Origin of the sequence: Streptomyces sp. NPDC002602, assembly GCF_042889445.1 — a bacterium.
Classification (GTDB): Bacteria; Actinomycetota; Actinomycetes; order Streptomycetales; family Streptomycetaceae; genus Streptomyces.
In genome coordinates this window covers 56286-159077 of sequence record NZ_JBIAQX010000018.1, presented here as the reverse complement: position 1 = coordinate 159077, position 102792 = coordinate 56286, and the positions used below count along the sequence as shown (strand labels likewise).

95 protein-coding genes and 4 pseudogenes are annotated in these 102792 nt (G+C 69.8%); 56 read left to right on the top strand and 43 right to left on the bottom strand.

Features of this window, described 5'->3' with window-relative positions:
• Positions 1–596: 596 nt before the first annotated feature.
• The 9 genes from ACFYW3_RS33220 (at position 597) to ACFYW3_RS33180 (ending at position 10329) form a co-directional block, all read left to right on the top strand.
• Positions 597–1007, top strand: coding sequence for a hypothetical protein (locus ACFYW3_RS33220; protein WP_389388260.1), 411 nt, complete (start codon positions 597–599; stop codon positions 1005–1007).
• Complete coding sequence (locus ACFYW3_RS33215; RefSeq protein WP_389388259.1) at positions 1004–1375, top strand: hypothetical protein; 372 nt, start codon at positions 1004–1006, stop codon at positions 1373–1375. Before ACFYW3_RS33220 ends, ACFYW3_RS33215 begins: the two co-directional genes overlap by 4 nt.
• The gene (locus tag ACFYW3_RS33210) at positions 1320–3989 is read left to right on the top strand and encodes a Helicase associated domain protein (protein WP_389388258.1); all 2670 of its coding nucleotides are present in this window, start codon (positions 1320–1322) and stop codon (positions 3987–3989) included. The genes ACFYW3_RS33215 and ACFYW3_RS33210 overlap by 56 nt, the downstream gene beginning before the upstream one ends.
• Positions 3990–4024: 35 nt before the next feature.
• On the top strand, positions 4025–4510 hold the full coding sequence (locus tag ACFYW3_RS33205) for a GNAT family N-acetyltransferase (RefSeq protein ID WP_389388257.1): 486 nt from the start codon (positions 4025–4027) through the stop codon (positions 4508–4510).
• 616 nt (positions 4511–5126) lie between these two features.
• Complete coding sequence (locus tag ACFYW3_RS33200) at positions 5127–6158, top strand: YaaC family protein (protein WP_389388256.1); 1032 nt, start codon at positions 5127–5129, stop codon at positions 6156–6158.
• A gap of 104 nt (positions 6159–6262) precedes the next feature.
• Complete coding sequence (locus ACFYW3_RS33195; RefSeq protein WP_389388255.1) at positions 6263–7198, top strand: ABC-three component system protein; 936 nt, start codon at positions 6263–6265, stop codon at positions 7196–7198.
• Positions 7195–7461, top strand: a complete 267-nt coding sequence (locus ACFYW3_RS33190; protein ID WP_389388254.1) for an ABC-three component system middle component 6 — start codon at positions 7195–7197, stop codon at positions 7459–7461. The genes ACFYW3_RS33195 and ACFYW3_RS33190 overlap by 4 nt, the downstream gene beginning before the upstream one ends.
• Positions 7439–9199, top strand: a complete 1761-nt coding sequence (locus ACFYW3_RS33185) for an ABC-three component system protein (protein ID WP_389388253.1) — start codon at positions 7439–7441, stop codon at positions 9197–9199. The genes ACFYW3_RS33190 and ACFYW3_RS33185 overlap by 23 nt, the downstream gene beginning before the upstream one ends.
• An 812-nt stretch (positions 9200–10011) precedes the next feature.
• On the top strand, positions 10012–10329 hold the full coding sequence (locus ACFYW3_RS33180; protein WP_389388252.1) for a DUF6506 family protein: 318 nt from the start codon (positions 10012–10014) through the stop codon (positions 10327–10329).
• 406 nt (positions 10330–10735) lie between these two features.
• Here ACFYW3_RS33180 and ACFYW3_RS33175 read toward each other — a convergent pair whose 3' ends face one another.
• The 3 genes from ACFYW3_RS33175 to ACFYW3_RS33165 form a co-directional block, all read right to left on the bottom strand.
• On the bottom strand, positions 10736–11587 hold the full coding sequence (locus tag ACFYW3_RS33175; RefSeq protein WP_389388251.1) for an MBL fold metallo-hydrolase: 852 nt from the start codon (positions 11585–11587) through the stop codon (positions 10736–10738).
• Between the two features lie 246 nt (positions 11588–11833).
• Entirely contained in the window at positions 11834–12832 is a 999-nt protein-coding gene (locus ACFYW3_RS33170; RefSeq protein ID WP_389388250.1) for a zinc-binding alcohol dehydrogenase family protein, read from the bottom strand.
• A gap of 836 nt (positions 12833–13668) precedes the next feature.
• Positions 13669–14136 carry a winged helix-turn-helix transcriptional regulator gene (locus tag ACFYW3_RS33165; protein ID WP_389388249.1) on the bottom strand — a complete coding sequence of 156 codons (468 nt, stop codon included), beginning with the start codon at positions 14134–14136 and terminating at the stop codon, positions 13669–13671.
• A 541-nt stretch (positions 14137–14677) separates the two neighbouring features.
• On the opposite strand from ACFYW3_RS33165, the gene ACFYW3_RS33160 reads away from it, so the two are divergent.
• The 5 genes from ACFYW3_RS33160 to ACFYW3_RS33140 all read left to right on the top strand — a co-directional run bounded on the left by ACFYW3_RS33160 (position 14678) and on the right by ACFYW3_RS33140 (position 19731).
• Complete coding sequence (locus ACFYW3_RS33160) at positions 14678–15526, top strand: MBL fold metallo-hydrolase (protein WP_389388248.1); 849 nt, start codon at positions 14678–14680, stop codon at positions 15524–15526.
• A 653-nt stretch (positions 15527–16179) separates the two neighbouring features.
• On the top strand, positions 16180–17202 hold the full coding sequence (locus ACFYW3_RS33155; protein ID WP_389388247.1) for a pentalenene synthase: 1023 nt from the start codon (positions 16180–16182) through the stop codon (positions 17200–17202).
• A 167-nt stretch (positions 17203–17369) separates the two neighbouring features.
• Positions 17370–17756 carry a hypothetical protein gene (locus tag ACFYW3_RS33150; protein WP_389388246.1) on the top strand — a complete coding sequence of 129 codons (387 nt, stop codon included), beginning with the start codon at positions 17370–17372 and terminating at the stop codon, positions 17754–17756.
• Between the two features lie 242 nt (positions 17757–17998).
• Positions 17999–19324: a PP2C family protein-serine/threonine phosphatase gene (locus ACFYW3_RS33145; protein WP_389388245.1), complete on the top strand. Its 1326-nt coding sequence runs from the start codon at positions 17999–18001 to the stop codon at positions 19322–19324.
• Positions 19325–19335: 11 nt separating this feature from the next.
• Positions 19336–19731, top strand: coding sequence for an STAS domain-containing protein (locus tag ACFYW3_RS33140; protein WP_389388244.1), 396 nt, complete (start codon positions 19336–19338; stop codon positions 19729–19731).
• 376 nt (positions 19732–20107) lie between these two features.
• On the opposite strand, the gene ACFYW3_RS33135 is transcribed toward ACFYW3_RS33140, so the two are convergent.
• The gene (locus ACFYW3_RS33135) at positions 20108–20569 is read right to left on the bottom strand and encodes a lamin tail domain-containing protein (RefSeq protein WP_389388243.1); all 462 of its coding nucleotides are present in this window, start codon (positions 20567–20569) and stop codon (positions 20108–20110) included.
• 667 nt (positions 20570–21236) lie between these two features.
• On the opposite strand from ACFYW3_RS33135, the gene ACFYW3_RS33130 reads away from it, so the two are divergent.
• The gene (locus tag ACFYW3_RS33130; RefSeq protein ID WP_389388242.1) at positions 21237–21575 is read left to right on the top strand and encodes a hypothetical protein; all 339 of its coding nucleotides are present in this window, start codon (positions 21237–21239) and stop codon (positions 21573–21575) included.
• Between the two features lie 147 nt (positions 21576–21722).
• On the opposite strand, the gene ACFYW3_RS33125 is transcribed toward ACFYW3_RS33130, so the two are convergent.
• The 3 genes from ACFYW3_RS33125 to ACFYW3_RS33115 form a co-directional block, all read right to left on the bottom strand.
• Positions 21723–21980 (bottom strand): hypothetical protein, encoded by a 258-nt coding sequence (locus tag ACFYW3_RS33125; protein WP_389388241.1) that lies wholly within the window; start codon positions 21978–21980, stop codon positions 21723–21725.
• A gap of 184 nt (positions 21981–22164) precedes the next feature.
• On the bottom strand, positions 22165–22545 hold the full coding sequence (locus ACFYW3_RS33120; RefSeq protein ID WP_389388240.1) for an STAS domain-containing protein: 381 nt from the start codon (positions 22543–22545) through the stop codon (positions 22165–22167).
• 626 nt (positions 22546–23171) lie between these two features.
• On the bottom strand, positions 23172–23453 hold the full coding sequence (locus tag ACFYW3_RS33115; protein ID WP_389388239.1) for a hypothetical protein: 282 nt from the start codon (positions 23451–23453) through the stop codon (positions 23172–23174).
• Positions 23454–24024: 571 nt separating this feature from the next.
• Between ACFYW3_RS33115 and ACFYW3_RS33110 the strand changes: the two genes are divergently transcribed.
• Both ACFYW3_RS33110 and ACFYW3_RS33105 read left to right on the top strand, forming a co-directional pair.
• Positions 24025–26031 carry a hypothetical protein gene (locus ACFYW3_RS33110; protein ID WP_389388238.1) on the top strand — a complete coding sequence of 669 codons (2007 nt, stop codon included), beginning with the start codon at positions 24025–24027 and terminating at the stop codon, positions 26029–26031.
• A 465-nt stretch (positions 26032–26496) separates the two neighbouring features.
• The gene (locus tag ACFYW3_RS33105; RefSeq protein ID WP_389388237.1) at positions 26497–26742 is read left to right on the top strand and encodes a hypothetical protein; all 246 of its coding nucleotides are present in this window, start codon (positions 26497–26499) and stop codon (positions 26740–26742) included.
• Positions 26743–26823: 81 nt separating this feature from the next.
• Here the strand turns inward: ACFYW3_RS33105 and ACFYW3_RS33100 are convergent, their stop codons facing one another.
• Complete coding sequence (locus tag ACFYW3_RS33100; protein ID WP_389388236.1) at positions 26824–27171, bottom strand: hypothetical protein; 348 nt, start codon at positions 27169–27171, stop codon at positions 26824–26826.
• A gap of 204 nt (positions 27172–27375) precedes the next feature.
• On the opposite strand from ACFYW3_RS33100, the gene ACFYW3_RS33095 reads away from it, so the two are divergent.
• Both ACFYW3_RS33095 and ACFYW3_RS33090 read left to right on the top strand, forming a co-directional pair.
• Positions 27376–27708 carry a DUF6233 domain-containing protein gene (locus tag ACFYW3_RS33095; RefSeq protein ID WP_389388235.1) on the top strand — a complete coding sequence of 111 codons (333 nt, stop codon included), beginning with the start codon at positions 27376–27378 and terminating at the stop codon, positions 27706–27708.
• Positions 27709–27732: 24 nt separating this feature from the next.
• Positions 27733–27948, top strand: coding sequence for a hypothetical protein (locus tag ACFYW3_RS33090; protein ID WP_389388234.1), 216 nt, complete (start codon positions 27733–27735; stop codon positions 27946–27948).
• Here ACFYW3_RS33090 and ACFYW3_RS33085 read toward each other — a convergent pair.
• The 3 genes from ACFYW3_RS33085 to ACFYW3_RS33075 form a co-directional block, all read right to left on the bottom strand.
• Entirely contained in the window at positions 27945–28082 is a 138-nt protein-coding gene (locus ACFYW3_RS33085; RefSeq protein WP_389388233.1) for a hypothetical protein, read from the bottom strand. The two genes, ACFYW3_RS33090 and ACFYW3_RS33085, sit on opposite strands and share 4 nt — an antisense overlap.
• Entirely contained in the window at positions 28082–28387 is a 306-nt protein-coding gene (locus ACFYW3_RS33080; RefSeq protein WP_389388232.1) for a hypothetical protein, read from the bottom strand. The genes ACFYW3_RS33085 and ACFYW3_RS33080 overlap by 1 nt, the downstream gene beginning before the upstream one ends.
• Before the next feature lie 338 nt (positions 28388–28725).
• Positions 28726–29235 carry a hypothetical protein gene (locus tag ACFYW3_RS33075; protein WP_389388231.1) on the bottom strand — a complete coding sequence of 170 codons (510 nt, stop codon included), beginning with the start codon at positions 29233–29235 and terminating at the stop codon, positions 28726–28728.
• A 771-nt stretch (positions 29236–30006) separates the two neighbouring features.
• Between ACFYW3_RS33075 and ACFYW3_RS33070 the strand changes: the two are divergent.
• Positions 30007–30178, top strand: a pseudogene (locus ACFYW3_RS33070) (plasmid stabilization protein); the annotation flags it as partial.
• 34 nt (positions 30179–30212) lie between these two features.
• On the opposite strand, the gene ACFYW3_RS33065 reads toward ACFYW3_RS33070, so the two are convergent.
• Entirely contained in the window at positions 30213–30677 is a 465-nt protein-coding gene (locus ACFYW3_RS33065; protein ID WP_389388230.1) for a MarR family winged helix-turn-helix transcriptional regulator, read from the bottom strand.
• 2685 nt (positions 30678–33362) lie between these two features.
• Positions 33363–33590, bottom strand: a pseudogene (locus tag ACFYW3_RS33060) (hypothetical protein); the annotation flags it as partial.
• Between the two features lie 204 nt (positions 33591–33794).
• Between ACFYW3_RS33060 and ACFYW3_RS33055 the strand changes: the two are divergent.
• A complete protein-coding gene (locus tag ACFYW3_RS33055; RefSeq protein WP_389388229.1) occupies positions 33795–34313 on the top strand; it encodes a hypothetical protein in 519 nt (172 codons plus the stop codon).
• Positions 34314–34442: 129 nt separating this feature from the next.
• On the opposite strand, the gene ACFYW3_RS33050 is transcribed toward ACFYW3_RS33055, so the two are convergent.
• Together ACFYW3_RS33050 and ACFYW3_RS33045 are read right to left on the bottom strand one after the other, a co-directional pair.
• Positions 34443–34658, bottom strand: coding sequence for a DUF397 domain-containing protein (locus ACFYW3_RS33050; protein WP_053677132.1), 216 nt, complete (start codon positions 34656–34658; stop codon positions 34443–34445).
• The gene (locus ACFYW3_RS33045) at positions 34655–35527 is read right to left on the bottom strand and encodes a helix-turn-helix domain-containing protein (protein ID WP_389388228.1); all 873 of its coding nucleotides are present in this window, start codon (positions 35525–35527) and stop codon (positions 34655–34657) included. The genes ACFYW3_RS33050 and ACFYW3_RS33045 overlap by 4 nt, the downstream gene beginning before the upstream one ends.
• 304 nt (positions 35528–35831) lie before the next feature.
• On the opposite strand from ACFYW3_RS33045, the gene ACFYW3_RS33040 reads away from it, so the two are divergent.
• The 5 genes from ACFYW3_RS33040 to ACFYW3_RS33020 all read left to right on the top strand — a co-directional run bounded on the left by ACFYW3_RS33040 (position 35832) and on the right by ACFYW3_RS33020 (position 37972).
• Positions 35832–36308 (top strand): ATP-binding protein, encoded by a 477-nt coding sequence (locus ACFYW3_RS33040; protein WP_389388227.1) that lies wholly within the window; start codon positions 35832–35834, stop codon positions 36306–36308.
• Positions 36305–36778, top strand: coding sequence for a DUF6415 family natural product biosynthesis protein (locus tag ACFYW3_RS33035; protein WP_389388226.1), 474 nt, complete (start codon positions 36305–36307; stop codon positions 36776–36778). The genes ACFYW3_RS33040 and ACFYW3_RS33035 overlap by 4 nt, the downstream gene beginning before the upstream one ends.
• Before the next feature lie 125 nt (positions 36779–36903).
• Positions 36904–37098 (top strand): DUF5999 family protein, encoded by a 195-nt coding sequence (locus ACFYW3_RS33030; RefSeq protein WP_389388225.1) that lies wholly within the window; start codon positions 36904–36906, stop codon positions 37096–37098.
• A gap of 20 nt (positions 37099–37118) precedes the next feature.
• Positions 37119–37520, top strand: a complete 402-nt coding sequence (locus ACFYW3_RS33025) for a DUF6302 family protein (protein ID WP_389388224.1) — start codon at positions 37119–37121, stop codon at positions 37518–37520.
• Positions 37517–37972 (top strand): LuxR C-terminal-related transcriptional regulator, encoded by a 456-nt coding sequence (locus ACFYW3_RS33020; protein WP_389388223.1) that lies wholly within the window; start codon positions 37517–37519, stop codon positions 37970–37972. The genes ACFYW3_RS33025 and ACFYW3_RS33020 overlap by 4 nt, the downstream gene beginning before the upstream one ends.
• Before the next feature lie 84 nt (positions 37973–38056).
• Here the strand turns inward: ACFYW3_RS33020 and ACFYW3_RS33015 are convergent, their stop codons facing one another.
• From ACFYW3_RS33015 to ACFYW3_RS33000, 4 genes are all read right to left on the bottom strand, one after another.
• On the bottom strand, positions 38057–40021 hold the full coding sequence (locus tag ACFYW3_RS33015; RefSeq protein WP_389388222.1) for an ABC transporter ATP-binding protein: 1965 nt from the start codon (positions 40019–40021) through the stop codon (positions 38057–38059).
• 45 nt (positions 40022–40066) lie between these two features.
• Complete coding sequence (locus ACFYW3_RS33010) at positions 40067–40786, bottom strand: lasso peptide biosynthesis B2 protein (protein ID WP_389388221.1); 720 nt, start codon at positions 40784–40786, stop codon at positions 40067–40069.
• A complete protein-coding gene (locus tag ACFYW3_RS33005) occupies positions 40783–42621 on the bottom strand; it encodes an asparagine synthase-related protein (RefSeq protein ID WP_389388220.1) in 1839 nt (612 codons plus the stop codon). Before ACFYW3_RS33005 ends, ACFYW3_RS33010 begins: the two co-directional genes overlap by 4 nt.
• A gap of 132 nt (positions 42622–42753) precedes the next feature.
• Complete coding sequence (locus tag ACFYW3_RS33000) at positions 42754–42906, bottom strand: hypothetical protein (RefSeq protein WP_159041364.1); 153 nt, start codon at positions 42904–42906, stop codon at positions 42754–42756.
• A gap of 300 nt (positions 42907–43206) precedes the next feature.
• Between ACFYW3_RS33000 and ACFYW3_RS32995 the strand changes: the two genes are divergently transcribed.
• Positions 43207–44640, top strand: a complete 1434-nt coding sequence (locus ACFYW3_RS32995; RefSeq protein WP_389388219.1) for a transcriptional regulator — start codon at positions 43207–43209, stop codon at positions 44638–44640.
• Positions 44641–44855: 215 nt separating this feature from the next.
• Here the strand turns inward: ACFYW3_RS32995 and ACFYW3_RS32990 are convergent, their stop codons facing one another.
• A complete protein-coding gene (locus tag ACFYW3_RS32990; protein WP_389388218.1) occupies positions 44856–45152 on the bottom strand; it encodes an NUDIX domain-containing protein in 297 nt (98 codons plus the stop codon).
• Between the two features lie 245 nt (positions 45153–45397).
• Here ACFYW3_RS32990 and ACFYW3_RS32985 point away from each other — a divergent pair, with 245 nt between their 5' ends.
• Positions 45398–47482: a hypothetical protein gene (locus tag ACFYW3_RS32985; RefSeq protein WP_389388217.1), complete on the top strand. Its 2085-nt coding sequence runs from the start codon at positions 45398–45400 to the stop codon at positions 47480–47482.
• Positions 47483–47877: 395 nt separating this feature from the next.
• Here the strand turns inward: ACFYW3_RS32985 and ACFYW3_RS32980 are convergent, their stop codons facing one another.
• A complete protein-coding gene (locus ACFYW3_RS32980; protein ID WP_389388216.1) occupies positions 47878–49413 on the bottom strand; it encodes a hypothetical protein in 1536 nt (511 codons plus the stop codon).
• Positions 49414–50172: 759 nt separating this feature from the next.
• Between ACFYW3_RS32980 and ACFYW3_RS32975 the strand changes: the two genes are divergently transcribed.
• Genes ACFYW3_RS32975 through ACFYW3_RS32935 form a run of 9 tightly spaced genes read left to right on the top strand, consistent with a single transcriptional unit; the run spans position 50173 to position 62716 of the window.
• A complete protein-coding gene (locus ACFYW3_RS32975) occupies positions 50173–51180 on the top strand; it encodes a conjugal transfer protein (protein WP_389388215.1) in 1008 nt (335 codons plus the stop codon).
• A complete protein-coding gene (locus ACFYW3_RS32970; protein ID WP_389388214.1) occupies positions 51177–51482 on the top strand; it encodes a hypothetical protein in 306 nt (101 codons plus the stop codon). Before ACFYW3_RS32975 ends, ACFYW3_RS32970 begins: the two co-directional genes overlap by 4 nt.
• Complete coding sequence (locus ACFYW3_RS32965; protein ID WP_389388213.1) at positions 51479–52021, top strand: hypothetical protein; 543 nt, start codon at positions 51479–51481, stop codon at positions 52019–52021. The genes ACFYW3_RS32970 and ACFYW3_RS32965 overlap by 4 nt, the downstream gene beginning before the upstream one ends.
• Positions 52018–54582 carry an ATP-binding protein gene (locus ACFYW3_RS32960; RefSeq protein WP_389388212.1) on the top strand — a complete coding sequence of 855 codons (2565 nt, stop codon included), beginning with the start codon at positions 52018–52020 and terminating at the stop codon, positions 54580–54582. Before ACFYW3_RS32965 ends, ACFYW3_RS32960 begins: the two co-directional genes overlap by 4 nt.
• Entirely contained in the window at positions 54579–57431 is a 2853-nt protein-coding gene (locus ACFYW3_RS32955; RefSeq protein WP_389388211.1) for a hypothetical protein, read from the top strand. The genes ACFYW3_RS32960 and ACFYW3_RS32955 overlap by 4 nt, the downstream gene beginning before the upstream one ends.
• Positions 57428–58549 carry an NlpC/P60 family protein gene (locus tag ACFYW3_RS32950; protein WP_389388210.1) on the top strand — a complete coding sequence of 374 codons (1122 nt, stop codon included), beginning with the start codon at positions 57428–57430 and terminating at the stop codon, positions 58547–58549. The genes ACFYW3_RS32955 and ACFYW3_RS32950 overlap by 4 nt, the downstream gene beginning before the upstream one ends.
• Positions 58546–59232: a hypothetical protein gene (locus tag ACFYW3_RS32945; protein WP_389388209.1), complete on the top strand. Its 687-nt coding sequence runs from the start codon at positions 58546–58548 to the stop codon at positions 59230–59232. Before ACFYW3_RS32950 ends, ACFYW3_RS32945 begins: the two co-directional genes overlap by 4 nt.
• Positions 59232–61811, top strand: coding sequence for an ATP/GTP-binding protein (locus ACFYW3_RS32940; RefSeq protein ID WP_389388208.1), 2580 nt, complete (start codon positions 59232–59234; stop codon positions 61809–61811). Before ACFYW3_RS32945 ends, ACFYW3_RS32940 begins: the two co-directional genes overlap by 1 nt.
• Positions 61808–62716 carry a replication-relaxation family protein gene (locus ACFYW3_RS32935; protein WP_389388207.1) on the top strand — a complete coding sequence of 303 codons (909 nt, stop codon included), beginning with the start codon at positions 61808–61810 and terminating at the stop codon, positions 62714–62716. The genes ACFYW3_RS32940 and ACFYW3_RS32935 overlap by 4 nt, the downstream gene beginning before the upstream one ends.
• Positions 62717–62973: 257 nt before the next feature.
• Here the strand turns inward: ACFYW3_RS32935 and ACFYW3_RS32930 are convergent, their stop codons facing one another.
• The 3 genes from ACFYW3_RS32930 to ACFYW3_RS32920 form a co-directional block, all read right to left on the bottom strand.
• On the bottom strand, positions 62974–63333 hold the full coding sequence (locus ACFYW3_RS32930; RefSeq protein ID WP_389388206.1) for an ASCH domain-containing protein: 360 nt from the start codon (positions 63331–63333) through the stop codon (positions 62974–62976).
• Positions 63330–64436: a hypothetical protein gene (locus ACFYW3_RS32925; protein ID WP_389388205.1), complete on the bottom strand. Its 1107-nt coding sequence runs from the start codon at positions 64434–64436 to the stop codon at positions 63330–63332. Before ACFYW3_RS32925 ends, ACFYW3_RS32930 begins: the two co-directional genes overlap by 4 nt.
• Positions 64437–64521: 85 nt before the next feature.
• A complete protein-coding gene (locus ACFYW3_RS32920; RefSeq protein WP_389388204.1) occupies positions 64522–64806 on the bottom strand; it encodes a hypothetical protein in 285 nt (94 codons plus the stop codon).
• Between the two features lie 601 nt (positions 64807–65407).
• Here ACFYW3_RS32920 and ACFYW3_RS32915 point away from each other — a divergent pair.
• A complete protein-coding gene (locus ACFYW3_RS32915; RefSeq protein ID WP_389388203.1) occupies positions 65408–66397 on the top strand; it encodes a hypothetical protein in 990 nt (329 codons plus the stop codon).
• Between the two features lie 446 nt (positions 66398–66843).
• Here the strand turns inward: ACFYW3_RS32915 and ACFYW3_RS32910 are convergent, their stop codons facing one another.
• The 5 genes from ACFYW3_RS32910 to ACFYW3_RS32890 all read right to left on the bottom strand — a co-directional run bounded on the left by ACFYW3_RS32910 (position 66844) and on the right by ACFYW3_RS32890 (position 70331).
• Positions 66844–67695, bottom strand: coding sequence for a hypothetical protein (locus ACFYW3_RS32910; RefSeq protein WP_389388202.1), 852 nt, complete (start codon positions 67693–67695; stop codon positions 66844–66846).
• Positions 67682–68038, bottom strand: coding sequence for a hypothetical protein (locus tag ACFYW3_RS32905; protein ID WP_389388201.1), 357 nt, complete (start codon positions 68036–68038; stop codon positions 67682–67684). Before ACFYW3_RS32905 ends, ACFYW3_RS32910 begins: the two co-directional genes overlap by 14 nt.
• Before the next feature lie 72 nt (positions 68039–68110).
• Positions 68111–69124, bottom strand: a complete 1014-nt coding sequence (locus tag ACFYW3_RS32900; protein ID WP_389388200.1) for an NAD(P)H-dependent glycerol-3-phosphate dehydrogenase — start codon at positions 69122–69124, stop codon at positions 68111–68113.
• Positions 69124–70002, bottom strand: coding sequence for a class I SAM-dependent methyltransferase (locus ACFYW3_RS32895; protein WP_389388199.1), 879 nt, complete (start codon positions 70000–70002; stop codon positions 69124–69126). Before ACFYW3_RS32895 ends, ACFYW3_RS32900 begins: the two co-directional genes overlap by 1 nt.
• On the bottom strand, positions 69999–70331 hold the full coding sequence (locus ACFYW3_RS32890) for a hypothetical protein (protein ID WP_389388198.1): 333 nt from the start codon (positions 70329–70331) through the stop codon (positions 69999–70001). Before ACFYW3_RS32890 ends, ACFYW3_RS32895 begins: the two co-directional genes overlap by 4 nt.
• A 41-nt stretch (positions 70332–70372) precedes the next feature.
• Between ACFYW3_RS32890 and ACFYW3_RS32885 the strand changes: the two genes are divergently transcribed.
• Entirely contained in the window at positions 70373–70729 is a 357-nt protein-coding gene (locus ACFYW3_RS32885; RefSeq protein WP_389388197.1) for a MazG-like family protein, read from the top strand.
• A 509-nt stretch (positions 70730–71238) separates the two neighbouring features.
• Here ACFYW3_RS32885 and ACFYW3_RS32880 read toward each other — a convergent pair.
• The 6 genes and pseudogenes from ACFYW3_RS32880 to ACFYW3_RS32855 all read right to left on the bottom strand — a co-directional run.
• Complete coding sequence (locus ACFYW3_RS32880; protein WP_389388196.1) at positions 71239–72036, bottom strand: hypothetical protein; 798 nt, start codon at positions 72034–72036, stop codon at positions 71239–71241.
• The gene (locus tag ACFYW3_RS32875; RefSeq protein ID WP_389388195.1) at positions 72033–74102 is read right to left on the bottom strand and encodes a hypothetical protein; all 2070 of its coding nucleotides are present in this window, start codon (positions 74100–74102) and stop codon (positions 72033–72035) included. The genes ACFYW3_RS32880 and ACFYW3_RS32875 overlap by 4 nt, the downstream gene beginning before the upstream one ends.
• Positions 74102–74887 carry a hypothetical protein gene (locus ACFYW3_RS32870; RefSeq protein ID WP_389388194.1) on the bottom strand — a complete coding sequence of 262 codons (786 nt, stop codon included), beginning with the start codon at positions 74885–74887 and terminating at the stop codon, positions 74102–74104. Before ACFYW3_RS32870 ends, ACFYW3_RS32875 begins: the two co-directional genes overlap by 1 nt.
• Positions 74888–74996: 109 nt before the next feature.
• A complete protein-coding gene (locus ACFYW3_RS32865) occupies positions 74997–75704 on the bottom strand; it encodes a Crp/Fnr family transcriptional regulator (protein ID WP_389388193.1) in 708 nt (235 codons plus the stop codon).
• A 23-nt stretch (positions 75705–75727) separates the two neighbouring features.
• Entirely contained in the window at positions 75728–76327 is a 600-nt protein-coding gene (locus tag ACFYW3_RS32860; RefSeq protein WP_389388263.1) for a Pycsar system effector family protein, read from the bottom strand.
• Between the two features lie 279 nt (positions 76328–76606).
• A pseudogene (locus ACFYW3_RS32855) lies at positions 76607–76807 on the bottom strand (HNH endonuclease); the annotation flags it as partial.
• A gap of 917 nt (positions 76808–77724) precedes the next feature.
• On the opposite strand from ACFYW3_RS32855, the gene ACFYW3_RS32850 reads away from it, so the two are divergent.
• From ACFYW3_RS32850 to ACFYW3_RS32790, 13 genes are all read left to right on the top strand, one after another.
• On the top strand, positions 77725–78330 hold the full coding sequence (locus ACFYW3_RS32850; protein ID WP_389388192.1) for a hypothetical protein: 606 nt from the start codon (positions 77725–77727) through the stop codon (positions 78328–78330).
• 35 nt (positions 78331–78365) lie between these two features.
• Positions 78366–79214 carry an ATP/GTP-binding protein gene (locus ACFYW3_RS32845; protein ID WP_389388191.1) on the top strand — a complete coding sequence of 283 codons (849 nt, stop codon included), beginning with the start codon at positions 78366–78368 and terminating at the stop codon, positions 79212–79214.
• A gap of 45 nt (positions 79215–79259) precedes the next feature.
• Positions 79260–79985, top strand: coding sequence for an SAF domain-containing protein (locus tag ACFYW3_RS32840; protein WP_389388190.1), 726 nt, complete (start codon positions 79260–79262; stop codon positions 79983–79985).
• A gap of 56 nt (positions 79986–80041) precedes the next feature.
• Entirely contained in the window at positions 80042–80806 is a 765-nt protein-coding gene (locus tag ACFYW3_RS32835) for a hypothetical protein (RefSeq protein WP_389388189.1), read from the top strand.
• Positions 80796–82382, top strand: coding sequence for a CpaF family protein (locus ACFYW3_RS32830; RefSeq protein ID WP_389388188.1), 1587 nt, complete (start codon positions 80796–80798; stop codon positions 82380–82382). Before ACFYW3_RS32835 ends, ACFYW3_RS32830 begins: the two co-directional genes overlap by 11 nt.
• Positions 82379–83314 carry a type II secretion system F family protein gene (locus ACFYW3_RS32825; protein WP_389388187.1) on the top strand — a complete coding sequence of 312 codons (936 nt, stop codon included), beginning with the start codon at positions 82379–82381 and terminating at the stop codon, positions 83312–83314. The genes ACFYW3_RS32830 and ACFYW3_RS32825 overlap by 4 nt, the downstream gene beginning before the upstream one ends.
• Complete coding sequence (locus tag ACFYW3_RS32820) at positions 83311–84201, top strand: type II secretion system F family protein (RefSeq protein ID WP_389388186.1); 891 nt, start codon at positions 83311–83313, stop codon at positions 84199–84201. Before ACFYW3_RS32825 ends, ACFYW3_RS32820 begins: the two co-directional genes overlap by 4 nt.
• 22 nt (positions 84202–84223) lie before the next feature.
• Positions 84224–84424: a hypothetical protein gene (locus tag ACFYW3_RS32815; RefSeq protein WP_389388185.1), complete on the top strand. Its 201-nt coding sequence runs from the start codon at positions 84224–84226 to the stop codon at positions 84422–84424.
• Between the two features lie 37 nt (positions 84425–84461).
• Positions 84462–84902, top strand: coding sequence for a TadE/TadG family type IV pilus assembly protein (locus ACFYW3_RS32810; protein ID WP_389388184.1), 441 nt, complete (start codon positions 84462–84464; stop codon positions 84900–84902).
• Between the two features lie 32 nt (positions 84903–84934).
• Positions 84935–85363 (top strand): TadE/TadG family type IV pilus assembly protein, encoded by a 429-nt coding sequence (locus ACFYW3_RS32805; protein WP_389388262.1) that lies wholly within the window; start codon positions 84935–84937, stop codon positions 85361–85363.
• Between the two features lie 69 nt (positions 85364–85432).
• Positions 85433–85867 carry a TadE/TadG family type IV pilus assembly protein gene (locus ACFYW3_RS32800; RefSeq protein ID WP_389388183.1) on the top strand — a complete coding sequence of 145 codons (435 nt, stop codon included), beginning with the start codon at positions 85433–85435 and terminating at the stop codon, positions 85865–85867.
• Positions 85868–85889: 22 nt separating this feature from the next.
• Positions 85890–89255, top strand: coding sequence for a LysM peptidoglycan-binding domain-containing protein (locus ACFYW3_RS32795; protein WP_389388182.1), 3366 nt, complete (start codon positions 85890–85892; stop codon positions 89253–89255).
• 192 nt (positions 89256–89447) lie between these two features.
• Positions 89448–90083, top strand: coding sequence for a hypothetical protein (locus ACFYW3_RS32790; RefSeq protein ID WP_389388181.1), 636 nt, complete (start codon positions 89448–89450; stop codon positions 90081–90083).
• Between the two features lie 54 nt (positions 90084–90137).
• On the opposite strand, the pseudogene ACFYW3_RS32785 reads toward ACFYW3_RS32790, so the two are convergent.
• A pseudogene (locus tag ACFYW3_RS32785) lies at positions 90138–90578 on the bottom strand (efflux RND transporter permease subunit); the annotation flags it as partial.
• A gap of 67 nt (positions 90579–90645) precedes the next feature.
• Entirely contained in the window at positions 90646–91089 is a 444-nt protein-coding gene (locus tag ACFYW3_RS32780; RefSeq protein WP_389388180.1) for a hypothetical protein, read from the bottom strand.
• A gap of 134 nt (positions 91090–91223) precedes the next feature.
• On the opposite strand from ACFYW3_RS32780, the gene ACFYW3_RS32775 reads away from it, so the two are divergent.
• The gene (locus ACFYW3_RS32775; protein WP_389388179.1) at positions 91224–92243 is read left to right on the top strand and encodes a hypothetical protein; all 1020 of its coding nucleotides are present in this window, start codon (positions 91224–91226) and stop codon (positions 92241–92243) included.
• Between the two features lie 221 nt (positions 92244–92464).
• Here ACFYW3_RS32775 and ACFYW3_RS32770 read toward each other — a convergent pair whose 3' ends face one another.
• Together ACFYW3_RS32770 and ACFYW3_RS32765 are read right to left on the bottom strand one after the other, a co-directional pair.
• Positions 92465–93109 carry an HNH endonuclease family protein gene (locus ACFYW3_RS32770; RefSeq protein WP_389388178.1) on the bottom strand — a complete coding sequence of 215 codons (645 nt, stop codon included), beginning with the start codon at positions 93107–93109 and terminating at the stop codon, positions 92465–92467.
• Between the two features lie 383 nt (positions 93110–93492).
• The gene (locus ACFYW3_RS32765; protein WP_389388177.1) at positions 93493–93954 is read right to left on the bottom strand and encodes a YidB family protein; all 462 of its coding nucleotides are present in this window, start codon (positions 93952–93954) and stop codon (positions 93493–93495) included.
• A gap of 325 nt (positions 93955–94279) precedes the next feature.
• Between ACFYW3_RS32765 and ACFYW3_RS32760 the strand changes: the two genes are divergently transcribed.
• Positions 94280–96304 (top strand): hypothetical protein, encoded by a 2025-nt coding sequence (locus ACFYW3_RS32760; RefSeq protein ID WP_389388176.1) that lies wholly within the window; start codon positions 94280–94282, stop codon positions 96302–96304.
• A 239-nt stretch (positions 96305–96543) separates the two neighbouring features.
• On the opposite strand, the gene ACFYW3_RS32755 is transcribed toward ACFYW3_RS32760, so the two are convergent.
• The 3 genes from ACFYW3_RS32755 to ACFYW3_RS32745 all read right to left on the bottom strand — a co-directional run bounded on the left by ACFYW3_RS32755 (position 96544) and on the right by ACFYW3_RS32745 (position 99181).
• The gene (locus tag ACFYW3_RS32755) at positions 96544–96981 is read right to left on the bottom strand and encodes a phage tail protein (protein WP_389388175.1); all 438 of its coding nucleotides are present in this window, start codon (positions 96979–96981) and stop codon (positions 96544–96546) included.
• A 401-nt stretch (positions 96982–97382) separates the two neighbouring features.
• Complete coding sequence (locus ACFYW3_RS32750; protein WP_389388174.1) at positions 97383–97823, bottom strand: hypothetical protein; 441 nt, start codon at positions 97821–97823, stop codon at positions 97383–97385.
• An 896-nt stretch (positions 97824–98719) separates the two neighbouring features.
• Positions 98720–99181 (bottom strand): lamin tail domain-containing protein, encoded by a 462-nt coding sequence (locus tag ACFYW3_RS32745; protein WP_266976879.1) that lies wholly within the window; start codon positions 99179–99181, stop codon positions 98720–98722.
• 674 nt (positions 99182–99855) lie between these two features.
• Between ACFYW3_RS32745 and ACFYW3_RS32740 the strand changes: the two genes are divergently transcribed.
• A complete protein-coding gene (locus tag ACFYW3_RS32740; RefSeq protein ID WP_389388173.1) occupies positions 99856–100197 on the top strand; it encodes a hypothetical protein in 342 nt (113 codons plus the stop codon).
• Positions 100198–100296: 99 nt separating this feature from the next.
• On the opposite strand, the gene ACFYW3_RS32735 is transcribed toward ACFYW3_RS32740, so the two are convergent.
• Entirely contained in the window at positions 100297–100677 is a 381-nt protein-coding gene (locus ACFYW3_RS32735) for an STAS domain-containing protein (protein WP_389388172.1), read from the bottom strand.
• Between the two features lie 638 nt (positions 100678–101315).
• Here ACFYW3_RS32735 and ACFYW3_RS32730 point away from each other — a divergent pair.
• Positions 101316–102554 (top strand): hypothetical protein, encoded by a 1239-nt coding sequence (locus tag ACFYW3_RS32730; protein WP_389388171.1) that lies wholly within the window; start codon positions 101316–101318, stop codon positions 102552–102554.
• Positions 102555–102792: the final 238 nt, after the last annotated feature.

Sequence of the window (102792 nt, the reverse complement as noted above, 5' to 3'; positions counted from 1 at the left end):
CCCGCGGAGCGGGACCCTGAGCGCTGCGCGCTCAGGAAGGGAACCGCTTCGCTGCGCTCAGCGGGCCCGGCTCTGCCGGGCTGGGGCCGGCCCTTTGGGCCGGAGTCCTTCGCTTCGCTCCGGACGGTTCGGGGGCCTCGCTGCGCTCGGTCCCCGAACGGCTCGCTGCGCGAGCCAGGATGACCCCGTTTCACGGGGTCCGGGCCTTCGGCCCGTTGGGGCGGGTCCGCTTCGCTCCCCCACCCGGGTCCTTCCGGCTTCGCCTCAAGGACCAGCCCGCTTCGCGGGCAGCTGGCAACAGGCAACAGGCAACAGGCAGTCTGCTCGTGTTGGGGTCGGCGGAGTGGACAGGACCGGATTCGAACCGGCGTCAGACCCCCTTGAAGGGGGGCGCGTCGACCACTGCGCTACCTGCCCCCGCCGCCAACAAACCCAAGCTACCCCACCTGCCCGAATCCTCTCAACGAAAAATACGGGCTTGGGGGTGGGAGTGTAGCGGGTGCATCGGTTTGATGCAGCATGTACCGTTGGCGGAAACACGGGACACACCCAACCGCCCGGGAACCTCCCCGGAATTCCGAGAGGAACGACCGCAGATGACCGGTCACCACGGATCCATTGGACTCAATTCATCGCTGAGCAGCGATTCCGTGTTCCGTATGATCGAGTATCAAACGGGTGGCACCGGGGCCCGGTTGAGGCTCTTCGAAATCCTGGCAGCCCAGGGGGTATCCGCAAGCGAGGCTGATGATCTAGTGGCCGCCTTGGAGGCTGGAGCTGTCGCCGCCGCGTGGGACGAGCTGGTCGAGCTGCCCCATCAGGTATCAGGAGCTCAGAGCAAGACGTTCGCGGCCGGATGGAGTACGTGCGTAGATACCGTCGCCAATGCCTTGGAGGGTCTTGCGGACCGCTTCTGGACCCGGCGCAGCGGCAGGGCCGTCGAGGCTGCTCGCCTGAACGCGCACATCAGGAATATGCAGCCGGGTGAAAAGACCTGGGGCGCATGACGACCTACGTGCGGAGCACCGTGTTGCCCCGTACACGCCCGAACACGACCGCGCGACGCCGCGCGCTGGAGGCACTAGGGGAGGCCAGCGGCCTGTGCACCGCGCGAACAGTGAACAGCGACGGCAACGTCATCATCTGCACGCTCGATGCCGGGCACTACGACCCGGACGACAAACCGCCCTTCAAGGACGGAACGCCCGGCGGCTGGCACAAGGCGGACGCCTCGATCTGGAACGACCTGGGCGCGGCCTGCATTCCGCACGCGGCCCTCTGGAACTCCACAGGAATTCAGCGCTCAGGGAGCCACGGAGATGTCAGCGATTCAGCTCAAGGAACACCAGGTAGACCAGCGGTCCGCGTTTCGTAAGTGGGTCGGATTCCCTGCAAGGTCATCTGTGCCCCCGCAGGGTGCCCGGGGCACGATCGTGTCAGCGACCGGCTCGGGCAAAACGATCACCGCCGCCGCATGCGCGCTGGAGGCCTTCGCGGACGGCCGGATCCTCGTCACCGTGCCCACCCTGGACCTACTCGCCCAGACCGCCCAGGCGTGGCGCCTGGTGGGCCACCGAGCCCCGATGATCGCCGTGTGCTCGTTGGAGAACGACCCCGTGCTGAGCGAGCTGGGAGTGCGGACCACCACCAACCCGATCCAGCTCGCCCTGTGGGCCGGGACGGGGCCGGTCATCGTGTTCGCCACGTACGCCTCCCTGGTGGACCGCGAGGACATCGACGCACCCGAGGGACAGCGGAAGGTCCGCGGGCCGCTGGAGGCCGCTCTGGCGGGCGGGGAGCGCCTCTACGGGCAGCAGATGGCAGGCTTCGACCTCGCCATCGTCGACGAGGCCCACGGCACCGCCGGCGAACTCGGACGCCCGTGGGCAGCCATCCACGACAACGCCCGCATCCCCGCCGACTTCCGGCTCTACCTCACCGCGACCCCGCGCATCCTGGCCGCGGCCCGGCCGCAGAAGGCCGGCGGCAAAGAGGCCGAGCTCGCGAGCATGGCCGACGACCCGAACGGCACCTACGGCGCGTGGCTCGCCGAGCTGGGCCTGAGCGAGAGCATCGAGCGGGGGATCCTCGCCGGGTTCGAGATCGACGTCTTGGAGATCCGCGACCCCTTCCCCGTCCTCGGGGAGTCCGAGGAGGCGCAGCGGGGCCGGCGCCTGGCGCTGCTGCAGGCCGCGCTCCTGGAGCACGCCGCGGCGTACAACCTGCGTACGGTCATGACCTTCCACCAGAAGGTGGAGGAAGCCGCCGCGTTCGCGGACAAGCTCCCGGAGACAGCCGCCGAGTTGTACGCCACCGATGCCTCAGATGCCGATCTGGCGGCCGCGGGCCGGCTGCCGAAGTCCTCGATCGACGCGGAGTTTTACGAGCTGGAGGCCGGCCGCCACGTACCCCCGGACCGGGTGTGGTCGGCGTGGCTGTGCGGTGACCACCTGGTGGCCGAACGGCGTGAGGCGCTGCGCCAGTTCGCCAACGGCATCGACGCGGCCGGGCGCCGGGTGCACCGGGCGTTCCTCGCCTCGGTTCGCGTGCTCGGTGAGGGCGTGGACATCACGGGCGAGCGGGGCGTGGAGGCCGTCTGCTTCGCGGACACCCGCGGCTCGCAGGTCGAGATCGTGCAGAACATCGGCCGGGCGCTCCGGCTCAACAAGGACGGCTCCACGAAGGTCGCGCGGATCATCGTGCCGGTGTTCCTGGAGCCGAACGAGGACCCGACGGACATGGTCGCCAGTGCCAGCTTCCGCCCCCTTGTAGCGGTCCTCCAGGGCCTGCGCTCGCACGATGAGCGCCTGGTCGAGCAGCTTGCCTCCCGCGCCCTCACCAGCGGCAAGCGCAAACTGCACGTCCGGCGTGACGAGGACGGGCAGATCGTCGCGGCCGGCGCGGGTGAAGGCGAGGACCAGGAGGACGACGACACCCAGGCCGCGGCCGAGTCGGCGCTGCTCCACTTCTCCAGCCCGCGCGACGCCGCCACCATCGCGGCCTTCCTCCGTACTCGGGTCTACCGGCCCGAGTCGCTGGTGTGGCTGGAGGGATACCAGGCCCTCATTCGCTGGCGGACAGAGAACCGGATCGCCGGCGTCCACGCCGTCCCGTACGACGTCGAGGTCGAGGTCGGCGTCACTAAGGACTTCCCCCTCGGGCGTTGGGTCCACCAGCAGCGCAAGGCCCTGCGGGCCGGCGAACTCGAGGACCGGCGCAAGACCCTGCTGGACGCCCCGGAAGCCGGGATGATCTGGGAGCCCGGCCAGGAGGCGTGGGAAGCCAAGCTCGCCGCGCTCCGGACCTTCCGGCGAGCCACCGGACACCTCGCGCCCCGGCAGGACGCCATGTGGGGCGAAGACGACCAGATGGTGCCCATCGGGCAGCACATGGCCAACCTCCGCCGAAAAGGCGCCAAGAACGGCCTCGGGAAGGACGAGGACACTGCCACCACCCGGGCCGCGCAGCTCGCCGCGATCGACAAAGACTGGAACTGCCCCTGGCCCCTGGACTGGCAGCGGCACTACCGCGTCCTGGCCGACCTGGTCGACGCCGACGGCGCTCTGCCCGACATCGCCCCGGGCGTGCTGCTGGACGGCGACGACATCGGCAAGTGGCTCCAACAGCAGAAGCAGCCGGCTACCTGGGCGCGACTGTTGCCCGAGCAGCAGGAACGGCTGACCGCGCTGGGCATCAACGCTCCGGTAGCCCCGTCTCCCGCCCCCGCAGCCGCCCGTACGGCAAAGGGCCCGAGCAAGGCGCAGCAGGCATTCCAGCGGGGCCTGGAAGCCCTCACCCAGTGGGTCGAGCGGGAAGGCACCCACCGGCCGGTCCCCCGCGCCCACGGCGAGGAGATCACGGTCGAAGGCGAGACGGAGCCGGTCGTCGTGAAGCTGGGCGTGTGGGTCTCCAACACGAAGACCCGACGCGACAAGCTCACCGCCGACCAACTGGACGCACTCCGCAGTCTCAGTGTGGACTGGGCCTGACTGTGCTGGTGTGAGCTTCAGGGGGTACTCCGCACATGCTGTTGATCCGCGATCTCGCCCAGGCGGACTACCCGGTGGTGGAAGGCCTCCTGGACGCAGAGGACCTGGCGGTTCCTGGGGTGTACGACCCGGAAGGCATCGAGGTCATCGTGGCCCTTGTCGACGGGGTCGTCGGCGGGGTAGCGGAGTTCAGGCTGGACTACGACTTCGGCCGCGACGACGTCCGTCCCGGACACACCGGGCCCCAAGCCTGGGTCCTGACGATGGCCGTCGCGGCAGGACAACGCCGCCTCGGGCTCGGCCGCGCGCTCGTGACCGAGATCGCCCGCCGGGCTCAGGACGCCAGCCGGACCTACCTGGCCCTAGTACCGCAGGACGGCGACGACGAGCCCGACCGGCAGAAGTTCTTCGCGGCCTGCGGGCTCGTCCCGATCGAACCCGAGCAACCGGGCAGGGCATGGGGCCGCCCGGTAGCCGAGATCCTCGCCCTGGAGCGCATGGCTCCCCCACAGAGCAGCTGATCGGCGAAATGAGCGTAGATCGAGGCAGCGGGCTTCGAAGATCGGACGAATTCCGGGAAGCAGAGTGCAGGGGCATCCACATGAGGCAGAGTGAGCGTGCACAGCTCGTTCATTGATCAGCCCCTGGGATCTCCCGCCACCCCGACGATGCGCTGAACGAGGCCGCCACTGTAGGGCCCGCGTGTCCGGGCCGACAGGTCGCGTCTCCGTCTCACGACTGTTGCACGCTGTGCGGCCTTCTGCTTCTGTGAAGTGACGGGCATACAGCGGCAGGGCACGCTCGCCAGCCAGTCCGCACCGCGATGAGCCTTCTGCACGTTTCTTGCCGATGCGATCCCCGACTACCTCGCCGAAATCGCGTCCTTGCTCACCGTCGCAGCCGCCCGTTGGATCCGTGACAGAGTCCGGCACCGTCCCGGTTCCGACAACCGGCCCGACCCCGAACGAGACAGCAACGGTAGTTCGTGATCATCCTGCGGCCACCACTCTCAGCCGTGAGACTTGGGCTCCACACCGGAAGAATGCGACATTGCCTGACCGACCCAAGGGGATGGCCGACTCTGTAGGTTCAACCACGTCACCAGACGGATCGTCAGTGGTTGGATAGCCTCCCGGCATGTACATGGAGATAGATCCCCTTGAGGCGTGGGAGAGGCTGCGTGCCAGTCGTTCCAACAGGCCAGGCAGAGCAAGCAGTGGGGCGCGGGCCAAGACGTACGCCACGGCTCTGGAGCAGGCGCAGCAGATGTTTGGGGCGGCTGAGGTCGTGGGTCCGCAGACCCGTCCATTGCTGGTGTTCTACGGTCTGAGTCAGGCTGGCAGGGCGATTGCTGCCGCAGCCGTCGACCTCAAGGGCGAGGACTGGAACTTGGTCACGCATGGCATCCATGCCTCGGGCTACCACCTGGATTTCGCCGACATCGAGATCCGTACGGACCCTGCTGGCACCGCCGGCAGCTTCGTACGGCTCAGCCAGCTGCTGGGTTCGCCGGTCTGGGGCAACGACACGGTCGTGCGGCTGGAGGAAGTCTGGGACACCCTCCCCGCCAACTTGCAGTACCCGCTGACCGGCAGGGAGCGGTTCACACCCCTTTACGCCAGCGCGATCTCGATCGAAGGCGCAGCCTTTCACCCGCTGCTCACGGTTGGAGTCGGCGACATCTTGGACCGAGTCGTGGACGCTGGCAGCCGCTCGGCTCTGGATGGGTTCCTGCAGAGCTATCCCGGTGCCGCCGGGTATGACGACTTCGTCCGTCGCCGGGCGGGAGCCGGTGGTGAACCCGACTTCGAGCGGCACCATCCAAACGCCGGATGGCTGACTATGCACTGGAAGATGCCTGCGGAGAGTGGCACCCGAGAGGAGCGATTGCAACGCCTGACCGCGATGACCCGGCGGTACGCCGGACATCGCTACTTCTTCCCCGCCATCGCAGGCCTGTCGCGTGAACTCCACCCGCTGATGGCGTGGTGGGCGGTGCTGTACGCGCTGTCGATGCTCGCCCGCTATCAGCCCGCCCAGTGGGCCAACCACATCAACGTGGACGGCAGCCGACACGCGGTGCCCATCGAGAAGATTCTGGAACGGGCCATGGAACACCTACCCGCCCTGATCGCGGACACCATCGAGGAAGTCGCCGCCTGGCCGTAGACGCCGAGCAGAGGTCACATCCGTGACTGGCGAGGATCTGATCAAAGGGTGTTGGGGCTAGTTACACACAGCTACGCTGGCAGCTCTGTGCGCAAGGGGGGTTCATGCTGTTTGAGCAGCGGATGTATGCACACGTCAAGTTCCTCGAGTTGATGGCGGAGCTGTACGAGAACGAGTTCGAGGACTTCTTCCATCGGCTGATGTGTTTGCGCTACCCAGACTTCCTCGACGTGCGCACGGCTGGCAGCCTGGGTGACAGGTCGGCTGACGGCCTCAGCCTGCATTCGCGAAAGCTGTACGCCTGCTACGCACCACAGACCGTGAAGCCGTACAAGATCCGGAAGAAGTTCGACGGGGACCTCTCGGGGGCGCTCGCCAAGCGGAACGGCGAATTCGACACTTTCGTGTTCGTGCACAACGACAGGCGGGGTGTACATCCGGAAGTCACATCTCTGCTGGCAAGCGCGCGGGACAGCATGCCTTCGCTGCGATTCGAGCAGATGGGCACCCGGCGGCTGTGGCGCGAGTGCATGCAGCTTGATCAGATGGAGACCGAGGACGTCCTCCGCTGCGAGATCCCCATCAAGGACACGACTTTCGGCATCGGGATGGAGGACCTGGCGCCGTTGCTGAAGCAGCTGCAGGACATCCGCGCCGAGTCCAACCCTCTGATGTCCCTGCCTGACGTGCCGGTGGAGAAGTTGGACTTCAACCGGATCGAAGGGGCGGATCGGGAGGACCTCCTCCGCGGCATGCGACAGAGCTATCTGGTAGACGCGTTCTACGCCGGAAGCCGGAACGAGCTGGAGCACGACGAGGTCGCAGAGGGCTTCCGCCTGTACTACCAGCAGGTGCGTCGCGACTACAGCGACGCCGACGACGTTCTTTGGCAGCTCAAGATGTACTTCCTGGGGAACGCCCAGCCGCGACCGAAGGTGCTGCGCGCCGCCCTTGTTGTCCTGGCGCACTTCTTCGAACGATGCGACATCTTCGAGACGCCGCCTGCCGGCTGGCAGCCTGGCATCGGACTGACCGCATGATCACTCCGACGAAGGGAATCGCTCCTGATCGCTGCCTGCTCGCTGTCGGCGCGCAGGTTCTTCTCCAGCTCGATGAACCGCGGACCGTCAGTCAGACGTGGGCGAGGCTGAAGAGCTGGCGTGCTGATCAGGCCCATACCTCGCCGGTATCGTTCGAGTGGTTCGTTCTGGCCCTGGACATCCTCTTCGCCATGGGTGCGGTGGAGCTGGTCCAGGACGTTCTCGTCGCAAGGAGTAGGGATGCTGCGCCGCCTGAGCGCTGACGACGCGCGGTTCAAGACGGTGGAGTTCTCGCCGGGACTGAACCTGCTGGTCGCGGACACCACCTCGTCGTCGGCTGAGACCGACAGCCGTAACAGCGCTGGCAAGTCCAGCGTGATCGAGCTGATTCACTTCCTGCTGGGTGCGAAGTCCTCCGGGGCGCTGGCCACGAACAAGGCGCTGCGCCACATCACCTTCGGCCTCGATATGGACTGGCCGTGGCAGGACGATCCGCTTGAGGTGCGACGGCGCGGAGACAATCCCAAGGTCGTGTCGCTGAGCCGGAACGTATCCGGCGTGTCGGCCGACACGCTCTTCGCCGATGTTCAGGACGTCGAGCTGTCCGTGGAGCAGTGGAATCGCGTCATCGAGCGGGACCTCTTCGGGCTGGAGGGCGACCATCCCGGGGTGAGTGGTCGCACGCTCTTGTCGTTCCTCATCCGCCGGGTGTCCGCTCACGGCTTCAACGAGCCGACCCGGACGTTCTCCCGGCAGGCCGCCGCGGAGGCATCGTCGAATCTGTCCTACCTCCTCGGGCTGGACTGGCAGCTGGTCAACGGCTACCGCGAGCTCAATGCCCGCAAGGCGACCAGAGACCAGCTGCGGAAGGCCGTCAACGATCCCGTATGGGGGCGGATCGTCGGCTCCACGGCCGATCTGAGGGGCCAGATCACTCTCGCCCAGGCACAGGTCGAACGGCTGCGGACGCAGGTTGCCGCCTTCCAGGTCGTCCCCGAGTACGAGCGTCTCAAAGAGCGCGCGGACGAGGTAAGCCGCCGGATCAAGCAGCTCGCCCAGGACGACGTGATCGACCAGCACAACCTCGAAGAGCTCCAGGGCGCGATCACCGAAACCACGGACGTCGAGGTGTCCTACCTCGAGCCGGCCTACCGCGAGCTCGGGGTCATCCTCAACGACCAGGTCCGGCGTCGCTTCGACGACGTCAAGGCGTTCCACCACTCCGTCGTCCGCAACCGGCGCAGGTTCCTGGAGGAAGAGATCCGGGAACTCACCGGCCGCCTGGCCGCCCGGCGTCAGGAACGTGCCGACCTGGGCGAGGACCAGGCCCGCCTCCTGCGCGAGCTGGCGGACGGTGGAGCGCTGGAAGCGCTGACCGCCCTGCAGACAGCCCTGGGCCGGGAGCAGGCTGCTCTCGGTGCTCTTCGCCACCGCTTCGACGCAGCGCAGGCCCTCGAAGCCAGCGCCCGCCAGATCACTGCCAAGAGCGTTGAACTGCAGCAGGCCGTCGACCTCGACCTCCGAGAGCGTCGGCAGCAGACAGACGAAGCGATCCTGCTGTTCTCCCGGTACGCCCAGCGCCTCTACGGCGAGGGCCGCGAAGCCTACCTCGCCATCGAGGCCGGCCGGACCAGCCTCAGCATCACGCCCAGGATCGACGCCGACGACAGCCGCGGCATCAACAACATGGTCATCTTCTGCTTCGACCTCACCCTGGCCGTCCTCGCACACCGCCACGAGCGCGGCCCCGACTTCCTCGTCCACGACAGCCACCTCTACGACGGCGTCGACGAACGGCAGGTAGCTCGAGCCCTCGCGCTCGCAGCCGAAGTCACTGAGGAAGAACACATGCAGTACATCGTCACCCTCAACACCGACACCCTCAGCACCGCTGCCCAGCGCGGATTCGACCCCGATCCCCACATCCGCAGCCCCCGCCTCACCGACGACGAGGAGGGCGGCCTCTTCGGCTTCCGCTTCAAGGCCGCAAGCAAGGCGTAGCGACCAGCCGGCACACGACGCGAGTCCGGCCCCGCACCTCTCCCGGCGGCCGTGGCCGGGCCCCCGCCGAACCGGGGCACGTCCTCCATGCCCATGTCCAGGCGCAGGCGCACGTAGCGGGTCGGGTGCCGGTAGACGCCGCCCCAGTCGATGGAGGTGTCGGCGCTGATCTCTGCGACGAGGTCGGGCTGTGTTCGGCACCCAACGCCGGGACTGGGAACGCGGGCGTCGGCATGTGAGCGCCTGGCCGGCCTGGGCATCAGGGGCGATCTCTGAGGGGGTGGCCCTACGCCGACTGTGCGGTCACCGTCCGGCATGGGTGGTGGTCGTGGCCGACGAATGGCACATCGGCGCGCAGGACGCCGCCCATCCAGTGGGGTGTGGGGGCGCTCACGTAATGCGTCGCGCGGGAGGGGGGCCTGCCCGCGTGCTCCGTGGTCGAGGTCCCGCCCGACGGCACCGAGCAAGGTACGGGGATCTGAAGGTCCGCCGCGACAATCTCGACCGGGCGGCTGGCCGCGCTCGCTGAAACTCGGCGGAGTGAGCCAGGTAGGGGATTGAGTCGGAACGTCCGCGCTCCTGCAGGTGACGAGGGCCACGCCGCTGACATCCAGATCACGACTCACTGCCGACGTTCCCCGCAGACCATCAACGCCCGAGACCCGCGACCTAGGACCATCGTCCCCCTCCCCCCTCAGCATTTTGCCTGTTCTTTAGGAGCCTCCTCGAAATCTAATGTGGTTACCACGAAGCCGCACGAACAAGATCCACTGCGGTTTTCAGGAAAGACCAAAAAGTAAGGACTCCATTTCATGTCGACCACCTGGCTTTTCATCTTCGACCACCCCGGCGCCGACCCCGCGAAGGACCGCTGGATCCTGGACAGCCCGTCCCTCCGGGCCATTCTGGTGGCGATCCCCGAGGTGGGGGATGCCCCCGCCTTGGCCAAGGAGCTGGCGGCTTCGGAGGACGTCAAGCTGATCGAGGTCTGCGGTGCGTTCGCCAACGCCGACGTCGTCCGAGTCGCGGAAGCCGTGGGTCCCGACATTCCGGTGGGTCACACATACTTCTCACAGGAGGCCGCCCCCGGAATCCTGCGATTCCAGGAAGCGGTGGCAGCAGCCTCGTAAACTGCGGAAAAGCAGCCCGGAACGAGGACTGGCTCCTGGTACTCGACGACGCGGGCGAGCAGGGGCCGTCGATGGCAACCCGTCCGACCATATGAGGAGGGCGGCGTCAACACCCGTTGCCCGGGTCGTGACCATCCCGGGGGGCAGGGACTTGTCGTCGTGACGCGTTGTCGCGGGTTCCCCTTCCCCGTACCCGGGCAGTTTCTCGGCGTCGGCCGGGGATCCACCGCCGGGCCCTGCTGACGGGTGCCGGGGCGCGTTAGCGCGCCCCGGCACCCGTCAGGCCGCCCCATCTATCGGGAAGGGGCTGCTTACTCTCGCGGCGTCCCAAGACCGGAAGCGACGAGAAGGCGCCTGGTTCTCACCCGGCCCCCGGCAGGTAGCCCCGGGCACAGCTGCGGCGGCGTCACCGGCCCAGGAGGCCGGCGGCCGAGAGCCAGAGCGGGGTCCGGTTGAGGTGGTCGGGGTAGAGACGCACCATCTCTTCGAAGAAGGCGACCGGTTCGGGTCGGGAATCAAGCAGGCGGATGGCGTTTTGCAGGTAGTCGCGGGTCTCACCGATGGTGGCGGGGTCGTCGGGCAGCGCACGGTTCTTGTGGCCGGCGACGACGGAGCTAGGGGCGAGGGCCTCGATCTTGTCGAGTGCCGTCAGCCACGCCCGCAGGCCACTGCCGGAACCCTCGTCGAGGTGCTGGTGGACACCGTTGTACACGGCGTCGCCGGCCACGACCAGGCCGATGGACGGCACATGCAGGACGGTGGTCTCGTCGGTGTCGGTGTGCCCGACCTCGACGGCCTGCAGGAGGTTGCCCTCCAGCTCCAGCCCGTCCGCTGGAACGGGCTCGGCGATCAGGCTGACCGGGGGAATCCGGTCCGGGAAGTGCAGGTCGAACTGCTCGCCTCGGGTCGCGATGGCCCGGCGCATCTCCTCGATGGTGCCGGGGGTCGCGTAGACCTTGACGCCGGGGAACCGCTTGATCAGCTCGCCGGCGGCGAACCAGTGGTCACCGTGTCCGTGGGTGACGTACATGAACGCGAGCCGCTTGCCCGAGCGCTCGATCCAATCCCCCACTTCGCGGGCCTGGTCAAAGGTGAACGGCGGGTCGACCAGCACGGCGTCGCGCTCACCGTGGATCAGCGTGACGGACAGCGGGGACATCGCGACCTGGCCACCGTCGGGCAGGCGCATGTCCTCCAGGGCCGAGGGATCGCCGTCGAGGACGAGAACTTCGTAGGACAGGGTGGTTGATGCCGCCATGGCGGAACCTCCTAGATGTGTATGTACATGTATGCGGATGGGAATCAAGGCTGTTCCTCGGCGGGCCGCACTGCAGTCCTCGGGTTCTCCGCAAAGAGGTGGAGACCGTCTCGGATCAGATGCGTGTGAGGAACGAGTTGAGAGCGCGGCGCCCGTCTCTTGGAGGTTCTTGGAGTACGCGTCGAAGTGGCCCCCGCCGTAGCGGACCGGCTTCTTCGGGTTCCCCCGCGATCGCCGGCGGGCGTCTCAGGCTCCGGGGACTTCCAGCACGACACGGCCGTACGGGCGGTCCTCGATGAGGTGCCGGGTTGCCTCCGCAGCATCCTTCAGCGGGAAGGCACGGGCGATTGAGGGGTGGAAAGCGCCCTCCGCGAGGTAGCGGAAGAGGTTCGTGTTGGCCTCGATCAGCGTCTGGGTGCTGAACAGGGTGAACATGAAGCCGCGGATGTGCGCGGAACGCCAGATGATGTCCGTGATGTTGACGCTGGCTTGCTTGCCGCCGGCGTACCCGACGGATACCAGGGTGCCTCCCGGGGCGAGGCTGGCGAGGGCCTCCCCCCCTGTGAAGGGACCTCCGACGCCGTCGACGACGACATCGACACCACGGCCGTCGGTCAACCGGGCGATGCCGTCGCGCAACGTCTCCTTGGACAGGTCGATGACCGTGTGTCCCTCCGCGCGGGCGCGCTCGGCCTTGTCGGTACGGCTCGCGGTGGATATGGCCAGGGAGGCGCCGAGGCGCTTGGCGACCTCGACCGTACCGAGGCCCACGGCCCCTCCGATGCCGGGCGCGAGGACGGTCTGGCCGGGCGTGAAGGCGGCCAGCTCGGTGAGGGAGAGGTAGCCGGTCAGGTAACCGCCACCGGTGGTGAAGGCGGCGACGGCGGCGAGATCGATGCCGGACGGCAGGGGAATGAGGTCCTGGGGGTCGGTGAGGAGGTACTCCTGCCAGGTGCCGTTGCGGAACATGCCGTAGCCGCGGCCCGCCACGACGACAGGGGTGCCGGGCTTGAGCGAGTCGACACCGCCGTTGTCGGCGACTTCCCCGACACCGCCGGTACCCGGAACCAGGGGGAGCTTGTTGGCGCTGGGCAGTGCGCCGGAACGAACGGTGTCGTCGAGGGGGTTGACGCCGGCCAGTCGCATGCGGACCAGGACCTTGCCCGCGGTGGGGGCGGGAGCCGGCACGTCGACGAGTGTGAGTGTGTCGTAGCTGCCGAACTCGGAGATCTGGATGGCCTTCACGATCAGACTCCTCTCTTAATTGGAATTCCCAAGTCAGCCTAATAGCTGACTTGGGAAAGTCAAGTCAGCTATGGCTGCGCTCGTGCCGATCGGACCCGGCCGGACTCCCGCCGACCGGGCGCACCGCGGTGCGCGTGAACGGGTGGGGCCTGGGGTGGGGCCCTGGTTGGGGCCTGAACAATGACCTGATGCCGCCTCCATGCGCCCTTGCCAGGGCGCCGCAGCGGCGGGATTGCCCTTGCGGGCGGGCCGTGCGGACTGCGGCGGCGCGGCCTCTGGCACAGCGAGGGGGGTGGGGGCGTACCGGGTCGAACGGTTCTCGGTCATCCCGGCGCGAGCCTCGTCGGGCGTCCGTCGGCGCCTGCTGTATCCAGCTGAGGTTGACGTGCCTGGCCGGGCGCACCGCCCGAGCCTGCTTGCATCAGCCGATCAGCGATGAGTCGTCCGCGGGGCGGATGGGCCTGCGGGCGGGACACGGCGCGGCGGTCGCGCGGGGCCGGTCCGACGGTGATCGCTGCCCAGGTGCGCCTGGGGGCGGTCCGAGGGCATCGGCCGGGCGTCGGCCGTCAGGGCTGTGGGTGGCGACGCCGGGAAGCAGGGCCGGACGGCGAGAGCCGCGTGTGCGGCGCCGTGCGGGTCGTGCGCTCGTCTGCGCACAGGTTCGGACTCCCGGTCCGATCGGTGCGATGCAGAATCGTGGGCCGGCCGGCAGGGGGCTCGTCAGTGGCCCGTCACGGTCTGCGAATCGCCGGTGCCGGTGTCGCGCGGCCGGGCCCAGAGTCAGTTCGGCTCGGGCCGGCAGGCCCTTTCGCCATGATCAGCCTGGGCCGAGGATGTCAGCGGCCGCGCGCGCCTGGGCCGGGGATGGTGATGACGTCATCGAGCGCCACCCGCTCACCCCGGGCATCGACAAAGGAGAGTTCGACGGGTTCGCCAGTCTCCCGGTGCCGCAGCAGAGCCGGGGGCCCCGCCTCGTCGGACAGGTGGTTGTCGCCCCATGTCATCAGCGCGGCGATGACCAGGCCGAGCTCACGTCCGGCCGGAGTCAGGTGGTAACCCTGGCGCTCACGGGTTCCGGCGTCCCGGTATGGCCGCTTTTCGAGTACGCCTGCCGAGCTCAGCCCTTCCAGGCGCTGCGCGAGGACGTCGCTCGAAATGGCCAGCGCTTCCTGGTACTCGCTGAACTTCGTTCGGCCCTTCAGCGCCTCGCGCACCACCAAGAGGGTCCAGCGCTGACCCAGCACTCCGAGACTGCGCGCAATCGAGCAGGCGCCCCCCGCTTCGAGCGCATTCGTCTTCCCCATGGGGAGAGGGTAGCACCTGGCTTCAGTGAACCCAGTCAGCCTCCCGGGATACACGCGGGTGCCGCCGCGAGGCGCCCCGGCGAGGACCCGGGACGCGTCCGGTTGCCTCACCGGAGGGGGCCAGGTCCGGACAGGCAGGCAGTCCGAAGCGGGCCGGCGAGCGTGGCGGTACGCCCTTCATCCAGGGCGGGGCAGCGGATCCGGCCCGCACGATGCCCGTGCCGTCACATGCGCCGATCGGCCGGCACGGCAGCTGTCCAGCCGGCATGGAGGAGCGGCACCGCAGACCGCGTGCCGCCGACGGGGCCGCCGAGGTACTCGACGGCATCGCTGGATTGACTTTTCCAACCCAGCATGCGAGCGTACCGAAACCGCTGACTTCGAAATTCAAACTCAGATGGTTTGGGCACCGGCGACGCCGAGCGGGACGGTCCGTCATCACGGTGCGTCGCCGCCCGCCGTGCGGGTGCCGCGCTCCAAGAGCCGCCTGCCTCGCCGGTCGCCGCTGAAAGCGCAGAGACCACATCTAGGAGGATCCGCCATGGCGGACACGACGACACTGTCTTATGAAGTACTCGTGCTGGACGGGGTTGTCCGGCAGACGGAGATGCGCATGCCCGACGGCGAACCGCTCGTGTCGTCGCCGGTGGCCGTCACGCTGATACACGGTGAGCGGGACGCCGCCCTCGTCGACCCACCGTTCACCCATGACCAGATCCAGCAGGTGGGCGATTGGGTCGAGCGGTCCGGCAAGCGGCTGGCGTACATCTACATCACCCATGGCCACGGCGACCACTGGTTCGGTACGGCCGAGCTGGCCAAACGGTTTCCCGGCGTCAGGGTGTACGCCACCCCCGGCACCATCAAGGTGATGGAACGGGCCATCGAGACCCGAGAGCAGATGTGGGACTCCTTCTTCCCCGGCCAGATCCCCGAGTCGCCCGTCCTTGCGGAACCGGTGCCGGCCGAAGGCTTCCAGTTGGAGGGCAGCCTCGTCCAGGCCGTCGAGGTCGGCCATACCGACACCGACGAGACCACGGTCCTGCACGTTCCCTCCATCGGTCTGGTCGTCGCCGGCGACGCCGCCTACAACGGCGTGCACCTCATGCTCATGGAGAGTGCGGGCGGCGGCCTCGACGCATGGATGAAGGCGGTCGACAAGATCGAGGCCCTCAATCCGACGTCGGTCGTCGCCGGCCACAAGAACCGGGACCTGCCCGACGACCCGGCCACCCTGGGCGAGACGCGCACCTACCTCCAGCACGCCGACCGGCTGCTGAAGTCCAGCCCCAACGCCGCCGAGTACTACAAGGCCATGGTCGAGCTGTACCCCGACCACCTCAACAGGGGCCCCATCTGGTACTCCGCCACTGCCCTGATGGGGAAGTGAACAAAGCCGCTGCCACACGCCGGGTGACCTGTGGCTCGTCCCGTCCTTCTGTGGGCATGTACAGCCGATCTCACGTGTAATTCGTTGGCCATGAACAGGGCGCCGATGAGGGCGGACTGCGGGGCGAAAAGGTCTGGCGGCCCAGGCACCGGTGAGGCCGCCTCCTCGACCTACGCTGTGATGTCCGCCGCTGCCACATACCCGATGTGGGAGCCGTCTGGGGTGCAGGGCGGGACTGAGCGGTGTGGCAGGCCCGTCGCACACGAGAGCTTGTGTGGATTACGTGCGTGCGCCTCCGTTCGCGGTGACCAGCCGGGAACTTCGGGCGATTAGGTAGATCGGCATCACAGCAGGCCCTCCCACATCGGATCCGCGGGCACACCGGGACACCGCCCGCACAGGACTGAGCCTAGAGAAACAAGGCAGTCCAGGACCCGGGGATTTCCCGGAGGATCAGTAGTCGTCGTACATGTTCGCGAGGCGCGTGCTGTCCTGCTCCAGTGAGGCGTCGGCGCGCATGGCGGCGGGTACCGGCCACCGAGTGGCCGGTAGTCGACTCGGGCGCGCCCGGGTGTCCGAGCGACTCTGAGGACTCGACATCCGTGCTGGTGAGGGGCTGTTCGGTCCGGGGCCGGCCGCGTGGAGGAGGACGTGTGCCGCAGGACGTGGAGTTCGACATCCCGATCCCTTCCTGGACGACGCCCGAGCTGGCCGCGGCCCGGGAGCGCAACCTTCGGTGGGCGCGGCGTATGGAGTTGGTTGGGGGTGCGGAGGCGGAGCGGCGGTATCTGTTCTCGCAGGTGGCCGATGTGGCGGCGTACTCGTATCTGGGCGCGGTGGGCGCGGATCTTGATCTGGCGTTCGACGTGAACGGATGGTTCTTCCTGTTCGACGACCAGTTCGATGTTCCGCTCGGGGAGGATCCGCCCGCGGTGGGGGTGTGTGAGGAGTTGATCGACCTGCTGCGCCTGGCGCCCGGGACCGTGCCGCGGTCGTCGTCGCCGCTGGCGGATGCGTTCGCCGATGTGTGGGGGCGGATGGCCGAGGGGATGTCGCGGCGCTGGCAGGAGCGCAGTGCGCGGCACTGGACGGAGTACCTGTCCGCGAACCTGGCCGAGGCCTGCGACCGGCGGGCCGGCTTCGTGGCGGACAGCGGGGAGTGGATGCGGCTGCGCCGCAGGGTGATCGGGGTACGGCCCTCGATCGACGTGTGCGAGCGGGTCGGGCACTTCGAGGTCCCCGCACCCGCCGTCCACGGCACCGTCATCGAATCCGCGAGGGAAATCGTCACCGACGTCATCATCCTGATCAACGAGGTGTACTCCCTGGAGAACGACGAGGCCCGCGGCGCCCCCAACCTGGTCACCTGCCTCATGCGGGAACGGCAGTGGTCCCGGGCGGAGGCCATCGGGGAACTGCAGCGGCGGGCCGATGTCCGGGTGCGGCGGTTGTCCCGGGTCCGGGAGCAGGCCTCGCGCCTGTGCGGGCCGCTCGGGCTGCCGGATGCCGCCCAGGAGGCCGTCGACCGGTACCTGGACGTGATCTGCGCGTACCTGCGCGGCATCTACGACTGGCACCGCCTCGCCGGCCGATACACCCCCCACGTCGCGCAGCATGCTTCCCCGACGGCTGCCGGATTCCTCAACGTCACCGACCTCGCCGCCCCGACGACCTGACACCGGCTCGGCGCCGAAGGTGCGGGTGCGGGGCCGGGGTGCGGGGCGGGCTCGGCGCTGAGGAGACGGGAACGTCGCCTCAGCAGCCATGCCATGGAAGGCGATCAACGCGGGCATTGTCACCGGAGGTGGAACACACCGCCGTCATCCACGTCAGGAGAAGCAGCATGGCAGTTCTGCACAAGGCGACGTTCCCCCACGCGACCGTGTGGGGCTACTGGAACGCGACGACACCCTTGAATCCATCGGGCCGGGTAGTGGTGCCCGCGAGTCCCGATCTGGCGGCTGGCGACACCGTGGAGCTGAGTTGGGCCGCGTTCTCCTCACTCAACGCTTCGGGCCGGCCGATCGCCGGTACGGAACTCACCCTCACCCAGGCGGCGGGAGCCGGGCAGGACCTCGTCTTCGAGATCCCCTACGCCGGACACATCTCCCCCCTGGACCGGAGCAGCGGTTCCGGCCGGGTGACCTACCGGGCGCTTCGGGCGGGTGAGGAGATCGGCACGGCCGCCCCGGCCCTCGTCAAGATCGACCTCGTGGTCCCCGGGCAGTAGGAACCGAGGGCGTGGCACCCTGCGCCGACGGCGACCCCCGCTCCTCCCCGGGACGGCCTACAGGCAGTCGAGGGGCATACCTCTCAGCCGGAGACGCCCGGCCATGATCCAAAACGCAGGCCGGTCGCCCTGGTGACCGCCTCGGGTGTGGGATGCCCGGCATAATTGGCCGGTGTTCGAGCGCGGTCGAGAGACCGCGGGACCGCCGGAGATCGCCTCTGGGACAAAGCTGGAGGAACGGGATGACGACGCAGGCGCGGGAGCAGGTTGCCGGGCTGCCGAGACAGGTGTGGGATCGGGCGCGGCTGGCGGCGGTCAATGCGACGGGTCTGCTGGACACCGGGCCGGAGCAGGTCTTCGAGGACCTGTCGGGTCTCGCGGCCCGGGTGACCGGTTCCGGGCGGGCTTTCGTGACCCTCGTCGACGGCGAGCGTTCGTTTTGGAAGGCGTGCATAGGCGTCGACGCGCCGGCGATCGCCGATCGGCAGAACCCGGTCCAGGAGAGCTTCTGCTACTTCCTGATCGGCCTCGACGGCGAACCGTTCGTCGTGGAGGATGCCGCCACCGACCCTCGGACTCGTGATCATCCCTCGGTGGGTCCGATGAACATCGGCGCCTGGGCCGGCTACCCGCTCCTCGCGCCCGGCGGCGAGGTCCTGGGCAGCTTCTGCGTCATCGACGACCAGCCCCGCACCTGGAGCCCGGCCGACCTGACCACGCTGGAGACCCTGGCCCGCTCGGTCGGCGCGGAAATCCGCCTGCGCCAGTCCCTGGCCGCCGCCGAGACCGCCCACAGCCGCTCCGCCGACCTCGCCCACTCCCTCCAGCAAGGCCTGCTGCCCCCGACCCCACCGTCGGTGCCCGGTGTCGAGGTCGCGGCCTCGTTCTTCCCCGCCTCCCGGGCCGGACGCTCGGACATCGAGGTCGGCGGCGACTTCTACGACCTGTTCCGCACCCGCGGCACCGCCTGGGGCATAGCCCTGGGCGACGTCTGCGGCAAGGGCGTCAAAGCCGCCCAGGTCTCCTCCATGGCCCGCTACACCATCCGCGCCATGGCCGGCGAGAACCACACCCCGGCCGACCTGCTGGCCCACCTGAACACCGCGATGCTCCGCCAGAACGCCCCCCGCTTCCTGACCGCCGTCTACGCCCGATTCCGCACCACCCCCGCCGGCGTCGCCGGCACCCTCGCCCTGGCCGGACACCCACCCGCCCTCATCCGCCGGGCCGACGGCACCGTCCGCGAGGTCGGCGCGGCCGGCCGTCTCCTCGGCGTCTTCGACACCTGCGACCTGACCGACGTCCGCTTCCGACTCGGCCCCGGTGACCTGCTGCTCTTCTACACCGACGGCGCCACCGAGGCCCGCGCCCGCCCCGGCGCCCCCGGCCGCAACAGGAACGTGTTCGACGACACCGACCTCGCGCACACCCTTTCGACCACCGTGGGTAGAAGCGCACAAGAGACCATCGACCACATCAACGACGCCCTCGCCGCGCGACACGGAGGATGGGCCAGCGACGACACCGCCCTCCTCGCCCTGCGCGTCCCCACACACCGCCCCATCTGAAGGCAGGCGCCATGGACCACCAAGCGGACCCGCCCGACGAACTCACCATCATCACCGCCCCCATCCCCCGCCCCCCGGCCCGCGTCCTGCTCCTGCGCGGATCCATCGCGTTCTGGGACGACGAACAACTGACCACCGCGTTCACGAACGCCATCGCCGACGGCCTGCTGTCTCTGATCGTCGACCTCGGCGCCCTCGAACACGCCGACACGATCCTCCTCGGACAGCTGCTGTCCGCCCGCAGCCGCGTGAACCTGCACCTCGTCGGCCCCCTCAGCCCCAACCTCCACAGACGCCTGAACATCACCGGCACCCGGCAACTCTTCCGCGTCCACGCCAACCTCACCGACGCCCTCACCGCCATCACCGCCGACAACCGAACCGACCACCGGCCCGGCCACCACTGACCCCCGCCGCCGCTGCGCACAGCACCCGCCGCACCACGTCACGAGATCGAGGCGGCGCCTACCGCCACCCGCTGCGCTTCCCCGGTCGGCGGGTGTCAGGTGGTCGAGCAAACCGACGACGTCGGGCGCAGGTGGCGGTGCGTCCGATGCCGTGGCCGCGGCCGGTCTGGTCGTGACGGCCGAGGACCATCCCGACCGATCAGCCGCGGAAACAGGCCCTGACATCGGCCGCGCCCCGGGCACGTGGAACGGCCGGCCGCCACGTGGTGACAGGCGTTGGACATGGGTGTGTGCCGGGCGGCTGGCGGACTGCCCGGCACACGACCATCACGGTTTCGGCTGCCGCCCGTTCACAGGCGGCCGGCTGAGAGCCTGGTCAGCGGCGGCGGCCCCAGGACTCGGTGTCGACGGTCCGGTTGCGGTCGTCACGCAGGGTGGCGGTGTCGGCCCGGTTGTCCCAGACGTGGTCACGCTTGCCCTGGAACAGGTCCGTGCGGGAGTCGCGGCCGGATCCGGTGTGGATGCGGATGGTGGCGCGACCGCCGATGCGGGTGTCGTTGAAGCGGTAGCGGTTGCCGTCGGAGTCGCGCAGCGTCCAGCCGCGCAGGTTGACCGGCTGGCGGGTGGTGTTGCGGATCTCGACCCACTCCCCGTTCAGGGAACGGTTCGAGCGGTCGTCGCGACCGGGGCTGTCGGCCTGGACCCGGGAGATCTCCACCCGCGGGTGCCGGTCATGACCCCGGTCCGCCGCGGTGGCGGGGAGAGCGGCGGCGGAGACGATGGCGCCGGCGGCGAGGACGGTCGCGGCGACACGACGGGCAGTCGACGAAGCAGACATACGTGGCCCCTCAAGAACGGTGCTTCACCCGCCGATACGAACCCTGTACCGGTGCGGATGCCCGGCCCGCTGGTGGGCCGAGGACCTAAACTCTCGACCCGACACGGGGCCCACCACAGCCCCCGACGAGGCCGGTTACCCACCCCGGACAATCCCGTCACACACACCTGCGCACTACACGCAGTGCGCTTGATCGTGACCCTGACATTCACTGACCGCTACACCCACCCAGGCCGCGCACGACACAGTGGATCAATGCGCCCGGAGCGCACCACCAGGCGCACCCATCCACCCGTCACCCAACCGGAGCAGCAAACTCCGTAACAGCTGTTCCGCACGATTCTTCGCACGGGTGCGCGTAAACCGTGCCTGAGAACGAATCCGTCCGCCTGCCTTGGTGCCCACCTCGGCGGTGAGCCGGCCCGATACGCGCGGGAATGCGCGGCTCGACCAATGGGCGACCTCTGAAGCCCACAGGCCGTGCGCCACGACCGGGAGGGCGCCGGGCGACGTCGCGCCCGCGATAACGGTCCACAGTGAAGACATCGGGCAGTGGCCCGGCCACCCCACCACCGGGACCGGGAACAAGCGAGCGTCGAGCAGCGCGAGGCCTGGTCGCCCTCGCCATGGACCGGGATGCGCACCTGTCGCGGGCAGGGATCGTTCTATGGGGGTGATCACGCACAAGACAGCCACGGCATTCGTACTCACGGCCGGGTCGGTGGCAGCGGCACTGGCCGCGGCCTCCCCCGCTTCCGCCGGAGGCATCGGTGACTTCCTGTCACCGGCGTTCAGTACCAACTGCGTCAACCACGACACCGTCCTCCACGCCGCCGGAGCCACCACCGCCGGCACCGGCGCCGCCGACGGCAACCTCCTCGGCAGCCCCCTCAACCAATGCGGCGGCGCCGACCTCACACCCGACACCGAGATGCAGAACGGCCTCGTGAACGTGGACGAAACACCCATCGGCATTCTCGGCAGCGCCTCGAACAGCGAAGCCTGATTCGAGCCGTCCGCGAAACAGCGGGCTGCCCAGGCCGGCCGCCCGAGCGGGCCGCAGAGCGCGGTATGCCGGCGCGGCCGACCCCGCCACACGCCGGGGCCGGCTCCAAGGGCAGCGCATCCCCGTCGGGCCTGCCCCCGGACAGGGTCAGGTGACGGTGACGCGCAGGACGTACTGCTGCCCGTCGCTGATCGCCCGCGCCTGCTCCCACAGATCAACGGGCGAGAAGCAGAGCAGCGCCCGATCGGCCGCGCGGGCCAGCAGGGGCAGGATCTCGGCGGTGGGCCGTCCCCGGTGCGTGCGGGCGAGTTCGGCGAATGTCTGTTGGTAGGGAGCGCCGTAGGTGCCGCAGCTGTCGGCCAGGAGTCGGTCGAGGTGGTTCCTGTTCACGCTGATGTCGCCCATGGCCGGCTCCCTTCCGCCCGGGCTCGGCCGCTCCGGGCCCCTCGTTCTTCGACGCTACGGTCCACCTCTGACAGCGGTTGCGCTCCCGGATCGGAGCACGCCGTCCCGCCCACCCCCCGGGGCGCGCCCGACGATGAACCCGTCCCTCGGTCCCCGCCTCCACGCGGCGCGCGAGGCGGCGGCGCTACAGGGCGCGTGCCGACTCGACGGTGTCGGCGGTCGGGAACAGTTCGCGGGCCCCGGTGACGTCCAGGAGCCGGCCCAACTGGGGAGGCACGGTACCCGCCAGGACCAGGCGGCCGGTGTGCAGTAGGAGCAGCATCACGTTGAGCATGGTGGAGTCGGCGAAGCGGATGTCGGTGACGTCCAGGACGATCCGTTTGACCTGGGGGTCGTCGATGGCGCGTGTGGCGGCTGTGTTGAGGGGGCCGAGGGTCTCGGCGTCGAACTCGCCCGCGCAGACGATGACGCGGACTCCGTTGTCGTCGGGCTGTACCCGTACCTGCTGCTCCACCAGCCGCTCCCTGTCGTCGGCGGCGCGCTGCCGCGCCCGGTTTCGGGTCAACCTACCCATGAAACGGACCGCGCAAGGCAAGAGCCGGCCATGATCCAAAACACAGGCATCGCCCGGCCGGTCCTCAACCGGCGGAGGAGGCCCGCCCGTCCTCGAATCGGGTGACGTCCGCTGTCGTGACGTCCAGGCGCAGTCGCTTGAAGCGGAGGGTATGGCGGTGGGCGCCGCCTCGGTCGATGGAGGTGTCGGCGCTGATCTCCGCGACCAGTTCGGGGCGGACCAGGGGCGTGTCCAGGGTGTCGCGTGAGCCTCAGGTCGAGGCGAACCGCACCCCTGTCCACGGATGTCCCGGGTCTGCGGGGTCAGGTGTTCGGCGACGAGGCGGGCGGCGTCCGGGCGTAGGGGGACGGTGCGGCCGATGCCGTGGAGGCGGCCGGCCTGGTCGCGGCGGTCGAGGATGAGGAGTTGGGGTCGGATGAGGGTGCCGGTGATGGCGCCGATGATCGCCTCGGTGGTGTCGCGGCGTCTGATCTTGGTCCAGGCGCGCGCCCGGCCGGTACCGCTGACTCATCCCCTTGGCCACCAGACCCTCGACGCCGGGCCCGGGATGACCCCGGTTCACGGGGTCACGGTCTCCGGCCCGTTGGGCGGGCATGCTCCGCTACCCGCCCGAGGGCTTAGCCGGTGGCACCCAGGGACTCTGTAATCGGCTTGGTGGACTGCCCCAGGATGTTGTTCCTGATGGAGCCTGAGCCAATCGACCCGTTCAGCTTGTCAAACACATGGTTGGCTGCCTTGATCGCATCTTCGTCGTTCAGTTCTTGCTTGTCCGGATCACTGCTGTCTGCAACCAAAGACGGCCGCGTCACAGCGGAAACAGGTACGGCAGAAGCGGTACCCGCAGCAAAAGCGATGGATGCTACGGCCAGCCCAGCAGCAGTAAGCGTATTTTTGATCATGGCGTGCACCATAAGCCCCCTCACCCCAAGACACAGTCGCCCGGAGGAGTGACACCCACCCCTCCCCAAGGCTCCTCAGAACTCGCCCAGCTCCGCTGGGCGAAGGGACCGGCCCTGCATACCTGACCACCTCCAGCAGCACGATCTCCCGGGCGTCGCACAAGGGGACCGTGGTCGGCGGTCAGAGGGAGGGCGTCACCGCTGGTGTCCGGCGCCCACGCGAGGGTCGAGCGCGGCCCTCGGCGAGCGCCGGCCCTTGTCGAGGGCGCGCAGCGCGGGCCAGTCGACTCAGGGTGGTCCAGGGGGATCCGGTCGATGTGGTCGGCCCGGTACAGCGGGACCCACGTCGTGCCACCGCGCACGACCCGAAGCTGATCCGCGTCTCCTCCGGGGAGCAGTCGACGTCCGTGGCCTGGATCGATGGCGGGTGTCCAGCTGCGGGTATGGGGCTTTTAGGCCGCGAACCGCGATATCTAGCCGTTGAGCCCGATTCCGGCAAACGTTCCGGTCTGTCTCGTTAGGTTCCCTCCCGGGGCCGATCTGCGGCCCCGACCGACCGGAGGAGTCATGCATGGTCCAGCTCGACACCAACTCCGCTGAACGCCTTGCCCGGCTGAAGGCCGGCCTGAGCGACGATCCGAAGGTCTCCCGGTCGGTGGACCGGCTGCGGCTGCGCCGGCCGGCGAACGTCCTGGCCGGTGTCACGCTGCACGCCGCGGCCCGCCAGGAGCAGGGCCTGGAGCTGACGGAACTGGAGGAGAGCCTGCTGCGGGTGCTGCGGGGAGCCATCTCCGACGAGGAGATCACGGCGGCGGGCAAGGCGTACCAGGATGCCGCCCCCGCGGCGGTGGACCATGTCTTTCCCGACGTGGTGGGACGCCTCAGCGTCCAGGACCCGTACACGCTCGCCGACCTTGGCCGAGACCTGACCGCCCTGTTGCCCGGCATCCTCGCGCAGCCGAACGTGAACATCGTCGACGTCACCACGCTGGCCGACGGCGCACCGGTGGACGACGAGGCGTTCCTTCAGGCGATGGCCGCGACCGGGTCCGGTGCGACGGTGCTGACCGCGCCCCCGTCCCAGGAGCCGGCCGACTCGCTGGTCCTGCCCACGGTACTGGCGCTGAAGAGCTTCACGTGCGTGCGCTCCACCGATGACCAGTGGAACGGCTCGGACGAGATCTACTGGATGTGCGCCGCCGGCGCCGACAGCAACGCCCGCAGCACCTACGCCTCACCGCAGTTCGGTGACGTGGACAGCGGCGAGAGCAGGCCCTTCCCCGCCGGCGCGCACCTGTTCCACGGTGAAGTCGGCCATCACCTGATGACCAACATCCAGTGCTGGGAGAAGGACCAGGGCGACGTCTTCGGCGAGCTGCGGGCCCGGCTGCGGGATGTGGCCGACGCCTGCGCAACGGCCGCGGTGAGCATCATCAGGGACGGCGAGAAGCAGGAAGCGGCACTCGCGGCCGTCATCGCTGTCGTCGCGGCGCTCCTGGACTGGGTGCTGGGGTGGCTCTCCAACGACGACGACCTGGTGGGCGAACGCAGTGTGGCCTACACCCGTGCCGGCCTGCAGGCGCTCAACGGCAGGGACACCGTCCTGGACTTCACCGGCAACGGCCACTACAAGCTGACCTTCGGCTGCCAGACCCAGCCCCTGCGCCAGCCGACCGCCAGCACCCAGGTCGTGTACAAGAAGATCGGAATCTGGGACAACGGCGAGTGGAGCGCCGCCCAAGGCATCGGCCTGAACAGTCCCTTCGGGCCCGCCCAGGCCCCGGCGTTCAACCTCCACTTCCTGACCGTGGAAGACAGCAGCCGACAGGCACTCCACGGACGCCAACACGACAACTCGGGAATCGGCGGCTGGTGGAAGTCCGACGCCGCTTGCGGCGCCAGCCCCGCGTTGGCGCGGCACGGACAGAACACCATCTACGCGTTCAGGGGCAAGGGCACCGACCGCGCGGTCTACTGGGGGGTCGTCAACTACAACGGCGCCGCCCCGAACAAGTTCCCCGACATCACCAGCAGCTACAGCCCGACCCTGTACCCCTCCAAGGGCGCGCTGCACTGCGTCGTGGCCGACGGCAGCAACGGCCAGCTGATGCACGCCAGCGCCCCCGACGGCACCAACTGGAGCCCCTTCACCCCGATCGAAGGGCGCAAGAGCGTCGGCAGCCCGGCAATCATGGAGTTCAACGACACGCTCTACTGCGTCTACCCGACCAAAATGCCGGACCAGTACGCGCAACACGACGGAGCACTCAGTCTGATTTCCTTCGACGGCACCACCTGGAGCGGCATGTCCACCCACCTCGATGGAAACCGGAAGACCGCTCCCGGCGCCGGCGTGGGCCTGGCCGTCAAGGACCGCAAGCTCTGGTGCGCCGTCCGCGGCCCCGAAGGCGACCAAGGCCTGTACTGGGCCACCTACGACGGCACCACCTGGAGCGCCTTCACCCCGATCGCCGGCGCGTGGAGCGCGGACACACCCAGCCTCGCCTACTGGGACGGCAACCCCGCAGTCAACCGTCACGGGATCTACCTCACCTACCGGGGCCCGGGCACCAAGTGACCGATACAAGCGGCTGATCCGCCCGCTCACGGCAACACCCCGGACACCACCGCCGGACAGAACACCGACAAGCGCGCTGCCTGTCTCCAGGCAGCGCGCACAACCCCCAGGTCGTGCCCAGCGCCGTCACCATCCCAAGCCCACACGGCCCGCCGGACACCACCAGAACATCCACGCCCACCGCAGCCGGGCGCCGCGTCCTCGCGGCTCGGGGATCTCGGCGCGCCCGACGACCGGTGAACGACGTCACGGCGCCCGATAGGCTCGCCGCACCCGCGCCAACATGGAGTGCGCAGGGCAGGGCCTTGCATGGACAGGCTCACCCCTCGAAGATGCGGTACAGCGGCCCGACACCCCGGCAGCCCTCACGGACCGCCGGGGCTCTCCGTTGTCCCGACCGCCCGTGCGCGGGACGAACTGCCCGAAACAGAGCGCTCGCCGTCAGGTCGTCACTACCCTGGCCCCATGGATGACCTGACGGACACCGACGTGCGCGAGATCCTGCGGCCCCACCGGGACGGCGGCCCCATCAGCCGGCTGTACGCAACCGGCGAGATCACCCAGGACACCGCTCCCGCCCTCGGGATGCTCTCCATCGAGCTGAACGAACAGGGACTGCACGAGACCGGGGAACAGGTGACGGACGTGATCGCCTACACGCGCAGTGCGGGCGAGCGCCCGCCCGTGAACGGCTGGACGAGCAAGGTCTGACCGCCGACCCTGAACAGCCCCGGCGGTCCATCGTGGACCGACCGGGGCTTTCCTCTGCCCGCAGGACCCCGTACCGGGTCGCTACGCGGCGTCGATCGCCGGTCGGCGCCGGACGGCCAGGACCGGCGGGCCGGAATCGGAGGGTGCCGACACGGGCCGGCGGGCGACCTTCAGACCCGGCTGCGGCCACGCGTACAACCTGGACCGGACCGAGGTCGAGCCGTCCAGATCGATCGCCACCTGATAGACGACCCGGCCGTCCGCGTAGTCATGGCGCGACGTGACCGGCGCGAACCTCCACGCCCCGCACGACCAGACGGCCAGGGCCGGGCGGTCACCGGCCGGCCACGTCCACACCCGGGGCACCGGCCCGTCCTCCGGACTCCAGGGCCGCAACGCCACCGGCTCGACCGGTTCCGTCGCGCTCATCAGCCGGCGGCGGACCGCAGAACCTTGCAGCTCTGACACAGGGGCGAGGCCCCGTGGCCGTAGCGGCAACACGGCTGATGACACTGTGCGCACGGGCCGGTCTGGGAGGGCGACCAGGCCGCCGGGGTGGGGCGCGGCGGGGCGGGTGTGGTCATCGGGGTCCGTTCCGGTGGGGGGCCTGCACTCGGACATAGAATAGAACACGTGTCCGATCTCCCGCCCGACCTGGCGCGCCTGCGCACCGTCGTCACCTACCTGCGGGCCGCCCTCGGCCGGGCCGAACAAGCACTCGCCGCCGCTGAGACACAGGCGTCCCTCGACGCGGAGCGTCGTCCGCTGCCCGAGCCGCCCGCATGGCTGATCGAACACGGCATCGGCGCCGGCCGGCCGCTCATCCGCGTGCACGCCGGCGGATGCTGGGACACACGCAACCGCTGCTCACCGGTCGACGTCGAGCAGGCGCGCCGAGCCCTGGCCGAGGGTGTACCCGGCTGCCCACACTGCCGACCACACGTCGCGCTCGGCGTGCTGGACTGACCGGGCGGCGGCAGGCTGGTGGGCATGAGCCCTGGCCTGCGTGTGGTCGTCTACCCGCCCGACGCCGAGGGCGGGCGGCGCGTCCGCTGTGACGGGGAGATCCTCGGCCGCGCCTTCGGCCCCGAAGACGTCCTCGAATTCCTGCGCCGGGCCGGACTCGACCCCGACGACGTCGCCCTCACCGGGACCGGGCTCATCGAGTGGCGCGGCGGCGGCCCCGCCACCTGGCACCAGGCCTAGCCCGCCGGTTCACACCGGGCGGCGCCGGCCCCCAGCAGTCGTTCCACGTCGCGGTCCGGCTCGGCGTCGACAGCCTCGCGGGAGACCATGAAGGCTTCCTCGCCGACATCGTCCGAGCCTCGACGCTCGGCCATCAGTACTGGCTGTCCGAGTTGCCTTCGCCCGCCGCGTTGTTCTGGTTCACGTCCTCAACCTCAGAGACCATGCTGCCGAGGCCAAGGTTCCCGCACTGGTTCGCGGGGCCGCTCATGGGGACGGCCGCCGCCAGGCCCGCGACGATTCCCGCGACACGGGTGGTCGCCGCCTCGGCCAGGCTGCCACCGGTGTTGCGGCAGGCGTTGTCGTGAGCCCCGTTTCCGAAACCGATCACCGACGTGGCACTCGCCGACGACGCTCCGCCAAGAGTCGCCGCGACGGCGGCAGCGGACACGAGGGCCACACAAGGGGTACGCATCATGACTACTGAACGAATGCGCCGACCACCCGACACGTGCCCCCATCTCCCGCCGCCTATGGCTGCATCTCACCGCTGACCGCGGAGACCGCACCGTGGCGAGGATCAGGCCCGAGGCCGCCGTGGCGAGCCCCGCCACCGCACGGCCCGAGAACCAGACGTCGGCGGGGCTCGCGGCCCGGCCGCCCAACCGGGCGTCAAAAGGGTTGGTGATTTTGTAGCCGTGGCCCAGTAGCCGCGCTCGTCCTTGTGCCAGTCAAGGAACAACGCCCCGTCCCCACGGGACTAGCCGGCCCGCTCGACATCGCAGGCGGGCGGCCGGGTCACTTGTCCTTGCAGGCCGCCGACGCCAGTCCGGCGGCGCTCCCATCGGTGTAGCCCTTGGTGAAGTTCGGGTCGGCGGCTGCAAGGCCCTGATCGGGCTGCTTGGCCTTGCAGTCATCGCGAGTGTCGGCGAGGCCCTGGCGGAACCCCTTGCGGTACTCGGCCTGGGCATCCTGCTGCTCGGCCTCCTTGACCGTGCCGCAGGTCACCTTCTGGTCGCCCTGCTTAGCCGTGACCGGTCCACCCGTGGGGAGGCTGCCGGAGCTGATGGCCGTCCCGGTGTCATCCGCGGTCACGGTCTTGGTCACGGCCCCGGTGTCGTTCTTGGTGGTGAACTGCACCCGGACATCGGGTGGCACCCCCGTTGCCTTGGCGTTGAACTTGCCGTTGGTCGAGGTCAGGGAGCAGGTCATCGATGGCGTAGCCGCCTGAGCAGATTCGGACAGCAGGACGACGGGCCCAAAAGCCAGCGTGGACAGCAGCAGGGGGATCACACAGGCGCGTTTCATGGTCGTTCCTTCCGGAGGGGAGTCCTCCGGCCCGCACGTCCAACGCCGGATGCCGCGGCCGACGGGGACACGGCTTCGCGGGGCACATCCAAGGCTCACCGAAGGATCTCTTCCATCTTCCCGCCGACCTGTGCGGGTGTCGACCGGATCCTCTGCCGTCCTGCCCGCCGGTCTCCCGGCCGCCCCGGAGCGCACGGCGACGGCCCTCCGTCGTCGGCACGTGCGCGGGATCCGGTGCACGAGGTGCTGCCGCGGGGAGCCGGACCCGGCGGCCGGGTCCACGAAGTGATCTACCGGCGGGGCCATGGCCGGGGCCACAGCCCGTTAGACCTTGGGTGGCGGCGGGCCGGTGTGATCGTCGAGACGCGAGCCGAGGCGGAACCGCATCTGGCCCGCCGCCATCGAAGCTCCTTGGAGCAGGTCTCCTCCAGGGCGCCCAACAGCATCGTGATCACCCTGGCTTCGTCGCCGGTGAGGAGCTTGAGGCGGGTATCGGTTGCGGCGTCCAGAAGTACGCCGAGAAAGTCTCCATCGTCCATGTCCATGCCGGGCAACGCCGGGCCGCGGCCATCGGACACCGCCACGCCGCCCGCCTGCGGCACCGAGGGTCCGCTACCCCCGCCATCAGCACAGTCCGCAACCGTGTGGCACTGGACGGTTCGGCCGTTGATTCCACGTTCACGACCCGTGTGGCTCGCGTGAGGTGCGGACGCCTCCGGGTACGCGCACCATGACCGTGAATCCAGCCCGATCGGTAAAGAAGGTCGTGTCATGCCCCGAGGCTCCAGCCCCAAGCGCGAACGTCAGTACGAGCACATCAAGGAGTCCGGCGAGAATCGCGGCATGTCAGAGGGCCGTGCGAAGGAGATTGGCCTCCCGCACCGTGAACAAGGAACGCGCTCGCTCCGGTGAGAGCAAGACCGCCAGCCGGAGTTCCACGCAGGCGGGCATCCGCATCCGCCCACTCAACGGGCCGGTCAGGCCGCGGGGCGCCCGCGGTTGTCTTGTTGGGGGAAGCCGGCGGTCACACCGATGCCGCGTTGTAGGGCTGCGAGGCCCGTGGCGAGTGCGTGGCGTCCGTCGGCGGGCATCGCGTCGAGGGCTTGGCCGAGCATCTGCTCGCGCTTCTCCCGGATGTGGGCCAGATGCCTGTGGCCGGCCGGAGTCAGCCGGAGGGTGATCTCGCGGCCGTCGTCCGGGCAGGGATGACGCCGCAGGAATCCGGCAGCCTCCAGACGATCGCAAAGCCGGGTGACGGAAGGACCGGCCGCACCGAGGGACCGGGCCACGTCCCGCATGCGAAGACCGGGCCAGCGGTCGACGAGGAAGTCCTTTCGGGCCTCCGCATGACGGTTGCGGCGCGCGGTCTCCCACGCACCGAGGAACAGCAGCGCCACGGTGCCGGCCACCGTGACTCCTGTGTTGAGCAGAGCAGTGTCCATGTGCATCGGGACACCATCCGGGCCCGCCAGGTTCCCCGCCGCGTTGAATGCCCTGGCCCAACCCCTTCCAGGGCGGACCTGGTGACAGGACGTCGGCCTACAGAAGGGGCCCCGCGCCCCGGCACGGATCCGTCCGTGTCGGGGCGCCAGGGTGCGGCACGTACCGGACGCTCTTCAGTGGCGGGCGCTGAACCACATGACGAGGAGGCTTACCGCCCCGCTTCCGAGGCCGTATGAAGCGCCCCGAATGAACTGACGGTGGACGATACGTCCATGCTTTCGGCGCCATTTCCGCAGGTGAGATCCGGCTCTCCCGATCCAGCTGTCCATGGAGGCGCTGCTACTCTCTTCCATAGGTATCCCTTTCTGACTGTTGGGGTGCTGCTCAAGGAGCCCTCCCGACCAGTGGCCTGGTAACCGTTGTCGGGATTGAGGGCTCCTTTTGCATTGGGCGGAGTCTACGAGGAAATTCGGAACCCCGGCGCGGCGCAACGGTAGTTGCATGCCTGACGCTTCGCCGCAGGTCAGATCGATGCAGGCGGTGGCAGAAGTGCGCGAGAATGTAGTCAGAGTGTAGTGAAAATGCACATCGCGATTTAAATCACCCCCAGAGATTGATCACCGCCTGCATTCGAGGCTTCTCGCCGGGCATTCGCTGCCGCTGAAAGCCATACGTCCGCCTGAGCACTCAACGTAGGTCGTACGAATGGGTTCCTCCAGCAGCGCCGGCAGAACCAGCCAAGACCGGGTCACCGCAGGTCACATGCGCGACCCGGCCCGCACGTTTCTTTGAGTTTCTTCGAATGTCCTCAGGTGTCTTCTCATGTCTTTGACCGAGACGAAGACCTGCGCGGGGATTGGCTGATTCTTGCCATGCCGGGAGTCTGGCACGTCTCCACGAGACGGGGAGCGGCCTGGGAGCAGATCCCGCCACAGAGCAGGAGTGAGCCTCAGTGAGGGTCGGTGAGGCTTTCCGAGGCAACCCGAGAACTTCCGAGAACTTCCGACAACAGAAAGGCTGGAACTCACTCCACGTCCCGCCCACCTCATCCGAGAAACGGCCAGCCCCGCGCCACACGATCGAGGGGGGCGGGCGTCAGACAGTCGGCGAACCGGTGTAGTCGTGGGCCCGGTATCCGCGCCCGTCCTTGTGCAACCAATCGGGCTACGGGCATGCCCCCACCCTCGGGCCTGAGCCGGCCCCGCAACCGCGGCGGTCAGCGCGGGGTGCGCGACGCACACGTAGCCGGTCCCCGCGAGGACCAGGACCACGACCAAGCCCAACGTGACGGCCTGGACCGGGTGGGTGCCCGAAGCCTGCGGGGCCGGCTGCCAAGACCGGGACGACTGCTGCTGTTGTTCGGTGATGGACATGAGGATTCCCTCCCACTGCGCCCGGCGGACGGTCCGCTGACGGGCAGACAGCACCGTGCGACGCCGAACCATTAGGCATGCAAGCGCGGTGACACCCGGGTCATGGGGGGGAAACCTCAAAATCTAGTACCAGCCCTCCGAGAACTTTCAGAGAGCCCACCGGACAGCACACCGACTCACAGACCGACCGACACCCCCACAGCCTGAACCACACCCTCACCCCGTCCAACGACCAGACCCGCGACCGCCCAGACCCGAACCCCGACGAATCGAACCATCCGGCAACCGCCCAGGCACAGACAGAAGAACCGAACAACCAAACCCAAACCCACATACAAGTAAGTCCGGCCAGTCACCGGCCGCGATACCGGACCTGACCAGGGATGACACCGACGGGGCGACGGACCCGCTTCCCCCCATGTCTCCCCCCTTGTTTCCCCCCATGTCTCCCCCCTTGTTTCCCCCCATGGTTCCCCCTTGTTTCCCTCCATGTGTACCGGCAGCGGGGGCAAGCGACCGGCCCGGAACGGGCCTTGGAGACTGGACAGATGAACGAACGCCGCCGACTCGGCTCGGGCCCCCGCCCCACCACACCCCCCACACCGGCGAACACACCGAGCCAGCATCGGACCGACGCACCCTCGGCCCCGGCACCACCACTCACCGGTGAGTTCGCCGCGCAGGGACCGGTGACCAGACCGGTGACCGGGCAAGCCGGGCTTACCCAGCACCTGTTACCCGGCCAGTTACCAAACCTGTTACCGAAGCGCCTGTTACCAGGCCTGAACTGCGAAAAGACTCCCGCAAGGGGGCACTTGCGCGGCTAGGTAACCGGGTTGCACCGCAGAGTGCACGGACAGGGGGATACGGCGGAGGACCCAGAGGCGCACCGCAAGTGGAACCGGCAGTGGGAGCCTCCGATCCCCCGCTACACCCACCCATGGCGGGCGCGGCGCAGTCGATCATTGCGCCCGGAGCGCACCACCGGGCGCACTCCTGCGCCCGTCACCCAACCGGAGCAGCAAGTTCCGTAACAGCCGTTCCCCACTATTCTTCGCACGAATGAGTGGAAACGTCCCTCGGAACGAATCTTTCTGCCGCTCCGGTGGCCACCCCGCCACCCTGGACCGCACGCCGCAAAGATGACGCTTCATCCCTGGTGCGCCCGCGTACGCGAGGACGAGATCACCCACCCGGGGACACTGACGGCCTGGCCCGGACACAGCGAAGCAGGGCCGCCACCAGCCGGTGACGACCCCGCTCGACATGCCCACAACGCCCCCGGACCGGAGGGTCAGGGGGTGTCACCGCCCAGATCCACGGCCCGAACGGATCACCCTCGCGGGGACCGTGGTCTGACCGGCCGCCCGGCCCGTACATCCCCAGCGGCGTGATCAACAGAGCGCCCGTGAAGATCTCTTCGGGCATCCAGTCCGTGACGTCGAGCAGCTGCCCGTCGAGGGGTCCGCCGAGCAGTTCCCGGTAGGTGCGTCCCGGGCGTGGGCCGGGGTTGGGGTCGTCGTGGTCCGTGCCGTACACCCGGGGCCCGGCGCAGCCTGATCGTGGTCCATGACCCCAGACTCCCCCATCGGCGGGGGCCCGTGGGGTGGATGCGCGGTGTACGTCGGAGCGCGCCCGATGGACAGACGGGCCCGACCTGCCCTGTCCGCGCCGCAGGTCGCAGGAATGACCCTTCCGGCCGTCTGTCGTTGTCACGGCAGACGATCACGGGAGGCGGATTCGATGCGCGGGACCAGGTCCGGGGCGAGGTACGGGGTCACGGCCGCGGTGACGGTGACCGCCGTCGCCGCGCTGGGGCTGTCAGCGCCGGCGCAGGCCGCCGAGGCGTGCAAGACGAGTTCGAAGAGCATCGACACCCCCACCTACAGCGGTCCCTGGCCCGACAACTGGAAGTTCACCGTCAAGGCCTGTGCGAAACGTTCCGGCGGTCGGGTCGCCCACTGGGCGAAGGTGTCCTGGGACCTGCCCGCGAGCATCTTCACCCCGGGCGGCATCTTCAACAGCCCCGGCACCGGCGTGAGCGTGACCGGGAAGCGGCCCGGCCGGGCGGCCGGCCTGACGCGGTGGACCGACCTGCACGAGCGGCTCGACCGGGCCCGCGACGGATCGGTGACCACCCCCTCGTTCACGACCGGCCACGGCGCCGGCCAGGCCGTGACCGCCGTGGTGATCGAGCTCGATTGGAAGAACGACGGCAAAGCCCCCGTCCGGTACGTCTTCACCCAATCACCGATGGTCTGATCCACTCGGCAGCACTCGTAACGGTTTCTTGGGGACAGGTGCCGAATCCACGCCGATGCTTGTCCCACGGCAAGCTGGTCAGCGCGGGCGGCATCCTCCGTATCGTGAGGAGGCCGCCCGCCCCTACGTTCAGCGGCCGCCGGCACCTGTGTGTGTGGCGAACGCCGCCCACGCGGCCGTGGTGAATCCGAGAACGGGCGCGTCCGTCTCGGCGTTGCGCTTGGAGTCCCGGACGTGGACGGCGCCTGGCTGGGGGCACGCCTCCACGCAGTTTCCGCTGGCGTCACCGCTGTACGAGGACTTGAACCACTGCCCGTACGGTCGAACGGTGTTGCTGCTGCTCATCTCGTTACCTCTCGTGCTGCTCGATGCAGGAATGCGGGGGTCTCGTGGGCGGGCAGGGCGCCCTGGGCGAGGATGTCGAAGCGACGGACGAACTGCTTGACCGGCCTCGGCTTCGACAAGCACTCCATGCCCTGGTCCAGGGTGCTGCTCGCGACGACGACCGGGTCGGGGAGCTCCTTGCGGTCGAAGTCGAGGACGTGGAACTCGCCGAAGACGCGATACGTGGGAGCCGAGGAGGGGATGATCCGTACGGTGACGTTGGGCAACGCCGCCAGGCGCTCGATCTCCTCGTACTGCTCCAGCATGATCTCCGTGCTGCCGACCATGTTCGTGATGGCGGACTCGTCCATGATGCAGACGAGTTCCATGCCTTCCTCGGTGATCCGTTTCTTGCGGGTCATCCGAACTTCGACCGCGCTCTCCACGAACGCCAACGTGCGATCGTCTGCGATCCTCGCGGATTCGATGAGCGCGCGAGCGTAGCGCTCGGCCTGAAGGAGTCCGTTCACCACCATCGGCGTGCACGCCTTGACGACCTTGGCGCCGGACTCGAAGGCGAGGAAGAGGCTCATGCCAGACGGCAGGACCGACACGCTCGGCCCCCACCAGCCGTCCGCCTTCGCGTTCCGGTACCAGTCGGTGAGCACCTCTTGTCCCTCGAAGGGCACCTTGTAGGCGTCGAGGAGCTTGGTGAACTGCTCTATCCGCTGGAAGCCAGAGGTGCCGTTCTCCACCCGGCTGATGGCCGAGGGTGCACACCCCACGGACCTCGCGGCCTGATCTCCCGTCAACCCTGCCTGTTCGCGGAGACGGGTGAGTTCGGCTCCGAGCACGATTCGTAGAAACGTTGCCCGCACGTTCGCCGCCATGTCTCCTCCTCTCTGTCCGGTTCGGACCGCGCGAGCCTCGGCCCCGATGGTGGCAGCTTCGGTTCCCCTTGCGCGAGTACGGGTTCGCCTCATCTGACCCCCGGTGCGCCTTCACCGAGGTTCGGTTCGCCCCCTGTCATATACCAGTTCACGCGGAGGAGCAATTGCGATAGCCATTTCGATTGCACGTCAACTGCGGTTGGTAGGACGGTAGTCGAGCCGCTCGGAGACGGGGCATGATCAGCCCCTGGAGCTCTTTGATTCTGGGCGGCTCCCACCGTCCTGCCTGCCAAGGAGTACCGCCGTGACGGCCTTGAGCACTCCTCTGTACCCGGCGCGAATCCCCGCTCGCGCAACCATCACCAGCGGGGCCGAGTTCAGTTTCCTGCGCTGCTCGGACGGGGAGCCGGGTACGCAGGACAGGCAGCGGCCACGGCAGTCACGCGTGATCGCCGCCGCGTGTCTTCGCCTGTGGGGCCTTGCACCCCTCACGGACCCGGCCTGCCTGGTTCTCTCCGAACTTGTCACGAATGCCTTCGTGCACGGCCGGGGCGCCTCGGTCACCGTCCGGTTGTTCCTCACCGCGGCCGAGCTGTGCATCGAGGTCTGCGACGGCAGTCCCTGGGTGTCGAAGCAGCCTTCCCCTGACCCGCTCGCTCCGAGCGGTCGAGGCCTGTCCCTCGTTGACGCCGTGGTTGACGCCTGGGGAGTCTGCGAGGACGGCGCCCGGGTCTGGTGTCTGATCCGCCACGATCTTGAAACGCCGGAGGGACACCGGTGAGCCTGATCAGTCTGTTCCATCGCCGAGGAACGGCGACGGACCCGGTGCGTCAACCGCCCCAACCCGAGTTGTCCCGAGACGCCACGGCGAGCCGAGCCGATGTCTTCGACGCCAGTGAGACGACCGTCCTGCGCGTCCTCGAAGCGCTGCGGCCGGTGCAGACCCCCACGGTCGTGGACTCGATCTTCGATGCCCTCGAAGACATCCTCGGACTTGACTACGTGCCGGATGAAGATGAGATCTCCGATCTCAGTCTCCGGATGCGCGGCTACCTCATGAGGCTCGTCGGTGTCGCCCCCGAGGACGAGGGCTTCACCGTGCTCGTCGCAAGAGCCCGCGCCCTCCTCGACGTGGAGGTACCCGGGGACTTCATCGGCATCCGGGTCCACCTGCGGCGTATGGCTCTGACCGCTCTGGGTCTGCTTGACCTCTTGGCGCCCTTCTCGGAGCCCTCGACTCCCTCCCCCTGAAACCCCCGCGCCTCCCCGCCGGCGGGTCTCGTAGGCGGCCAGGCGCGGGCTCCAACTGCCCTCCGGCGGAAGCCCCCTCCCCCCTGGGCCACCGGCGGAGGGCCGCCCCAAGCAGAGGAAATATCATGTGCCAGCACCACCCACACTGCCCGACTGCGGAAGCCTCCGATCGGGAAGCCGCACTACCTTTGGCTTTCCGGCCGGAACAGGGCTGGAGCCTGCTCTGTAACGGCGTCCTGCTCTTCGAGGACACCGGGGAACTGCTCCCGGACGGGCAGATCATCGCCCCCCATCGGCCCCTGACGGCGGCCGTGGCGTGACGAACCTTCTCGTACCCCCGATGACCGTCACGCTGGCTCCGGCCCAAGAAGCTTACGACTTCGATCACTTCCGGGCGTTGCTCGCGGACCCGTCCGTGCTCGCCGAAAGTGTGGCGATTCGTGTGTTCCGCGCACCGCTGCTCGCCGTCGCGGTCGGCGGCCCACGGCGCGGAGGCTACTTCGCCACCTCCGATCTGCTCATCGGCTTAGCCGTCCGGAACCTTCTGGCCGGCCGCTACGGTTTCCCTGACGTACGTCTGCGCTGGTCCCCGTGCCTTGACACCTGCCACGGCATTCAGTGGGGAGACGCGCCGCCCGACTCGAACGACGACCGGCTGCGTGGCGAGTTCTACGGATACAACAAGGCAGCCATCGACGCGTTTGTCCGCCCCGCCGAGAACCGTGGGCTGGTGACGCCGTGATCTCCGTTCGTCTCACTCCCCGAGAGGGGCAGGTCGTTCGGGAACTGGCTGAGGGCGGCACGCTCAAGTCGGTGGCCGAGAAGCTCGGCATCACCCAGATCACCGCCAAGAGCTACCGCAACGACGCCGCACGCAAGGTTGGCTCCTCGGCGGTGCATTCCGCCCTGGTCGCCGCGGCCCACGACGCCGAGGTTCTGGAGATCCCTCCGTCCGACGGCGCCCAGGTGACGCTGACGGACGGAGAGCGGGAGCTGCTTCCGCTGCTGATCGCGGGGTACTCCACGGTGCAGATGTCCCGGAAGACGTACCGTCACATCAACGGGGTACGGCGTGACCTGCGTGGCCTCGTCACCGCCCTCGGCGGCGAGACTGACGCCCACGCCGTGACCCGCGCCTACCAACTGGGGCTTGCCGGCCCCCGCCGCCAGGACGCCGCATCGGCATCCGCCTGACGCGGCCCCGCAGGGCCCGGCGCTTGGCCGCCGTGCCCGGCCAATCTCATTGGCCCCCGGTGGCGGGGTGGCGGGCACTGTGGGCTACGGGACGGGGGCCGTGGTGTAGGCGCGGGCCTGCGTGGTCCACATCGCGGCGTACTCCCCGTCCGCGTGCAAGAGGCTTTTGTGGGTGCCTTCTTCGAGGATGCGGCCGTGGTCGAGGACGATGATGCGGTCGGCGTGCTGGGTGGAGCCGAGGCGGTGGGTGATGAGGATGACGGTGCGGTCGGTGGCGAGTTCGCGGATGCGGTCGTATGCGGCTTGTTCGGCTCGGGGGTCGAGGGCGCTGGTGGGTTCGTCGCAGATCAGCAGGGGTGCGTTCTTGCGGGCGTAGGCGCGGGCCGCTGCGATCCGCTGCCATTGGCCGCCGGAGAGGTCCCTGCCGCCGGACTGTGAGGGACGGATGTGGGTGTCGAGTCCGTCGGGCAGTGAGTTGATGACCTCGGTGGCGCCCCCGGCACGGGCGGCGGCCAGAACATGGTGGTCGCTCTGGTCTCCTTGGCCGAGGGTGATGTTCTCTCGGATGGTGGCCTGCCAGCGGGCGATGTCCTGGGGCAGCATCGCGAGGCGGGAGAAGAGTTCGTCGGGGTCGACGGTGGTGAGGTCGGTGGTGTCCCAGGTGACGGCGCCGCCGGTAGGGGTATAGAGACCGGCCAGGAGCTTGGCCAGTGTGGACTTGCCGGCGCCGTTGTGGCCGACGATGGCGAGGATCTCCCCCCGTCGGACGGTCAGGGAGATGTCGGTGAGGACGGGGGCGGACGCGCCCTCGTACGTGAAGGTGACGCGGTCGGCGCGGATGACCGCGGGGTTCGCGGGAACCGCAACGGGGGCGGCCGGGAGGGTAATGCGGGCCTTGGCGTCGGTGAGGAAGCCTGCCCAGTCCTCCAGGTAGAGGCCCATACGGTAGGTGGTGGTCAGGCCGGTGGCCATGCCGGTCAGCAGTGCCCGGCTGGTCTGGACGGCGATGAGCGCGGTCGCGGCGTCCGCGGTGGGAATCCGGCCGTGGACGGCCAGCCACAGCAGCGCGCCGTAGACGAGGAGGGTGGCAACACCGGCGAGGGTGTCGCCTGCGAGCTGTCGGCGGGCGGTGTCGGCGCCGATGCGGGCGGTGTGGTTCTCCAGGCGGCGGCTGACGGTCCGGTACTGGTCCAGAAGCCAAAGCCGCATGGTGCCGGCTCGGACGTCGAGGGCGGTGCTGCGCCCGGCGGCAAGGTACATGAGGATGTGTCGGGTCCGGCGGTCGCCGACGGCGTGCCGGTCGGCGCGGTGGGCGGCCCGGGCGGCGTGCGCTGCGGCCCAGGCCCGGGGCAGGACCGCGAGGAGCAGCAGGGGCAGCAGCAGCGGGTCGAGGGTGGTCAGGATGCCGGCGGCGGCGGCGATGCCGAGCGCGGCGCCGATGAGGGTGACGAGGGATTCGACGATGGTGTGGGCGTCCTTGGCGGCGCGGTTGGCGGCCTCGCCGTGGTCGCACCAGGCGGTGTTGTCGTAGGCGGCAAGGGGGACGCGGGTGGCGGCGTCGAGATAGGCGATTTCGGCGTGGCCGTCGACGCGGGGGCCCAGACGGGCGGTCGTCGCGACGGTCGCGGCGGAGGCCAGGGAGCGGGCCGCCGCGACGGCCGCCGTGGCCAGCAGGGCGAGTTCGGCGCGGTCGAGGCGTTCCAGCGGGGCGCCTGCGGCGAACAGCGCGGCGAGTGCGATCCGGGTCAGGTACAGGGCCACGGCGGTGAGTGCGCCGACGGCGAGTTGGAGTGTGACCAGGCGCAGCAGGGCGGTGCGGTCGGCCCGCCAGGCCAGGGACAGGGTGATCCGCATCAGGCGGGGCAGGGTGCGGATCATCGTGAGCAGGCCGTCGCTGCGGTCCTCGTGGCGTTCGCTGCCGAGCGTCCACGCGGGGAGGGGTTCGGGCGCCGGCCGCCGGCGGCGGCGGCGGAAGCGGTTCCCGAACCGCTCCCCGAGGGGCGTGCGGGGATGCGGCGTGGTCAGGGGGCGGGGTTGTGTGTCTGTCACATCTCCCGCAACGCTTCACCCATACGGGTGGTTACGCCACTACCCCTACTCCACCACCTGTTCGAATCGCTCGGTGGTGAGGACGGACAGGTAGGGCCAGACGCGGTCGTTCTCGTCCTGCCCGATCACGTGTCCGTCGGCGACGATCCAGGCGTGGGCGCCGTGCGGCTTGAACCGGGCCCCCAGGACCCACCGGACCGAGTGGCCGGTGAGCGCGGCGGCCAAGTGGACGGCGAGGGACTCTTCCAGGCAGGCGACGCGGCCGGGCCACCATGTCCCCGCTGCTCGGACAGCGGCGAGGACGGCTTCGGCGTCCCGCACACGGGCGGGGCGACCGGGCAGGCGGGTCGCAGCGCGGGCGACGGCGACGACGTGCCGGATCGGCAGGAACCGCAGGAGCAGCAGGGCGGTGGCCAGGCCGATGACGGCGGCGGCCCGGCCTCGCAAGGAGGGGCGGCCGGTTGGGGTGAAGCGGACCGTCGGGGGCGGGTCGGGCGGCATGTGGTCGACGGGGCGTCCGGCGCGGAGGTGGTCGAGGTCGGCGGCGACGCGGGTCAGATCGGCCCGGACCCGGTCGGGGTCGGCGCCGGTCGCGGCCCAGCGGGCGGTTGCCTTCTCGATCGCGGCGGCCCGTTCCAGCGGGTCCGCCGGCAGGTCGAGGAGGGTGGCGGCGATGGGGTCGAGGACGTGCCATCGGCCGGTCGCCAGGTCGAGGACGGCCGCGCCGGCGGGACCGCGGGCGGCGTGAAGGCGGGGCGCGGTCATCGGTTTGTCTCCCGGGTCGGGGTCGGCGCCCACCAGTCGTCGAAGGATGGGCGGTTCATCAGCCACACCTCGATGGCGACCAGGGTGTGCAGGCTCACCAGGTCGGCCGGGGAGCCGTGGATCGTCCGGTCCAGGGAGGACAGGACGGCGCTCGTGTCGATGAGACCTGATTCGGCCAGCGTCGATCCGGTGAGCAGTCCACGCAGGGCGGGGGCGTTGACGCGAAGGCCGTCGTAGATGCCGGTGAACGGGGTCTTCGTACGGCGGGAGAGGACCGGGGCGTGGACCAGGCCGGTGAGGGCGGCGCGCGCCAGGGGTTTGAAGTCGCCCGGACGGCGGCGCTCCCAGGCGGGGACGGCATGGCAGATGTCAACGATTCGGGTGTCGAGGAAGGGGGCGTGCATCGGCAGGCCCCACAGGGTGCGGGTGACGGTGTCGAGGTTGGCGTGCTCACTGCCCGTTGCTTCCAGGGCAAGGCGTTCACGCAAGGCCCCGGGCCCGATGGTGGGGTCGGCGCTCTGCGCGCGAGCGCCGATGAAGCCGGCCAGTGCGGCGCGGCCGGCCGGGGTGAGCCACCGGTCGGTGGACAGCCGCCCGCACCAACGGGCCACGTCGGCGGCGTCGGGGAGCCCTGGCGGGGCGGGGGCTGCGAGGACGGTGTCGGCAAGGTCGGCCAGCGCCTTGGGGTGGGTGCGGCGTCCGGCGGCCGCGACGGTGCGCAGGACGGGGTGGGCGGAGCTCCGGCGGTCCCGAGCGAGCTTGTGGGCGTCGCGAAGCGCCGCAGCGCGGGCGCCGGATCGGTAGCGGTCGGCCGGGAAGGGAAACGCGTCGAGGACGTTGTCGCCACCCCAGCCGTTGAGATGCCCGGTGCTGTGGGCGGCGAGGGCGGGGGCGAGTTGGGCCTCAAGGATGCCGAGCATGGCGACGCTGAGGGCGGGGGTGTCGGTGACGGGGACACCGGTGGGGGCGGTGAGTTGGTCGAAGTGCCGGCTTCCGGTACGTCGCCCGTCGACCAGGTGTCGGCTGATGGCCGGGTAGGTGGCGGCGACCTCAGCGGCGTACCGGGTGTCGTCCTGGTCGGCCATCGCCGCATCCACGTAGGTGATGGCGGTGAGGTCGGTGTGGGCGGCGGCGAGGCAGGCGATCGAGGTGGAGTCGACGCCGCCGGACAGGTCGCTCGACAGCGGCCGGCCGGTCAGGGTGCGGCGGCCCACCGCGAGAGGCAGTTCGTACCGGAGGGCCTCGGCGGCATCAGCGAACGAGAGGCGGGCCGGGGCGGGGAGCCGTTGGAGCGCGGGGGGAAGGTCGGGGGCGACGGTCAACGCGCTTCCCGGCGGGACCCGGTGGATGCCCTGGAACCAGCCGTTCACACAGGGTTCCACACCCCAGGTGGTGATCTCTGCCAGCAGCCGCACAGGGTCCGGGGCGGCCCCGGTGAGAGCGGCCATGGCGGAGGCGGACGTCGACCAGGTCACCGTGGATTCGGTGGCGGTCCAGTACACCTGCACCGTGGCGGCGCGGTCGCCCGAGATCCGCACGGTGCGGCCGACCCTGACGATCCCCAGGTAGGAACCAGGCAGCCGACCGGCGGCGTGCCAGTAGCCGCGCGCGGCCGAGTCTGCGGCGCCCCTGGCCTCCGACGACGAGGCCAGGCAGGCGCCGACGAGGAAGACTTCCGCGGTGCCGTCCCGGGACACGGCGCGCCGCACCTGGGGGTTGTGGTCGACGGCCCACACGCGCAGGGTGCCGTCGTCGTGGATCTCGGTCCCGCCCCGCGGGCGCGGACCGGCGGTGAGCGGGGGCGCGTGGGTGACCGTGCCTGCGACGTGCCTCATATCGGGGACTCCCCCTGTTGATGGGATGTTCCGGGAAAGGCGACGCGCGCCCGGAACGGGCCGGCCCGTGAGGGCCGGCTGTCCCGGGCGCGCGTTCACCCAAGGTGGCGCCGTACGGCGCCGGGCGTCAGGTCAGCCCTGGTAGTACATGGTGCTGTCGGCGTTGTTGAAGCCACCGCTGCCGAGGGTGACCTCGGTGACCGGGCCGAGGTCGGCGACCTCGGGGGTGGTGAAGACCTCGGAGACTGCGAGGATCTCGGGGGACTGGATCTCGGTGTTCTCCATGACGGAACTCCTTCGAGTAGGGCTGTCGAAACAGGTCGTCCAAGACCGGTGCGACATGCTGGCTGTCGGCCTCGAAACGGGTCGGAAGGGCGCCCCTCCGTTCTGCGCCCGGCTTGGTGCTGCCGGGCTGAGACCAGTTGACCCCTTGAACGCGCTGCGTTTCCACGGCGAAGCGGTTGCGCTTGCCTGCGTTTCCTCAGCGCAGCGGCGCGGCGACAACGCTGCGATTCACTGCGAACTACGTTTGAACAGCGCAGAGTTCGACGCTTCCGGCGTAGCCTGAACGCGCACCCTTTTGCCATGCCCGCAGTAATCCCTCACTCGGACCAGGTGGACACGGTGACGCAGTCCAGGACCAACGAAGCCCTCGCGCACTGGGTGCGCGCCTCGGGCGCCAGCTACAGCCGGATCGCGACGGAAGTAGGGCTCGTCGCCGCCCGACACGGCCGCCAGGACATCCAGACCGACAGCTCGCGCGTCTCCCGTTGGATCAACAAGGGCGAGCGGCCCCGCCACCCGGTCCCCTCGTTCCTCGCCGAGGCAATGAGTCGCCTGTGCCACGGCCGCACGCTCACCCCGGCCGACCTGGGCCTGACCGACGTCGAACCGCACCGGATGGCAGACGCGTGGTCCGCGCGCGCGGTCGTGGCCGCCATACTCGACACCACCCGGAGCGATGCCGTGACCGACGATCACAGCCCGTCCCGAGCGCGCCTCATGTCCGGCGCTGCCCTTGTCCACGCTGTCCAGCCGTGGCTGCACCTGCACGACCTCGAACCCCTGCACGCCCCCGAACGCCCCGGAGCCCGCCTCGGGCTCTCGGATGTGGCACGAATCGAGGCGACCACCGACGCGTTCCGCGACTTGGACAACGAGCACGGAGGCGGCCTTTCCCGTCTCGCGGTCGTCGGCCAGCTCCAGCACGTCACCCACCTGGCCCGCACCGGCACCTACACCGAGGAGACCGGCCGCGCCCTGTTCGTCGCCGTCGCCGAGCTCGCTTCCGTCGCCGGCTGGATGACCCACGACGCCGGTGCCCACGCCGACGCCCAGCACTACCTTCTTCTTGGGCTCCAGGCCGCCAAACAGGCCGGCCGCGACGGCGCAGGGATCGGCGGGCACCTGATGAACTGCCTCGCCCGACAGGCCAACCACCTCGGGCGCACGGAAGACGCTCTCGAACTCGTCCAGGCCGCCCAGTACGGCACCCGCAGGCTTCGCCCGGGTCGGCTGCGAGCCCTGTTGTGCTCACTCGAAGCGCGCTCGCACGCGGTTCTCGGCCACCTTGACGAGATGACCCGAGCCACCGGCGCCGCCGAACAGGCCCTCGCCAACGACGACCCCGCAACAACTCCCGGTTGGGCCGCCTGGTTCGACCACGCCGAATTCCGCGTCACAGCCGGCGTCTGCGAGTACGAGGCCGCCAAGCACGCCCCCGACCGAGTCGGCCACGCCATCACCCTGATCGAACAGGGCACCGCCGACCGGCCCACCGACCGGGTGCGCAGCCGAGCCTTCGACCAGATCGCCCTGGCCCGAGCTCACGTCCGCGCCGGTCAACCCGAGGCCGCCGCGGCCACCACCGACACAGCACTGACCCTGGTGGGCACCATCACCTCCACCCGCGTCGGCGACCGCCTGCGGGAGCTGGACGCCGAACTCGCGGCCGCCCCTGGCACGTCGGCCACCGCAGACAGCCGCGCACGCATCCAAGCCGTGCTGCAACCGCTCTGACCCCCTCATAGGCGGACCTGCACTTGTGAAAGCTCCGGCCAAGGGAGGGCGATCCGGTCGTCCTCGGGCAGCCCCTGCCTGCCCATCCTCGAACAGCCAACCGTGACGATGATCAGCGGGGCTTCGAGCACGTAGCAGTGCAGGCCTTCACCAAAGGGGTGAATACCCCCGTTTCTCGGACGAGGCAGGTCAGGGCGGGCGGAGCGGCTACGACCTCACGGTGCGGGCGCGAACCAGGCCTGGGGCTCGTCTTTCTCGACGAGCGCGATGATTTCCCGCATTCGCTCGCTCATCGGCGGCAGGGCGTTCAACGGGAACCAGGCGACCTCTACCGACTCGTCGTCGCAGACCCGAGGCGACTGGTCCGGATGCGTCGGGCGGCAGGCGAAGACGAGCTCCAGGTACTGCGCCCGGTCACCGTTACCGTGTCGCACCGGCGGGGAAGCCGTCACCGCCGCCAGGCGCTCCACCACCACCCGCACGCCTGTTTCCTCCGCCACCTCTCGCACCACGTGCTTCACCTGCCCGAACGCCCTCGTGCTGGAGCGCCACCTGCCGGCCCTGCTCGCGCTCGCCGACACCCTCCAGGACGACCTCCAGCACCGTGACGCCGCAGAGTGGGCCGACGGCATGGTGCCACCTGGCAGGTCCTGACCCGCGACATCCTGCCCCGCTTCAGCCCAGCCCAGCGCGCCACCGCGGCCGCGGTGCGGCCGGTGCTGCCCCTGAGCCTGATCGACGGCCCGAAGGAACAGCCATGACCCACCCCGCCACTGAGCCGGTCCCCGAAGCCGGACCTGTGCCCGGTGACGCCCTGGTCCTGACCGGGCGGCCGCTGCGCCCGGAAGCCCGGCTGGAGCAGACGTCCCGCTTCGCCGACGACATCTGGGTCCTGGACCCGGCCTGGCTGCGAGCCGACCGCAAGCCGATGACCCTGAACTTCACCAGCCTCCCGCAGCCGTTGGCAGCCACCGCCAAGCACCTGTGCCACGCCCTGCTCACCGAAGATCTACCGGCCGGCGAGCCACCCCTCAGCATCGACAGCATCCGCACCTACTTCTCTTGCCTTCACGCCTTCCTGCTGTGGGTCCACGCCCCAGGCCGCCCCCTCGCCGAGCTCAACGGAGACGACCTGGACGCCTACCACCACCACGTCGTGGGACTGCGGCTGTGCCCGAGCTCCACCCGGCGCTACCGCCGCGCGGTCCGGATGCTGTGGGCCTACCGCACCCGCCTTCCCCACCACCTGACCGAGGATCCAGTCCGCCGCCCCGTGTGGCAGGCCTTGGCCCGCGCCCACTCCAGCCATGCGGCAGAAAACCGCACCGACCGGATCTCCGAACCGGTCCTGGGACCATTGCTGATCTGGGCCATGCGCTGGGTCGAGGACTTTTCCGACGATGTCCTCCAAGCCCGCGACGAACGCGACCGGATCGACGCCCGGTCCCCCGCAGGCCCGGACCCGCTCACCGCGCTCGACGGGCTGCTGGCCGACTACCGGCGCCGGGGACAGCCGCTACCGGCAGCCCCGCCACGGTTGGGCACCGGCAGCAAGGACCCCGTGCCGAGTACGGCGTTCCTCGCGCGGCTGCTCGGCTACCCCGAGGACCGGATGAAGAAGGGCCAGGCCCGCCGAGTCATCGCAGGAGCCGCCCGCGAGCTCGGCGTCGACACAGACTGCTACCTCAGCCAACCAGCCCGGGGTCTGCTCAACGGCCGGCCCTGGGCGGACGGGATCTCGTACTACGAGACCGGGAAGCTGGAGAAACTGCTGCACATCGCCTGCTGGATCGTCATCGCCTACCTCTCTGGTATGCGCGACAGCGAGATCAAACACCTCAAGCGCGGCTGCCTGATCCTCCAGCGCACCCCGGACGGGACCGTCTACCGCCACCGCCTGCACAGCCTCGCCTTCAAGGGTGAAAACGCCCACGGTGTGCCCGCCGCTTGGATCGTCACCGCCCCGGTCGCCCGCGCCATCGCCGTCCCCGAGCGCCTTCAGCCCGACAATCAGCCCTACCTGTTTACGTTCCTGCCCAGCTCCCACCACCACCGCCAGTCGCCGACGCCCGGCGCCGTCTTCGACAGCAACACCACCAACACCGGCATCACCGCCCTCATCGGCTGGATCAACGCCTACTGCGCCCGACACGCACGCCCGGACGGCATCCCCACCACGCAGGGCCGTCTGCCGCACCTGACTACACGGCAGTTCCGCCGCACCCTTGCCTGGTTTATCGCCCGCCGCCCCGGCGGCACCATCGCCGGCGCCCTGCAGTACCGCCACCAGCGCATCCAGATGTTCGAGGGCTACGCCGGCACCAGCACATCCGGCTTCCGCGACGAGGTCGAAGCCGAAGAAGCCCTCACGCGCGGCCAGGTACTCGCCGACATGGCCGCCGACCCCGACCGTCCCCGGCTGACAGGACCTGCGGGCGCCGAGGCCGAGGCACGCCTCACGGCCCTGGCCCAGTACGCCGTCTTCGACGGCAAGGTGGTCACCGACGAAGCCCGCCTGCGCCGCATCATCGCCCGCCACGACCCCCACCTCTACCCCGGCCGCTTCCTCACCTGCGTCTACAACCCCGACCGCGCCCTCTGCCGCCCCGCCGCCACCGCGCCCGACATCCCGGCCATGGCCGACTGCCAGCCACTTGCCTGCCGCAACACCGCGCTGACGCCCGATAACCACCGCGCCCTCACCGAGCACATGGCAGAACTGACGGCATCCCTCGCCGACGGCGACCGCCTCGCCCCCTACCTTCGCCACCGGCTCACCGAGCAGCACACCACCGCCACCGAAGCGTTCCTCACCCGCCACACCCCGGAGACCAGCCCGTGAAACGCCCGCTGCCAGATACCGAAACCGTCAAGGCGGCCATCGACACCGTCCTCGAACAGGCCCTAGCGGCAGGACGCCGCCCGACCGTCACCGCAGTCGAGCGGCACCTCGGCATCCCGCACGCGACCTTCCACCGCCACTACCGCGACCTGGTAGAGGAACACTTCCTGCCCCGCGTCCCAGCCCCCACACACAACCGGCCCCAGCCGAAACGATCAGCGGCCGCACGGAGGAGAACATAAGCCGACTACGGCGGGAGAACACCGACCTGCGCCGCACCCTGGCCCTGTACGAGGAAGCCATCCGCCAGCTCGCCCTCGAAAACGACGCCCTCAGGCGGCAGGGCACGCTCATCGCGCTGCCCACCGGCCGACACCCATAGAAGAGGGTGATCCTCAGGCGGGCCGGGGTGCTGCAAGCGTCTGGGCAGCCTCTGCGGCCTGGCGCAGATTCTCGGTGGGGTGAGCAAGGCCGTCGAGCATGGTTATCCCCGACCGGAGTGCTGCCTGGGCCACCTCGTGCAGACCGAGCGGCACAGCGGCCTGTGTGATGAGGAAGTGTTCCTCGGTGACCCTCATCCCCAGGCCGAGCTCGCGCCAAGCGAGGGTCTGACAGGACGGTTTCGGTAGATCAAGATCGAGCGCCAGCTGATTGGTAGGCGGCGGTGGCGGCGGGCCGTCAAGTAGCGTGACCGCCCGTTGAAGGGACTGCCAGGCTGCCTCGACCTCGCCGTGGCGGCGTTGCAAAGAGGCGAGGTTGGCCAGGGCCGAGCCGCGCTTGTCGGCGTCGTCCTGCAGGGACGCGTGCAGGCTGCGCGCCCGGATCGCCTGCCCGAGATCCCCCAGGGCTTTGAGCTCGTTGGCGAGAGACCCGAGCAGGGCCCCATCACGCGGGCCTGTGTCATCGAGGATGCGTATGAGCGCGGCGCGGGCCAGCTCGGTCTGCCCTTGGCGGCGGGCCAGCGCCGTCCAGGTGAGGTCGTATTCGTCATGGGGATCCTGGCCGTAGTTCGACTCATCCCAGTCGGCCGCCCACTGGGTGAGGGCCCGTGCGGAATCGGGGAAACCGCCGAACAGGAAGTGGAAATCGGGGTCGGACTCCCGCAGAGACCGCAGCAGACCGTGGTCCTGCGTCTCACCGTGCAGGGCGACCAGGACCGCGGCGAGGCGGAGTTCTTCGGTGGGGCCGCGGCGGACTTCCTGTCGCAGGAGTATGCGCAGAAGCTGCAGGTCGGCCGGCTGCCGGTCGTACTGGGCTGCGCGCAGGACGGTGGCCCGCCGTACCGGATCGCCCGCAATCGCGTCCCAGCAGTCGCGGTCCGCCCTCATCCGGGCCAGATCGGCCCGGCCGGAAGCGAGAACCGCCTGCCAGAGCGGCGGGCGCCGAAGACGGTCCAGCAACGCGTACGCGCAGCCTTCGTACGCGTTCACCAGCAGGAACTCCGGCTCGGTCCGCAGAAGGGATTCCTGGAGCCTGCGCAGCAGCTCCCTCCTGGAGAGCTCGCGCAGACCCAACCCGCTCAGCAGCATGCTGCGATCGGCGTCCAGCTCAGGGCCGTAAGAGTCCCGAATCTCGTCTTCGGTCCGGTTGAACACCGCCTCCAGCACCTCTTCATCGGCCGCGAGGTCGAGTTCGGTGTAGTCGTGCCAGCCCGGCAGACCGAAGAGAATCTCCAGAGCCTCGTCCATGCTGGCGCCGATGAGGCCCGCTTCGCCCTCGGAGCTCGCGTACAGCACAGCCCCGTCGGCACATATGAAATAGGTTCCGCCGGTGTCATCGCCCGCCACGGCCCTCAGCGGCGCTCCGCTCGCCAGACGGACCTCTTCCACGTGCTCGGCCCGGTCAAGATCAAAATCGAAGGATCCCGCAGCCAGCCTCACCAGATCAGGATTCCGGCGCAGGACAGCAAGTACGTGGTCGGGGCGTGTCATGGCCGGACCGTAACAGCCGCCGCTGACACCAGATCGTGCACGGTCTCAATACTGGAGGGTTTGCTCAGCATGACCGGCCGGACACCGGACACCGCAAAACCCTGTCCATAACTTCTGCTCGAAGGCCAGCGGTCCGAGCACGCCGGGGCCCGGCACCGACTCCGCGGCCTGCGCGAGCATCGACTGTACCGGCGGTCTCAACGTCACCCGACTGTCTCCCCTGCGGTCGCCGCTCTTTCCAAGATCACTGTGGCTGCCGTGCGTGACGCCGGCATGGCGGAGGCCTCCATACGGCCGAAGCGGCGGACGACCGCGACACGGCCGGTATCGGTACGTATCACGACGGCGGGGATTCGGGCGCGGGTCGGGGCTGGTGAGTCGTGCGGTGACTCACCGGCCGGCGTTCGGAGCCGGTGACTTGGGGCGGTGACTGCAATGGGTGGCGGTCGCCGGGGCGGTGAGTGTGCCGGTGACTTTCGCCGGAGCTCCGTTCGGCGGCCGGTGAGTTGACCGCTAGCAGGGCTGTGACCTGCGGTGGGGAGTTTCGCTCGAGCGGTGGTGAGTCACCGGTGAGTCACCAGTCCGAGGAGTTGTCTCCTCGTGACGCCGAAGGGCTTGCCGTGGTGAGCGAACCGGTGACGTCGAGGCCGTTGCCTGAGACAGAGCGAATCCCACTTCTCCGGAGGCCACACGATGAGCAGCCCGACCACTCCCCCACCTCGCCCGTCACGGCGCATCCGCCGGACGACCTCGACCCCGTTGAGGACCACGCGACCGGAGACCGTCCCGGCCGCGGGATCCGTCTCTCGCGGCCCGAACCTGATCCGGATCGGGGTGTGGACCGCGCTCGCGGCCGGCCCCCTCGCCCTGGCCGTCGCGTTCCTGACGCCCCGCACCACCGCCGCCCAGGCCGCACCCGCCCCCAGCGTCCAGGACACCGCCCGACCGGCCGCCGACCCGGCCGGAGCCGCCGCGATGTTCGTCGACCTGTGGCTGCGCGCCGACGCCGCCAACCCCGACAACACCACCGGAACCGCCGTGCGCGCCATGGCTCCCGAAGCAGAGCTTCCCAAGCGCACCAACGAGGAGCAGAAGGAGAAGCCCGCGGGTGCCCGTGTGGTGGCCCTGCGCACGACGTTCGCCCCGGGTGGGACGTGGACCGTGGTGGTCGCGGCCGTCACCGACCGAACCGAACCCACGCCCGCAACCGGCTCGACGGCCGTCCCCGCCCCCGCGGCGCGGTACTTCGCGGTGTCCGGGACCGGCGGCGAGAACGGTGGCCCGCTCGCGATCGAGGGATCGCCGGCGGAGGTCGCCGCGCCCGAGACCGCGAGGGCGCCCGCTTCCCGGTTCACGCACACCATCGCCGCCGACGGGCCGCTCGCCACCACGCTCGGTGAGTTCGTCCGCGCCTACCTCGCCGGCGGACAGAGCGCGGGCCTCGACCGCTACCTCTCCCCCGGTGTCCGGGTGACGCCGCCGGGTGTGAGCGCGTACACGAAGGTCGACGTCGAGGACGTGTCCGCGGACGCCGAGCAGGCCGCCGGTGACGCGGCCCCGGCCGACGGTGCGCGGGCCCGGGCGCGGGTGCGGGTGGTCGGTGAGGACCGGGCCGGTACGCGGTGGCCGCTGCTGTATCGGGTGGAGGTAACCGCGCGCGCCGGCCGGTGGGAGGTCAGCGCACTTGAAACAGGTGCCGGCACGCCCACCGCGTCGCCCGCGGTCTCGGCGTCGCCCGCCGCCACGGTTTCGGGCGGTGCCCGATGAACACCTCCGTGATGCTGGCAGGGGAGTTCAAGGTTCTGGGCGATTCGTTCATCGGCACTCTGGCCGGGTGGACGGACAACGGGATCAAAGTCGCTCTGGCCGCGATCGTCCTGGCCACCATCGCCCGCAAGCTGTCCATGAAAGCCGCCATCGGCGCACTCCTCGCGATGGTGATCGCCCTCGCCATCTACGCCGCCCAGGACACCCTGTCGGGGAAGGTCACCGACGAGATCAAGAACCCGTCCAAGAGCGCCGGGACGGTCGTCTCGGCGCCCGGCGGATCGAGCGGCGGCGTGCTGTGAGCAAGTCGGGACGCCACGGCGTCGCCCGGAACTACACGAGCGCGCGCCGGCACCCGTGGGTGTTGGGCAAGCTCGGGGACTGGACGATCTGGTTCGGCCCCTACACCCCCGCGCAGTTGGTCGTCATCGGCGGAGGCGCTTTCGCCCTGATCAAGGGCTACGACTGGTGGTCATGGGCCGGCCCCATCCCGATCGGGCTGTGGGTGGGGGCGGTGTGGGCGGTGCGCGGTACGCAGATCGCCGGTCAGAACCCGTTCACCGCCGGGTTCGGCGCGCTCTCCCTCGTGATGCGTCACCCCGCCGGCCGGATCGGCGGGCGGGTCGCCCGTGAAAAGGCGTCCAGCGCTCTGCGCCCCCGGTTCGTCATCCAGTGCGCCCCCACCCTCGCGGGCGCCGCCGCGCCCGCGAGGGTGGCGGGGGCGCGGGTCGGCGCGCTGAAACCGGCTTCACCGGTCGCGCCGGCCGCTCGTGCGGCCGGCGGTTCGGGTCTCGCGCGGCTGCTGGCCGACGCCGAGCAGACCGAGAGGAGCGCGGCGTGATCAAGACCCCGTTTCGGCACGTCGCCGGTCATCTGCTGTGGTCGGTCACGGGCCGGGTGTGGGCGGTATGGAAGGTCACCCCGCTCCCGGGCGGCTATCTGCCCACTCGCGTGCACCAAGAGCTGTTGGGGCGGGTCACGTCCCTGGTGCGGTCGATGCCCGGCATGGACCCGCGGCTTTTCGTCCTCGCGGCCCGTACCGACCCCGGCGAGATCGCGGAACGCATGGTCGCGGATGTGGATTGGCGCCGGCTTCCGGAGTGGGCCGAGACGTGCGCGGCCGCCGTCGATCTCCTCGCCGACCGCGAGATGCACGAACGCACCCTGTGGCTCGCCGTGCCCGTCGCCGCGAACGGCTCGACCGCGTCCCTGTCCGCCCTCTACTCCGAACTCTCGGCGAATCTGAACCTCGCGCCCGTCCCGGTTCCCGAGGCGGAGGTGACGGCCGCGTTCGCCGACGCCGACCGCATCCAATCCTCACTGGGGGGCGGTATCGGACTGCGGCCCGCGTCCCCGGCCGAGATCGTGTGGATGCTCCAGCACGCCATACACCGCGGCCTTGAAAACGAACCTCTGCTCTCCGACGCCGAACACAGCCCGCTGTACGGCAGCCGCGTTCGCGCGGGCCGGCTCCAGTCCCCCTCCTACGCCGACCTGGGCGACATCCGCGTCGCCGAAGGAGGGCAGGAAGTTCGCGCCGAGAACAAGGAGACGAGCAAGCTGTGGTGGCGTTCCGCTGCGACGTCCTCGCCTTTGGGCCGTCGGTGGCTTCAGGTCGAGTCGGAGGCCGGCACCGGCTACCAGTCCCATCTGGTGTTGGCGGAGCTCCCGCCCGCGGTGTCGGTGGAGGCCGCCGACGTCCTGGCCCAACTGGAGGGCCTGCCTTTCCCGATCGACGTCACGGTGGACCTGCGGGTGGTGCCCTCGAAGAAGGCGCGTGCGCAGGTGCAGCGCAAGAAGCGCGAGTTGCTCGATCAGGCCGACCAGTACGGTGCGCAGCCCACCGGGATGCCGCACAGCTTGCCGGATGCGGCCGGGGACCTCGCCGAGGAGGACGCCCGCATGGCGCGGACGTCGGTGGAGGTCGAGGTCCAGTCGGTCACCGTGCTCACCGTGTGGGCCGGCGACGCGGACACCTGTGACGCTCGGGCCCGGGAGCTTTCGGCGGCCCTGTCGGGGGGCGACTACCGGGCGGTGCGCCCCTACGGCATGCAAGAAGACCTGTTCGCCCTGTCCCTGCCCGGGACGGCGCGGGCCGCGCAGCTCGGGCAGTTCACCCAGCATCAGCTGTCGGAGGACTGGGCCGCGGCCGGTGCCCTGACGCTGTCTCGGGTGGGGGATCCGACGGGAATCATGATCGGGCACGATCTCGACAGTGGCACGATCCGGCCAGTCCTGATCAATCCGGCCGATGCTCCGCAGGTCAACGCGTCCGCGTCCAGTGCCGTATGCGGCGACCTCGGTGGCGGCAAGAGTGTGCTCGCGAAGGAAGTGACCACCGCGGTGGTGGACCGCGGTGGGCACGCCATCGTCATCGACCGCACCCCGATCCGGGAATGGGCCACCTTCGCCCGCTCGTCCATGGGCGAGCGCTGCCAGATCATCGACGCCGCCCAGGCCCACATCTCCATCGACCCCCTGCGCGTTTTCGGGGGCGCCATCGGCGCGCACTACGCCCTCTCATACCTGACCCTGCAACTCGGCGTCGGCGCGATGACGGCCGCCGGCGCCGTGCTGCACCACGCGGTCGAGGAGGTGTCCGGGGGCCCCGAGCCTTCCATGGGCAAGGTTCTCGACGTCCTGGCGGCTCTCGCGAAGACCGGCGGGAGCAGTCGCGCGGACGCCGCCGCGACCATGGCCGACCTGCTGCGGATCGTCCGCGGCAACCCCCTCGCCGGCATGGTCTTCGACCCGGAACTCCCGCCGGTGACACTCGACGGGGACATGGGCGCCGACATGGTGGTGGTCACCACCGCCGGCCTCACCCTGCCCCCGAAGGAGGCTTTCGCCAACGCCGAGATTCTGCGTCAGCAGCCGTTGGAGGCGCTGATCGGGCGGGCGGTGTTGTATCTGATCGCGGCCATCGCCCGGCAGGCGGCGTTCACCGAGCCCGACCGATTCTGTCTGGTCACCCTTGATGAGGTGTACTGGCTGACCTCGTCCGCCGAGGGCGCCGCACTGATCCACGAGATCATCCACGACGGCCGCAAGCACGGCGCCGGCGCGTTCATGGGCGCCCACGACGAACAGGAACTCGGCAAGGACGCCGGCCTGATCGCCTACCGCTACCTCTCACGCACCACCGACAGCGCCCGCGCCGCCCGCGGCTTGAAGTTCCTCGGCCTGGACAGCGAGGACGAGGACCTGATCCGACTGGTGACCACCGGCCTGTCCCCCGTCGGCCAGGTCGGCCGCGAAGGGGAAATGCTGCTGCGCGACCCGCGCATGCAGATCGGCCGTATCAAGGTCGTCGTCCCCGACGTCCCCCGCATCAAGGACGCCATCTACACCACCCCCGGCCGCAAGGGCCGACCCACTGCTGCCGGCGGGAGGACCCTGTGAACACCATGCCCGCGCTGTGGTGGGCGACGGTCGGGATACGCCGGTGGACGGACCGCCTGGACCGCGGAACCCTGCGCGCCGCCGGATTCGTCGCACTCCTCACGGTCGTCTTTCTGATCACGAACACGTCGGTCGCGATGGCAGCGGACGGCGCCACCTCCGGCGGGGGCCTGTTGGCTCCCCTCGACATCCGCGGCAGCGAAGGCGCCCCGCTCAGCGGCTACCACCTGGAGAGCCTCTCACTGAACGCGGGACGCACTCCCGCCGAAATGGCGGTCGCCGCGACCAGTGTCGGTGTGGCCTTCGACATCGTCGACGGACTGCTCCGAATGCTGCTGGGAGGCCTGTTCACACTGGTCCGGCTGTTGGTGGGGTTGGCGTGCTGGCTGATCGGATTCGTCTTCCGGTTTCCGATCACCTCCCTGCTGACGGATCCCGCGCAGAAACTCGCCGACGCCTACGCCCGCCACGTGGTCGCCCCCCTCGGGATCAAAGGCCTGTTCCTGGCATGGGCTTTCGCGTTCGGATTGATCCTTTTCGTGCGGGGGAAGGTCGGCACCGGACTCGGCGAGATCATGCTGACGCTGGTCATCGTCGCGTTCGCGGCCAGCGCTTTCGTGCGCCCCGACCACCTGCTCGGCAAGGACGGGCCGGTCGCCCAGTCCCACCGGGCGGCCGTCGAGGTCGCGTCCATCACCACCACCTCCTACTTCGGCGGCCCCGACTCCTGCGCGACGGGAACCGGCCAGCCGAACCCCGGCTGCTTGAAGGAACGCGACCGGGTGCGCTCCGACCCCACGACGACGACCGGCCCGATTCAGGCCGCGCTCACCGACGCGTTGATCGTCAAGCCCTACATGCTCCTGCAATACGGCCGTGTCCTGGATCCGAAGAACGTCAACGACAAGGCCGCGTACGCCGCCCACATGAAATGGGTTCAAAGCAGCCACGAGGCCCGCGCCAAGCCGGGCGAAGGGGAGATCACGCAGGAAGCCCGCGACACCTGCGAAGGCACCTTCGGGCCGATCAAGGACAACTGCGAACGCACCAACACCGACTTCCCGCCCAACCCCGAGAAGAAGGACGTTCCGGAGGATTGCAGGCTCCTGCCCGAGGGCTCATCGGCTCTGAAGTACTGCCTGGCCAACCAAGACCCCTGCGCCAAGCTTCACGAGAAGGCCCGACCGTACTGCGAGAACGGCAATGGCCGGCGGCAGAACGTCACCTTCGAGCAGCACATCGCCAACCTGAAAGCGGCCGGCGAGGTCGGCAAGGAATGTGCCGCGTTCGCGCAAACGGCCACGTGGGAACGCGTGTGGGCGGTCGTCGCGCTGCTCATCGCGGTGATCGTGGTGACGTTGATGGTCCTGTCGATGGCGGTGGTGTTGCTCGGAGCCCAAGGCGCCGAGGCGGCAGCCGCGGCCGCCGCGCCCATCGCGTGGGTGTGGTCGATGCTCCCCGGGCCCTCCCGCATGCTGCTGTGGCGCTGGATCGGAGTGTTCGTCGTCTCCGCCATGGTCTCTTTCGTGGCCGCGATGGCCCTGCCGATGTTCGGTATCGCCGTGGACGCGATCCTCGCCGACAGCGGCCCCTCCGTCATGGTCGAACGACTCCTGCTGGTGGACGCCATCGCCGTCGCGTTCCTGATCATGCATCGCCGGATCCTGGCCGCCACCGCCGGATTCGGCCAACGCCTCGCCACCCGTATGCGGTACCGGAAGGTCGGCGGCAGCCACCTGACCGGCGACACCTCCGAGATCGGCGCGGCCATCGGCCTGCACGGCGCCGACCGCTCAAGCGGCACCGGAACCGGGCTGGGGTTGGGGCTTCGGGGGTCGATCGGCAGCCTTGCCGCGATGGCCGACGGCGCGGGCACACCGATGTCGCCCGGCCGGCTGCTCGGCGACGCCCTCGGCGAGGGCAGGCGCGGCTTCGCACCCGTCGCGATGGTGCTTCGGGGTGCGCATACCGCGTTGATCGGGCCCAAGCCGGTTCCCCGCCACCCGGCCGGGGCGGTCTTGTCCTCTGTCGCCGGCCAGGGTCCGGGGGGCGCTGTTCCCGGCGCGGCGGGTGCCCGGGGCGAGATGGTGGTCGACGAGGAGAGCGGGCAGATCCTGCACGACCCGGCCACCGACCGGCCGCTGTTGGGGTCGCGGATCCACGCCCGTGCCTCACGGCTGCGCGGCTACCGGATCGCCGCCCGCACCGCCCGCGTCGGATACGGGGTGACCCTGGGACTGCCCCGCACCCTGGATCGCGCGACCGTGGCCACATCGGAGTTCACCGACGACGTGTTCCAGCAACTCGACGTCGCCGGCCACCGCGTGCGCCAGGACGCCGCGTCCTGGCGGCCCGTGTTCGCCGATGTTCACGCGGTCGGCCAGGCGGCCCACCGAAGTATCCGCGACACCGCGATCAGCGCGGCGATCTACACCTCCACCCCGACCACCCCCGAGGCCGCGCCCCGACCGCGGGCAGGCATCAGCCGCCTGACCACCTCCGGGGGCGATGGCGGCAGCATGCCCGTGCCTTCGGGGATCCGCCCGACGTCCGGGCCCGATCTCGCCACCCGTATCCCGTCCACGCCCTTGTCCGAGGTGACGCCGCGTCCCGAACCGATCCGCCCCCGACGCACCACCCCGCCCAACCCACCGCCTTCCGGCGCAGCCCCGTACGCGTCCGCGGCCGACACGCGCGGCGCACGATCCACGCCCTACCCCGCGCCCGGGTCCCGGGCCGACGACGCGAGCACCGCGAACGCGGAGCGGTTGCGCCGCCGCTTCCAGGAACAGGCCGACGCCGCACGGCGTCGCCGCGAAGCCGACCGCACGGACGGAGGCGAACGGTGAAGGCCTGGAGGAAACTCGGATGTCTCGGTGTGGTGCTGCTGTCGGCGGCCGCGGGGTGCACGGCCACGGTGTTCATGTCGGTGGCGGCGAGCCAGTCGAGCGGGGGGCCGGTGACCGCGGCGGTGAGCGCGGCCGAGGCCGGGATCCCGGAACGGATGCTGTCCGCCTACCTCACCGGCGCCACGCAGGTCACCGCGCACGTGCCGGGGTGCAAGGGGATGCGGTGGCAGGTTCTGGCGGGGATCGCCCGCATCGAGTCCGATCACGCGGCCGGTCACGCGGTCGGCGCGAGCGGGGACATCACCCCGCCCATCGTCGGCCCCCGTCTGGACGGATCCGGAGCCGGCGGGAACACCACCGCCATCACCGACACCGACGGCGGGCTGTGGGACGGCGACGACCAGTACGAACGGGCCGTCGGCCCCTTCCAGTTCCTGCCCGAGACGTTTCGCGCGTACGGGAAGGACGGCAACGGCGACAAGGTGGTCAACCCGCACAACGCCGACGACGCCGCCCTGTCCGCCGGCATCTACCTGTGTGGGAAAGGCCGCGATCTGACCGACCGGGAGCAGCTTCGGGCGGCGATCCACACCTACAACCTGTCGTGGGCGTACGTGGATGACGTGATGAGCGGCATCGACCGCTACGACTCCCTGGGCAAGGTCCCGGCCCTGCCCTCGGGCAACATCGGCACCGTCATCCAAGCCGCCCTGGCCCAGCAAGGGCAGCCGTACTCCTGGGGCGGAGGTGGCCCCAGCGGGGCCACGACGGGGATCTGCTGCTCGCCGGGCGGGCAGGACGGACGCACCGTGACCGGCTTCGACTGCTCCGGCCTCACCCAGTACGCGTTCGCGAAAGCCGGCATCAACCTCCCTCGCACCGCCGCCGCCCAAGCCGGCGTGGGCCGGCGGATTCCGGCGTCGGCCGGCATCAGCGCCCTGCGACCGGGTGACCTCATCTTCTACGGCTACAGCCCCACAGCCGACTCTCTCATCCATCACGTGGGCATCTACCTCGGAGACGGAAAGATGATCAACGCGCCCCGCCCCGGGAAACCCGTCCGCATCGACCCCGTGACCGCCATGCCCGACTACGCGGGCGGCACGAGGCTCCTGTGAACACCTCCCGTTGGACCGGCGGCCGGCTTCTGGCGGCCGCCGCCATCCTCACCACCGCCGGAACGCTCCTCATTCACCAGGGGTTGCGGGCGCCCGCCGCGGACCGTTCTACCGGCTCCCCCGGGCCCCGGACCGTGGCCATCGCGAACGCCCCCGCCTCGCCGGCTTCGCAGCCCGAAGCCCGCGATGCGGTGGCGGGCCCGTCACCCACCGGGCACGGCGCCCCGGGGCAGCCGGCAGCGGACGCCGCTTCAGCGCCGTCGGGGCCGGCCCGGCCGACGCAGTCCGGCGCCGCGTCGGCGCCGGGGGAGCTCCCGCCGCCCGACTCGGGACCGGCCGCGGACCCGATCATTCAACGCGCCCTCGACCGGGCCAGTACACCGGACCTCCCGGCCCGGGACGAACAGCGGTTGCTCGCCCTGGGGCGTGCGGCGTGGCTCGGGGAGACCGCCGGATACACGCGGGTCCGGATCCAGGCCGCCACCGCCCGCCGCGACACCACCCCCACACCGCAGGCGCCCACCGGCACACCCCAGACCCACCAGCAGGTCGCGGCGACGCCACCGGTGCGGGCGGTGGTGCGGCTGGTGTGGGCCGGGGCCGACCCGGCCGGAACCTTCCTCGACGGACGCACCGCGACCGTCCTCTACACCCGGAACGGAGAATCATGGAACCGCACGTGATGGCAGCCGGCGTATTCACGATGGGCGCCGCGTTGCTCGGCGCCCTGGCGGCGTTCGCCGATTGGGTGTTGGCGAACGCGTGGTGGATCGCGTTGGCCGCGGCCGTCGTGTGGATCGGGTGGGAGGCCGTGCAACGGCGTTTGGCCGCGGAGGCGCTCTCGCGGCGGACGTACTTCGAGGTGACCCCCGCACCGCACTTCGATCCGAGCCCCGAACAGATCTGGCGCCAGGGCATGCAACTCGCGCGCGCCGCCGGCTCCGGACCATGGTGGACGCCGCGGCGGGCCCGGACGCTGCGCCTGCGGTTGCGCGCCGACGGCGTGCGGCCCCTGACCTACCGCATCGAGGCCCCGGCGAGCGCGCACGCCCTGCTGACGCAGACACCGTACGGTGAGCGGGTCCGTGTCAAGTCGTGCGCGCCGGTGGCGGACAAACGGCGCGAGCACGTGGTGCGCGCGGTGCTGACCTTGCACGGGGAGCCCGGATCCCGCCTGCGCGAGGTCCCGATGGATCCCGACCCGCTGCAACCACTCCTCGACGCCGTCGCCGGCCTGAACGCCGATCTCGGGGACATGGCGGAGGTGTGCGTGGACCTCTCCCCCGCCCCCCGCTGGCACCTGACCGCCCGCCGCCTCCAGACCATGCAGCGCGCCCGCGAGAAGGCGCGGCGGGATGCGAGGCGGGACGCGCGGTGGGTCACCCAGAACACCGGCGGTGACAGTCTTCCCGTCGCCCTGGGCAAGCTCCTCGACCCGGCCGAGTGGCGGGGCACCCCCCGAGGACAGATGGTGATCTCACCCCAGCCCCGACGCCTCGACCGTGACGAAGTCTTGGGCAAACTCGCCCACAGCCCCGGTCTGGTGCGCGTGCAGATCATGGTGCGCTGCGCCTCGGACAAGGACGGGCACGCGCAACAGCGCATGGCGCGAATCAGCGCGGCCATGGACGTCTACGCCGGTGCCTCGCGTCTGTCCTCGCTCGGTTGGTCGCTCGGGCCCCTGCGCATCGGCCCGGACCGGTGGCCGTGGCGGGACCGCTTCGACCAGCGGTGGACCACCGCGCTGATGCGGCCGGCGCGGGGCGGGTGGGCCCACATCGAGGAGTTGGCGGGTTTCCTGAAGCCGACCACCGCGTCGGCGCGGGTGGCGCTGATGGAAGGCGACATCCCGACGTACGAGGTCGGCAAGGACTTGATCCCGCAGGGCTGGTATCGGGGGCCCGACGGGCGGGAGCGTCTCCTGGCCACACATGAGGACGACACCCTGTTCGAGGTCCAGTCCGGCAAGGCCGGTTGGGGCAAGACGATGCGCGCGCAGGTCCAGGCCGTCGCGAGCGCGCACAACGGGCGCGGTCTGGCGTTCGTGGACCCGCACGGCGACTCCTTCGGCGACGTCGCCCGATATCTCGCGCACGACGCGATCATGGACCGCGTCGCGCTCTTCGACCTGACGGTGCGCGAGAGCGGCGACATGCTCGGCTGCTGGAACCTGATCGACATGAGCAGCCGGCAGCCCGCCCACGAGGTAAGCGCCGCGGTGGTCGAGGCGTTCGCGAGCGCCCTGGGGTGGGGGGACGTGAGCGCGCCGCGCGCGCTCACCCTTCTCACCAAGGCCGTGGAGGCCCTGGTGTGTGTCAACGTCGCCGCCGTCGCGGCCGGCGCCAAGAGCCGGCAGGCCACCATCTTCCAGATCCGTACCCTGCTCACCGATCCCACGTTTCGTCATCTCGTGCTCGCCACCCTGGAACCGGAAGCCCGACAGTGGTGGACGACCACCTTCCCCGACATCCCGAAAGACGGTCTGTCGGTCGTCCTGAACCCGCTGGAACGGTTGGGGTCCTCCCCCGTCGTCAGGGCGTTCCTGGGGTGCCCGATCAGCGGCTTCGACATGCGCCGCGCCATGGATCGAAGCCGGGTGTTGTGGATCTGCCCGCCCGGGACCGGGCCCACCGACCGGCTGTTGGTGTCGCTGATCGTCCACGACTTCCTCCGCGCCGGGCTGTCGCGCCGTGACCTCCCCCAGAAGCGGCGCCGCTCCTTCCGCTTCTACCTCGACGAGCTGATCTCACTGGACCAGGGCTCTTCCAGTGTCCTGGCGGAGATCACCGAGCAGCTCAGAAAGTTCGGGTGCCGGCTCCACGGGATGACACAGCTCCTGCACCGCCTCAGCCCGACCACCCGCTCCGCCCTCATGCAAAACGCTTCCTGCCTGTCCACCACGGCCGGTTCGATCGACGCCACCGCGGAGATCACCGACCAGTGGCCCGGCACCATCACCCCCCGCGACGTCGCAGGCCTGGACCGGTGGTGGCATTACGCCTCGTTCACCGTCGACGGCAAACGAATCGGCCCCCTGCTCATCCGCGGGCCCGAACTCGCCGAGGTCTTCGGGAAACTCGCCCGCCCCAAGGACGTCGGCGCGCTCACCCGAGCCGCGCACAAGAACGCCGGCGCCCGCCGTCTGTCCGAGCGAACCTCCATCGCCCTCGCCCAGGAGGGCAAGGTCCGCACGTTCCTCACCAGGCGCGCCGCTCCACCTACCACCCCCGATGACGACGACAAGGCAGGCCCGTACGCATGACCACCAATGCCATGACCCAGCCGTCCACCGCGGACTCCCACGCCCGCCGGGCCCTCGCCCTGATCGCCCAGCACCGGCTGCTGACCACCACCCAGATCCACCAGATGCTCACCCCCAACACCCCACCCAGGAAGATCCACAAGGAACTCGCGCCGCTGCGCGAGGAAGGGCTGATCGCGCACACCGTTCTCGGCCGCAGCCACGGCCTCCACGCCCACTTCCTCACCGCCGCCGGAGCCCAGGCGGTCCAGGGATGGTCGGAGCTGCGCGGGCGTTCCGCTACCGTCATCCAAAGCCCCGCCGCCGCCGGCTTGCACGCCGCGCACACCCTCACCGGTGTCCGCGCCCACCTCGCCTTCCTGACCGACGCGCGTGCGCGGGGAGACGAGTACGAACCGCTGGACTGGGTTCCCGAGGTAACCCACCGCCTCCCCGACACCGGCGGCGAGGACCGGCTGATCGCCGACGCCGTCCTCTACTACACGGTCACCCAGCCGCGCCGCCGCCAGTACCGGGCGTTCGTGGAGATCGACCGGGCCACCATGAGCAGTGAGCGACTGGCCCGCAAACTGATCTCATACGCCCGCTTCCACGACTACACGCCCCAGCCGGCCCGGCGCGGCACCGTCGCCGACCAAGGCGCGGCGATGCTCGCGTGGCAACGCTTCTATCCGCGGTTTCCCCGGGTTCTGTTCGTCCTCACCGGCAAGTCCCGGCCGACGCTAGACAACCGAATCACCGACCTGCGGCACATGGCCGCCGACCACGATCTCGTCACCCGTCTCGGGACCTCCGTCCCGCTCGGAGCGACCATCCTCGAAGACCTCGAAGCCGAAGGCCCGCACGCCAAGATCTGGACACCCCTCACCGGAGACCGCGAACCCCGCGGCTGGACAGAGCTTTGACGCCGCCCCGAGAGCGGTCCCCTGACCACCGCTCTCGGGAGACGGGCCGGCCACAGCCTGACCACGTCGACGAACCTGACTGATCACAGCACTAGGTACGGATAAGAATCTTCTTCGCCGTCGAGAGCGTTCAGGGCGGCGTCGAGGTCGGGGGTGTCGCCGTCGTGGTGCCAGGGGGCGAGTGTGCCCGTGCGGCGGGACAGGTGACCCCGAGCACCTGGCCGGCGGCCGTGCTCGGGGTCATTTTGCAGAGATCGTCAGGCGGACGGCGTGAGGAGCGCGATTTCGATGGCCAGGGCCCCCAGGGCCTCCTTTTCGGGTCCATAGATGTTGCGGATGTTCGTGAGTTGCTGGTCCCGGGGGGTGATTGGGTTGACCTTCTCCGGGCCTTCGCCGTCGAGGAGGGCTTCGAATGACTCGTAGCTGGCGACGCGGATGATCTTGACGTCGCAGGTGTCGCCGGAGTCCTTTACTCGGAAACGGATCGTGTCGCCCGCCTTCATGCCCGCCAGGCGCTCATGGCGGACACGGACTTCGATCGTCTTGGCGCCGGAGGCCACGAGGTCGAAATAGCGCTGGTAGATGTTCAGGTCGTGCCTGGTGGTCGTATCGCTCATGTTGCGCTGTAGCTCCTGGTCTTGGTGTCCATGAGCCGCGCGAACTCCTCGGTGGAGTAGTCCCGGAAGAAGTGGCGCGGGTGCGAGAGGAGCACCGTATTGGCGTCAAGGAGCCGGGCGGCGTACGTATCGGCTGATCCCGGCCACTTCCTGGTGTCGAGCATCCACGCGTCCTCGTCGGCCAAGGACTCGGCCTGGTTGTTCCTGATCAGCGACTTCGAGAGTTTCGCACCGGTGAGTGTGACGATCTGTGGGCCGAAAATCCTGGCTGGGATCTGCCCGAGGGTGAGCCCGACGGCCTGGAGGGCGCCGTTGACGAGTTGCGTGCCGGACATCCAGTCGGCGCCCTTGACCATGACGGACAGGGTGTCGGGGATGAGTTGCGTGGTCAGTTCCTTGACGACGTTGCGGTACAGGGTGGACAGGTCGAGGTATCCGCGCCCGTCGGGGCTGATGACGCTCTCGTACGGACCGTGGTGGACGCACACGGCGCCGACGGTGGCCTGCTGGCCGGAGAACTCGACGCGGGTGCGTTCGGCGTGCTTCTCCGCCCAGCCGCAGCCCGCGGCGGGGCAGGGCACCCGCAGGTGCGGGGTGCCGGTCGGTGGCGCGAGCCACCACCGGGCGGACTCCAGCCGCGGCAGCAGCCGCAGCCAGGTGGCGCGGAAGCCCGCCGTCGCCTGCTGCCGGCTGTACGTCTCGATCCGGTACGGCACCGCCGTCCGCGTCGACAAGGCGTCGAAGAGCGGCCGGTAGAGGCCTTCGACCTGCTTGAGCACGGCGGCGGGGTCGAACGCCTGCGCCAAGGCCCGTTGGTAGACGTGGCCCGAGGCGGGGTCCGTCAGCGTCTCGTGGGGCGCGTTGTCCAGGGCGCCGAAAACGACCTGGACCGGCAGATCGAAGCGATCGCGGATGCGGGCGGCCAGGGCGAAGGTCAGGGACTGGACGAGAGAGGTCCCGATGTGAGGCACGCCGTTGATCTGGGTACCCACGGACAATTCGACCCGGCGGGGCCGTACGGGGTGCAGGTGCGGCGTCAAGACGTCTTCGACGGCGCCGAGCGCGTTGGCGAGGACGCTGTTCGGGGAGGACACGGTGTGCACGGGGTCTCCTGACTGGACGTGCGACGGGGCGAGGCACGGCACGTGCGCCGACGAGGTGCTCAGAGCACCTGCCGCGGTGGGTCACCTACACGTCCGTCTCGGCGAGGGGGTCGGCGTCGGGGGCCGTGGCGGAGCTTGCGTCGGTTCCCCGGTCGCCGGTGAGGTCGTGGTGCCCGATCACGCCCAGCAGCACAAGGCCGCCGGCGACGAGTGACCACCAGGCGAGAGCGGCGGTCACGCCGCTGTCGATCGGTAAGCGGGGGAGGGGCGTCACTTCGTTCGCCGGTCCGCGCTCGCGGCGGTGGGTCGCCCGCTCCCGCCGCGCGGCCATTTCGCTGCGGGCCGTGCCCTTGATGATCAAACTTGCCATCCTCGGCCGTACCGACCGGCGGTGTTGTGCGCCGCCTCGTCGTGATCGGAGGTCCGTCCTGCTCCTGCACCGGGCATCGAGGCACCGTCTCTCAGGTCATGGCGGCAGGCTCGCTGTAAATCGCCTTACGCCGCACGCGGATTGAGCGGATCGTGGATCGGGGAAGCAGCACCATTCAAAGACCAGAGAATTCGAGCGGTAACCCCAGGACGGGGGCCCCACGATGGGTACATGCCATGGGGGTGCCGCCGGCGAAGGGATGTACGTGGAAGCGATGTCACCGGCGGCGCTGCCCCCGCAACTGCTTCGGGACCCGCGCGTGGGTGACGCGCTCGCCCGGCGCGACATCGGCGCCGTCTTCGGGCTGGCTCACTCCCAAGCCGGGATCAGCTTCAACCGGCTCAGCGAGGCCACCGGAATCCGGGCCGAGCGTGTGAGTCAGCTGGCCAAAGGCGACGGCACGGTCACCTCTCTGCCGGTGCTTGAACGGATCTGCGACGGGCTCCGGATTCCTGGCAGGGACTTAGGCTTGGCCGAAAGGCCATGGGAGGCAGGGAAACCACCAACTCCCTTACAAGATCGAGACAATGGAGATGATCCGATGAAGCGCCGCGATGTGTTGCGCGGCGCGCTCGCTGCCGGACTGGCAGGTCCCGGGCTCGCCGCACTAACGAACACCCGCCACGACATCGACGCCGCCTTGGCCGCCGACCACAGTGACCTGGGCTTCTGGGAGTCCACGGCTGAGCGGTACGGCTACGGCTACCACGGCCAAGCGCCGGCCGACGTCCTCGCCGACATCCTCGACGACTTCGCCGAGCTGCGGCCCCTGCTCTCTCTGCCGCAGACCGTCAAGGGCCGGTCGGTCCTTTGCCATGTCACCGGACAGATGGCCGGAATGGCGGCGATCGTGCTGCACGACCTCGGCCAGCATCGCGAAGCACACCGGTGGTTCGGCACCGCCGGACGGGCCGCCGAGCAGTCCGGGGACACACTCCTGCACGCCTGGGTCCTGGGCCGTGAGGCGATGGTCCCGCTGAACTACGGAGCCCCGCAGGCCGCCGCCCAGCTCGCCGAGAAGGCCCGCTTCCTCGCCGGCGATCAGCCCTCCGCCACCGCCGCGCTCGCCGCCGCCGTGGCTTCCCGCGCCTACGCCATCGGCGGCCACCGCGAGAAGGCCTTACGGGCCGTCGCTGACGTGGAGGAGCTCGCCGAGCGCCTGCGGCCCCAGCAGCAAGCCGACACCTGGTTCGGCTACCCCATGCAGAAGCATCACGTCCATATGAGCCAGGCCCTGACCCTCCTGCGTGAGACCCACCGCGCGTACGAGACCCAACAGCGGGCACTCGACCTGTCACGGGCACCCTCGCTGATGACCCGGGCCCTGATCGCCATCGACACCGCGTCCTGCCGAGCCCATGACGGCGATCGCGCGGAAGCCGCTCGCATCGCAGCCCAGGCGTACGGCGCACTCCCTGCCTCCTACCGCGGCGGCCTGACCCGCACGAGAGCCCTGGCCCTGTACCGGACCCTGCCCACCGACACCCCAGGCATCGACACGCTTGCCGACGCTCTCGCCCTCGCCAGCTGACGCCGGCACTTGGCCGGCGCCCCGTGCGCCGGCCGCCTTGCCTGGGCGGCGCTGGAAGACTCGACTGGTCCGCCTCTCGCATGCGACGCCACCGATCACACCAGAGGCATCCGGGGGTTCGGTCGGGGTGCAGGTGACGGTGCCACCGCCGCAACCGGCCGCCGGGTCGTAGAGGCGACCCTGCTCCAGTTCGTCAACGGGCAGGCCCCACCGCAGCTTGGTGGCCGTCCACCCCGAGGCGTATCGGCGCAGCGCGCCCGCCGCCGGCGGCAACCACTCCGCAGGATCCTGATCCGCTCTCTGCCAATCCGACCGTGCCGTCACCGCGACAAGAGAAGACGCCTGCCCCTGGTCGTTCGCGTATGCCCAGCGCCGTGCCGCCGGGCGCCGGCGAGGGGTGCGCGCTCCCGAGCCGTGATCCGCGGGACCACTACCGACCGCGTCTGTCAGGCGGCGAAGGCGAGGTACGTGGCGAGGGTGAGGCCGGAGAAGGTAATCAGTTGGCGGGGTTTGAGGCAGGTGAATGCCGTGTGCATGGCGATGCCGGCCGCGATGGCGTACGGCATCGTCTGAGGGATGAGGAGTGCGGGCGGCAGGGCGAATTTCCGCTGTGATGGCGGTGGCCGCGACCGCGCGCCACAATCGCACGTCCCCCTCGGTGAGGTTGCCCGCGTGCCGGCGGACGAGGCCGGGGACGGCGTGCTGACCCGGGTAGGGAAGCCGGTCGCGGATCTGGCTGTAGGTGTGGATCCACTGCGCGAGGTAGAGGCCACTGCGGAATTTGGTGCTGCGCAGCTTCTGTCAGGCACTGTTCCAGTAGATGTCCGAATCAATACGAGCAGGCACTGTGCCCAGGTGTTGGCTGTGTTGGGGGTGTGCTCGATGGTCAGACCGTGGCCGAGGTTGCCCGCCGCCAAGAGAGCGCCGCCGGTCAGCAGGGTGTAGCGCACCGCGTTCGGGCTCTTGAGGTAGAGGAGTTCCATGGCGGCGCCGGCCAGGACCAGCAGCAGCGAAATGCGAGACAGGAGCCCTGCGGCCAGGGCGAGGGCGGCGATGGTGCGCATGATCAGTGCGGGCCGGTAGACGCCGGCGAGGAGACGGGCCCGTGCTGGGCCGAAGCGCTGTTCTGCGAGGTGGCGGCTCAGCGAGCCGGCGACGAGGCGGTTCCACCCTCCTTGGCCGACGGAGAGCGCGAACCGGGCGGTGAGGACGGCTCCGAAGAGGGTGCGGAACGCCTGGAGGCGCCCGGGGTCGGTCGGGTGTTGGAAGCCGGAAGCGATGGCGTCAAAGAACCACACGGCTGTTCCTCACCTCCAGCGGCTGTTCCCCTCGGGCGGACAGGACACGGCCGGTGCCGTCGATTCGCGTGTATCGGCCGCTGTGGGCGAGATGGTCGAGGATCGCCTGAAGCTGGGGCGGTCCGAGGATGAAGGAGCCGGGCGAGAGGTGGTCGTAGACGTTCACCGGATCGGTGCGGCCGTCGCGGGTGGTGCCGGTGAGCACCACGATCGTGAAGGTGGCGCGGCAGAACATCTTCCAGCGCATCCAGCGGCCGGGCAGGTTGGTGAAACCGGTGATCATCCATGCCGCGAGGGCGCAGGCGACGGTGATTTGGGCAGCGGACAGCACGGGTTGGGGCATGGGTGTGGCCTCCGTGTCGGGAGGGCGGGAGTGCAGGGCGGTGGCCCCGGTGTTCGGGGTCCCCGGCGGGGGTCAGCGCTCGGGCTTGGGCGGTCGCTGCATCAGCGCGGCCGCGGCCTGGGAGAGGGTGACCTTTTCGTTGAGCAGGGCGGAGATGACGTCCGTGATGGGCATCTCGACGTCGTGGGCGTGGGCCAGGGCGAGGATCGCCGCCGCGCTCTTGACGCCTTCGGTGGTCTGCCGGGTGGCGGCCGTGGCCTGTTCCATGCTCAGGCCCTGGCCGAGGTGGGCGCCGAAGGTTCGGTTTCGGGAGAGCGGGGAGGAGCAGGTGGCCACGAGGTCGCCCAGGCCGGCGAGGCCGGAGAGGGTCGCCGGGTGGGCGCCCATGGCGGTCGCGAGGCGGGTGGTTTCCGCGAGTCCCCGGGTGATGAGCATGGCTTGCGCGTTGTGGCCCATGCCCATGCCGGAGGCGATGCCGACGGCGAGGGCAATGACGTTCTTCACGGCGCCGCCCAGTTCGCAGCCGATGACGTCCGTGCTGGTGTATGGCCGGAAGTACGGGGTGTAGCAGGCGTGTTGGACGCGGTGGGCGGCGATGTCGTCGGGGCAGGCGATGGTGGCCGCGGCGGGCTGGCCGTCCATGATCTCGCGGGCCAGGTTCGGCCCGGACAGCACCGCGACCCGGTCGGCGTCGATGCCGGTGACTTCGGTGATCACCTGGCTCGCCCGCAGGCCCGATCCGATCTCGATGCCCTTCATCAGCGACACGATCACCGTGTCGGGGCCGATGTGCGGGGCCCAGGCGGCCAGGCTCTCCCGCAGGGACTGCGCGGGAATGGACAGGACGAGGAAGTCGGCGCCGTCCAGCGCGGCGGCCGCGTCCGTGGTGGCCGTCAGGTTGGGGGGCAGCTCGACGTCGGGGAAGTACCCGGGGTTCTTGTGTGTCGTGTTGATGGCGTCGGCGATCTCGGCACGCCGGGCGTGCATGGTCACGTTCGTGCCGGCGTCGGCCATGATCTTGCCGACGGCGGTCCCCCAGGAGCCTGCCGAGAACACCGCCGCACGAATGGGGTGGTGCTGGTTCACTACGGGGTCCTCTCACCGGGCGCGGGCCTGTCGCCACTGGGGAGGCGGGGCCCGGCCATCGTATCGGCCGCACCCGCTTGCCCCGGGTCACCGGGCAGGCGGCGCAGGGTCAGCAGCACGGCACGCCTACCACGCAGGGTGGGGAGCATGTGGTGGGCCTCGCGGAGCATGTTGTCGGCCGGGGCCTGGCCCAGCTCACGGCGAAGGCGATCGGCGTGGGCGATCCACAGCCGGTAGAGGCGCTCCCACATCGCGGGTTCGCCGGGGCGCTCGTCCACGTGCTCTTGCCTCAAGCCGGCGGTGGCGACCGCTTGATGCCATGCCGGATCGGCGCCGCGCCGAGGGGCCCGGGTCACCAGCAGCCGGCCGCCGGGGGCGAGGGCGCGGCCGAGTTCACGCAGTGCGTTGCCGCGGTCTGCGGCACGCCCGAGGGCGTCCACGCACACGATGGCGTGGGCGCGGCCGTCGGGGAGGCCGGTGTGTTCCAGCTCCGCGACGCGGAAGGCGGCGCGGTCGGCGGCCGGGCCGAGGAAGTGGGCGCGGCGGGCGGTGGCCTGCGTGACGGCGACGGGTGAGAGGTCGAAGGCGTCCAAGCGGACGGCGAGGGCTCGGGCCAGCCACAGGCCGATGCCGCCGGCGCCGCATCCGGCGTCCACGAGGAGGTCGTTCGGGCGCAGGCGCAGGCGCGCGGTCAGGAGCCCCAGCAGGGGCCAGTCACACGAGCTGGAGGCGGCGACTTCCGCCGGGTAGTCCTCGCCCATCGCCTGCGCGTACAGGCGGGCGACCAGGTCGGTTCGGGCGCGGGCGGCGTGGAAGGAGTCGTATTGCGCGGAGCCCTGTGGGCCGGGCACGTCCACCCGGGCCGGGGTGGGGTTCATCGGGGCATCGACCTTCCGATCCGTGAGCGGGTGCCGGGACAGACGACCTGCACGGCGTGGACGGGGCTTCCCGGGGCGGACAGGTCCAGCGCGGCCGGTTCGTGTCCGGTGACGCGGGCGACCCGTCGGGCCACGGCGTGGACGTGGTGGGCGAATGTGTCGCCGGTCGGGGCGGGGAAGTGGGCTGTCGCCTCGGGCCACGGGTCGAGACCAGTGGTGTGCGGCGGTTGGAAGGACGCGGTGTCGAAGCCGCCGGGGTTGCCGGGGAGGTCGTCGCGGGTCCCGGCGATGGCGGCGAGGCACCGCTGCGCGCGGGGCGCGGCCGCCATCGCCGCACGTGAAGCACCCCACCCGAAACGAGGCAGGAACCATGGACGAAGTATGGAAGACCATCGACGAGCTCGCGCGCACCTTCAGACAGCGTGATGACGAACGGAAGGTACCGACCGAGCAGCAGTGGACTCTCCAGGCCCTCAAGATCGGGGAAGAGTTCGGAGAGGCCGCGCAAGCCGTGATCGGCGTGCACGGCACCAATCCGCGCAAGGGCACTTCCCACTCCTGGGACGACGTCCAAGCAGAAGTCGCGGACACCGCGATCACCGCGCTGGTCACGCTGGCCCGAATGCGGCCGAACGACACCGCGGACTTCTTCGCCGGCGTACTGGCAGACAAGTCGAGCCGATTCCTCATCCCGGCACCACCTTCCCCGGGTGAGGTGCAGGAGTGAAGATCGGGGGCCGAAATGGGCAGAGGAGGATACGTTCAATAGGCTGTCCGCCGTCTCCCTCAAGCCAGCGACTCGGGCTCCGGGTACAACGTCCCCTCGATCACCCCTGGAAACGACCGCCACGGCGGTGTCGTCCATCGGACTGGTGGGGACACCGCCGTTGCGATCCTTGGCCGCCCCGGAGGACGACCGCCACCTTCGGGGCGACCGAGGATCACAACAGCGGGAGTCGCGTGCTCAGTAGAGCTGCAGTGTCATGGCAGTCGTCCTCCAGGAACCGAGGATCGCACTGCCAGGGTGACGCTTCCCATACTTCCCTCACTACCTTTCGTCACCGCAGTCTTCGGCGAGATGTCCGTGGTGTCGGTACACCAGTTCGTCGGGGTGGCGGGTCACCCGGGCCAGCCGCCAGGCCGCGTCGTAGGACATACGGCCGCTTTCTTGCGTACGAAGCCGCAGGGCCAGAAGGCTGGTTGCCGGGTCGAGCAGCCAGCGCAAGGCGGATAGCTTCATCGGGCCGCGCCCGGCTCGGCGACGGGGCGCGGCTCTGCGCCATCAATGCGGGCGCTCTCAGTTGAACCAGCCGCAAACGGCTCGCCCAGTGCCGGCCAGGCGAGGGCGTCGTTCCATCCCATCTGGTCTAGGACGGTGCGGACGGTGGTGGTGAAGCGGGCCTGTTGTCCTGGGTCGTTGCCCAGTCTCTCCCACACGTACAGGAGGGTGTGTGCGATGCGTTCGGCCTTGGACTGGACGTCATCGGCCGCGCCGACGAGGGGGAGGATCTTCTCCTTGAAGAGGTCCCAGTCGAGCGATTCCAGGGCGTCCTGGTGGCGGTCGAGCCACCAGATGCGCGTGGCGTCCGGGCTGTTGAACACCGTTTGTCTGAGCCGCTCTCGGTGTTCGTGTTCCTGGGCGAGCTTGAGTGTCACGTCGCGTACGGCGTCTTGATACTTCTGGGCCCGGTTGGCGTCTTGCTCGGTGAGCAGCAGAGTGATACGTGCCCTCAGCCAGAGGCCTGGTGCGTCCTTAGGGGTGTGCCAGTGCGCCACGGCGAGTGTGAGGCTTTCTTGTGCGGTGGTGAGCTGTTCGGGCATGTGGTTCTGGGTGATGCCGCGGCCGAGTTCGTCCAGGGCGAGTCGTGCGGCCGCTCGGGCGGTCGCTGTGCCGCCGGCCTCGATGTTGGCGTGTGTCTCGTAGGTGAGGGTGCCGCGGGCGCAGAAGCGGATGCCGGGCAGACGTGTGGGCCACTGGTCCCGGATCCGACTGCGCCGGCGGTTCCACCACGGGCCGGGTCCGTCGGTCGTCAAGGGGTCGTTGCCTTCTTGGAGGCCTGGTAGCGGTTGGCGGCCAGCACCAGGACTTCACGCCAAAAGGGCCGGATGGCCGCTTCTTCCGTCACCATGAGCCGGTCGAGACCGGGGCGGAGGCTAGGTGGGGCGAAGATGTCCGCGAGGATGTCCACCACGGCTTCCTGACAGTCGGGGTCCGCTTGAAATCGCTCATGCCATCGCGACAGTTGCCTGACGACCGCGTCCACGGCGTCGTCGGTTGACAGCAGCCTCTGCCATGCGTGGATGATCCGCAGTCGGGCTTCGGGGTCGTGTGTGTTGTTGAGGATCAGGTCTGTTCCCTCGTCGCTGGAGACAAGAGCGAGGAAGGATCCGAGAGTCTGGCGGCGCAGGGTTTCGTCGGCGGGCCGGCTTTCGGCGTCGGTGAGCCATTGGTCGACGGCCTTGCGCACATCGTCTGGTCGTTGCAGCGCAAGTTGCTGGAAGGCACTGACGACGGTTGCGGAGCCGAACGTCTTGTGGCCTGCGGCTTTGCCCAGCCGCGTCAGGGCGAGGGGCGGCTGTTGGATTCCCCATGTGCCTGCGCAGATCTCGATGACGAGGTCGACTTTGTCGTCCGAAGGGTTCTTGGCGTCCATCCACTGGCGCAGGCGGTCCCTGACGTAGCGGCCGAACTCGGCGTCCCCGGCTGCTTTGGTGAGGGCTTCCACGGCAAGGACCCTCCGGGGGCCCTTGAGGTCGCTCGCCATTCCGTCGAGGATGGCCCGGTCGTGGCGGTGCGCCGCCAGTTTCCAGAGTGCGGTGGTGATCAGCCTGGCGTCCTCTTCCGGGACGGTCCGGTCTGCGGCGATGCCGATCGCCCACTTGCGCAGGAGTTCGTGCTGGGTGGGGAACTCGTCCCATAAGTGACGCAGGATGGCGGCAGGCAGGCCCTCTTTCTGCGTGTCGTGGAAGGCCCGGTCTCCGTCGCGAGTGATCTCCGCGGCGTCCAGACGGCTCGATGTGGTTGCGTCGACAAGAACGTTGACAGGGTGGCGTTCGAGCCCGAGTCGGGTCAGGAGGTCGTCGGCTGCCTTGATGACGGACCTGCGCTGTCCTCCGTGCAGCAGGGCGCCGGCCCAGACGGTGACGCGGGTGGACAGCAGCTGCGCGTCGCTCCCCGCCGCCCGATTCCTGCTGAGGAGCTTCTCGACTTCACGGTGCCAGTCGCCGAACTCATCGACGATCGCCTGGATCTGCTCCGGGCCGGACGCCCGGAGTAGACGGTCGGCCAGCCGCCACGCGGCGCGCGCAGAAGGGTTGGCCTTCCAGATGCCAGCGAACTCCGACGTGTCCAACCAGGTCACACGATCGCCTTGGTAGTTCGCCCGGAGTTCCGCTGTGACGAGGGCGCGCGCGTCGGGAGACTCCAGCCGGACGGTGAAAGGCAGCGTTGGTTCGGCCCAGTGGCCGTACCAGTCGGCGGGCGTGGCCAGGATGACGAGGAAGGAGTTGTTCTTGTGCAGCTCCGCCCCGTAGTTGACCAGGTCGGTGCCCAGCCGCTCGCCAGGTTGCTCCGCGAGGTCTGAGAGATCGAGGATGCATCCAGTCCCCGCCTCTTTCGGCAGCGGGCGGACCGAGGGCTTGGACCATTCCGGGTCGAGGTCGTAAAGAGCCGGCGGGGGGCTGCTCACGGTGCTTAGCAGGCGTATGGCAGCCGTGCGCCGGCCGTTGCCCTGGGCTGCGCAGAGCACGATGACTCCGTATTCGTCCAGCAGTTTGGAAGCGGCCTCCCACTGGTCTGTGTTGCGCGGCGGGACGAACCGGCCATCCTGGCTCGCCTTGTAGTCTGCATCGCTCTCGGTGATGGGGACGGGGATCGCCTGATCACCGTTCAGGTGCAGGTTGTAGGCCTGGATGCCGTGCTCACCGGAGTGACTGAAGCGCACGGAGCTGGACTGCGGCTGGCCGTTCGGCTCGCCGCCCTCTGGCGGTCGAGGGGAGCCTGCGAGCGAGTTCGGCTCGACGGGCTCCACCGGCGGTGGCTCCGCCGATGGCGACGTGGTCACCGCGCCTTCTCGCTGGCCCTGCTCTTTATCGACCATCACTGCCCCCGCCCGGCGCCGAAGTGGTTGTAGGCCTGGATGCCGTGCTCGCCCGTGTGACTGAAGCTGACCGCGCCCGGGGCCGTGGAAGCCCGCTGGGGGGACGCGCCGGGCGCAGGGGCCAGCTGCTCGGTGGCTGCATCCATGGTGTCCAGGGGTTCGAAGATGTCCGGGTCCGCGAGCCGCCAATCGAAGCCGGGGATGTGGACATAGGCCGGCTGCTGGAACTTCTTCACCTTCACCAGGTGCCTCATGAACTGGTCTGGCATGACGTCGCCGTTGACGCAGCCGCTTTCGAAGACGTCCTCGTAGACGCGTTGCGAGATGATCACCGCGGTGTTGGTGATCTCCGGGTTCGCGCGGTTCAGCAGGGTGCGCAGTGCGTCGTCGTCCAGGAGCCGGTGAGTGTGCACCATCGGTACGCCCAGCCCGGTGTGCGGCAGCGGGCCGACGTGGATGCTGACCCTGAGCTGCAAGGGCGTACTGGCGGGGCTGTCCGCGCGTCGACGACCCAGAGCCTGCCTCAGGGCACCGGGGAAGCAGCCCACCAGCGCGGGCAACACCTCTGGGTCCATGCCGGCGACGTAGCTGTCTCCGGCATGCTGGCCGAACACCCGCAGCTGCCACTGAGCGCTCACGTTGCTGGCACTGAGCGCCTCGGACAGCAACGGCAGCATTTCGGCGTTCACTTGCTGCATGCCCTTGCTGTCCAGCGCACTGAAGTTACGGGCGTCCACCGCCAGTACGGCCCGGTAGGGCCACAACGGCTCCCAAGACGGCAACATGTGCCGCTCCTCTCGTCGGGTGTCCATCGCGAAATCGCGGTGAACTCGACCTTCATGGAGCAGCAGGGTCGAGACGGTCCAGGACTGGACGGTACGGGCGTGCGCTGAGTCACATGCTCGGTACGTCGCTCTGGCAGCCAATACCGCCCGGAAGCAGCTTCTCGTCCCGGGCGGCTGCCCTGAGGTGGGCGACATCGTTGATGACCAGGTTCCGCCGGCCCAGGGTGAGGACACCGGCCGCCTGCAGCTGACTGAGAGCGTCAAGTGCTGATGAGCGGCTCATAGCCGCCATGGTGGCCAGCTCAGTGCGGACCATGCCCAACTCGACGACCAGGCCGTCATCGCCGTGCGTGCGGCCGATTTCGTCTGCGAGGTGACTGACGATTCGGGCCATGCGCGCCACGCGCGGCAAGTGCGCGAGGTCCACTCGCAGGCGTTCGTGGCTGTTGAGTCGCTCTACGGTCAGCTGGTACACCACCGTCTCCAGGTGATGGCGCTCGATGTAGCCGCGGAAAGCGTGGGCCGACAGAACAAAGCCTGTACACGGCAGGACTGCGGTGACCGTGACCGAGCGCGGTCGCCCGAGTAAGGCGCCCATTTCCCCGAGCACTTCGCCTGGTCCGCGCAGCGTCAGCGTCAGTTCGTCTCCGCACTCATTGATCTGGGTCACCTTCACCAGGCCGTCGACCAATGCGATCACGGAGTCCGGCGACTCTCCTTCTCGCAGCAGCACGGATCCACGCCGGAACGTTCGCCGGCGCCCGCGTTCCACAAGGTCGCGCCATACGTCGGCGGATACCAGGGAGCAGAAATTCATCAGCGTCCTGCCTCCCTGGTGTGTCATCCGACCACGGTCGCGAGAGCGAAGGCCGTGCAGCCCGCGACTGCCAACGTCAGCGACCACTGCACGCGGCGGTGCTTGGTCCAGGCGATCTCGCTCATCACCACCAGTTGCCGGGACAGCGGTGGCAGCGGATCTTTGTTACGGAGGACTTCTTCGAGCTCCGCCGGTTCCAGGTGCCGAACATGCCCGAAGTATAGGAAATCGTCATCACGTTCCGGCCCCCGCCGCTCCTTTCGGAGGTTCGGCGAGATGGCCCATGCGGCGCAGCTGGCTCCGCCCACCATGAGTAGGATGCCGCACCACAGGAACAGCCGTGATGCGCCGGAGTTGAGGTCACCCGCAGCTCGTTGGGAACCCGCAAGCAGCCCTAAGACAGCCAAGGCCGCGGATTGCATGGTCAGTGCAAACGAGGCCTTCGAATCAGCCTTGGCAGTCAGATCGGCAACAGCCGCCTGAATCCGCCACGCAGTCTCCGTCGACTCGACCGCCACCGGCCCTCCCCCACTTTGTGTCAGGCAGGTCATCCACCTGCCAGTCCGGGCAGAAGCATGGACATCGCAGCCGTCACGAAAACCTGACATGGGTAATTTGGCCAAGAATGGACTCCTTAGGTGTTGCAGCAGAAAGCGACCCGCCTGACCACAGGGCTCTTCCCCACGTACTGAAACACGCCATCGACGAAAGCCTCTGGGCTCGCGGTCAGCCATGGCGCGCAGGGGTGCGTGGCCCGCGCCATCCTGGGGGCGGACCACACGCGTCTCGCCCGGCTTACGGGGCGGGGGTGTAGGTGACGGTGTCACCGCCGCAGCCAAGTCGTAGAGGCGGTCCTGTTCGAGTTCGTCCACGGCCAGCCCCCATCGCAGTTTGGTCGCCGTCCACTCCGAGGCGTACCGACACGGCGCACCGGACGCCGGGGGCAGCCACTCCGCCGGGTCCTGGTCGGCCTTCTGTCGGTTCGACCGTGCCGTCACCGCGACGAGGGAGGACGCCTGCCCCTGGTCGTTCGCGTAGGCCTCGCGTCGTTCCGCCGTCCAGCCGAAGGCGCCCGAGTCCCAGGCTTCGGCGAGGGGCACCATGTGGTCGATGTCCAGGCCGCCGGCGCCGTCCACCGCGGTTTCGTCGTAGTACGAGCTCCAGGCTCCGCCGGTCAGCGAGCAGCGCGGCCCGACCTCGGGGGCGGCGATCGCTTCCGAAATGAGGACTTCCGCGCGGGTGTTACAGCCGTCGCTCGGATTGTCTCCGGCGGTCCAGTGCTTGAAGGCGGTGCGCGTGTAGCCCGTGCAGGACTCATCCGCGACCTGAAGCGCGGAGACGGCGACCCCGATCGGCAGGACCTCGGGGACTGCGGCCCGCGCTTGCGCGGGGGTGGGCAGGGACAGGGGGAGTACGGCGAGTGCCCGAGTTGTAGCCGTGCTACCACCCCCGCCGACAGGCCCCGGCCCCGGCCATCACCCGTACGGCGCACCCAGGTTCACCGCAGAAACGCCACGCCATCCACAACTCACCGACCGACCCGAAAGTGCGACGTTCCGCCGAGGGCGCCGTACGTCCTCACCGGTGCGCGAGCCCCGATCGTGACCCAATCCGACGTCACCGGTGAGTAAACCGGTGAGGTCCACCGGCCATGCTCGATCCAGCACCACACCTGCTTAGACTCACCTTCACCACCGTTACCAACAGCAAAGAATCAGCCAGAACAGAGGAATCAAGCCGACCGGCACCGGAATCACATCTCCAGCCGATTCTCACCGCCAGCCAGCAACAAACCCGCACCTCAACGACTGTACGGCATATGCCCCATCCACAACCCCGGGCAAAGGTGACGTTCGATCACCTGCACCCCAAGAACCCCATCGATGCTGACGCGTTGACGTCGTAGGGTGCGCTATACGATTGCACCGCAACCACGTACAGACTCGTTGCATCAGCGATTCCGCGGCCTGGATAGGCACCCAACTCGCCCGCCCGACGAAGTAACCACCCGGGGGTACCCGTGACAAAGGCACGACAGCACACCCGAACCAACAGCCACCGCCGACTCCTCGCCGCCACCGCCGCAGCCGCCATCGTCGCCACCCTCACCGCCGGCTGTACCAAGGACAGCGACGACAACAAGGCCGCGCCCTCCCCCTCGCCGACGCCCAGCACCTCCGCGTCGGCCAGCGGCTCCACCGATCCGCAGACAGCCGAGAAGGCCAAGGTTCTCGCCGCCTACGACGGCTTTTGGGCGGAATCGGTCAAGGCATACGAGACGGGCACGGAGAAGAACACCAAGCTCGTGTACTTCGCGGCCAAGGACGCGCTGAACGACGCGCTCACCGACATCACGAGCATGCGCAAAGCAGGGACCGTGACCAAGGGAAGTCCAGGACACCGTTCTGAGGCAACAGCATTGAACATGTCTGGCGAACATCCCACTGCCACGGTCACCGACTGCCTCGATCTCTCGACTTGGCAAACCGTGGACCGCGCCACCGGCAAAGTTCAGCCCTACCCCTCCGAACAACCTCTGCGGTACATCGCAGTCGCCGAGGTCGAGCTGTGGGCTGGCAGGTGGATGGTAGTCAAGATGACTCCGGACGGAGACAGAAAGTGCTGAGGCGCTCATCAGCCCTCGGGATTCCACTGATCGTCGTGGCATCGTCGCTCGCGCTCGCCGAACCAGCCCTGGCCGGCGGAGGAATCTGCGAAGGAAAGAACAGGTTTGTCACTGTCTGTGTGTCACAACCAGGCAATGACGGCAACTCCGGCACGGGCAACCACGATAAAGGGACAAACGGTGGTGGCGGAGGCGGAACCGAAGACCGCGGCGGCCTCGACCCTTCACTCTGCGATATTCGACTCCTTGATCCCCAGCCCCCCGCAGGCGCACCCCTGTGGGAAGGGCACTCACCGGGTGACGGCGCCATCTACGTCAACACCTGCGCCAGCGGGCCGGGAACCGCGAATGGGGACACCATCGGTCTGACTTTCTGGTCGAAGGACGCTCCGGCCCCGGCCGTCGACCCGGCCGTCCTCGCGCAGCGGGCAGTCGACAGCATGCTCTTGGACGGGCCTGCGATTGCCAGCCCTAAGGCTGATGGGCGGTACACGGTCGGGGTGCCGATGTGGTTGTGGGTCGGTCAGAGTCCCACGACCTGGGGGCCGAATACCGCGTCGGCGTCGGCGGGTGGGATCACGGTGACGGCGACCGCGAAGGTGTCGTCGGTGGCCTGGACCATGGGCGACGGAACGACAGTGACCTGCGTGTCCCCGGGTACGCCGTACACCGCGGCGCGTGGCATGTCGCCGTCACCGGACTGTGGTCACCGCTACGGGTCGACGTCGGCCGGCCGGCCGGGTGCCAGGTATCAGGGTGCCGCGACGAGCACGTGGACGATCGATTGGGCCGTGACCGGTGGCGGGCGCAGCGGTCAGTTGACCGAGGTTCGGACGACGCCGTTCACGGTGTCGGTCGGAGAGATCCAGGTCGTCGGCCAGTAACGACCGATTCCCCCACTTCCTTTACTTTGCATGGAGGCACTGCACGTGAGCAGCACCACCACGGCCGCCCCGGGGCGGCCGTCTGTCCCCGGCCCCGGCAGGGGTGGCGTCGAGCCGGCGGCCGCGCCGCGCATGGTGCGTCAGCGGCGGCGCCGGCCCGGGTTGATCGCTCTATCGGTCGCGTTGATCGCGGCCGGAGGCCTGTCAGGCGCATTGCTGTTCACGGCGTCGGGTGAGCGGTCGAGTGTTCTGGTGGTGGCGCATGACGTGCCGGTGGGGGCGACGATCACCGCCGCCGATCTCGCCCCCGCGTCCCTCGCTCTGGATCCGGCGGTCAAGGCGGTCCCGGTCACGAAGCGGTCGAGCATGGTCGGGCAACGGGCCGCCGTCGCGTTGAAGGCCGGTTCGCTGCTGTCCCCCGGTCAGGTGACGTCTGTGTCGCTGGTCAAGGCCGGTGAGCAGCTTGTGGGTGTGGCGTTGAAGCCGTCGCAGCTTCCGGCGACGCGGTTGGGTCCGAGTCAGAAGGTGTTGATCGTGTCGACCCCCGATCCTGCCCAGGCCGCGGCGGGCGCGAGTGGTGGGAAGGCGGGTGAGCCGGCGGTCGCGCCGAAGACGTTGGCGGCGACGGTGGTGGCGGTGGGTGTGCCGGCGCCGGCGACGGGGGTTGTCGTGGTGGATGTGGCGGTGCCGGCCGCGGATGGGCCGACGTTGGCGGCGCGGGTGGCGACGGGTGCGGTGGCGTTGATCATCGCGCCGCAGGAGGCGGGCTGATGGCGGTTGTGGCGTTGGCGGGTGGTCTCGGTGCTCCCGGGGTCACCACGACCGCGATGGCGTTGTTGATGGGGTGGCCGTTGGCGCAGGGGCATCGGGTGGTGCTGGCCGAGGCCGACCCTGATGGCGGGGCGATTCTCCCGGGCGCGCTCCAGGGCACTTTGGACAACTCGCACGGTCTGCGGAATCTGGCGGTGGCGGCGCGTCAGGGGCAGGTGACGGAGGCGTTTTGGCGTCAGTTGGTCGACGTCACCGACGCGGAGACCCGGGACAGGCTGGTGTTGCCGGGTCTCTATGATCCCGCGCACGCGTCGGCGATGGAGCCGGTGTGGCGGCCGCTGGCGGCGTTGTTCGCCGGGATCGAGGAGCACGGGCACGACGTCCTTGTCGATCTCGGTCGGCGGGGGGCGTTCGGCGCGTCCGGGATCCTCGCGCAGCGCGCCGACGTCGTCCTGGTGGTCGCCCGCAACACGTTGCGAGGGTTGCAGAGCGCCCAAGTGCGCCTTGACGCGCTGCGCGAGCAGCTCGGCGGGACCGCGGAGATCGGGATCCTGCTGGTGGACGAGGGGCCGTTCTCCAAGGAGGAGATCCGCACGAGCCTGGGGGTGCCGGTGGTCGCGGTGGTGCCGTGGCGGCCCAAGGAGGCGCGGGTGTTCTCGGATGGTGCGGAGCAGCCGCGTCGTTTCGAGGTGGGGGAGTTGATGCGGTCGGCGCGGTCGGCCGCGGTGCGGGTGCGGGAGCTGGTGGAGATCCGCCGTTCCCGGCTGGCCCCGCCGCCGCCCGAGTCTCCGTCGGGGAGGGTGGTCAGTGGTGCGCGCTAACCCGGTCCACAGCAACCCGCAGGTCACCCCCGGTACGTCACTGCAAGCGCGGCTGACGGGTTCCCGCGCGGCGGTGCCCGCTCCCGTGCACCAGCCGGTACCCGCGCCGACGGGCGCCGAATCGGCCAACCCGTGGGTCGTTGCCTCGCGCACCCCGGGCGCGGGTGCGCTCGTGCCCGCGCAGGCGGCGCCGGTCGCGCCGTTGGTGGTGGACTACGCCGCGGTACGCCTGATCAAGAAGGAGGTCGGCGAGCGGCTGACGGAGTTGTTGCGGGCGCGCCCGGGTCTTTCCGCGGAGGCGCAGGAGCAGCAGGGGCGCCATTTGATCAATGAGCAGGTGGCGATCTGGTCGGATGCCGAGGCGGTTCGTCGCGGTGTCGCGAGTAGCGCGGCCGAGGACGCGATCATGGCGCAGGCCGTGTTCGATCTCCAGTTCCGGGCCGGCCGTCTGCAAGCCCACCTCGACAACCCCCTCGTCGAGAACATCTTCATCAACGGCGCTTCGGACGTGTGGCTCGACTTCACCGACGGTCGCCGCGTGCGGGTGCCACGCGTGGCCGACTCCGACGAGGAGCTGCGCGAACTGATGCGGGATCTGGCGCGTCGCACCACAGGTCAGAATGAGCGCAGTCTGTCCACGGCCGATCCGTTTCTCGCGTTGCGTCTGTCGGACGGGTCCCGTCTTCAGGCGATGATCGAGGTGACGCCGGGCACCTATGTCACGATCCGCCGGCACAGCATGCGTGACGCCGACCTGCCCGAACTGGTCGAGCGCGGCATGCTCGACACCACCTTGGAAGCCTTCCTTCGCGCCGCTGTCCGTGCGGAGAAGAACATCATGGTCGTGGGCGGCCAGGCCGCGGGCAAGACCACGCTGCTGCGCGCTCTGTTGCGGGAGATCGATCCCGACGAGCGGTTCGCGACGCTGGAGACCGAGTACGAGCTGTTCGCCCACGAGAACGGCTTTCACCGGCAGGTCGTACCGATGGAGGCCCGCGAGTCAAACGGGGAGATGGTCGGCGGGGTCGCGGCCGGCGAGATCACGCTGATGGACCTGATGTACCGGGCGCTGCGCATGACGCTGACCCGCATCGTGGTCGGTGAGGTCCGTGGGCCGGAGATCGTCGCGATGCTCCAGGCCATGACCAACGGCGCCGGCGGAAACCTCTGCACCCTCCACGCCATCCGACCGTCCGTGGTCTTCGACCGAATCGCCGAACTGTACTTGTTGGCGCAGGCCAACATGAGCGAGCAACTCGCCTACCGGCAGGCCGCGAACGGCTTGGACTTCATCGTGTTCGTGTCCTCGATCGACGAGACGCGCATCGGCGGACACCGACACCGGTTCCTCTCCCACGTCCTGGAGGTGACCGGTATCGGTGAGGGCGGCCGCCCGGAGACGAACGCGATCTTCGGCCCGCGCCCGGAGTGGAACGAGCCCCGCGCGGTCCCGCTCATGCTGCCGCGCTGTATCAACGACCTGCGCCGCGTCGGCTTTGACGCCACCTTGCTGAACGAGCCCGGCGGGACCTGGCCCACGTCGCTGCCGCTCCTGATCACGGAGGACGCGCTGTGACCGTCCTTCTGATGTGGGTCTTGGCCGGCCTGGCCGTCGCCGGCGGGCTTGTCGGTCTCGTCGCCGGGATCGTGGGCACCACCACCCCCAGGGGCCCGGGAATCAGCGCGCGGCTTCGGGCCGGGCGCACGCTCGCATCCCGGGACGAGAAGATGGCCCGCCGCACACGGCTCGCCCTCGGGGCTGTGGCCGGTGTCCTGGTCTGGCTCGTGACGGGCATGTTCGTCGCCGGGGCGATGGTGCTCCTCGCCGTGATCGGGGTGCCCTGGCTGTTGTCGCCCACGAAGTCGGCGACGACCCGGATCGGCAAGCTGGAGGCGCTCGGCGACTGGACGCAGCGTCTGGGCAACGTGCTCAGGTTGGGGCGCGGTCTGGATGAGGCGTTGCAGGTGTCCCGCAAGGGGTGCCCGGAGGACATCGCGGGTGAGGTCGGGGACCTGGTGGACCGGCTTCAGGTTGGTTGGCGGCCCACGGACGCGCTGCGCCTGTTCGGCGATGCCTTGAACGATGTCACGGCCGACAAGGTGGTGGCCGCGCTGGTCTTGTCGGCGGCCGACCGTGGCCCGGGGCTCGCGCAGGCGTTGGACGATCTCGCCGAGTCGGTGCACGAGGAGGTCGCCCGGCGTCGGGTGATCGAGGCCGATCGGGCCAAGCCGCGCACGACGATGCGGTGGATGACGATCATCACCCTGGGGATCATCGGCGCCGGTTTCCTGGTCCCCTCCTACACCGCCCCCTACGGCACCAGCATCGGTCAGATCGTGTTGGCGATCCTGGCGGCCGCGTTCGTCGGCGTTCTCTCCCTCATGCGGCAGATCGCCGACACCAAGCCGGTCCCCCGGTTCCTGATCGCCGACCCACGCAGCGCCGTCGCCGCCGTCTCCGTCGCGGACGAGGAATCCGAGGAGTCCCCTGTGGAGGTGACGGCATGACGACGCCTGTTGCCGCGATCCTGGCCGGTGCCGCGATCGGAGCCGGCGGAGCACTGCTGATCCGCGAGGTACTGCGCCCCGCACCCGCTCTCGGGCCGGCGCTGCGCCGCCTCAACCAACCCGCAGTCCCTCAGGCCGCTGTGGGGGGCGAGGGGGCCGATCGGGACGAGCGGTGGGGGCAGTGGCTTGTCGAGCGGCTGTCTGATGTGCCGGGGGTGCGGATCCCGTACAAGGATCTCGCCCTCACCGGCGCCACCCCCGCCCGATTCCTTCTGACCAAGGTTGCCTTGGCCGGTGGTGGCCTGTTGTTGCCGCCGCTGTCCACGATCCCGCTTCTGCTGTTGGGCCTGCCCCTGTATCTCCCGGCGATCGTCGGGATCCTGGCCGCCGTCGTCCTGTGGTTCGCGCCCGATCTGGCGTTGCGGGACAAGGCTCGGCGGGCACGGGCGGAGTTCGCGCACGCCATGGCCGCCTACCTCGACCTCGTCGCCCTGCGGCGGGCCGGCAACGTGTCCGCCGAGCAGGCGATGGAGCAGGCCGCCGAAGTCGGAGAAGGGTGGGCGTTCCAGCGGATCCGGGGCGCTCTGGCCCGCTCCCGGGTCGACAAGGTCCCCCACTGGGAGTCTCTGGCCCGCCTCACCGCCGAACTCGACCTGCCGGTCCTCGACGACCTCGCCGCGATCATGCGGCAGTCCGCCGACGACGGCGCGTCCGTCTACGCCACCCTCCGCTCCCGCGCCAAGAACCTGCGCACCGAGTTGCTGGCCGCGCAGGCCGCCGACGCGAACGCCAACTCGGAGAAGATGACCGCCCCCGGCGCCCTGATGGCTGTCCTCGTGATGCTCCTCATCGCGTTTCCCGGCGTCATCCGCATGATCAACACCTGACTCACACGAAGGAGAATCCCTCATGACCAAGTACGCGATCCGTCTCGCGCTGGCTTTCAAGTCCCGTTGGGAAGAAGTTCAGGAGCACGCCGCCGAGGACCGGGGCGACATCTCGATCACGACCATCATCATCTGGGTGGCCGCCGTCGCCGGGGCCCTCGCCATCGCCGGGACGATCGGCATCGTCGTCACCAAGTACAACGGCAAGCTCTCCGGGATCTAGGAAGCCGACGGGAGACGGAACGACGAAGGGGGGCGACGTGTCGCACACCGCGCAGTGCGGATTCGCGCCGGAGGTCGAGGGGGCCACGGCCGGGGACCGGGGTGGGAAGGACCGGGGGGAGTCGTCCATTCAGATGGCGATCGTCTTCCCGATCGTTCTCCTGGTCACGGTCGCCGTGGTGCAGGCCGCCATGTGGTTCTTCGCCCGGAACATCGCGCTCACCGCGGCCCGCGAAGGTGTCGCGGCCGCCCGCGTCTACCAGTCCCCCGAAGGCGCGGGCGCGGCACGGGCCCACGAGACGCTCGGTCGAATCGCGGGCGACAGCCTCACCGGCACCACCGTGAGCACCTCGGGCAGCAGCGCCACCGAGGTACGAGTCACCGTCAGCGGCCATGCCCCGTCCATGATCCCGGGCATCGCCGGATTGAGCGTGTCCCAGTCGGCGGGAGCCCCGCGCGAGAGGTGGACCACCCCGTGACCGACACCCCAACCAGGCCCGGCCTTTGGGCGATGCGGTGGCGGGAGGACCGGGGCAGCGAGACGATCGCGGCAGCGATCGTCACCCCACTCCTCCTGATGTTGCTGTGCATGGCCATCGCGGGAGGACGGATCGTCACCTCCGGCGCGAAGATCGACGCGGCCGCCGAGGACGCCGCCCGCGCCGCCTCCATCTCCCGCACCCAAGGCGGGGCGCAGGCCGAGGCGAGCGCCGCCGCGGCCCGCTCCCTCGACGACCAGGGCGTGCACTGCGCATCAAGCAGCGCCAGCGTGGACACCTCCGGTCTCGCCGTACCGATCGGGGAGGTCGGCACCGTCACCGTGACCATCTCGTGCACCGTGACCATGGCGGACCTTCTGCTTCCCGGGGTACCGGGATCCAAGACCTTGACCAGCCGGTTCACGTCCGTGGTCGACTCCTACCGCTCCCGAGAGGGATAGACCATGCTCCGAGCAACGTCACCGACACTTCCCACCGAACCGGGAGTCGCATCGCGAACGGAACCGGAGTTGGGCTCACGTCGACACCGGTTGCGGAGTGACGAGGGTGGCATCGCCATCTATACCGCGATCGTCACCGTCGCCTTGCTGGGGATCATCGGTCTGGCCATCGACGGGGGCGGGAAGCTGCGGGCCACCGAGCGGGCCGATTCCGTCGCGATGGAGGCCGCCCGCGCCGCAGGCCAGGCCATCGACCCCGCATCGGCCGTCACCGGTACAGGTGTCCGCGTCGATCCGCAGGCCGCGCAGGCCGCCGCCCAGGCCTACTTGGCCCGCGCCGGCACCCAGGGCACCACCGCCCTGTCCGCGGACGGCACACAGCTCACCGTCACCGTCCACGACACGTACGCGACCAGATTCCTCGCGATCGTGGGCGTCGGATCGATGAGCGTCACCGGCCACGGAAACGCGCGACTCCTCCAGGGCGTCACCCAGCCCGAATAGCCCCGCCAGATAGGACCGGTTCATGTCGAAGCCCCCCACCGCCGGCAAGCCGGCTCCCCCCGTACGCGGCGCGGCGCAGACCGCGGCCGCGATGCTGCGCGGCATCCTCAGCCTGACCATCCTTGCCGCACTGTTGGTGGGTCTGCCCGTTCTGTTGTGGTGGGCCACCACCAGGGTCGGCCCACCCGGACTCGACGCCCTCGCCCATCTGTTCTCCACCGACGACTCGGGCCAGGTCTTCCTTCTGGTCCTAGCCGTCGCCGGATGGGTGGGATGGGTGCTGTTCGCGTGCGCGGTGTTGCTGGAGATTCCCGCCCAGCTCCGCGGCCGCGCGGCACCCCAGATCCGGGGACTGGTCGGACAGCGGGCCGCCGCCGCCCTGGTCGGCGCGGTGTTCTTGGCCCTGCCCGCCGGAACGGCTCTCGCCGCGCCTGCGACAGCCGCCCCCACCACCGCACACGTCAGCGTCAGCACGACCGCCACACCCGGCACCACCACCACCGCCAGCACGGCCGGTGCAGTGGCGGACGAGGGTGGGAGCGCGGCGGTGACGTACAGGGTGCGGGACGTGAAGCCGGCCGAGAGCCTGTGGTCGATCGCCGAACACACCCTGGGCGACGGCGAGCGATGGACCGACATCGCCGCCGCGAACGAAGGCCGTGTCATGGCCGACGGCGGCACCTTCCGTGCAGATCAGCCGATCCAGCCCGGATGGGTCCTGACCCTGCCCTCCGACGCGTCGACCACCACATCCGCCGGGATCCGCGCGCAGACCAGCCACACCGCCCCGGTCGGCGCGGCCGAGTACACCGTCCAGGAGGGCGACAGCCTGTCCACCGTCGCGGACAAGCAGCTCGACAACGCCGACCGCTACCCGGAGATCTTCGAACTCAACCAGGGCGCGCCGCTCCCCGAGGGCGGTGCTTTCACCGACCCCGACCTCATCTATCCCGGACAGAAACTCACCCTCCCCGCGACGGACAGCACGCCCGCGCCAGAGGCCCCCACCCCCGCGCCGGAGGTCTCCCGCCCCACCACACCGCCAGCCGACACCCCGGTCCTCACCCCCACCGCGCCGACCGCGAAGGCCACTCCCCCGCCGCAGGCGAGCGCGACGCCGAAGGCCAGTACGACCCCGAAGCCGAGCGCCGCCGCGAAGGCCTCGCCCACACCGAAGACCAGCACGGCCCCGCACGCGAGCGCTGCGCCGCAGGCCGACCCGACCGCGAGCTCCAGCGCGAGCGCCGCGAAGCCCAGCCCGGCCGCGTCGACTTCCCCGGAGGAAGCCGCGCCGGCCACACCCGCGGCTGCCCCGGCCGCCCCTCGGGCGCAGCTCACGGGTAGCAGCGTCAATTGGGTTTTGGTCGCCGGGATCGGCACGCTTCTGGCCGCGTCTCTCGCCGGCGCGTTGGGGGTGCGGCGGATCCTGCAACAGCGGCAACGCCGCGCGGGGGAGACGATCGCGCAGGACAGTGTTCCCACCGAGGTGGAACAGGTCCTCGACGCGGCAGCGGAGCCGCAGGGCATCGACTTCCTCGACCGTGCCTTGCGAGCCCTGGCCCACCAGGCCGGTGAAGAGGGCATCAGCCTGCCGGCGCTGCGCGGTGCGCGCCTCACGGCCGACGGCATCGTGCTCCTGCTGGATGAGCCGGCCGACCCCGTCGCGCCGTTCACCACGGGTCCCGAGGACCGGACGTGGGCGCTCGACCCCGCGGCAGGGCTGCCGGCGGTCGAGGAACTGGGCGACGTTCACGCCCCCTACCCCGGTCTGGTCACGCTCGGCGCGGACGATGACGGTCTCCTCCTGGCGGACCTGACGACCTGCGGTGTCCTGCTCCTGGACGGAACCTTCGACGAGGTCCTCGAAGTCGCCCGCGCCCTCGCCCTGGAACTCGGCACCTGCCGCTGGACCGACTACAGCGAGATCCTCACCACCGGACTCGGCGCCCGACTGTCCGGACTCCTGCCGCAGGGCCGCATCCGCACCATGCCCCACCTCCCGGCCGTCGCCACCGACCTCGGCGAACTCCTTCTCGAAGCCCACCAGAGCGGTGAACAGGTCCTGCCCTGGCTGATGATCGGCGCGGGTGAGCCGGACGAGGAGCACGTCACGCAACTCGCCGACGCCCTCGCGGCCGCGCGGACCCTGCAAACGGCGGTGGTCCTGCCCGCCACCGCGGCGGCCCGGCGCGCGTTCCCGCACGCCGAGATCCTCGACACCACCCGCGAGCAGACCGCCCGTCTCGAACCGCTCGACCTTCCCGTCACCTTGCAGCGCATCACCGACGAGCAGTACCGCCAGTACGTCCACGCCCTGACGGTGTCCGCCGAGGAAGCCCAACCGGCGACCGGTCCGTGGGAGTTCGCCGAGAGCCACGAGCAGGCGGCCGCAAGCGGGCAGCCGCTCACCGTCCGCATCACCAGCGAGGACGCCCAAGACCCCGGGAACCCGTTCCCCGCACTCCTCGCCGGACTCCCCACCCCGACCCCCTCCCCCACCGCCGCCGCCATCCCGGCACCGGGCACGCCCGCCGACGAGCCGGCCGCTGCGGCGCTGGCACCGGACTCCGGATCGACGTCCAGCGCCGCCGCGCGGCCGCAGCCGCCTACCGTCGCGACCGGCAAGAACGTGGTGGAGGTGCGGATCGAGATGCTCGGGCCGCTCGGGATCAAGGGCGGCGTGCGATCCGCTCACGCTTCCCGCACGACCGCGCTCGCCGCATTGATCCACCTGCGCCCCGGTCGCAGCGCCGAAGCCGTCTGCCAGGCCATGGACCCGATCAACCCGTGGTCCACGCGCACCCTGCATTCCCGCCTCTCGGAGCTGCGCAACGTGATTGGGCTCACCGAGGGCGGGCACGCGCTCCTTCCCCGTCCGAAGGCCGGTGACGGATACGTCTTCCACCCCGCGGTGACCTCCGACTGGGAGGAGTTCAAGGCGTTGGCGTCCCGGGGGCTGGCCACCGGCCCGACGGCTGGCACCGAGGACCTGGAAAGCGCGATGGCGTTGGTGCGCGGGAAGCCGTTCGACGGGCGCACGCTTCCGTGGACCGATCCCGTCATTCAGGAAATGATGTCGCGGATCACAGACACCGCCCACACCCTGGCCCGCTGGCACACCGACGGCGACACCCCCGACCTTGACGCCGCCCGCCACGCCGTCCTCCAAGGCCTCGACGTCGAAGAGACCTCCGAAGTCCTCTACCGGGATTTGCTGCGAATCCATTGGACCGCCGGCAACACGACTGCGGTCCGCAAGACGGTGGCCCGGGTGCAGCAGATGGCCCGCACCTACGACATCACCCTGGACGACACAACCGAGGACACCATCACCCGCGCCTTGTCACAGGCCCCCTACCCGGCCGCACACCGCGCCGCGACGAGCTGACGACCACCGTCGAAGAACGAACGTGCGGGGCCTGCCGTGGGCGGGCCCCGCACGCGTCTGCACACGCAGCCACACTTTTACCCGGTAAAACTCCGACGGAGGGGGCCAGAGCAGCACCCGCCACGGCGCGTGCTCCGCCAGGCGGCCCACGCGGACGGGCGGCGCACGGCGGCCCGCCCCAGGCTGGGAACCATGGCCGAACTCGGGAAGCAGCACTTCCGCACCGGGCACACGTGGATCGCGAGCATCGCCTCGCTGGTGGCGCTGGTGTTCTCGGGCTACAACTTCGCCCAGGCTCAGGAGGACCCGCGCACCGTGGTCACGATGCCGCTGACGCTGAGGCTGAACCGGGACGGCGAGAAGGTTTCCGTCTTCGTCCAGCCCACCATCGCCACGCGGTACGACACCGGGGACGTGGAGATGGTCACCGGCATGGAGCTGCGGTTGCGGCCCCCGAACGCGGGCCCTGGGCCGGAGTTCTTCTGGGAAGACAGCGTGAGATGGGTGGCCACCCGCGATCCGAAGGACTACGACACGATCGGCGTCTGGTGGCAGTTCGAGTCCGACCCCGCGCCCTTCATGGTCACCCAGGAGGAACCGAAGCAGCCCGTCATGCGCTTCAGCACCCACGGCTGGAAGGACGCGCCCGGCCGCTACGACGCAACCCTGACCGTCCGGCGCGCGAGCACCCGCGAACCGATCGAGCGAGCGTTCTGCCTGGTCATGGACTCCGCCGACATCACGTCGCTGAAGAAGCCCGGCTACGACGAGTACCGGCGCGACGTCCCCGGACGGCACGGGGGCGGCTGCTACCACCGCTACGCGTGAGGCCCCGGACGCCGCGCGTGCGGCGTCCGGGGCCTCGTCGGCGGGCCGGTCGGGTCAGACCTCGGCCGGGGCCTCCTTCTCGGAGGGGCGGGTCGGGACCACCGTGAGGCGGGCCGTCCTCCTGGCCCTGCGGCGCTCCTTGCGGAGCTCGACCATCGCGTAGAGGGTCGGCACCAGCAGCAGGGTCAGCAGCGTGGAGCTGACCAGGCCGCCGATGACCACCACCGCGAGCGGCTGCGAGATGAACCCGCCCTCACCGGTGACGCCGAGCGCCATCGGGAGCAGCGCGAAGATCGTCGCGAGGGCCGTCATCAGGATGGGCCGCAGGCGGTGCCTGCCGCCCTCCACGACCGCCTCGACGAAGCCCAGGCCCTGGGCGCGGTACTGGTTGACCAGGTCGATCAGGACGATCGCGTTGGTCACCACGATGCCGATCATCGCCGGGACGCCCATCGGGGTGCCGGTGACGATGAGCAGGCCCAGCGCGCCGGTGGCGCGGCCACCCAGGCCGGACTTGCACGGGGCAAGCCGTGCTCGTCACAGGGCGCCGCCAGTCGAGGGTTCAGGCCGGCGGCGCGACCGCGTGCCGCGCGGCAGCCAGCAGCTCGGCGCGGGCCTGCGACTCCCCCACCGGCAACCGCGTCACCCACTCCGCACGCACATCCGCCACCGCGGCACATATCGCCAACACCTGCCCCGCCAAGGTCTCGTCCAGCCCGGCCAACTGCGGCCCGGTCACCACGACCGGCCCGTGGAAGCCGTACGGGATCTCAACCCCCCGCCAGTGGGAGGCGAGCACCCATGTCGCCAGGTTCATGGGGAGGTTCTCCGCCTGCCCGTTCCCGTGTACATGCAGGTGCGCCATGCGGTGATAGATCGCCGCGTCTGCCGATCCGCCCACGGCAGTACGCACCGTCTCCCGGCGCTCCGCGTACTCCTCCGGCCACGAGAGCGCGACGACCGAGCCGTCCGTATCGATCCGCAGCGCATCCATGATGTCTCCCACCTCTTGAACCTGGGACCAGGCTATGACCCCTGAAGCGCCGTCGGGCCACGGTCGGGAAACCGGTCCCTCACGCTGCCAGAGAGGCAACGGGCAACGCCTACCGCCGGACCGGCCGGCGCGCAATCGTGGTCAGCATGCAGATCACACACCTTGACGGGCTGGGCCCCGTCACCGCCGTCATCCGCTCGATCGGTGTCCGCCACGACGGCGCCCACCAGCTCGTCACCGACGGCCTGCATCTCGACCTGTCGAGTGCCTTGCGCAACCCCGCGCACGACCCCGCGATGCGCTACCTCAACGGCCTGCATCGGGAGGTGTACGCCCACGTCCTGCGCACCCCCGGCGCCAGGGAGTTGATCACCAGGACCGCCGTTCAGCTCCGCGCCCTGGCCGATGAAGTCCCCCGAGGACACCTGGTCCGCCTGACTGTGGCATGCCAAGGGGGCCGGCACCGCTCCGTGGCAGTCGCGGAGGCGGTCGCCCGGCGAGTCTGGACAGTTGGGGCGGTGAGTACGGTGTCGACGTCGAGCACCATCACATCGACCATCCAGTCCTGCCCCCTTCCAGGTGACTCACTGAACCGGCGCTCTCGGGCCGGTCACCGGGTCGGCCTTCGGTCACCGGTCACCGGTCACCGGCATCGGTCACCGGTGACCGAAGGCCGAGGCGGTGACCGGTCAGTCATCGGTCACCAGTCACCGGCCAATCGGTCAGGTCCGGGGTCGGTAACCGATCGGTCACCGGCGCCCCAGACCACCGTGCACGCGGTCAGTCACCGGTCGGCAAGCGTCAGTCGATGGCCTCCCGCATCACCGCACAAGGGACGGCGGTCACCGTCTGGCGGTCACCGGTCGCGCGGACGTCGATCACCGATTACGGCTCCGGCGGACTTCCCAACCGGCGCCGAAGGCCAGTCAGTCACCGGCTCTTCGGGGGCGGGCCGAGGCCAGTCACCAGGCCGGTCACCGGTCACCGGTCTTCAGCCACCGGGTGGAACGGTCCTGGCCAAGACCGGTGACCGATCAGTCACCGGCATCCCAGACCGCAGGTACCAGGGGGAGGCACCGATGACCGGTGTCTCCGGTCAGCCGACACCGGCCTGGTGGACCCACCGGTCACCGGTCACCGGTCACCGGTCACCGGTCACCACGTAAACGCACTCGTCCCCGGCCGGTGACCGATCAGTCACCATGCCTCGGCGGGCGCGCACTCGGTCAGTCACCGGTACAGCGGACCGGCCAACCGAAGGCGGTGACCGACCAACCGCTCCGCGGTGGTCGTCGCCCCAGACTCCATGACAGTCCTCTCGGATCGAAGGGCCCCGGGTCGCCCGTGACCCGGGCCCACAAATTTGACGCTACGAAGGGGGCGGGGGTCAGTTCGCCCGGTCGAAGGCGAGGGTGGCGTTCGGGCAGCCGGCCGCGTACGACAGGAGCGCCTCGCGTTCGGCCTGGTCCACCGCCAGACCCCACCGGTGCTTGGTGGCCACCCACTCGCCGATGTACCGGCAGCGCACGGTCGCGGCCGGCATCCAGGTGGAGGGGTCCTGGTCGGACTTCTGACGGTTCGAGCGGGCCGTGACACCGACGAGGGTGACGTCGGAGCCGAGGTCGTTGGCGTAGCGGCGCCGGCGCTCGGTCGTCCAGCCGTAGCCACCGCTGTCGTGGACCTCGGCGAGCGGGACCATGTGGTCGATGTCGACCCCGGCAGCGCCCTGGATGAGGACGTCGTCGTAGTAGGAGTGCCACACCCCGCCGGTGAGGGAGCAGCCGGCGCCGACGGTGGGGGCCTCGATGGCCTCGGCGATCAGGACGTCGTTGCGGGCGGTGCAGCCGTTCTTGTCGTCGTCCTTCCAGTGCGGGTACAACTCCCGCTTGTACCCGTCACGGATCTCCTGCGCGATCGGCAGGGACGTGATCGCCTCCGTGAGGGTGTACTCGTCGGCATGCGCGGCGGTCGGGGTGAGGACGGCGAAGGCCAGGGACGCCGCGGCAACACCGCGGCGGAAAGTGGTGATCATGGACCGGTGATACCGGGCGGAGCACCACCTGCACGAGCCTGGGGAAGGGCATCTCACCCTGCCGGCGGAGCGGGTTCACCGAAGAACCGATCATGCGCGGGAGCCCGCCCGTGACCCGGTGGCCGTCCTTCTGCGGGCGCGCGCGGGCGCCCGCGCGGGCCGGGAAGCAGCCTCTGGTGGCCGGTCCTGGCACCTGACGCCGGCGCCGCCGCTCGCGGCGACCACTCCGGCCAGGCCCGGCGGTGGACGGGCCACCGGGCGGTCGGACACGTCAGATGCCAGGACCAGGGGTCCACCCCGAGCAGGCGTGCTCGGGGCGGCGTGCGACCCAGGACCTTCAACGACCGGCCACGCCACCGGTTGCGCCGGGCTGCCGCATTCGCTCAGAGGTACCTGACGGTGAGGGTCACCGAGCCGTCGATCGCCACCTCGTTGTTCAGAGCCAGCTCGTTTGTAGGCGCGATCCCGGACTGGATCTCCAGGTTCGAGGCGAGGTCCTGGACGGGGAGCGGGGCCCAGCGGACCTGGAACCCGGGGAACCCGCCTCCGGCATCGGAGGTGGTCGGGCCGTCGGGCGCGGCGGTGTCGAGGAGTGCGGGGAGCCGGGCGGCGAGGTCGGCGGCCAGGTCGGCGGGCTCCCTCCCCAGACTCTCGGCGGCCTGGGCGAGCCGGTCCTCACCGACAACCGCGACGATCTGGCCGGCGGTGACCGGCTCGTTGGGGCCGTCACCGATCCACGACCGCACCTGCGACTCCAGGCCCGCATCGGCCAGGCTCTGCGCCGAGATCGTCAAGGACGTCGGCTCCACGGTCACACCGTCTTCGTTGGTCACAGAGTCACCCATTCGGAAGATCCCTCCCACTGGTCCACGCGATTCGAGGCTCTTGCCTTCGGTGCGCGTACCTCTGAAGCATCGCGTGCGGCAACGGTTGTTGCCTCCACAGGAGATCTTCCACACGCACGCCGCGGTTCGGCGGCTTTCGGCCGCACGCCACCATGTTCCGCCGTCGGTTGCTGCTGCGGGACGGGATGGCTGAACCCTCAGGACATTTTTCACCCTGTTAGTGGCCAATTGCCGCTATGGGGCCCTGTGGTGGGTTCGTCATGGCTAGCGTCCTGCCCGGGTCCGAGCCGCAGCGGCTCAAGATCCCCGAGCCGAGGAGGACGTCATGACGGGTGGAGAGACGAGTGAGGCCGGACAGCGGCTGGAGCGGTTGCAGGGACTGCTGACCGGGACGCGCAGCGACTCGCGGGCGGGCCGGAACCTGGCGCGTGTACCGAAGGCGAACGTGATGTTCGGCGCCCTGCTGCACGCCGCGGACCGGCTCCGGCAGGGCGAGGAACTGACCGATCTGGAAGAGGCGCTGCTGAGCTCGCTGCGTGGCGCTCTGGGGGATGCGGAGGTCAAGGAGTGGGGGCGCGTCTACCGGGAGTCGGTGACCGCGCGCGGGTCGCTGACGGGTGTGCCCATGGTGATCACGGGGCGTTCCGTCTCCCAGGGATACGCTTTCGAGGATCTGGAGGGGGATCTGCCGGCGGTGACGGCGGAGTGGCGGGCACAGTCGAACTGGTCTGCGGTCGACCACAAGGCGCTGGCCGCCGGGGAGGACTTCGACAGTCCGGAGTTCATCGAAGGCATGCGGGAGTGGGGTTGGGCCGTCACCGTGCCCGCCTGGGCGGCCGCGGGCGGCCAAACGCCCGAGGCCCAGGCGCCGCTCCAGGTGGACGGGGTGGCGGCGGCGTACCGGTTCCGGCTGGAGTACGAGAACTTCCATGTACACCGGCAGGTGGGCGACGGATGGCCGAGTACCGGTGACGAGATCCGCTGGATCTCCGCCGGCCAGAGCGACCTGGGGGCGCGTGCCATGCCGTTCCTGTCCGACGAGTTCGGCGGCCGCTCGGCGGAGGCCGGGCAGACCACGCCCTTCAGCTCCCCCGACCCCCGCAAGCGGGTGGCCTTCGACGCGGCCGCCGAGAATGGTCTGGTCCTGAACGTCGCGTGCTGGGAGTGGGACACCGGCGACGGCAACCTCGACAGCGTCGGCGAGGCCCTGATCCGGCTGAACAACGATCCCATCTTCGGCCCCATCTGGGCAGCCGCCGGCGCGGCGGCACCCACGCTCCTCGGACTGCTGATGGACCTCTCCTCGCTCGCTGTCACCATCATCAGCTACATCGTGAGCAACGATCTCTCCTCCTCCCGCTCGCTCTACCTCGACCGGCGTGCCCTGGCCGCGCTCTCCCAGAGCGGCAGTGCCCGCTGGCACTTCAACGGCGACGGCCACCACGAGCTGCGGGTGAAGTTCACCGGCGACCTCGTCCCTTTCCCCTCCGGGACGCTGGAGTACGCGGTGCGCACCGGCACGACGTGGGGCGCGCCCACCGCCCTGCCCTGGCCGAGCACGGCCGCCCCGGCCCTGGCCGTGCACGAGGGCCGGCTCTACGCCGCGTTCGTCCGCCCCGAGGACCACGGGGTGATGTGGGCGAGCATGGACGCGGGCGGTATCTGGAGCACACCCGCGCGGATCGGAGGCGACCAGAGCTACGTCGCCCCGGCCCTGACCTCGGCCCACGGCAAACTGATCTACGCCGTCACCGGCAGGAACAGGACGATCTACACCCGGACCTACACCCCCGCGGCCGGCTGGACCGAGCCCGCCGCGCTGGACGGCAGCACCCAGTACAGCCCCACCCTGGCCACCTTCGCCGGTCGAGCCTGGCTCGCCTGCACCGGCGGCAACAGCAACATCCACCACAGGATCTCCGGCAACGCCTCCGTCAACAACCAGATCCTGTGGAACCCCTGGCGTACGGACAACCTGGCCTGGAAGACCGCCACCGCGGTCGCGATGGCCCCGGGGAAGGCCGACGGCCACCCCCGCATGTGGCGGGTCATCACCGCCACCAACGACCACGTGCACTCCAGCGTCAACGGCGGCGCCGACGGGACCGGCATCTGGCAGGACCGCGGCGCCGCCCCGAACTGGCGCGTCAGCCACGCCCCCGCACTCGCCGCCAACGAGGCAACCGGCGCCCTGACCATCCTGATGCGCGGCACCAGCGGACCCCTGTGGGTGGCCGACCACAACGGCTCCTCCTGGCAGGAGGCCCGCACCGTCCCCGGAGCCAACCCCAAGGACGCACCCGCCGCCGCCTACTTCAACAACAAGCTGTACACGATGTACCTCCGCTGACACCGGCCCCGGACACGACAAGCCGGCCACCGAAGAACCGGCGGCCGGCCCCCGGACGGTGAACGAACCCCCTCATGAACAGAGCCGGGCGTTCAACCGGCAAGACAACCCCGGTGGGAACGGCTACCGCCGTTCCCACCCGGCACCACTCAGATCAGACCGCCCCGTGGCCACACCAAGGCCCCGGACACGCAGCAGTCGCGCATGCGGGCCGGACGCTCGATGCGGCTCAGGAGGTGTCAGATCGGGTTGACGCTCACATAGGTGAGTTCGAGCGTTTCTTCCACCGCCGAGGAGTCACCTGCCGACAGGTCCGGGCGGCTCCAGCTCGCAACTCGGGCGCCCTCGACCTGAAAGCGCTTCACGACCTCGTTCCGCTCGTTGACACAGGACAGAACGAGGGACTGGGAACCGGCTTCCTCTCTGGCCGGGTCCTTGGAATCCGAGATCCACTGAGTGAACAGGTCGCTGTGGTCCGGACTCCGCGTGAGGGTCAGTGTCCCGAAGAACTCCGGTGCACCCAGGCCAAAGTCGGGGACCGGCTTCTCGTCCCGCGAGCTCTGCGGCACCTTCACGTACTCCTGGTCGAGCGCGAGCCCGGAGACGCTCGTGAGCGGCTCCAATCGACGATCCCCCACCTCGAGGTACCACCGGTGCTTGACGACATCGTCTTCCATGAACACTCCGTCTCCGTAGGCCCACGCAGGGCAGTCCGACAACCCGGCGATCATTCCCAACCATGCTGGATCGACACCCACAACCAACGACCGGCACGACACGGCTCGACTCCACCTCCACGCGCTTGATCGCCCGAACACGTCCCAACCGACAATCCCCTGACCGGCTGCCCGACCACAGCCGACACGTCGGTGCAGCGGATCCCGCCACCGACATGCCACTCCAACACCAGCCCCACCCCGTCGCCGTCCTCGGCGCACCAGGAAACGGGGACCACGCCACCGCAGTCGTGCCGCGCGCAGACGCAGACCTCGCCCGGACCCGCGTAGGCCACGCCGTGGCGGACCACCCCACCCACCGGCCCCGACGCGGCGGTCCCTCGCAGGCCGGCAGGCCAGCGTCAGGCGCATGCCCCCGACCCAGACCGGAACCGGTGCGTGGCGCCCCCGGCTCCGGCCCCGGCCCCGGCCCCGGCCAGCACCAGCGTGGCGATCGTCGGCCCGGTGGGAACTTCGATCTTGTTGTGGGCGAGGAGCCAGGCCACGACCACGCGGCGGTCGAACCGCAGGCGCACGTCCGTACCGGCCGCCGGGTCGGGGAAGTCGGGGTGCCGGCGGCGCCGGCACGCCACAGCGGCCCGGCCCCACCCCGGCGGTTCGAACGCGGCGTCACCGCCACCCAGGGAAGCCGCCTGGACCTGGTCGTTCGCGTAGGCCTCCCGCCGCGCACCGTCCACGCCGACGCCCCAGTTGGCGGGGGGCGTCATTCGACGCCTGCGGTATTCGCTCTGCGGCGAATCCGGTTCGCGCCGGGTGATCGCCGAATAGGCGGACCTGGCCATTTTCAGATGGTTTTCAGCTGTGCACGCGCATTTACCCGGAGGGTGTCGGGTCGGACCATACCGTCGCCGCAGCGGTGCCGACAGCGATGTCCGCCCTGGTACCGCCCACGCGAGCGAGGGAGAAGCTGTGGCACTGGACGAGAGCACGACGGCCGGAAGTCCGGCAGGCGTCCTGGATGATCCGCGATTGGAGAGGTTGCGGCAGATCCTGACCGGTGGGCACCCGTCCCCGCTGGTGCGGCCCCAAGCCCGCGAGGGGACGCGGGCAAATCTGATGCTCGCCGTGGCGCTGCGCGCCGCTGCCCGCACGGAGCGGGGGCATCCGGCGCCGTCGTAGACGCTCCAATGGCTCACCTCCCAGCCCGAGCTGCCCGAGGCCGAGTCGAAGTAGACCGGCTTCGGGGCCGTCCCGTCATCGAGGAGCACACCCACCCGGCCCTCGTGCGACCGCCCGTACTCATCCGACGTCCACGTCTCGTCCTTCTCCACGAACACCTCCAACACCGTCCCACCGGGCCGCGGTCCACGACCCCGGGGACGACGATCCCGCACCCCGGGGTGCGCGCGGGGCCGGAACCGGCGAGTTGACTCCGAACCACGACGGAGAACCGGGCGCGCAGCGACCCGGTGCGCACCGGGCGGATCGTTGCGCACCGGGCCGCCGGATCGACACCCGGCCGCCGGCCGACCGGCTCCGATGTTCAAGGCGTATCGCCAACCGTGTCACGGAACCGGGCTCTTGGCATCGGCCGTGCCGGACAGGTGGAACGGCTGGCCGCTCGTGGCGCCCGGCGCTGGACATGAGTGTGTGTGCCGGGCGGCTGGCGGACTGCCCGGCACACGATCACTGCGGGTTCGGCTTCCGCCCGTTCACGGGCAGCCGGCCGTGGCCTGGGTTAGCGGCGGCGGCCCCAGGACTCGGTGTCCACGGTCCGGTTGCGGTCGTCGCGCAGGGTGGCGGTGTCGGCCCGGTTGTCCCAGACGTGATCGCGCTTGCCCTGGAAGAGGTCGGTGCGGGTGTCGCGGCCGGATCCGGTGTGGATCCGGATGGTCGCGCGCCCGCCGATGCGGGTGTCGTTGAAGCGGTAGCGGTTGCCGTCGGAGTCCCGCAGCGTCCAACCGCGCAGGTTGACCGGCTGGCGGGTGGTGTTGCGGATCTCGACCCACTCCCCGTTCAGGGAACGGTTGGAGCGGTCGTCACGCCCGGGAGCGTCGGCCTGAACGCGGGAGATCTCAACCCGCGGGTGCCGGTCATGACCCCGATCCGCAGCGGTGGCAGGCAGAGCGGCGGCCGAGACGATGGCGCCGGCGGCGAGGACGGTCGCAGCGACACGACGGGCAGTCGACGAAGCAGACATACGGTGACCCCTCAAGAACAGTGCCTCACCCGCCGATACGAATCACGTAGCGGTGCGGGTGCCCGGCCCGTGGTGGGCCGAGGACCCAAACTCTCGACCCGACACGGGGCCCACCACAGCCCCCGACGAGGCCGGTTACCCACCCTGGACATTCCCGTTACACACACCTGCGGCCTACACGCAGTCCGCATGAGCGTGGCCCTGACATCCACTGACCGCTACACCCACCCGGCCCGCGCACGACACAGCCGATCAATGCGCCCGGAGCGCACCACCAGGCGCACCCCTCCACCCGTCACCCAACCGGAGCAGCAAGTTCCGTAACAGCCGTTCCGCACGATTCTTCGCACGGATGCACGGAAACCGTGCCTGAGAACGAATCCGTCCGCCTGCCTTGGTGACCACCTCGGCAGTGAGCCGGCCCTATACACTCGGGAATGCGCGGCTCGACCGGTGAGTGGCCTCCGAAGCCCACAGGCCGTGCGCCACGACCGGGAGGGCGCCGGGCGACGTCGCGCCCGCGGTGGCGGTCCACAGTGAAGACGTCGGACAGTGGCCCGGCCACCCCACCACCGGGACCGGGAACGGCCGAGCGTCGAGCAGCGCGAGCGCCTGGTCGCCCTCGTCATGGACCGGGATGCGCACCTGTCGCGGGCAGGGATCGTTCTACGGAGGTGATCACACACAAGACAGCCACGGCATTCGTACTCACGGCCGGGTCGGTGGCAGCGGCACTGGCCGCGGCCACGCCCGCTTCCGCCGGAGGCATCGGTGACTTCCTGTCACCGGCGTTCAGTACCAACTGCGTCAACCACGACACCGTCCCCCACGCCGCCGGAGCCACCGCCGGCACCGGCGCCGCCGACGGCAACCTCCTCGGCCTCCCCCTCGGCAGCCCCCTCAACCAATGCGGCGGCGCCGACCTCACACCCGACACCGAGATGCAGAACGGCCTCGTGAACCTGCACGACGTTCCCATCGGCATTCTCGGCAGTGCCTCGAACAGCGAAGCCTGATTCGAGCCGTGCGCGAAACAGCGGGCTGCCCAGGCCGGCCGCCCGACGATGAACCCGTCCCTCGGTCCCCGCCTCCACGCGGCGCGCGAGGCGGCGGCGCTACAGGGCGCGTGCCGACTCGACGGTGTCGGCGGTCGGGAACAGTTCGCCGGCCCCGGTGACGTCCAGGAGCCGGCCCAACTGGGGAGGCACGGTGCCCGCCAGGACCAGGCGGCCGGTGTGCAGTAGGAGCAGCATCACGTTGAGCATGGTGGAGTCGGCGAAGCGGATGTCGGTGACGTCCAGGACGATCCGTTTGACCTGGGGGTCGTCGATGGCGCGTGTGGCGGCTGTGTTGAGGGGGCCGAGGGTCTCGGCGTCGAACTCGCCCGCGCAGACGATGACGCGGACTCCGTTGTCGTCGGGCAGTGCCCGTACCTGCTGCTCCACCAGCCGCTCCCTGTCGTCGGCGGCGCGCTGCCGCGCCCGGTTTCGGGTCAACCTACCCACGAAACGGACCACGCAAGGCAAGAGCCGCCATGATCCAAAACACAGGCACCGCCTCGGCCGGTCCTCAACCGGCCGAGGCGGACCGGCCTTCCCCGAACCGGGGGACGTCCGCCGTCGTGTGAAAGCCCACCGCAGCACCGTGGAACAGGGCCCGCGCGGGCTTCACCGCTCCGGGGTGCTCCGCCGCGCGGCCGGCTACCAGGGATGGACGCCCCGGCGCCCGATAGGCTCGCCGCACCCGCGCCGACATGGGTGCGCAGGGCAGGGCCGTGCACGGACAGGCTCACCCCTCGAAGATGCGGTACACCGGCCCGAAACAGCCCCGGCAGCCCTCACGGACCGCCGGGGCTCTCCGTTGTGGCTTTGTACGTGAGGATGGTCAGCATTTCGACACCGGTTTGGGAGGCACGAGGCCCCGAGGCAGGACACCGTTTGTTCACGGGTTTCGACAGCACGAGACTGCGGGGCTGACAGGGTCCCGTCCTCCCGTCCCTTGTTCGCGTCGTTGGCGCTGGGCAGCTCTTGTCGATCAGCACTGACCGCGGCCGAAACGCTGCGACGACTGCGTCCGGTGGTTCGGGCCGATAACGCATGGCAACCGGGCCCCAAGCGAGGCAGGGTGTGGCGTGATGAGCTATCACGACGAGACGTCCCGCACCCTGTCCTACGCCCGCCACGACACGCTGGAAGGGCTGCTGCAGCGAGGCCGGGGGCTGGGCGCGGAGCGCGCACAGTGTGACCCGGGTGCCGCCGCGCCGCTCGTGTACGACGGGATCCGTCGGGACTGGAAGTGGGACTACCAGACCGACACCCGCTACCTCTACCAGGCGCGGCTGATCCGGGACCTGAAGCTCTCGCCGGCGCCGGTCGTTGGCCAGTTGGCGGGGGACGAGGAGGCGTGCTCGCGGGCCGCCGATGTGCTGGAGCTGCTCGCCCTCGCCGGTTCGGACGAGGCCCGGGAGGGGCTTCGGACATACATCCGGGAAGGCAAGCACTGGGCCTCGGTCCTGGAGTCGGTCGCGGATGGCTGGCCGGCCGAGTGGTGGGAGGATCTGGGCGACGTCGCGCGCGCCAGGATCGGCGGGGAGGAGTATCTTCCGTGGTCTTTCAAGCCGTGGAGCCGGTTCGGGATCGAGGTGCCGGGCCGCCGATTCCCTCCGCGGCCGTCCCTTGGCGGGCTGAGCGACGAGAAGCTGTTCGCCCTGCTGGCCGCCGACGGCACGGAGTTCAACACGAAGATCGATGCGCTGCGTGCGCTGGCCGGGAGGGAGCCGGCCGAGGGGCTGATCCCACTCGTGCCCTCGCTCGGAACCCCGGACGGCCGCCGGTCCATGCCCCTGCTCCGGCGAGCGGTCGACCGTCTCGGAGCCCTCGCAGTGCCGGCGGCGCGTGGGTGGGCCGTGGACGGGCGGGAGTGGCTGACCCGGCTGGGGGCGGACGTTCTGGCAGACCACCCCGAGCCTGAGGCGCTGCCGGGGCTCGTGGCCGAACTCGCCGAACAGTGGAAGGCGCGCGCCTGGTGCGGTCCCGATACGACGGCGAGGAGACTGGCCCGCTTCGGACCCGAAGCCGCCGACGCCGTGCCCGTCCTCTGGCGGTATTGGCGGCACACCCCGCACTCGTACGAGCGCGCTGACTACCTGAAAGCGCTCAGCGCAATCGACCCGTCCGGCTTGGACGACGCATACACCGAGTCGCTCTGGGACTGCGAGGAGCGGGCACGGCTGCTGGGCATCGCCTCGGCACCCCACCACCCGCAAACCTTGCAGCGGATCAGAGTGCTCCGCGACGACCTGATGGAAACACCAGAGGTACGGGCCGCTGCCGGAGCACGGTTGGCCCCTGTAGCCAGCCCTGCGTTTGACTGACCCAACTCGGACGGCAGAGGCGGGCACCGGGTGCCTCCCGTTCTCGTGAACATCGACCCCGGACCGAGGTTCTGGCTCAACTTCTGTGGTGACGGCTCGACGATCGGTTCACCGGGCCCCGGAACGATGGGAACCAGCAGGTCAGTTCATTGGTCCGGCGCGGGCGCGGGGCCCAGCTCCACAGAAGTTGAGCCAGAACCACGACCCGTGAACAAAGCCAGGCCGTGGGCCAATCAGG

Coding starts and splice junctions, on each gene's coding strand:
- ACFYW3_RS33085 (WP_389388233.1), bottom strand. CDS start 28,082: ATGGCCGAGCGTCGAGGCTCGGACGATGTCGGCGAGGAAGCCTTCATG.
- ACFYW3_RS33030 (WP_389388225.1), top strand. CDS start 36,904: ATGTGCCAGCACCACCCACACTGCCCGACTGCGGAAGCCTCCGATCGG.
- ACFYW3_RS32820 (WP_389388186.1), top strand. CDS start 83,311: ATGACGACGCCTGTTGCCGCGATCCTGGCCGGTGCCGCGATCGGAGCC.
- ACFYW3_RS33160 (WP_389388248.1), top strand. CDS start 14,678: ATGGCGGACACGACGACACTGTCTTATGAAGTACTCGTGCTGGACGGG.
- ACFYW3_RS32790 (WP_389388181.1), top strand. CDS start 89,448: ATGGCCGAACTCGGGAAGCAGCACTTCCGCACCGGGCACACGTGGATC.
- ACFYW3_RS32895 (WP_389388199.1), bottom strand. CDS start 70,002: ATGAACCCCACCCCGGCCCGGGTGGACGTGCCCGGCCCACAGGGCTCC.
- ACFYW3_RS33150 (WP_389388246.1), top strand. CDS start 17,370: ATGGCAGTTCTGCACAAGGCGACGTTCCCCCACGCGACCGTGTGGGGC.
- ACFYW3_RS33050 (WP_053677132.1), bottom strand. CDS start 34,658: ATGAGCAGCAGCAACACCGTTCGACCGTACGGGCAGTGGTTCAAGTCC.
- ACFYW3_RS33010 (WP_389388221.1), bottom strand. CDS start 40,786: ATGACCGCGCCCCGCCTTCACGCCGCCCGCGGTCCCGCCGGCGCGGCC.
- ACFYW3_RS32940 (WP_389388208.1), top strand. CDS start 59,232: ATGGCAGCCGGCGTATTCACGATGGGCGCCGCGTTGCTCGGCGCCCTG.
- ACFYW3_RS33210 (WP_389388258.1), top strand. CDS start 1,320: ATGTCAGCGATTCAGCTCAAGGAACACCAGGTAGACCAGCGGTCCGCG.
- ACFYW3_RS32765 (WP_389388177.1), bottom strand. CDS start 93,954: ATGGGTGACTCTGTGACCAACGAAGACGGTGTGACCGTGGAGCCGACG.
- ACFYW3_RS33145 (WP_389388245.1), top strand. CDS start 17,999: ATGACGACGCAGGCGCGGGAGCAGGTTGCCGGGCTGCCGAGACAGGTG.
- ACFYW3_RS33115 (WP_389388239.1), bottom strand. CDS start 23,453: ATGATCAAAAATACGCTTACTGCTGCTGGGCTGGCCGTAGCATCCATC.
- ACFYW3_RS33045 (WP_389388228.1), bottom strand. CDS start 35,527: ATGGCGGCGAACGTGCGGGCAACGTTTCTACGAATCGTGCTCGGAGCC.
- ACFYW3_RS32730 (WP_389388171.1), top strand. CDS start 101,316: ATGAGCTATCACGACGAGACGTCCCGCACCCTGTCCTACGCCCGCCAC.
- ACFYW3_RS32980 (WP_389388216.1), bottom strand. CDS start 49,413: ATGACACGCCCCGACCACGTACTTGCTGTCCTGCGCCGGAATCCTGAT.
- ACFYW3_RS32930 (WP_389388206.1), bottom strand. CDS start 63,333: ATGAGCGATACGACCACCAGGCACGACCTGAACATCTACCAGCGCTAT.
- ACFYW3_RS32870 (WP_389388194.1), bottom strand. CDS start 74,887: ATGTTGCCGTCTTGGGAGCCGTTGTGGCCCTACCGGGCCGTACTGGCG.
- ACFYW3_RS33180 (WP_389388252.1), top strand. CDS start 10,012: ATGTCGACCACCTGGCTTTTCATCTTCGACCACCCCGGCGCCGACCCC.
- ACFYW3_RS33110 (WP_389388238.1), top strand. CDS start 24,025: ATGGTCCAGCTCGACACCAACTCCGCTGAACGCCTTGCCCGGCTGAAG.
- ACFYW3_RS33025 (WP_389388224.1), top strand. CDS start 37,119: ATGACCGTCACGCTGGCTCCGGCCCAAGAAGCTTACGACTTCGATCAC.
- ACFYW3_RS33220 (WP_389388260.1), top strand. CDS start 597: ATGACCGGTCACCACGGATCCATTGGACTCAATTCATCGCTGAGCAGC.
- ACFYW3_RS32750 (WP_389388174.1), bottom strand. CDS start 97,823: ATGGCCAGGTCCGCCTATTCGGCGATCACCCGGCGCGAACCGGATTCG.
- ACFYW3_RS32760 (WP_389388176.1), top strand. CDS start 94,280: ATGACGGGTGGAGAGACGAGTGAGGCCGGACAGCGGCTGGAGCGGTTG.
- ACFYW3_RS33005 (WP_389388220.1), bottom strand. CDS start 42,621: ATGAGGCACGTCGCAGGCACGGTCACCCACGCGCCCCCGCTCACCGCC.
- ACFYW3_RS32805 (WP_389388262.1), top strand. CDS start 84,935: ATGCGGTGGCGGGAGGACCGGGGCAGCGAGACGATCGCGGCAGCGATC.
- ACFYW3_RS32755 (WP_389388175.1), bottom strand. CDS start 96,981: ATGGAAGACGATGTCGTCAAGCACCGGTGGTACCTCGAGGTGGGGGAT.
- ACFYW3_RS33185 (WP_389388253.1), top strand. CDS start 7,439: ATGCTGCGCCGCCTGAGCGCTGACGACGCGCGGTTCAAGACGGTGGAG.
- ACFYW3_RS33125 (WP_389388241.1), bottom strand. CDS start 21,980: ATGGGCGACATCAGCGTGAACAGGAACCACCTCGACCGACTCCTGGCC.
- ACFYW3_RS33100 (WP_389388236.1), bottom strand. CDS start 27,171: ATGAGCGCGACGGAACCGGTCGAGCCGGTGGCGTTGCGGCCCTGGAGT.
- ACFYW3_RS33195 (WP_389388255.1), top strand. CDS start 6,263: ATGCTGTTTGAGCAGCGGATGTATGCACACGTCAAGTTCCTCGAGTTG.
- ACFYW3_RS32985 (WP_389388217.1), top strand. CDS start 45,398: ATGACCCACCCCGCCACTGAGCCGGTCCCCGAAGCCGGACCTGTGCCC.
- ACFYW3_RS32915 (WP_389388203.1), top strand. CDS start 65,408: ATGAAGCGCCGCGATGTGTTGCGCGGCGCGCTCGCTGCCGGACTGGCA.
- ACFYW3_RS32795 (WP_389388182.1), top strand. CDS start 85,890: ATGTCGAAGCCCCCCACCGCCGGCAAGCCGGCTCCCCCCGTACGCGGC.
- ACFYW3_RS33000 (WP_159041364.1), bottom strand. CDS start 42,906: ATGGAGAACACCGAGATCCAGTCCCCCGAGATCCTCGCAGTCTCCGAG.
- ACFYW3_RS33175 (WP_389388251.1), bottom strand. CDS start 11,587: ATGGCGGCATCAACCACCCTGTCCTACGAAGTTCTCGTCCTCGACGGC.
- ACFYW3_RS33130 (WP_389388242.1), top strand. CDS start 21,237: ATGGGGGTGATCACGCACAAGACAGCCACGGCATTCGTACTCACGGCC.
- ACFYW3_RS33055 (WP_389388229.1), top strand. CDS start 33,795: ATGCGCGGGACCAGGTCCGGGGCGAGGTACGGGGTCACGGCCGCGGTG.
- ACFYW3_RS33205 (WP_389388257.1), top strand. CDS start 4,025: ATGCTGTTGATCCGCGATCTCGCCCAGGCGGACTACCCGGTGGTGGAA.
- ACFYW3_RS33105 (WP_389388237.1), top strand. CDS start 26,497: ATGGATGACCTGACGGACACCGACGTGCGCGAGATCCTGCGGCCCCAC.
- ACFYW3_RS32905 (WP_389388201.1), bottom strand. CDS start 68,038: ATGCCCCAACCCGTGCTGTCCGCTGCCCAAATCACCGTCGCCTGCGCC.
- ACFYW3_RS33135 (WP_389388243.1), bottom strand. CDS start 20,569: ATGTCTGCTTCGTCGACTGCCCGTCGTGTCGCCGCGACCGTCCTCGCC.
- ACFYW3_RS33075 (WP_389388231.1), bottom strand. CDS start 29,235: ATGAAACGCGCCTGTGTGATCCCCCTGCTGCTGTCCACGCTGGCTTTT.
- ACFYW3_RS32865 (WP_389388193.1), bottom strand. CDS start 75,704: ATGAATTTCTGCTCCCTGGTATCCGCCGACGTATGGCGCGACCTTGTG.
- ACFYW3_RS32995 (WP_389388219.1), top strand. CDS start 43,207: ATGCCCGCAGTAATCCCTCACTCGGACCAGGTGGACACGGTGACGCAG.
- ACFYW3_RS32970 (WP_389388214.1), top strand. CDS start 51,177: ATGAACACCTCCGTGATGCTGGCAGGGGAGTTCAAGGTTCTGGGCGAT.
- ACFYW3_RS32890 (WP_389388198.1), bottom strand. CDS start 70,331: ATGGCGGCCGCGCCCCGCGCGCAGCGGTGCCTCGCCGCCATCGCCGGG.
- ACFYW3_RS33190 (WP_389388254.1), top strand. CDS start 7,195: ATGATCACTCCGACGAAGGGAATCGCTCCTGATCGCTGCCTGCTCGCT.
- ACFYW3_RS32935 (WP_389388207.1), top strand. CDS start 61,808: ATGACCACCAATGCCATGACCCAGCCGTCCACCGCGGACTCCCACGCC.
- ACFYW3_RS32770 (WP_389388178.1), bottom strand. CDS start 93,109: ATGATCACCACTTTCCGCCGCGGTGTTGCCGCGGCGTCCCTGGCCTTC.
- ACFYW3_RS32885 (WP_389388197.1), top strand. CDS start 70,373: ATGGACGAAGTATGGAAGACCATCGACGAGCTCGCGCGCACCTTCAGA.
- ACFYW3_RS32775 (WP_389388179.1), top strand. CDS start 91,224: ATGCAGATCACACACCTTGACGGGCTGGGCCCCGTCACCGCCGTCATC.
- ACFYW3_RS32745 (WP_266976879.1), bottom strand. CDS start 99,181: ATGTCTGCTTCGTCGACTGCCCGTCGTGTCGCTGCGACCGTCCTCGCC.
- ACFYW3_RS32875 (WP_389388195.1), bottom strand. CDS start 74,102: ATGGTCGATAAAGAGCAGGGCCAGCGAGAAGGCGCGGTGACCACGTCG.
- ACFYW3_RS32835 (WP_389388189.1), top strand. CDS start 80,042: ATGGCGTTGTTGATGGGGTGGCCGTTGGCGCAGGGGCATCGGGTGGTG.
- ACFYW3_RS33065 (WP_389388230.1), bottom strand. CDS start 30,677: ATGGACACTGCTCTGCTCAACACAGGAGTCACGGTGGCCGGCACCGTG.
- ACFYW3_RS33165 (WP_389388249.1), bottom strand. CDS start 14,136: ATGGGGAAGACGAATGCGCTCGAAGCGGGGGGCGCCTGCTCGATTGCG.
- ACFYW3_RS33200 (WP_389388256.1), top strand. CDS start 5,127: ATGTACATGGAGATAGATCCCCTTGAGGCGTGGGAGAGGCTGCGTGCC.
- ACFYW3_RS32815 (WP_389388185.1), top strand. CDS start 84,224: ATGACCAAGTACGCGATCCGTCTCGCGCTGGCTTTCAAGTCCCGTTGG.
- ACFYW3_RS33140 (WP_389388244.1), top strand. CDS start 19,336: ATGGACCACCAAGCGGACCCGCCCGACGAACTCACCATCATCACCGCC.
- ACFYW3_RS32920 (WP_389388204.1), bottom strand. CDS start 64,806: ATGGCAAGTTTGATCATCAAGGGCACGGCCCGCAGCGAAATGGCCGCG.
- ACFYW3_RS33090 (WP_389388234.1), top strand. CDS start 27,733: ATGAGCCCTGGCCTGCGTGTGGTCGTCTACCCGCCCGACGCCGAGGGC.
- ACFYW3_RS33215 (WP_389388259.1), top strand. CDS start 1,004: ATGACGACCTACGTGCGGAGCACCGTGTTGCCCCGTACACGCCCGAAC.